This window comes from Blautia massiliensis (ex Durand et al. 2017) (assembly GCF_001487165.1).
In the GTDB taxonomy this organism is placed as follows: domain Bacteria; phylum Bacillota; class Clostridia; order Lachnospirales; family Lachnospiraceae; genus Blautia_A; species Blautia_A fusiformis.
In genome coordinates this window covers 1,031,623-1,146,965 of sequence record NZ_LN913006.1, presented here as the reverse complement: position 1 = coordinate 1,146,965, position 115,343 = coordinate 1,031,623, and the positions used below count along the sequence as shown (strand labels likewise).

At 41.1% G+C, this 115,343-nt stretch carries 105 protein-coding genes, 1 pseudogene, 2 riboswitches and 1 other annotated feature (1 of these 109 running past the window's edge); of the genes and pseudogenes, 13 read left to right on the top strand and 93 right to left on the bottom strand.

Features of this window, described 5'->3' with window-relative positions; genetic code table 11:
• Positions 1 to 137: 137 nt before the first annotated feature.
• The 12 genes from BN3261_RS06230 to BN3261_RS06175 all read right to left on the bottom strand — a co-directional run bounded on the left by BN3261_RS06230 (position 138) and on the right by BN3261_RS06175 (position 18,699).
• A complete protein-coding gene (locus BN3261_RS06230) occupies positions 138 to 2,378 on the bottom strand; it encodes a glycoside hydrolase family 95 protein (protein ID WP_059085756.1) in 2,241 nt (746 codons plus the stop codon).
• Between the two features lie 44 nt (positions 2,379 to 2,422).
• Positions 2,423 to 3,148, bottom strand: a complete 726-nt coding sequence (gene nagB, locus BN3261_RS06225) for a glucosamine-6-phosphate deaminase (RefSeq protein ID WP_059085755.1) — start codon at positions 3,146 to 3,148, stop codon at positions 2,423 to 2,425.
• A 45-nt stretch (positions 3,149 to 3,193) separates the two neighbouring features.
• Entirely contained in the window at positions 3,194 to 5,359 is a 2,166-nt protein-coding gene (gene gnpA / locus BN3261_RS06220) for a 1,3-beta-galactosyl-N-acetylhexosamine phosphorylase (RefSeq protein WP_059085754.1), read from the bottom strand.
• Between the two features lies 1 nt (position 5,360).
• A complete protein-coding gene (locus tag BN3261_RS06215; RefSeq protein ID WP_059085753.1) occupies positions 5,361 to 6,662 on the bottom strand; it encodes a right-handed parallel beta-helix repeat-containing protein in 1,302 nt (433 codons plus the stop codon).
• On the bottom strand, positions 6,622 to 7,077 hold the full coding sequence (locus BN3261_RS06210) for a hypothetical protein (protein ID WP_059085752.1): 456 nt from the start codon (positions 7,075 to 7,077) through the stop codon (positions 6,622 to 6,624). Before BN3261_RS06210 ends, BN3261_RS06215 begins: the two co-directional genes overlap by 41 nt.
• A gap of 170 nt (positions 7,078 to 7,247) precedes the next feature.
• Complete coding sequence (locus BN3261_RS06205; protein ID WP_235812347.1) at positions 7,248 to 8,207, bottom strand: carbohydrate ABC transporter permease; 960 nt, start codon at positions 8,205 to 8,207, stop codon at positions 7,248 to 7,250.
• Positions 8,173 to 9,087 carry an ABC transporter permease subunit gene (locus BN3261_RS06200; RefSeq protein ID WP_059086883.1) on the bottom strand — a complete coding sequence of 305 codons (915 nt, stop codon included), beginning with the start codon at positions 9,085 to 9,087 and terminating at the stop codon, positions 8,173 to 8,175. Before BN3261_RS06200 ends, BN3261_RS06205 begins: the two co-directional genes overlap by 35 nt.
• A gap of 16 nt (positions 9,088 to 9,103) precedes the next feature.
• On the bottom strand, positions 9,104 to 10,852 hold the full coding sequence (locus BN3261_RS06195) for a type 2 periplasmic-binding domain-containing protein (RefSeq protein ID WP_059085750.1): 1,749 nt from the start codon (positions 10,850 to 10,852) through the stop codon (positions 9,104 to 9,106).
• 347 nt (positions 10,853 to 11,199) lie between these two features.
• A complete protein-coding gene (locus tag BN3261_RS06190; RefSeq protein ID WP_059085749.1) occupies positions 11,200 to 12,939 on the bottom strand; it encodes a sensor histidine kinase in 1,740 nt (579 codons plus the stop codon).
• Positions 12,918 to 14,054 (bottom strand): response regulator transcription factor, encoded by a 1,137-nt coding sequence (locus BN3261_RS06185; RefSeq protein ID WP_059085748.1) that lies wholly within the window; start codon positions 14,052 to 14,054, stop codon positions 12,918 to 12,920. The genes BN3261_RS06190 and BN3261_RS06185 overlap by 22 nt, the downstream gene beginning before the upstream one ends.
• Before the next feature lie 93 nt (positions 14,055 to 14,147).
• Positions 14,148 to 15,581, bottom strand: coding sequence for an alpha-L-fucosidase (locus BN3261_RS06180; protein WP_059085747.1), 1,434 nt, complete (start codon positions 15,579 to 15,581; stop codon positions 14,148 to 14,150).
• 58 nt (positions 15,582 to 15,639) lie between these two features.
• Positions 15,640 to 18,699 (bottom strand): glycoside hydrolase family 2 TIM barrel-domain containing protein, encoded by a 3,060-nt coding sequence (locus BN3261_RS06175; protein WP_059085746.1) that lies wholly within the window; start codon positions 18,697 to 18,699, stop codon positions 15,640 to 15,642.
• Between the two features lie 218 nt (positions 18,700 to 18,917).
• Here BN3261_RS06175 and BN3261_RS06170 point away from each other — a divergent pair, with 218 nt between their 5' ends.
• The gene (locus BN3261_RS06170) at positions 18,918 to 19,790 is read left to right on the top strand and encodes a helix-turn-helix domain-containing protein (RefSeq protein ID WP_059085745.1); all 873 of its coding nucleotides are present in this window, start codon (positions 18,918 to 18,920) and stop codon (positions 19,788 to 19,790) included.
• A gap of 62 nt (positions 19,791 to 19,852) precedes the next feature.
• Here BN3261_RS06170 and BN3261_RS06165 read toward each other — a convergent pair whose 3' ends face one another.
• The 12 genes from BN3261_RS06165 to BN3261_RS06110 all read right to left on the bottom strand — a co-directional run bounded on the left by BN3261_RS06165 (position 19,853) and on the right by BN3261_RS06110 (position 31,239).
• Positions 19,853 to 21,205 carry an FtsW/RodA/SpoVE family cell cycle protein gene (locus tag BN3261_RS06165; RefSeq protein WP_059085744.1) on the bottom strand — a complete coding sequence of 451 codons (1,353 nt, stop codon included), beginning with the start codon at positions 21,203 to 21,205 and terminating at the stop codon, positions 19,853 to 19,855.
• Positions 21,206 to 21,208: 3 nt separating this feature from the next.
• Positions 21,209 to 21,538: a PadR family transcriptional regulator gene (locus BN3261_RS06160; protein WP_059085743.1), complete on the bottom strand. Its 330-nt coding sequence runs from the start codon at positions 21,536 to 21,538 to the stop codon at positions 21,209 to 21,211.
• A 487-nt stretch (positions 21,539 to 22,025) separates the two neighbouring features.
• Positions 22,026 to 22,583 carry a signal peptidase I gene (gene lepB, locus BN3261_RS06155; RefSeq protein WP_059085742.1) on the bottom strand — a complete coding sequence of 186 codons (558 nt, stop codon included), beginning with the start codon at positions 22,581 to 22,583 and terminating at the stop codon, positions 22,026 to 22,028.
• A gap of 10 nt (positions 22,584 to 22,593) precedes the next feature.
• Positions 22,594 to 23,031 carry a helix-turn-helix transcriptional regulator gene (locus BN3261_RS17185; RefSeq protein ID WP_110925764.1) on the bottom strand — a complete coding sequence of 146 codons (438 nt, stop codon included), beginning with the start codon at positions 23,029 to 23,031 and terminating at the stop codon, positions 22,594 to 22,596.
• A 156-nt stretch (positions 23,032 to 23,187) separates the two neighbouring features.
• A complete protein-coding gene (locus BN3261_RS06145) occupies positions 23,188 to 24,579 on the bottom strand; it encodes a DUF4179 domain-containing protein (RefSeq protein WP_059085741.1) in 1,392 nt (463 codons plus the stop codon).
• A complete protein-coding gene (locus tag BN3261_RS06140; RefSeq protein WP_059085740.1) occupies positions 24,576 to 25,133 on the bottom strand; it encodes an RNA polymerase sigma factor in 558 nt (185 codons plus the stop codon). Before BN3261_RS06140 ends, BN3261_RS06145 begins: the two co-directional genes overlap by 4 nt.
• A gap of 346 nt (positions 25,134 to 25,479) precedes the next feature.
• Complete coding sequence (locus BN3261_RS17180; RefSeq protein WP_330383248.1) at positions 25,480 to 25,647, bottom strand: hypothetical protein; 168 nt, start codon at positions 25,645 to 25,647, stop codon at positions 25,480 to 25,482.
• Positions 25,648 to 25,928: 281 nt separating this feature from the next.
• Positions 25,929 to 26,480 (bottom strand): hypothetical protein, encoded by a 552-nt coding sequence (locus BN3261_RS06135; RefSeq protein ID WP_022387878.1) that lies wholly within the window; start codon positions 26,478 to 26,480, stop codon positions 25,929 to 25,931.
• Positions 26,481 to 26,501: 21 nt separating this feature from the next.
• Positions 26,502 to 26,741 (bottom strand): hypothetical protein, encoded by a 240-nt coding sequence (locus tag BN3261_RS06130; RefSeq protein ID WP_059085739.1) that lies wholly within the window; start codon positions 26,739 to 26,741, stop codon positions 26,502 to 26,504.
• A gap of 478 nt (positions 26,742 to 27,219) precedes the next feature.
• Complete coding sequence (gene asnB, locus BN3261_RS06120) at positions 27,220 to 29,079, bottom strand: asparagine synthase (glutamine-hydrolyzing) (protein WP_059085737.1); 1,860 nt, start codon at positions 29,077 to 29,079, stop codon at positions 27,220 to 27,222.
• A 520-nt stretch (positions 29,080 to 29,599) separates the two neighbouring features.
• Entirely contained in the window at positions 29,600 to 30,706 is a 1,107-nt protein-coding gene (locus BN3261_RS06115; RefSeq protein ID WP_059085736.1) for a DUF4179 domain-containing protein, read from the bottom strand.
• Positions 30,700 to 31,239, bottom strand: a complete 540-nt coding sequence (locus BN3261_RS06110; protein WP_059085735.1) for an RNA polymerase sigma factor — start codon at positions 31,237 to 31,239, stop codon at positions 30,700 to 30,702. Before BN3261_RS06110 ends, BN3261_RS06115 begins: the two co-directional genes overlap by 7 nt.
• 745 nt (positions 31,240 to 31,984) lie before the next feature.
• Here BN3261_RS06110 and BN3261_RS06100 point away from each other — a divergent pair.
• Both BN3261_RS06100 and BN3261_RS06095 read left to right on the top strand, forming a co-directional pair.
• The gene (locus BN3261_RS06100) at positions 31,985 to 32,524 is read left to right on the top strand and encodes an RNA polymerase sigma factor (RefSeq protein WP_059085733.1); all 540 of its coding nucleotides are present in this window, start codon (positions 31,985 to 31,987) and stop codon (positions 32,522 to 32,524) included.
• The gene (locus tag BN3261_RS06095; protein ID WP_059085732.1) at positions 32,521 to 33,315 is read left to right on the top strand and encodes a hypothetical protein; all 795 of its coding nucleotides are present in this window, start codon (positions 32,521 to 32,523) and stop codon (positions 33,313 to 33,315) included. The genes BN3261_RS06100 and BN3261_RS06095 overlap by 4 nt, the downstream gene beginning before the upstream one ends.
• A 273-nt stretch (positions 33,316 to 33,588) precedes the next feature.
• On the opposite strand, the gene BN3261_RS06090 is transcribed toward BN3261_RS06095, so the two are convergent.
• From BN3261_RS06090 to BN3261_RS06020, 15 genes are all read right to left on the bottom strand, one after another.
• Positions 33,589 to 33,987, bottom strand: a complete 399-nt coding sequence (locus BN3261_RS06090; protein ID WP_059085731.1) for an IS5 family transposase — start codon at positions 33,985 to 33,987, stop codon at positions 33,589 to 33,591.
• A 212-nt stretch (positions 33,988 to 34,199) separates the two neighbouring features.
• On the bottom strand, positions 34,200 to 35,198 hold the full coding sequence (gene add / locus BN3261_RS06085; RefSeq protein ID WP_059085730.1) for an adenosine deaminase: 999 nt from the start codon (positions 35,196 to 35,198) through the stop codon (positions 34,200 to 34,202).
• Positions 35,199 to 35,299: 101 nt separating this feature from the next.
• Positions 35,300 to 37,090 (bottom strand): aminopeptidase P family protein, encoded by a 1,791-nt coding sequence (locus BN3261_RS06080; RefSeq protein ID WP_059085729.1) that lies wholly within the window; start codon positions 37,088 to 37,090, stop codon positions 35,300 to 35,302.
• A gap of 4 nt (positions 37,091 to 37,094) precedes the next feature.
• Positions 37,095 to 37,898, bottom strand: coding sequence for a bifunctional hydroxymethylpyrimidine kinase/phosphomethylpyrimidine kinase (gene thiD / locus BN3261_RS06075; protein WP_059085728.1), 804 nt, complete (start codon positions 37,896 to 37,898; stop codon positions 37,095 to 37,097).
• 2 nt (positions 37,899 to 37,900) lie between these two features.
• Positions 37,901 to 38,575 (bottom strand): HAD family hydrolase, encoded by a 675-nt coding sequence (locus BN3261_RS06070; protein WP_059085727.1) that lies wholly within the window; start codon positions 38,573 to 38,575, stop codon positions 37,901 to 37,903.
• A 204-nt stretch (positions 38,576 to 38,779) separates the two neighbouring features.
• The gene (locus BN3261_RS06065; protein ID WP_022427230.1) at positions 38,780 to 40,192 is read right to left on the bottom strand and encodes an amidophosphoribosyltransferase; all 1,413 of its coding nucleotides are present in this window, start codon (positions 40,190 to 40,192) and stop codon (positions 38,780 to 38,782) included.
• Positions 40,193 to 40,454: 262 nt separating this feature from the next.
• Positions 40,455 to 43,016, bottom strand: coding sequence for a heavy metal translocating P-type ATPase (locus tag BN3261_RS06060; protein ID WP_059085726.1), 2,562 nt, complete (start codon positions 43,014 to 43,016; stop codon positions 40,455 to 40,457).
• A 36-nt stretch (positions 43,017 to 43,052) separates the two neighbouring features.
• On the bottom strand, positions 43,053 to 43,364 hold the full coding sequence (locus BN3261_RS06055; RefSeq protein WP_059085725.1) for a metal-sensing transcriptional repressor: 312 nt from the start codon (positions 43,362 to 43,364) through the stop codon (positions 43,053 to 43,055).
• A 232-nt stretch (positions 43,365 to 43,596) separates the two neighbouring features.
• Entirely contained in the window at positions 43,597 to 45,024 is a 1,428-nt protein-coding gene (miaB, locus tag BN3261_RS06050; RefSeq protein WP_059085724.1) for a tRNA (N6-isopentenyl adenosine(37)-C2)-methylthiotransferase MiaB, read from the bottom strand.
• A gap of 101 nt (positions 45,025 to 45,125) precedes the next feature.
• Positions 45,126 to 46,700: a cardiolipin synthase gene (cls, locus tag BN3261_RS06045; protein ID WP_059085723.1), complete on the bottom strand. Its 1,575-nt coding sequence runs from the start codon at positions 46,698 to 46,700 to the stop codon at positions 45,126 to 45,128.
• Positions 46,701 to 46,780: 80 nt separating this feature from the next.
• On the bottom strand, positions 46,781 to 46,957 hold the full coding sequence (rpsU, locus tag BN3261_RS06040; RefSeq protein ID WP_004222305.1) for a 30S ribosomal protein S21: 177 nt from the start codon (positions 46,955 to 46,957) through the stop codon (positions 46,781 to 46,783).
• 165 nt (positions 46,958 to 47,122) lie between these two features.
• Complete coding sequence (gene alaS, locus BN3261_RS06035) at positions 47,123 to 49,765, bottom strand: alanine--tRNA ligase (protein ID WP_059085722.1); 2,643 nt, start codon at positions 49,763 to 49,765, stop codon at positions 47,123 to 47,125.
• An 86-nt stretch (positions 49,766 to 49,851) separates the two neighbouring features.
• Positions 49,852 to 51,078: a tyrosine--tRNA ligase gene (tyrS, locus tag BN3261_RS06030; RefSeq protein WP_015524942.1), complete on the bottom strand. Its 1,227-nt coding sequence runs from the start codon at positions 51,076 to 51,078 to the stop codon at positions 49,852 to 49,854.
• A 48-nt stretch (positions 51,079 to 51,126) separates the two neighbouring features.
• Positions 51,127 to 51,447: a binding site (T-box leader), on the bottom strand.
• A 194-nt stretch (positions 51,448 to 51,641) separates the two neighbouring features.
• Positions 51,642 to 52,130: a ribonuclease HI gene (gene rnhA / locus BN3261_RS06025; RefSeq protein ID WP_021651464.1), complete on the bottom strand. Its 489-nt coding sequence runs from the start codon at positions 52,128 to 52,130 to the stop codon at positions 51,642 to 51,644.
• 77 nt (positions 52,131 to 52,207) lie between these two features.
• Complete coding sequence (locus BN3261_RS06020; RefSeq protein ID WP_059085721.1) at positions 52,208 to 53,476, bottom strand: cell wall hydrolase; 1,269 nt, start codon at positions 53,474 to 53,476, stop codon at positions 52,208 to 52,210.
• A 174-nt stretch (positions 53,477 to 53,650) separates the two neighbouring features.
• Here BN3261_RS06020 and BN3261_RS06015 point away from each other — a divergent pair, with 174 nt between their 5' ends.
• Positions 53,651 to 53,950, top strand: coding sequence for a hypothetical protein (locus BN3261_RS06015; RefSeq protein ID WP_015524939.1), 300 nt, complete (start codon positions 53,651 to 53,653; stop codon positions 53,948 to 53,950).
• A 19-nt stretch (positions 53,951 to 53,969) separates the two neighbouring features.
• On the opposite strand, the gene BN3261_RS18090 is transcribed toward BN3261_RS06015, so the two are convergent.
• A complete protein-coding gene (locus tag BN3261_RS18090; RefSeq protein WP_268872674.1) occupies positions 53,970 to 54,104 on the bottom strand; it encodes a hypothetical protein in 135 nt (44 codons plus the stop codon).
• A gap of 106 nt (positions 54,105 to 54,210) precedes the next feature.
• On the opposite strand from BN3261_RS18090, the gene BN3261_RS06010 reads away from it, so the two are divergent.
• From BN3261_RS06010 to folK, 6 genes are all read left to right on the top strand, one after another.
• Positions 54,211 to 54,567, top strand: coding sequence for a hypothetical protein (locus BN3261_RS06010; protein ID WP_022426549.1), 357 nt, complete (start codon positions 54,211 to 54,213; stop codon positions 54,565 to 54,567).
• A complete protein-coding gene (locus BN3261_RS06005) occupies positions 54,564 to 54,839 on the top strand; it encodes a hypothetical protein (protein WP_015524936.1) in 276 nt (91 codons plus the stop codon). Before BN3261_RS06010 ends, BN3261_RS06005 begins: the two co-directional genes overlap by 4 nt.
• Positions 54,840 to 55,058: 219 nt before the next feature.
• Positions 55,059 to 55,155: riboswitch (THF riboswitch) on the top strand.
• Between the two features lie 144 nt (positions 55,156 to 55,299).
• Entirely contained in the window at positions 55,300 to 55,857 is a 558-nt protein-coding gene (gene folE / locus BN3261_RS06000; protein WP_015524935.1) for a GTP cyclohydrolase I FolE, read from the top strand.
• Positions 55,857 to 56,333 (top strand): HD domain-containing protein, encoded by a 477-nt coding sequence (locus BN3261_RS05995; RefSeq protein ID WP_059085720.1) that lies wholly within the window; start codon positions 55,857 to 55,859, stop codon positions 56,331 to 56,333. The genes folE and BN3261_RS05995 overlap by 1 nt, the downstream gene beginning before the upstream one ends.
• A gap of 11 nt (positions 56,334 to 56,344) precedes the next feature.
• Positions 56,345 to 57,151, top strand: a complete 807-nt coding sequence (gene folP, locus BN3261_RS05990; RefSeq protein WP_059085719.1) for a dihydropteroate synthase — start codon at positions 56,345 to 56,347, stop codon at positions 57,149 to 57,151.
• A 9-nt stretch (positions 57,152 to 57,160) separates the two neighbouring features.
• Complete coding sequence (gene folK, locus BN3261_RS05985) at positions 57,161 to 57,991, top strand: 2-amino-4-hydroxy-6-hydroxymethyldihydropteridine diphosphokinase (protein WP_059085718.1); 831 nt, start codon at positions 57,161 to 57,163, stop codon at positions 57,989 to 57,991.
• Between the two features lie 114 nt (positions 57,992 to 58,105).
• On the opposite strand, the gene putP is transcribed toward folK, so the two are convergent.
• The 21 genes from putP to BN3261_RS05885 form a co-directional block, all read right to left on the bottom strand.
• Positions 58,106 to 59,638 carry a sodium/proline symporter PutP gene (gene putP, locus BN3261_RS05980; protein ID WP_059085717.1) on the bottom strand — a complete coding sequence of 511 codons (1,533 nt, stop codon included), beginning with the start codon at positions 59,636 to 59,638 and terminating at the stop codon, positions 58,106 to 58,108.
• Positions 59,639 to 59,870: 232 nt separating this feature from the next.
• Complete coding sequence (locus BN3261_RS18085) at positions 59,871 to 59,999, bottom strand: hypothetical protein (protein ID WP_021651475.1); 129 nt, start codon at positions 59,997 to 59,999, stop codon at positions 59,871 to 59,873.
• A gap of 35 nt (positions 60,000 to 60,034) precedes the next feature.
• A complete protein-coding gene (locus tag BN3261_RS05975; protein ID WP_059085716.1) occupies positions 60,035 to 60,217 on the bottom strand; it encodes a hypothetical protein in 183 nt (60 codons plus the stop codon).
• A gap of 18 nt (positions 60,218 to 60,235) precedes the next feature.
• Positions 60,236 to 61,201: an ABC transporter ATP-binding protein gene (locus tag BN3261_RS05970; RefSeq protein WP_059085715.1), complete on the bottom strand. Its 966-nt coding sequence runs from the start codon at positions 61,199 to 61,201 to the stop codon at positions 60,236 to 60,238.
• Positions 61,194 to 61,979: an ABC transporter ATP-binding protein gene (locus BN3261_RS05965; RefSeq protein WP_059085714.1), complete on the bottom strand. Its 786-nt coding sequence runs from the start codon at positions 61,977 to 61,979 to the stop codon at positions 61,194 to 61,196. The genes BN3261_RS05970 and BN3261_RS05965 overlap by 8 nt, the downstream gene beginning before the upstream one ends.
• A 14-nt stretch (positions 61,980 to 61,993) precedes the next feature.
• Complete coding sequence (locus BN3261_RS05960; protein ID WP_059085713.1) at positions 61,994 to 63,562, bottom strand: ABC transporter substrate-binding protein; 1,569 nt, start codon at positions 63,560 to 63,562, stop codon at positions 61,994 to 61,996.
• 58 nt (positions 63,563 to 63,620) lie between these two features.
• The gene (gene nikC / locus BN3261_RS05955; RefSeq protein ID WP_021651479.1) at positions 63,621 to 64,451 is read right to left on the bottom strand and encodes a nickel transporter permease; all 831 of its coding nucleotides are present in this window, start codon (positions 64,449 to 64,451) and stop codon (positions 63,621 to 63,623) included.
• The gene (gene nikB / locus BN3261_RS05950; RefSeq protein WP_021651480.1) at positions 64,452 to 65,390 is read right to left on the bottom strand and encodes a nickel ABC transporter permease; all 939 of its coding nucleotides are present in this window, start codon (positions 65,388 to 65,390) and stop codon (positions 64,452 to 64,454) included.
• 183 nt (positions 65,391 to 65,573) lie between these two features.
• A riboswitch (cobalamin riboswitch) is annotated at positions 65,574 to 65,762 on the bottom strand.
• Between the two features lie 285 nt (positions 65,763 to 66,047).
• Positions 66,048 to 67,007: a M14 family metallopeptidase gene (locus BN3261_RS05945; protein WP_059085712.1), complete on the bottom strand. Its 960-nt coding sequence runs from the start codon at positions 67,005 to 67,007 to the stop codon at positions 66,048 to 66,050.
• A 171-nt stretch (positions 67,008 to 67,178) separates the two neighbouring features.
• Positions 67,179 to 68,459: a bifunctional phosphoribosyl-AMP cyclohydrolase/phosphoribosyl-ATP diphosphatase HisIE gene (hisIE, locus tag BN3261_RS17175; protein WP_015524924.1), complete on the bottom strand. Its 1,281-nt coding sequence runs from the start codon at positions 68,457 to 68,459 to the stop codon at positions 67,179 to 67,181.
• A gap of 18 nt (positions 68,460 to 68,477) precedes the next feature.
• On the bottom strand, positions 68,478 to 69,065 hold the full coding sequence (hisB, locus tag BN3261_RS05935) for an imidazoleglycerol-phosphate dehydratase HisB (protein WP_059085711.1): 588 nt from the start codon (positions 69,063 to 69,065) through the stop codon (positions 68,478 to 68,480).
• Positions 69,065 to 70,375, bottom strand: coding sequence for a histidinol dehydrogenase (hisD, locus tag BN3261_RS05930; RefSeq protein WP_015524922.1), 1,311 nt, complete (start codon positions 70,373 to 70,375; stop codon positions 69,065 to 69,067). The genes hisB and hisD overlap by 1 nt, the downstream gene beginning before the upstream one ends.
• Before the next feature lie 50 nt (positions 70,376 to 70,425).
• Positions 70,426 to 71,064 carry an ATP phosphoribosyltransferase gene (gene hisG, locus BN3261_RS05925; RefSeq protein WP_059085710.1) on the bottom strand — a complete coding sequence of 213 codons (639 nt, stop codon included), beginning with the start codon at positions 71,062 to 71,064 and terminating at the stop codon, positions 70,426 to 70,428.
• Positions 71,064 to 72,185: an ATP phosphoribosyltransferase regulatory subunit gene (hisZ, locus tag BN3261_RS05920; protein WP_059085709.1), complete on the bottom strand. Its 1,122-nt coding sequence runs from the start codon at positions 72,183 to 72,185 to the stop codon at positions 71,064 to 71,066. Before hisZ ends, hisG begins: the two co-directional genes overlap by 1 nt.
• Positions 72,186 to 72,295: 110 nt before the next feature.
• On the bottom strand, positions 72,296 to 72,829 hold the full coding sequence (locus BN3261_RS05915; protein ID WP_059085708.1) for a Holliday junction resolvase RecU: 534 nt from the start codon (positions 72,827 to 72,829) through the stop codon (positions 72,296 to 72,298).
• A 12-nt stretch (positions 72,830 to 72,841) separates the two neighbouring features.
• Positions 72,842 to 73,399, bottom strand: coding sequence for a signal peptidase I (gene lepB, locus BN3261_RS05910; protein ID WP_022426337.1), 558 nt, complete (start codon positions 73,397 to 73,399; stop codon positions 72,842 to 72,844).
• The gene (locus tag BN3261_RS05905) at positions 73,383 to 74,351 is read right to left on the bottom strand and encodes an RluA family pseudouridine synthase (RefSeq protein WP_021651486.1); all 969 of its coding nucleotides are present in this window, start codon (positions 74,349 to 74,351) and stop codon (positions 73,383 to 73,385) included. The genes lepB (BN3261_RS05910) and BN3261_RS05905 overlap by 17 nt, the downstream gene beginning before the upstream one ends.
• A 12-nt stretch (positions 74,352 to 74,363) precedes the next feature.
• Complete coding sequence (locus tag BN3261_RS05900; protein WP_021651487.1) at positions 74,364 to 74,984, bottom strand: hypothetical protein; 621 nt, start codon at positions 74,982 to 74,984, stop codon at positions 74,364 to 74,366.
• Positions 74,947 to 76,821: a YgiQ family radical SAM protein gene (locus BN3261_RS05895; protein WP_059085707.1), complete on the bottom strand. Its 1,875-nt coding sequence runs from the start codon at positions 76,819 to 76,821 to the stop codon at positions 74,947 to 74,949. Before BN3261_RS05895 ends, BN3261_RS05900 begins: the two co-directional genes overlap by 38 nt.
• A 46-nt stretch (positions 76,822 to 76,867) precedes the next feature.
• The gene (locus BN3261_RS05890) at positions 76,868 to 77,680 is read right to left on the bottom strand and encodes a GTP pyrophosphokinase (RefSeq protein WP_015524915.1); all 813 of its coding nucleotides are present in this window, start codon (positions 77,678 to 77,680) and stop codon (positions 76,868 to 76,870) included.
• Between the two features lie 276 nt (positions 77,681 to 77,956).
• Positions 77,957 to 79,402, bottom strand: coding sequence for an aminoacyl-histidine dipeptidase (locus tag BN3261_RS05885; RefSeq protein WP_022426340.1), 1,446 nt, complete (start codon positions 79,400 to 79,402; stop codon positions 77,957 to 77,959).
• 82 nt (positions 79,403 to 79,484) lie between these two features.
• On the opposite strand from BN3261_RS05885, the gene BN3261_RS05880 reads away from it, so the two are divergent.
• Positions 79,485 to 80,420, top strand: coding sequence for a hypothetical protein (locus BN3261_RS05880; protein WP_059085706.1), 936 nt, complete (start codon positions 79,485 to 79,487; stop codon positions 80,418 to 80,420).
• On the opposite strand, the gene BN3261_RS05875 is transcribed toward BN3261_RS05880, so the two are convergent.
• The 5 genes and pseudogenes from BN3261_RS05875 to BN3261_RS05855 form a co-directional block, all read right to left on the bottom strand.
• Positions 80,397 to 81,035 (bottom strand): F0F1 ATP synthase subunit B family protein, encoded by a 639-nt coding sequence (locus BN3261_RS05875; protein ID WP_015524911.1) that lies wholly within the window; start codon positions 81,033 to 81,035, stop codon positions 80,397 to 80,399. The two genes, BN3261_RS05880 and BN3261_RS05875, sit on opposite strands and share 24 nt — an antisense overlap.
• 12 nt (positions 81,036 to 81,047) lie before the next feature.
• Positions 81,048 to 81,542 (bottom strand): pantetheine-phosphate adenylyltransferase, encoded by a 495-nt coding sequence (gene coaD, locus BN3261_RS05870; RefSeq protein WP_015524910.1) that lies wholly within the window; start codon positions 81,540 to 81,542, stop codon positions 81,048 to 81,050.
• A 15-nt stretch (positions 81,543 to 81,557) separates the two neighbouring features.
• A complete protein-coding gene (rsmD, locus tag BN3261_RS05865) occupies positions 81,558 to 82,106 on the bottom strand; it encodes a 16S rRNA (guanine(966)-N(2))-methyltransferase RsmD (protein ID WP_015524909.1) in 549 nt (182 codons plus the stop codon).
• The gene (locus BN3261_RS05860) at positions 82,103 to 82,498 is read right to left on the bottom strand and encodes a methylglyoxal synthase (RefSeq protein WP_015524908.1); all 396 of its coding nucleotides are present in this window, start codon (positions 82,496 to 82,498) and stop codon (positions 82,103 to 82,105) included. Before BN3261_RS05860 ends, rsmD begins: the two co-directional genes overlap by 4 nt.
• A 172-nt stretch (positions 82,499 to 82,670) precedes the next feature.
• Positions 82,671 to 83,300 (bottom strand): annotated as a pseudogene (locus tag BN3261_RS05855) (DNA/RNA non-specific endonuclease); the annotation flags it as partial.
• A 476-nt stretch (positions 83,301 to 83,776) separates the two neighbouring features.
• On the opposite strand from BN3261_RS05855, the gene BN3261_RS05850 reads away from it, so the two are divergent.
• Positions 83,777 to 84,007: an alpha/beta-type small acid-soluble spore protein gene (locus BN3261_RS05850; RefSeq protein WP_022426343.1), complete on the top strand. Its 231-nt coding sequence runs from the start codon at positions 83,777 to 83,779 to the stop codon at positions 84,005 to 84,007.
• A gap of 145 nt (positions 84,008 to 84,152) precedes the next feature.
• Here BN3261_RS05850 and BN3261_RS05845 read toward each other — a convergent pair whose 3' ends face one another.
• From BN3261_RS05845 to BN3261_RS05810, 8 genes are all read right to left on the bottom strand, one after another.
• A complete protein-coding gene (locus BN3261_RS05845) occupies positions 84,153 to 84,776 on the bottom strand; it encodes a GDSL-type esterase/lipase family protein (protein ID WP_059085705.1) in 624 nt (207 codons plus the stop codon).
• A gap of 161 nt (positions 84,777 to 84,937) precedes the next feature.
• Positions 84,938 to 85,537, bottom strand: coding sequence for a DUF6465 family protein (locus BN3261_RS05840; RefSeq protein WP_235812346.1), 600 nt, complete (start codon positions 85,535 to 85,537; stop codon positions 84,938 to 84,940).
• 78 nt (positions 85,538 to 85,615) lie between these two features.
• Complete coding sequence (recG, locus tag BN3261_RS05835) at positions 85,616 to 87,676, bottom strand: ATP-dependent DNA helicase RecG (protein ID WP_015524901.1); 2,061 nt, start codon at positions 87,674 to 87,676, stop codon at positions 85,616 to 85,618.
• Positions 87,677 to 87,688: 12 nt separating this feature from the next.
• Positions 87,689 to 89,341 (bottom strand): DAK2 domain-containing protein, encoded by a 1,653-nt coding sequence (locus BN3261_RS05830; protein WP_110925762.1) that lies wholly within the window; start codon positions 89,339 to 89,341, stop codon positions 87,689 to 87,691.
• Positions 89,342 to 89,361: 20 nt separating this feature from the next.
• Complete coding sequence (locus BN3261_RS05825) at positions 89,362 to 89,721, bottom strand: Asp23/Gls24 family envelope stress response protein (RefSeq protein ID WP_015524900.1); 360 nt, start codon at positions 89,719 to 89,721, stop codon at positions 89,362 to 89,364.
• A gap of 829 nt (positions 89,722 to 90,550) precedes the next feature.
• Entirely contained in the window at positions 90,551 to 90,982 is a 432-nt protein-coding gene (locus BN3261_RS05820) for a flavodoxin family protein (protein ID WP_059085704.1), read from the bottom strand.
• Entirely contained in the window at positions 90,979 to 91,353 is a 375-nt protein-coding gene (locus BN3261_RS05815; protein ID WP_059085703.1) for an MmcQ/YjbR family DNA-binding protein, read from the bottom strand. Before BN3261_RS05815 ends, BN3261_RS05820 begins: the two co-directional genes overlap by 4 nt.
• Before the next feature lie 401 nt (positions 91,354 to 91,754).
• A complete protein-coding gene (locus tag BN3261_RS05810; protein WP_059085702.1) occupies positions 91,755 to 92,522 on the bottom strand; it encodes a hypothetical protein in 768 nt (255 codons plus the stop codon).
• Positions 92,523 to 92,741: 219 nt separating this feature from the next.
• Between BN3261_RS05810 and tnpA the strand changes: the two genes are divergently transcribed.
• Entirely contained in the window at positions 92,742 to 93,161 is a 420-nt protein-coding gene (tnpA, locus tag BN3261_RS05805) for an IS200/IS605 family transposase (protein ID WP_059085701.1), read from the top strand.
• Positions 93,162 to 93,270: 109 nt separating this feature from the next.
• On the opposite strand, the gene BN3261_RS05800 is transcribed toward tnpA, so the two are convergent.
• The 19 genes from BN3261_RS05800 to brxC form a co-directional block, all read right to left on the bottom strand.
• Positions 93,271 to 93,960 carry a caspase family protein gene (locus BN3261_RS05800; protein WP_059085700.1) on the bottom strand — a complete coding sequence of 230 codons (690 nt, stop codon included), beginning with the start codon at positions 93,958 to 93,960 and terminating at the stop codon, positions 93,271 to 93,273.
• Between the two features lie 60 nt (positions 93,961 to 94,020).
• Positions 94,021 to 94,257, bottom strand: a complete 237-nt coding sequence (locus BN3261_RS05795) for a hypothetical protein (protein ID WP_059085699.1) — start codon at positions 94,255 to 94,257, stop codon at positions 94,021 to 94,023.
• A gap of 13 nt (positions 94,258 to 94,270) precedes the next feature.
• On the bottom strand, positions 94,271 to 95,290 hold the full coding sequence (locus tag BN3261_RS05790) for a transglutaminase domain-containing protein (protein ID WP_059085698.1): 1,020 nt from the start codon (positions 95,288 to 95,290) through the stop codon (positions 94,271 to 94,273).
• A 14-nt stretch (positions 95,291 to 95,304) separates the two neighbouring features.
• On the bottom strand, positions 95,305 to 96,138 hold the full coding sequence (locus BN3261_RS05785; protein WP_059085697.1) for a PP2C family serine/threonine-protein phosphatase: 834 nt from the start codon (positions 96,136 to 96,138) through the stop codon (positions 95,305 to 95,307).
• A gap of 16 nt (positions 96,139 to 96,154) precedes the next feature.
• On the bottom strand, positions 96,155 to 96,955 hold the full coding sequence (locus BN3261_RS05780; RefSeq protein ID WP_059085696.1) for a vWA domain-containing protein: 801 nt from the start codon (positions 96,953 to 96,955) through the stop codon (positions 96,155 to 96,157).
• A 42-nt stretch (positions 96,956 to 96,997) separates the two neighbouring features.
• Positions 96,998 to 98,296: a serine/threonine-protein kinase gene (locus BN3261_RS05775; RefSeq protein WP_059085695.1), complete on the bottom strand. Its 1,299-nt coding sequence runs from the start codon at positions 98,294 to 98,296 to the stop codon at positions 96,998 to 97,000.
• On the bottom strand, positions 98,296 to 98,805 hold the full coding sequence (locus BN3261_RS05770) for a hypothetical protein (protein WP_059085694.1): 510 nt from the start codon (positions 98,803 to 98,805) through the stop codon (positions 98,296 to 98,298). Before BN3261_RS05770 ends, BN3261_RS05775 begins: the two co-directional genes overlap by 1 nt.
• An 81-nt stretch (positions 98,806 to 98,886) precedes the next feature.
• Positions 98,887 to 99,765, bottom strand: a complete 879-nt coding sequence (locus BN3261_RS05765) for a leucine-rich repeat domain-containing protein (RefSeq protein ID WP_199874101.1) — start codon at positions 99,763 to 99,765, stop codon at positions 98,887 to 98,889.
• A gap of 254 nt (positions 99,766 to 100,019) precedes the next feature.
• Positions 100,020 to 102,098, bottom strand: a complete 2,079-nt coding sequence (brxL, locus tag BN3261_RS05760; protein ID WP_059085692.1) for a protease Lon-related BREX system protein BrxL — start codon at positions 102,096 to 102,098, stop codon at positions 100,020 to 100,022.
• 152 nt (positions 102,099 to 102,250) lie between these two features.
• Entirely contained in the window at positions 102,251 to 102,682 is a 432-nt protein-coding gene (locus BN3261_RS05755; RefSeq protein WP_059085691.1) for a hypothetical protein, read from the bottom strand.
• A gap of 27 nt (positions 102,683 to 102,709) precedes the next feature.
• Positions 102,710 to 103,414 carry a DUF4160 domain-containing protein gene (locus BN3261_RS05750; RefSeq protein ID WP_059085690.1) on the bottom strand — a complete coding sequence of 235 codons (705 nt, stop codon included), beginning with the start codon at positions 103,412 to 103,414 and terminating at the stop codon, positions 102,710 to 102,712.
• A gap of 13 nt (positions 103,415 to 103,427) precedes the next feature.
• The gene (gene pglZ / locus BN3261_RS05745; protein ID WP_147238643.1) at positions 103,428 to 105,974 is read right to left on the bottom strand and encodes a BREX-1 system phosphatase PglZ type A; all 2,547 of its coding nucleotides are present in this window, start codon (positions 105,972 to 105,974) and stop codon (positions 103,428 to 103,430) included.
• Between the two features lie 42 nt (positions 105,975 to 106,016).
• Positions 106,017 to 106,694 (bottom strand): HNH endonuclease family protein, encoded by a 678-nt coding sequence (locus BN3261_RS05740; RefSeq protein WP_059085688.1) that lies wholly within the window; start codon positions 106,692 to 106,694, stop codon positions 106,017 to 106,019.
• 3 nt (positions 106,695 to 106,697) lie between these two features.
• Positions 106,698 to 108,014 carry an AAA family ATPase gene (locus BN3261_RS05735; protein ID WP_059085687.1) on the bottom strand — a complete coding sequence of 439 codons (1,317 nt, stop codon included), beginning with the start codon at positions 108,012 to 108,014 and terminating at the stop codon, positions 106,698 to 106,700.
• 75 nt (positions 108,015 to 108,089) lie between these two features.
• Complete coding sequence (locus BN3261_RS05730) at positions 108,090 to 108,899, bottom strand: hypothetical protein (protein ID WP_059085686.1); 810 nt, start codon at positions 108,897 to 108,899, stop codon at positions 108,090 to 108,092.
• Positions 108,887 to 109,996, bottom strand: coding sequence for an AAA family ATPase (locus BN3261_RS05725; RefSeq protein WP_059085685.1), 1,110 nt, complete (start codon positions 109,994 to 109,996; stop codon positions 108,887 to 108,889). Before BN3261_RS05725 ends, BN3261_RS05730 begins: the two co-directional genes overlap by 13 nt.
• Positions 109,980 to 111,176 (bottom strand): GmrSD restriction endonuclease domain-containing protein, encoded by a 1,197-nt coding sequence (locus BN3261_RS05720; RefSeq protein WP_059085684.1) that lies wholly within the window; start codon positions 111,174 to 111,176, stop codon positions 109,980 to 109,982. The genes BN3261_RS05725 and BN3261_RS05720 overlap by 17 nt, the downstream gene beginning before the upstream one ends.
• 24 nt (positions 111,177 to 111,200) lie before the next feature.
• Entirely contained in the window at positions 111,201 to 114,986 is a 3,786-nt protein-coding gene (pglX, locus tag BN3261_RS05715; RefSeq protein WP_059085683.1) for a BREX-1 system adenine-specific DNA-methyltransferase PglX, read from the bottom strand.
• 25 nt (positions 114,987 to 115,011) lie between these two features.
• Positions 115,012 to 115,343, bottom strand: the 3' end of a protein-coding gene (gene brxC, locus BN3261_RS05710; RefSeq protein ID WP_059085682.1) for a BREX system P-loop protein BrxC. Its footprint extends 3,259 nt past the window's final position; the window shows 332 of its 3,591 coding nt (coding positions 3,260–3,591); its start codon lies beyond the right edge, outside the window — the gene reads right to left on this strand; it ends in the stop codon at positions 115,012 to 115,014.

Here is a 115,343-nt window from a genome sequence, read left to right as displayed (position 1 = left end):
CACGAAACCTTTTAGTTTAACTATATTATATGCGATACCCTAAGAAATATCAATAGTTTCTGGCAAAATCGATTGGCTGTATTTTATTGTACCCCATTACTTACCACTGTCTATGATTTTCAGGTCCTCAGGACAGATCAATCAAAAATCATATCCTCTGTCCCATCAGGTCTTAAAAATACTGTTTTTGAAATTCCATTACATTCCAGCGTTACTTTCTGCTCACAGGAAGAACAGAGGCGAACCCTGTGTATCCTGCCATCTCTCCATTCAAAATCAACTGTGATGGCACCCTGTGCCTTCATTCCCCGGACATTTCCGTCTTTCCATTCATCCGGAAGTGCCGGAAGTAACAGGATATACCCTTTCCTGCTCTGGATAAGCATCTCTGCAACCGCAGCTGCAAAGCCAAAGTTCCCATCGATCTGGAACGGTGGGTGTGCACACAGCATATTGGGATAAATGCCGCCTCCCACACAGGAAATATTTTCCTCCCTGGTATAACGGAGCTGGTTTTTCAAAAGCCCCAGTGCATGTTCCCCGTCCCGGAGTCTGGCCCAGAGGCAGGCCTTCCATGCCATACACCATCCGGTTCCTTCGTCCCCGCGCCTTTCCAGAGCCACCCGGCAGGCTTCCAGAAGCTCCGGGTTTTTTTCTGTGATCAGGTTTCCGGGATAAAGACCATACAGATGGGAAACATGGCGGTGATGGATCTCTGTTTCCGGATAATCCAGGAACCATTCCCGGATTTGTCCAAAGCTTCCCGTCTTAAATGGCGGCAGTTTTGAAAGTACCCGTTTTACATCCGCTGTCTCTCCCTCTATGCCCAGGATGTTACATATTTTCAGGTAGTACCCAAACAGTTCTTTCAGGATGCTGATATCCATGGTGGATGCCATTCCCACACTGTGGGATTTTCCATCTTCTCCACAGAAACGGTTTTCCGGGGAAGTGGAAGGCCCGGTAACATAGTATTCCCCATATGGGAACAGGAACCCAAGATAGAACTTTACGGCTCCCTCGATCACCGGATATGCTCTGTCTTTCAGGAAATCCAGGTCTTCTGTATAGCAGTAATGTTCCCAGAGATGCCGGCAGAGCCATCCCGAACTCATAGGCCACATAGAATAGGAACAGGGGTCCTCATCCTGCCCGAAATATCCAACAGGTCCGGAATGTCCCCAGATATCCAGGTTGTGGTGGCTCACCCATCCGGAAAGTCCATAGACCTCCCTGGCTGTCTCCCGTCCATCCTCTGCTGTCCGGCAGATCAGGTCAAAGAGTGGTTCCTGACATTCGCTCAGGTTGCATCTCTCAGCCATCCAGTAATTCATCTCCGTGTTGATATTAACGGTATAATTACTGCTCCAGGGGGCACGCATCCTGTTGTTCCAGATTCCCTGGAGGTTTGCACACTGGCTTCCCGGTCTGGAGGAACAGATCATCAGGTATCTGGCATAATGGAACATCATCTCTGCCAAACGGTTTTCCCTGGTGTCGTTCAGTGATAATTCCATACGGTTAAAATATTTATGGTATTCTCCCAGATGTCTTTTCTTCAGCTGTTCATAATCCGGATCTTCCAATACTTCCATACACTCTTTTTCCAGCTGTGGTGTATCTGCATTCCGTCCAAAATCTGTATTTCCTGTAAAATAAACAAATATGTCCTGTTCTCCCTCGATCAGGAGCTTACCATCACAGCATTTCACACTGCCCTGCGGTACAACAACCTTTACAGCCAGTGTAAACCGGATTCCTTTTCCGGCCTCATAAACAACCGGTTCCGGGCAGTCATAGTATGGCGGTGCCACATAAGAAGGTGCCCGTCCAGAAAGTAAAACGGTATCTTCACAGTTTTTTATTTTCTCATATCTGATCTCACTTTCCAGTGAAATCTCAAGATGAAGTTTCTGTTTATGGGCTGCCTGGAAATGGACTGCCAGCAGAGGATCTGCCATGCTCACAAACAGCTCCCTTTTATACCCTGCAGATGCCACTGTTTCCACCGCATGGTTCAAAGAGAGCTGGCGTACATATCCGCCGGGTGCCTGTCCGGACATCTGCAGACTCATATTGAGTCTGCCAGCCGGGAGGTAACTGTCCGTCCAGTCACCCAGGATATGTTTCCTACAATAATCTTCTGCTTCCTGATGCTTCTGGTCTTTAAGCAGCTTTCGCAGATGCCCAAGATCAGCATGGCCGTTTTTATTCAGCTTTGAACTGCCGTCACCGGACCATAAAGTATCAAGATTCAGTTCAAGTGTTTCATTTTCCAGACGGCCATAGGACATCACTCCAAGAGTTCCGTTTCCGAGCGGCAGTGCCTCATTCCAGGCTTCTGCCGGGCTTTTGTAGCTTAATATCCAATGGTCCATTCGTGTTATCCTCCTATATTAACATTATGTTATCTGTACTATTTTCATAAAAGTTGTAATGCGTCTTCATCTGCAACTATAGTTACATCGGGATGAAGCTGAAGAATTGAAGCCGGTACATTTGGAGTAATCGGTCCGTAAAGGGAATCATAAATAGCTTTTGCCTTAGATGAACCGGTAGCAATCAATAATATTTTCTTTGCGGACATGATATTCTTAATTCCCATAGTATACGCCTGCTTCGGTACATCATCTATGCTCTTAAAAAAACGGGCATTTGCCTTGATAGTACTTTCTGTAAGATTTACACAATGCGTTTCTTTTTCAAATGCTACTCCAGGTTCATTGAATCCAATATGACCATTTCCTCCAATTCCAAGAAGCTGCATATCAATCCCACCCACCATGGAAATTATCTTGTCATATTCTTTACAGGCATGCTCACTGTCTGCATCCATTCCGTCCGGAACATATGTATGGGATTTTTCAATATTTATATGGTCCAATAAATTTTGATCCATAAAATATCGGTAACTCTGATCATTGTCTGGAGACAAACCTTTATATTCATCCAAATTTACAGTAGTAATTTTTGAAAAATCAAGATCCCCTTTTTTATACCATTCGATCAACTGTTGATACATACCCACTGGTGTTGAACCAGTTGCTAAGCCCAGCACTGATCTAGGATTCATGATAATCTGTGCGGACATAATATTTGCTGCTTTTCTGCTAACATCCTTATAGTCTTTTCCTTTGTAAATAACCATATATACCCTCCTGAACGTCTGGTGACCCTGTGCCAGACAGATTCATCACTGAATTTGATACCATTTAATCTCGTTTGGTTCCATATGAAGTTCAAAACTGCTTCCATCTCCGATGTATACCGTTGTATCCTGCGGTTCATAAGTATTGTTCACAACACAGTATTTCTTATTTTTAACATATGCATGAACCTCAACATTATAATTTGAAGAATACCAGCAATAAAGTTCCTTCTCAGCAGATGCTGACCAGAGAACTGCTCTATAAAGTACACGGCTATTCTCGAAGCTATATGGAAGACCACTGATATAAACACCTCGTCCTTTTCCAAAGGTCTTTACAGCCATCTGTACTTCCTGATTTTTATGGATCAGAATTTCTGTTTCCGGCAATGCAAAAATATTTTTCTTGCCTTCACCAAAATCAACATCGCCCTCTGTATCCTGAAGGATAAAGTGATCTCTATGCTCATCCCAGTTATATTTATCAGTATTTAAGTTGAATCCTCGTTCTTCTTCTACACCAAGGATATCATCCAACTGGAAGAATTTACCCTGCCACTGATGAGCAGCTGGTTCCCCTACTCCTATAAATCCTCCACCATTATAGACAAATTCTCTGATGGCAGTACTGATTGTTTCATCAATCCAGTTTTCGCCACCTGTCTGTGCAGTGTCTGCATCTCCTACGTTAATGATCACATCAAAATTTTTCAACAGTTCTCTGTTTTCACGGATATCATCAAAGCTAATAAAGGATACATCAAACGGTGCACCACTTAATGCCTCTATAATTCCAAAATAAGAATAATTCTGCTTGTAATAAATCGCATGATGTACCATGTGATTTCCCCAGGAACGCATTTTACCCCAGCAATTCAGAACTGCTACACGTTTCACACAATACGGAGTAGTTCCCTGAATATTATCATATAAAGTACGGAATTCATCACAAACCTCCTGGATATACTGCACAAAATCCGGAAATTCCAGAGCAAGTTTCAGGTATCCGCCATATCCGATTCTCTGAATCGGGCTTCTCAGAATGGCTCTCCTTGCTGTTACCCAGTTCACTTTTGCTTCCTTTACCGGATCTCCACCCTCATGGAATGTATCTGGAAAGAAATACGGAAGAAATCTTCCTTCTGTATATTTAACATTCTTGATATCGCTGAACAAACGCAGGGTTGCTCCATTTCCCACACTTCCTACAACCGCATCCAATCCAATAGATGCAAATTCATCCATAAATGGTTCCATACCGATCCAGTGGTCACCCATAAACATCATGGCTTCTTTTCCATACTCATGAACAATATCAACCATCTCTTTAGCCAGTTTAGCCACTTCTCTTCTCTGGAAAGCCTGGAAATCCTGAAATTCTTTTGAAGGAATACGATATGTATTATTCATATATCCCTGATCGATGATAAATTCCGGGCGGAATTTATATCCAACTTCCTTTTCAAACTGTTCCAGGATATAAGGACTGACGGAGGCTGAATAACCAAACCAGTCAACATATTTTTCTCTTGCCAGTTCGTCAAAGATCAGGGTAAACTGGTGAAAAAATGTAGTAAATCTTACGACATCTACATAATCATGGTTTTCAAGGAATTTTCTGAGCCGCAACATAGAATGTGCTTTTGTCTTGGGCTGCCGTACATCAAAAGTAATCTGTGGTTCAACATCTTTCCATTCATTGACAACTGCATTATACATATGTACAGGATCCCACATGATATAAGCCAGAAAACTTACGGTATATTCATGGAATGCAATTGAAGGATGTATAACAACATTTCCGCTCTTTTCATCATAAGACCAATATTTTGTATCAACTGTTTCACTGGTAGTACGATCAATTACTTCCCACCATCTCTGAATGTCATCTCTTGTGTTCACAGCAAGCATGTCCGGATAGAGATGATCCATGAGATGTATCTCAAGTGTATCTGAAACAGCTGTATGGAATGACGTCATAATATACATCTGCTGTATTTCATCTGAATTTTCTTTTGCCCACTTATTATCTTTTCGGGTTGTATAATACGTAGCATAAATTTTTGCTCCTGTATTTTTGAGTTTTTCCGGAAACTCTGTTCCATCGCAGTCTCTTATTGCATCAGCTCCCCATTTATCTAACATTTCCAGTGTCTGTGGAACCACATCCAGATCTGTTGGTATTGTTACTCTGCCTTTTCTCTGAGTCATCTTACTTTCCGTCCTCCTTGATTATTGTAATTTTATTATTTTTTAAAGTAACTGTCCCATCCTGCATACTTTCCCTTATCAGTGGAACTTCACGTCTCATATAGAATTCATTTTCAGTCACAAGGGCATCCGGATTACATGCCGGACTGATAATCCCTCCCAGATCATCATAACTGATATTTTTACGGAAGATATTATGAACAGCTTCCTCCATACAGAACATAATGCAACCGCCCTCATTTGACCGGCTGGAATTATACTCATATAAGGTACCATCTCCGGAATCTGCATCATATGCCATACCATCCTGGTTCAGTCTGGTATCTGTAACTTCATTGTAACAGAACCGGGCATTTTTACATTTCCATGGCCATATGGCAGCCGCTACCTTTCCCATTCTGTCTTCCGGATATCGATACACAGAATCATTCATCTCTTTTGCACAGCTATCTGCAATATTATGTTCTGTCAATGGCTCAAGGGAATACATAGGAGTAATGGCATCTCCTCCTGCCTGGCTGACATAGCAATTGCGTATGATTATATTCTCATGTCCGTATTTCCTGAAAGTTTCTTCATCAAGCTCTACCCCGGAAAACTTCTGATGCTGATAAGTATATCCCACAGCAATTCCCCACCGGCTGACTCTCCACACAGTACAATTCTCTACAGTGATCCCGTCATATCTTGCGACTCCTGTTTTTTCTTCATTGTCCGGTGTTAAGGCAGTCATATAAATACCGCCATTGTTCATATGCTTGTTATAAACGTTTCCTGTAACATCATGAACCCATACATCTCGTATGGTGATGTCATGAAGTGTTCCACCGTTTTTCGCCACTACAGCAATGCCGGTTCTGTCCATTTTGTGTGGTGCCGCATATTCTTCTATGTTTGTGTATGGAGATGAGTTTGTTATGATCAGATCATGAACCAAAATATATTCCACATCATAAAGAAGTAAGGCAGATGATACTTCTCCTTTATATACATGAGATGGCGAATCCAGAGGTGTGCCATAATCCTGATACCATATTCCGCTGCCATTTGAATGAATGCACGGCATGGTTCCTTCTCCATAAGTACCGATTTCAATTCTGTCAGATCTGGTTCCTTTGCCCTTTATATGCAGGTACTGGTTTTCAAAAACAGATCCTCTTTCCAGTAAAACACGATCACCTGGGTTTAATTCCAGATTATTAATCCTGTCCAGGGATCCAAATGCTGTTTCCGGTGTTTCACCATTCTTACAGTCATCTCCATTAATGCTGCTTACGTAATATGTTTTGAATTTCCTGCTCATATTCCTTCTCCCGTATCCGTTTCCTTATTACCATGGCAACTTCATCATAGGAAAAACTGTCACCCTGGTAACGGGTAAACAGTTCCCGATGCTCATTCCAAAATGAAACCATGTCTTTGGAAGTAATCATTGAATAATTATAACTTCTTTTGATCAAAGCTTTCTCTGCGACAAAATCCAGTCGGAATCTTGTCAGCTCATACTGTATATATGCAGGCACTGAGAAATTACTCAGACCATAAACAGTAATTCCTTTTTCAAGAAGTTCTTTTCTTTTTTCATTTTCCAATATGCGTCTGCGTTCTACTGCTTCCAGAGTGTCATCAGCAATCTGCCCTAACTGTGCAGCAAATTCCAGGCAGGCCTGTATATAGTTCATTTCGTCATCATTCATAAAATCATAATTATTTAACATTATTCTGTAATCTCCCGTTATCCCTTGTTGCAGAGTCCGGTTCTGCGGAGTTCCGTTTCCTACAGTATCTATAAAAATACTGACTTGGTAATATCCATGTATTTTTTTATCTTTCGTAAAATAAAAATCCCTGACATCCGTTACAATCCGAGTGCCAGGGATTTTAATGATCAGCCTTTAACCGCTCCGACCATAATACCTTTTGAGAAATATTTCTGCATAAATGGATATAATGCAAAAATTGGTAAGGAAGCCAGGACAGTTATTGTCATACGAATTCCTTTTGGAGAAATAGCCGCCATTGCCTGCGTCATATCAGCTCCACTGGATGCAGTCTTTAACTGTTCTGCCAGTCTTTGTGCCTCATTGAGATAGTTATACAATAAGTACTGTAATGTTGTCAGTGATTCATTGGCACGAGTATAAATATGATTATCAAACCATGAGTTCCACTGGCCTACAGCAACAAAGACTACAACTGTTGCAATGATTGGTTTGCAAAGTGGAAGTATAATTTTGAAAAAGCAGGTTATATATCCGGCCCCATCCAGAGCAGCAGATTCTTCCAGTGCTGGAGGAAGCTGTTCTATGTATGTTTTGATCAATATCATATTGTAGGCTGAAATCATTGTAGGTAAAATATATACCCAGAAATTGTTTAACAATCCATAGGATTTTATTACAATATATGTTGCGATCATACCACCACTAATATACATGGTAAATACAACAAAACGATATAATATCTTTCTTGCCGGCATTTTATCTTTTGTGAAAAGATAAGCAAGGAATGAACAGCAGAATACGGATAACCCCGTTCCTACTACTGTTCTCAGCACAGACATTCCTAATGCCGGAAAGAAACCCTTCAGTGTGAGAATTTCTTTATAGTTACTGAGTGTAAATCCAGACGGAAGTATCACAGGAGGATTTACAGATGCTGCTGTTGTGTCACTGAATGAATAGCATAACACGTACCAAAACGGATAAATACAAACCAGTGCAAGCAGTATCATCAGCAAAGAATCAAACACAAGAAATGCTTTTCTTGATGGTGAAGTTTTAATTTTCATTTTGCCCATAATTGTCTCTCCTTTAGATAACTGCTTTGCCTCTGATCTTTTTGGCAACCAGATTTGCTACCACAACCAACGAGATACTTACAAGAGACTTCACAACGCTGATGGCCACACCATAAGAATAGTCCATATTCTGAAGACCAATCCTGTAAGTGTAAAGATCGAGAACCTCGATATTTGGTGCTGTTAGTGAGTTCTTAAACAGAAGATACTGTTCATATCCTGTGTTAAGGAAGTTACCTACATTCAAAATGAATAACACCACAAAGGTCTCCATCATTGCAGGTAATGTTACATGAAGAGCACATTGAAGATATCCAGCTCCATCTACCCTTGCTGCTTCATACTGTTCCTGGTCAATTCCCGAAATAGCTGCCATATAGATAATGGAGTTCCATCCCAATGTTTTCCATTGCAACAGGAAGGACTGAAACCAATATACTGCTTCATTTGAGCCCAGCAGGGAATTGGAAGCATCTCCAATTCCCAATGCTGTTGCCAAACCTGTTACAATTCCATCAGAGGCGAACAATGCTGTAGCGAGGGAAAATATAATGACCCAGCTGATGAAATTGGGGAGGGTTGTAAAGGTCTGCGTAAATTTCTTGATTGGGCCATTTCTTAATTCATTAAGCAAAATAGCCATAAACATTGGCAACGGTGTCAAACAAATGTTAATAAGTGCGAAAATAAATGTATTTTTCAATGATCGTAATACATTGTCATCATTAAAAATCAGTTTAAAATAATCCAGGCCAACAAAATCGCAATCAAAAATACTTACTCCAGGTACATAATCAAAAAATGAATAAATCCATCCAAAAATCGGAACATAGCTAAACAAAAAGACTATGACGATAAATGGCATTGCCATCCAAAGCAATTTATAATCTTTCGGTGCTTTTTCCACCAATGCCCTTTTCCGGTTCATAAGCATGCTCCCTTCTTTATTTGCTTTCCAGCTTGTCAATTGAACTCTTTGAAGTCTCCCATGCATTCTGCCACCATTCAATAGACTCTTCTACGCCAGCGTCTGCAAGCTGCTGTAATAAGGCTTCCTTTGCAGACTGGAAAGCTTCATCGGATTCTGCCTGTACAAGACCCGGCAGAGCATTTTCAGTAAGTTCAATACAGTTGCTGTCTATACGAGTAATATTTTTCGGTGTTATCTCAAGGCACATACGAATCGTTGGATTAGCATCACTAAGATCCATGCTTGTGCCATCCTCGATACGCTTCTTCAGAAGATCGCTTGGTAAATCAATATCAAACTGTTTACAGAGATCCTGCTCAGCTGTGGTAAGGTTCGCTTTCATGACGTCTTCATCATTCCAAAGATTTACAAGACCACCATCTGGTAATACATCATTGTAATCCCATCCAACAAGATTATCTGTACCACTATCGCTGATGCCGCTTGCTTTCCATTCATCTGTACGGCTGCTGTCAGTCTTCATGCTCATTGTATCCTCTGTTAAATGAGGTTTTCCATCATCGCCTTTTTCCCAACGTCCCTCAATACCAGATTCTGCACTTCTGGCAAACTCACTGCTCTGCAGATAATCAAGTACCATAACTGCTCTTTCAATATTTGGTGAATGAGAGGACACAAACAGATATTTTCCTGTCCATCCGGCTTTGTTTGGCTCATTGACCCATCCCAGTTTAGATGGTAACGCAATGTATTCCTTGTCTGTTCCCTTGTTATTTGTATTATAAGTTCCATAGAACCAGTTTACAGTTCCACCAAGATACTGACCTTTTGTATATTTTTCTGTGAGATCTTCACCCTGGGTAATGAAATTATCCGGATCCAGCAGGCCTTCTCTGTAAAGTTTATTATAGAATTCCACACCTGACCAGAATGGAGTTTTTACATCTTCGTCTTTATCATAAACATCCACTACTAAATCATTAGTTTTTGCATCTTGGACATACAGACCATCCTCAAGGTTTACATATCCTTCTCCCAGGCATCCTTTGAAGAAATAAGTATGAAGATCCGAATCATTATAGGCACTCATTGCATAGGTTTCTAAGCCATCCTCTGTTTTTGGATAGATCTCTTTCATCGCTTTTAATGCCTCGATATAATCATCATCGTTGTTAATTTCTGGGCATCCTATCTGCTTATATAAATCCCAACGAACTACATAGCCTGTCGGAATTACAGAACCATAATTTTTCTCGGCATTGTCTGTAACTACATGCGGAGTAACGAAGTATTGCGTATCATCGCCATCACTCTTAAAGTTCTGCATAATTGTGTTTCTATAATTCATGTCGTCTGAAAAGATATTTGGCGCAATATTTTTATAATCCAACAGATTTACTGCATGCTTTCCTTTTAAGACACCTTCAATATTTGCATCTGCAATCTGTACAATATCTGTGGTATTTCCACCAGACAGATCCAGATTCAGGCTTTCCTGATCATACGGTTTTACCGTAATAGTGCAATTAAATTTTTCCTCAACCGCCTTAATCACTTCAGTCGGCCAGGTTGTCGTTGCAGAATCAAACAGTGACAATCCGCCAATTGAAATATCTACTTTTTCTGACATATCTACATCATCAGAACTTTTGGCAGTAGTTTTGCTAGTTGATGCACTCTCCTTGCTTGAACCACATCCTCCAAGGCAAGATACAACCAGAGCAGTTGCACCTAAAACTGCTGTCATTTTCTTTAATTTCATAACCTTTTACCCTCCTAGCTGTCATTTTATATTAGACAGTTCACGATTTATCTCCGTCATACCGTGTACCCTGCTGTCTTCCTTTTTGACTTTGATAGTTGCTTTTAACTGGCCAGTTAAATGTTTTTAAAATCTCATCTGCCTAAGATGCTATTATTTTAACATGGTAAAAGCTTTGATTAAATGTTCATTCTTACTTGATGCTTAACGGATTTTTCGTTTTTTTACATTTTCTTCACTGTTTTTGACCCATTTTATTATTCGTCATTGTGCATCATAAAATAAGTCAATTATTTTCATATTGTTGTAATGTTGAATATATTTTCTTTTTGAACATTAGATTTTTTCTACATTTTTGTGCTTTTAGGAAAACTAACCTCAACAATAAATCCAAGTTTCCTGTTCGATTCAACTCTCATACTGCCCTGGTCACCATATAACAAATTAAGCCGTTTATAAACATTGGCCATTCCAATATGGTCAGATGCCTTAGAAAAAGTTTTCATTTTCATATATATTTCTTTTAACTGAATCTCATCAAAAAATACTCCGCTATTAATCACCTTCACCTCTATGCGTTCATTACATTCTATGATTACATTTATAGTACGTATCTCTTCTGAACTGCTTCCATGCGCAAAGCAATTCTCAATAAGCGGCTGCAAAATAAGTCGCGGAAATACCAGATCATACCACTCTTTTGAGCAGTTCATACTGTATTCCATGTCATGGCCAAATCTGAGCTGCATCATTGCTACATAATTATCAAGAAATTCTATCTCATTTTCAATTTTCCAGGTGAGACTGGGATTTCGAAGCATGGGAGTAATAATCTTTCCTAGTGTGACCAGTGTGTCTGCAACAATCTTGTTATTTGTCATCATGGCCATCCAACGAATGGAATTAAGCGAATTTAATAAAAAATGTGGATTCATCTGATATTGAAGTGCAAGAAGTTCTTCTTTTGTTTTTTCCCTTTCCACCAGTTTCAATCTTTCAATATAATCCTTAATGCTTTGCGCTGTATAATACAATTCTTCATTTAGCCGATCAAGCTCCTTCCAGCCAAGCTTTTGAGGCTTATCTATCTCAAACTCCTGGTATCTGACATGGTGCATGTTTTTCATCAACAGTTCAATTGGTCTGGTATATTTTCTACTCCATACAATTGACACAAATGCAGTGGATAGTATTGCAGCCAAACAAATAAGCACCCCGAAATTTCTGATATCTTTTGCGTCCTTCATATATTCCTGTTTTGGTATCATGTCGCATAATTTCCAATTATAAATATCAAGGTCATATTCAATATTTTGCGTATCGCTACCTGTTTTGAGCTGTTCTCCAAGTAACTTTTCCCCGACATTTGATATTATCTGATTATTTCCGTCTACTAAAACTGCTGTACTATCATCAAAGGCTACTGACCTATATGTACTTTGAAGATCACTTTCACTGACAGCAACAATAAGATATCCATCCTTTTCCAGTTCACTGCTCTCCCCCAGTGCTTTTATACCTATGAGCGAAGCATTTTGGCTCATCAATCGCAACGGGCTTTCATTATTTAGGTTCAGTTCCCAGCTGGGGATCCATGTTGTATAGGGATATGCATCTTTGCTTTGTTTGAGTACCTTCAGCAAATTTCCAGATATTTGAGTGTTACCAGTCCTGTTTTTACGTAATACAGACGATACAATCCCCCATCCATCTCCGCGCAAAAATCCAAGTGCAGAAACTTCCCTGTTTACAGACATTTCATTAATAAAGCTATCCGTTATTTTCACCTTTAATTCATTACTTTCAATGTCCGTTTCCGGATAATTATTCTCAAAATCCCATATCAGATCATTTGTCACATATTTATCCAAGCATAACTCTGCATTTTTCAAAACATTTTTCAGATTTTTTTCAGCCTGTTCAAATGTCATTAGTACTACCTTTTCATTCCCTGTTTCTATTTTTGCAACAAAGTAATGATATGTAATATAGAATAAAATACTTAATATCACAATAAAACTTCCTAATATTGAGATAAGTACCTTCTGTCTCCAGTCCATTCGTTTCACTGATTTGTTTTTCTCCATCTAGCCGGTGATTCTCCTGTCTTCTTTTTAAAGTACCTTGAGAAATATTCTAAATTCTGAAACCCATGTTTTTGAGCGATTACAACAATCTTCTCATCACTGTTCTTTAAATCCTTCATTGCCTCTTCCAACCGGATTTCATTTAGATATTCTATATAATTCTTACCTGTCTGCTGTTTGAACAAATACGAAAAATAACTTCCTGATAGGCCTATTATTCTTGAAATATCCTTCAGGCTAAGATTTTCCTGATAATGTTCCTCCATATAAGATATTGATTTCTGAATCAATGCTTTTCCGCTGTTATCATCATAGTCTATATTAAATTGCTGTACATATGCACGATCAAACCAGTCCTTCAGACTTTCTGATTCCTTCCTATTACAATATGTGATCACAAAACGAACCCCCAGAAAATCCTCAATGGAACTGTTAATCCTTTTTATTCGCTCATCTATATTTCGTTCTTCATGTTCATAGAATATAATAAATTCTTTTTCTTTTAACGGAATCAGCAGTTTATTTGGCAACTGACGTCTTACAAGTTCATATATAAACTCCATTGCCAATGCATTGATTTTTGTCTGATCTTCATCTTTTAGGCTGAACAACAGCATATACTCCATGAAATCAGTCTTTTCCCATGTACAGTTTGCTATTTTACCTAATAAGAACTTTGAAATATGCGTCTCTAACGTATCATTGCTACTTTCCGCTTTATCCGTTTTTCTTCCTATTCTGATCAGATATTCCTGTACATTCTGCAATGCATCGCACACCTCATCAATACTGATACTTGCCTTTAAAACATAAGCATTAATATTATAAGGAATTAGTTTCCTTAACGTTTCGAAATCATTCATACATGATACTACAACAATGGCACAATCTTTATCAATCTGTCTTACTCTTTTGACAAGTTCTACACCATCCATTCCTTCCATACGAAGATCCGTTATCAAGACATCAGGACGAATTGACTCAAATAACCGGAAAGCTTCTATTCCGTTTTCAGCCAGTGCAGATAATTCCATCTGATATTTACTCCAGGGAATAGAGTTCTGTAATCCTAAGCGCACTAATAATTCATCTTCTGCAAATAATACTTTATACATTTCCTTCCCCCATAAAACATTAAAATATTGCGGTTCTTGGCTTGAATATTAAAGGACCAGAAACAAAACTGTATCTGGTCCTTTCGTTCTTCCTTAATATACGCCAACAAATGATATTGCCGGAGCAACTCTTGCATCATCAATATTAATAATAAGATTTGCTGTTTCAATTTCCTGTAAATCTATTATTTTTTTATAACCAATGGTTGTTCCTTTATAACATTCCTGCATAATTCCATCATTCTCATAGCTTACAGAAAAAGACTCTACTCTTTGACTAAGCGGAATAGCTTCCTTAATGACCAGATATGACACTTTTCTCGGTTTCTCCCATTTTATATTGATAGAGAGTTCTTTATCCCCCTCTTCATTTACAAAATAAGAATCATAATCATCCATTCTTAATGCTTCTCCATTACTTTTCTCAGCATTTGAAGCAGAGAGTATAGATATTTCCGCATCCTGTAAAAGATTATGTTTAAAGGTATTCTCAATAAACTCGCCCAACTGTTTCAGATTTGCAGCATCTGTTTCATGGATACGGCCATTTTTCATCGGAGGAAGATTTAATAATAATGTGGTATTTCCCCCTACGGATTTTAAGTAAATGTCTTTCAGGTTCTCAAAGGAGCGGACCTGTTCATCTTCTTCCTCATGATAGAACCAGCCTGGACGGATAGAAACATCCGTCTCTGCAGGGTACCATGCAAGCTCTTTTTCATTTGCAAGGCGTTCCCTGCTTCCAAGGTCTGTCTGGGTCTCGTCCAACGGCCGGTTCCGGAATTCTTCATTATCTTCCTGCTGGCTTAACGCTGCTGTGATCGCCGGATCAGTCATATCCTTTGCAACAACGCTCCATTCACTCGGTCTTACTTCCCCTGCCTCGTTTCCACACCATCTGATGTCCGGGCCTGAAATAGAAATCACCGCATTTGGCTGCAGTTCACGCATCACTTTATAATATCTCTGCCAGTCGTATTTCTGGACCTTTCCATTTGGTCCCTCACCACATGCACCGTCCAGCCAGATCACAAAGATATCACCATATTCTGTCAGCAGCTCTGTCAGCTGGTTCAGATAGTAATCGTCATACTCTTTTCCCTTTCCATAGCTGCTGTTGTTTCTGTCCCAGGGTGAAAGATAAACACCAAATTTAAGTCCAAACTCCCGGCACGCTTCGGCTGTTTCTCTGACAATATCCCCTTTTCCGTTTTTGTACGGGGAGTTTTTGATACTATGCTCGGTGTATTTGGATGGCCACAGGCAAAATCCGTCATGATGTTTGCATGTGAGGATCAAGCCCTTCATCCCACCCTCTGCTGCTGTTTTTGCCCACTGGCGTGCGTCCAGCTCTGTCGGATTAAAAATGGATTCCGGTTCTGTTCCATCCCCCCATTCGCTTCCGGTAAAAGTATTTACAGTGAAATGAATGAAACAGAAAAATTCCATGTTTTCATATGCAATCTGTCTTGCTGATGGTACAACCTGAACCAAACGTTTATCTTCTTCAAAACCTGTATAAAGCATAATCCTTCTCCTTTTTCACAAAATTCTATCAATATGTCTATCTATTTTCGAACATATATTATTTAATTGTCATTTTAATCTCAAAATCAAATTCTTCTGCATCCAGACGATACTGCTCTGATAATTCCGGCCCACAGCTGTTAGATCCGATTCCGTTCTGCGCATAATCCAGACATAAAACAGTACTTCCGCACGGCTGAAGCTCGTAGCTGTGTTTTTTTGTTGTCAGTTCTTCCTGTGTATATGGTGATGCATTAAAGGAGAATGTCTTTTCTCCTGCTGCTGCAAAAGTAAGATCTGCTCCTTTAAGGATCAGATAATCACAGTCTGTATGGCTTCCGTTTTCCTGCGGACGCAGATAATCTTCATGCATCTCATGAATTTCCGCACAATGTCTTCCATGATGGCCTGATCTCTTTTTATCTACATAACTTTCATCTGGTCCGATTCCATAGTATTCCGCATTGTCAAATTCTTTATCAAGAAACAGCCGGATTCCGAACCTTGGGAGCATCGGGAATTCCATATCCCTCTTCACGTTCATTTTTACACGGATTGCACCGCCCGGAGTTATGATCCATTCTGCTTTCACGTTCAGGATCCTCTGTACAGTAGGTGCTGAAACGCTCATGGTTCCTGTGATATGTACCTGTCCGTTTTCAATGTTGCAGAAGGTCTCATATGCTCTTGCATAGCTCTGGTCATAATGCGCATTCATCCATTCCAGTTTGATCTTACGGTCATTGTCTGTCGGAGCTCTCCAGATGTTCAGTTCCATTGGTCGATCAAGGATTTCTTTGCCATTTACGTTCAGTCCTTCAAACAGTCCTGTCAGGCGGTTAAATACATAGGTAGTTTTCTGTCCTGCATGGATTGTAAAGAATTTATCATTTTCTTCCACTGTAAGGATATCATCTGTTTCAGTTTCTGTAAGGAGCTCTGCTGCTTTCTGGTTTCTTCCATCTGCATTCGTTAAGAGAATCTCATCAAATCCCAGTAACGTATCCGGCTGCATAAGCGGTGTGCCATTTTTCAGATAATAGAATACTCTAAGATAACATTTTCCTTTGTCCGGAACAGAAACAGGAAGTTTGATTTTTCCTTCACCATGAGCCGGGATACTCTCATCCAGATTTATATGAGCTACATATTTAGCATCTCCATCAACGCTCATTTCATATATTAAATAAATGTAATCTTTTAAATCCACATAGTTCAGATAATTATGAAGTACAGCTTCACCTGTCTGCTGGTCATAATGAAGTACTCTTGCAGGTCTGTATATGTTTTTGTATTCTTTCAGACCGACATGTGGCTTTCTGTCCGGATATACCAGTCCGTCCATACAGAAGTTTCCATCGTGGATCTCTTCCCCGTGATCGCCGCCATAATAGTAAATTCCTTTTCCATTTTCGGCTTTTCCCTTATAAATCGCATGGTCGCACCACTCCCAGACAAATCCGCCGCAAAGTGCATCATATTTCTGGATAAACTGGAAATAGTCCTCCAGATCTCCAGGGCCATTTCCCATAGCATGGCAGTACTCTACCAAAAGGAACGGTTTTTCCGGATCCTTTTCCATATATTCTTCTATTTCCGAAAATGCCGGGTACATTCTTCCGACTACATCAATATTGGAATAATCATATTCCCTGTCAGAGCTCTGATAAAAAGCACTTTCATATGTAGTGAGTCTGGTAGGGTCAAATTCTTTTGTCCACTTTAAGGCTTCTTCAAAAGTACATCCGTATCCGCATTCATTTCCCATGGACCACATCACAATACATGGACGGTTCTTCTCACGGTATACACAGAGCTTTGTACGATCCATGGTAGCCGGGATAAAATCCGGATTGTTGGAGATGCGTTTATTCCAATGTTCTACTACATTATCCCATTCCTGGTTCTTCAGATACTGGCTCTGGGTACCATGGCTTTCGTTATCTGCCTCTGCGATCACAAAGAGTCCATATTCATCACACAGCTGATAGAAATACGGCGCATTCGGATAATGGCTGCTTCGTACAGCGTTAAAATTGTTAGCTTTCATCATCTTCAGGTCAAGGTCTGCCTGTTCAATACTGATCACAGCTCCTGTCACCGGATCGGAATCATGACGGTTGACACCATTGAACTTCACTTTTACCCCGTTGATATAGATTACGCTTCCATCTCGTTTTACTTCACGAAGACCAATCCTGTCAGTGATCACTTCTCCTTCAGTCTCAAATACTACCTGATAAAGATATGGAGTCTCCGGATTCCAGAGCTTCGGTTCCATGATTGTAAACACTGCTTTATGGGAATATTCCCCTTCAGCCGTTTCTTTAAATCCACCCGCTGCCACTGTGTTGCCATCCATATCCTGGATCCGGATGTTTACAGTTTCTGCTGCGCTGCCAAGAAATTTTGCACAGATCTCTACATCTGCTGTACTTCCCAGTAGTTTTGTAGTAGTGAAGTAATCATACAGAACTGCTTCCGGTCTTTTTAACAGATATACATCACGGAAAATACCGGTCATTCGGAATTTATCCTGGTCTTCCAGATAAGTACCATCACACCATTTCAGAACCAGCACTGCCAGTGTATTCTTTCCACTACGGATGTAATCTGTCACATCAAATTCACTGGTGCAGTGTGAAACCTGGCTATATCCCACATAACATCCGTTTAACCATACATAAAAGCAGGAATCCACGCCTTCAAAGTTCAGATATGCTTTTGGCGCATGTTCATCTTTTTCATACTCAAACTCATGAACATATGCCCCGCATGGGTTGTCCTGTGGAACGTATGGCGGATCAAGGGGAATCGGATAACGTACATTGGTATACTGATGCTCGTCATAGCCGAAATTCTGCCAGATCCCCGGCACAGGTATCTCCCCGAACCCATTTGTATCATAGCTTTCTTCATAAAATTTTTCCTGCAGGTCATAAATGCTCTCATAGAAACGGAATTTCCAGTTTCCATTCAGAAATTCTATTCTGTCCGATTTTTCCCTGTCATGTACGAGGGCTCCCATGCAGGCGGAAGCCGGTACATAGTAGGAACGGTATGGCATGGTATTCTCATGCAGCATGTTAAGATTTTCATAATGCTTAGGTATGATCATGTGATATCCTCCCAATACGTTTATTGTTTTGCTTTTGTCGTACTATCATTATACTTTTTTATTATAAAAAAATACATAAACAACATTCGACAAAACATGCACAAAATGTTATACTTATTACATAATAACCAACTATTTTTTAACAATATTTTGTAGAATCGTAAAATTGCACAATTCATATTGTTGTGTTTTGTGCAATATGACAAGGAGGACATTACTTGTATACGTTATCAGCATACTATCACAAATCCAGGGTAGATTTTATGGATAAAAAACATCCCCTGTTTATTGGAAGCTGCGGCACTTATCATCTATACACCGTAGAAAAGCTTCCTACCCACCGCCCGAAAGGCCGGCTTGATTATCAGCTTCTTTACATCGCATCCGGACGGGCACATTTTTATTTTGATGGAAAACCTACTGTTGTAGAAGCCGGCAATATGGTACTCTACCGTCCACGTGAGGAACAACGCTATTATTATGGAGCGGATCAGACTGAAGTTTACTGGGTTCACTTTACTGGAAATAATGTAAAGAACTTTCTGAGAAGATATGGGATTACCGACGATACCCGCATTATTTATACCGGTATCTCCATTGAGTACAAAAATCTATTTATGTCCATGATCGAGGAACTGAATCTGCAGCGAATTGATTGTGAGGAGATGCTGATAAATTATTTCACAATTCTCCTGATCAGCCTCCATAGAATAGCACTGCAAAAGCCACGTAAAAAGAACCTTCAGAACATGAACGATATGGAACAGGCTGCACAGTACTTTCGGATGCATTATAATAAACCTATAAGTATTGAGGACTATGCTGTTTCCCACAATATAAGTATCAGCTGGTTCATCCAGAACTTCCGTCAGTATGCCAATACTACACCTGCTCAATACGTGCAGTCTCTGAGGCTTACCAATGCAAAAATACTTCTGGAAACGACCAATTATAATATCACAGAAATAGCCAACCTGGTCGGGTACGAAAATCCATTATATTTCAGCCGCTTTTTCCGAAAACAGTGTGGCATTTCCCCTTCACAGTTCCGCAAACAGCTGGTGCCGAATGCAGAAAGCTGTCCAAAATAAAACCAATCAAAAACGCTGGGAGCAATTCTCAGCGTTTTTGATTGATTTTATTTAACATAATATTACGATACTTTTTTTACCTTAGAATTAATGGACATAAAGCCTGTTTCAGGATGTCGCAGATAAATATTCTTATACCTGTAAGTACTCAGCACGATTCCCATGAGTCCATAAGAAACTATGATACAGCTTCCTCCGGCTGAAAAAAACGGAAGAAATGTTATTGATTGCGGAAATACGCCAAGATTCTCAAGGACATTTATCAAAAAACTGATGAGAAATACAATTCCGCACCCGCATCCCATCATCATACCCAGCTGATTTTTCTGTCGCAACGCAGTGTTAAAGACTGCAAAAATCAAAACCGCAAGAACACAGCACAAAAGTATAGCTGCAATTATTCCATATACAGATGACAGATAGGTCAGAATGTAATCCGCGTTAAATGCTGGCAGGATTCCCGTTACATCTGATTTGCTTTTCCCGATCAGCTTATTTTGTCTCCAAAGTGAATGCAACATTTTTGTGAGATAATCTGTTTCGCTACCGCTGGAAAACATCGCCTGTATGCGCGCAATTTGATATTCCGCCAGCCTGTTTCTCAGGTACATACCCAGGAAAGCTGCTATGGGCGCGGTCAAAAACACAGCCCAGATTCCACAGATAGTTCTTTTCTTTCTGACAGTAAACCAGTCCTTTTTGATTGCGATCGTCAACATAGTCAGCATAGTTACCAGCATCACACAAGCTGTCCTGAGTGCCGGCAGGCTGTAAACTAATATTACTGGAGCAATCAGCCATAAGATTGCTCTTACCAGTCCCTTATATCCCCACCCATGATATTTATATAAAATTGCTCCATATATGGGGACATAAAACAGCATCAGTTTTTGTACATCCATGCCTCTTCTGCCTCCTGGCAGTGATATAAAAATCCTTGCTCCGTTTACCTGGCCTCCTTCCAATATAACCAGCAAACAGGCGGACAATAAAACAGCTGCAATTATTTTTGAAAATTTTGCCAGTACGGTATAGTCCAGCAGATACAAAATCATCATGACAGCCAGCCCGATCATAACATGAGACACATATCTGTCAGAACCGGCTACCGCATTCTCACTGGCTTTTCCGGAAATCCCTGCATGTATCAGAACACCTGCAATGCTGATAAGTATAATCATTCCCAAAAGTTTCCATGCAGCTTGAGGTCTGTGGATACTGTCAAGGGAGATTCCTGTTTCCACAGGATCCCCCATGTCTCTGACGGCTTCCTTCTCTGCCTGTTCATGATCCATGCCTGCCTTCATGTTTTCCGCAATCTGATCCTCCATATGATCCTGCAGTTCCTGTTTTATGTATGGTCTGGCTTTTGTGCAGCGAATCTGTTCCAGCAATAATTTCAGATATTCGTCCATAACTCACACCTCCAATATAAGCACATTGGCCACTGCTGCAGAATACTCTTTCCATTCCTCTATTTTCTTTTCAAGGAATCCTCTTCCCTGTCTGGTAAGGCTATAATACTTTCTGGTCTTTCCAGCTACATCCTGTTCATATACTGTCAGGAGTCCTTTCTCTTCCAGGCTGTGCAGCAATGGATAAAGAGTTCCTGCCTTCAGCTCAAATACATTCTGAGATTTTTGCCTCAGTGTGTCGATCATCTCATATCCATACATATCCTTTTCAGACAAAAGTTTCATTACAAGCATTGCCATACTTCCTGAAACCAATGCTCTTTCAATAGCCATCTGGTCCACCCCCTTCTTAGAATAAGCTATATATCGACGTTCTATATATCGGTTGTCTATATAATAGATTATTTTACGTTATTTGTCAATATATCAATAAGATTTATCAAAAATTTTATATTTTATATCTAATTTTTGATTATCCGCATAGATACTATACTTTCACGTATTTTGAAGTATAGAAAAACTATAGAAAATCATTCATTATACCACGATTTGCATTGTAGAACAAATGTTTTTTTATTTTGCAATTCATCTCCCACCTGTAGAGGAAGGAGAATTCTTGCTATATATTCTGTTAAATACCTTACGGCTGGACATGCTCTACGGAAAAGGCTTCCTTGCAATCCTCCCAATGCGTATTGTAAAGAACTTGATCATGTGGCCAACTGATTACATATATTTGAAAATATATAATCTTAGTGATATCAAATAAAAAACGCGAATATTCCAGTGCTTAATAAGCCACTGATATTCGCGTTTCTTATTATCCTAACCACTTGAAAGATGGATAGTATCTTATAACAGCTTTCCCCACAAGCTGGTCAAATCGTACGAATTTGTTTTTCCATGAACGTGAATCCTTCGAATTATTCCGGTTGTCACCAAGCATGAAATAACTGTTTTCCGGAACTGTATATGGACCATAACTTCCAATCATTTTCTCCGGAATGAAAGAGTCATCCAATGGAGTGGGTGAACCATCAATGTAAACTTTCCCATCCTTAATTTCCACTACTTTTCCCGGCAGTCCGATCACTCTTTTGATAAAAAGACGACTTTCATCATCTGGGTATTTGAATATTACAATATCAAATCGCTCCGGGTCCTTGAACTTTTCAGAAATTTCATAACCGAACAGATCAAGATTAATTCCATACGCAAGCCGAAAGCCGAAAAGGCGGTCTTTCACCATAAGTGTTTTTTCCATGGAGGGTGAAGGGATTTTTGCGTTAATCAAAACAACATTATTGATAACCAGGGTAATCGCCACTACTATTACAAGCAATTTCACATAGCCTAACAGTTCACGCCAGATTTTCATGCTCTCCACCTCACCGTTCTTCATTATTCATATATCTGAACAATCTTTTGTCATATTTTGCTTCCCGGTACCAGCCAATTCCGATCATGATCACGCCTAATACAATGGTAACCGTTCTGACCATTGTATCAGCCGAAAACAGGCAGGTGATTACAATTCCAGTTCCTGCACCTGTAAAAAAGTCAATAACAGACTTTTCCCGTTTCAATGATCCAAGCACTCTTTCTTTATCCATGGTTTTTACCATTTTGACATCTTCCTTTATTAAGACATCGAGAGAAATATCAAAACGGTTGCTGATGTCTATGAGAATCTGCAGATCCGGATAGCTCTTTTCATTTTCCCAATTAGACACAGTCTGTCTGGTAACATGAAATATTTTTCCAAATTCCTCCTGGGTCAGTCCCTTTTCTTTTCGTATTTTTAATATCTGCGTTCCAATGTTCATATTGCTCTGCTCCTGTTCTTCCAATCGGTTTTGCTTTCTCACCTGGATTATATAAAAATTTCTGCCAAATGAAAAGCAATTTACCTTTTACAGCGAAAAAAACAGGTATGCAAAGCTTCTTTGACATGGGATTTTTGAAAACAGATTCACGTTTCTCTACCTAATCTGAATCCTTATTTTATCCCCGACAGGTGTCCAACCAGATTCTGCAGTGATTTCACCTGTAGCTCCATCATAATATGCGCTTTCTTCGGTTCCGTAATCTTCATCCGTTTTATCTGCTGCGTCGGTATTTTCTTTCTGGTCTGTATCGTCTTGAAGCCTTACTTCTGTGGGAGCATCTGCCCCTCCGATAATTTGAGTTTCAACCTGATCCTCTGCATCTGACGGATTTTCTCCCTCCAAAGTATCCTCTGGAACTTCTTCTACCTCTTCTGTAGTCTCACCAATTTCTACAAAATCGTCATCACCCCAGACAGTGTCTGCAGCAGCCATGTAAGGTTCTCTGGTATAAAGCTGTAATTCCAGATAATCGCTGTCAATATCCGGGAGCAAAAGGACCGGACCGTCAGAATCCAGCTGATACATGCCCCAGAAACTGGTTTTAAAACTCCATTGAGTTTTACCATCTGCTGCCGAATTACTGCGCAGTTCATACTGTACCTGATTTCCTTTACTGTCTGTCCCCATAAGCATCATCTCATTACCATTATACAGCTTTTCCTCAAGTTCTTCCGGAATTTCTGCCTTAATTATACTTTGCAGTTTATTCATGGAAAAGTCTGTTAATTTTACGGTTCCTTCTTCTGTTTTAACAGAAACATCTTCCAGCTTTTTATGAACTGTCTGTTTCATAAGCTCCTCATGGGGAATAGAAAAATCAAACTCAAACTCTGCGAAATAATCTTCGCCAAGATTTTCATTTTGATAGGCACCGAGTACCAAATGTACTTCTGGATTTTCTCCCAAATCACCATCAAGGGAAAACCGGGATTCCAGAACAGCATCATAGACATTTTCATCCAGTCCAGTATTTAGCAAATCTTCGTCCGAATATGGCAGAAGGTGTCCGCTTTCGTATTCTTCAATTTTCTGTCCATTTATTGTAGTTTTCTGATAATCAATGTCAAGCTGTGTATTGGCAAAGGTCCAGTCATCCTGGACATCATCCGTGTCCTTTTGCCCGGAAGATGTTTTTTCTGCATGCACCTTTGTTAACAGAACCCCATTATCCAGAACAACTTCTTTTAATGTTACAGTAATTCCTTTGTCTTCCTTAGAGGTATTCAACACTTCCGTATAAGATTCAATGCCTTTTGGGAAACCAAGGGTTTCTCCTATGGACAATGTAATATTTTTTATTGCAGCCTGGATATGTGGATTAGAAAAGATAACAGAACCCAAGGTGACGATCACACAGGCAGCTGCTGCTTTGCTCCACCCTTTTGGTCTCCGGTTTTCCTTTTTTTCACTCCATTCCCGCTCTGCTTCCTCTATATATTTCGGATCAATATTACCAAATTCTTTTGAAAAATCAAACTTTTTCATATGCGTCCTCCTTCTTTTTCCAACAGTTTCAACAGCTTTTTCCGGTTTCTGTATAAATTCATTTTCACGCTTCCCGCTGACATATGATGCCTTTTGGATATTGCAGAAACAGGATCTAAAAACCAGTATCTTCGTACAAAAATATTTCTGTCCTTTGGAGACATTTCTTCCAAAAAACGATTTATGGTTTCCATCAGTTCTTTTTCCGCCAGCTGTTCTTCCACGGTATAAGTTACATTTAGCTGCTCCATTTCCTCCATAACATCTGCCATATGAACATCCGGGCGCTTGCCTGCAAACTTTTTCCTTAAGCAGTCAATACTAAGATTTCTTGTAATCCGACCGCAAAAGTGTGCCAATACAGGAGGATGCGTAGGTGGAATCTGTGACCATACTGAAAACCAGGTATCATTCAGACATTCCTCGGCATCTTCTCTATTCGCCAATAAATTCCAGGCAATCTTGTAGCAATAGGGATGATACTTAGTACTCAATTCTATAATTCCATTCTCATCTCTTTTCAAAAACAGGTTTATAATTTCATCATCATTCATTTGCAGGTTGTCCTCCGGGTTTCTTTAAGATAAAAGTCACTGTCCATAATCTGACCAGCAACAGATAAGGCGCCTTTTTGAATAAAAAAATTTCCATTCATATTATATATCGTAAAAAATAGTGGATGGTAACAAAAAAATTTAATTTTTTTCAGTTGAGATCCAAACTACAGTTTTGGTTTTCAGAAGATTATCTTTTAGAGGTAAAAATAATGAAAAGCAGCCGATATTCTCATTTTATATCTCATGAGATACCGGCTGCAACTGCTGTTATAAAATATTTTCTTGTTCTGTAGTTTTGTACTTTATACTACAGCATTCATTATAATCACGGTCAAAACACATCCTATAAACTTTCCACAAAACGCATAAAATCTTCTCTTCCTTTTGGTGTGCATTTATAAACTCCGGACTCTTCCAGCACATGTACAAACACCAGTCCTACTTCTTTTTGAAGAATTGCATGAATGTTCTCTGCATTAATATCCGAATATTTTTTCAGCAATTCTTTCACCCAGACCTCATGCTTTGCTATTTTTTCATTTGAAGAAATATCTTTTCCAGATAAAATGTATTCCTCTAAATTGTCTGATATTCAAGTCGTTGAGTCGCTCTTGAAAGCAAAACCGTATTACACTTGTAAAAAAGGTCTGCCACTTCTGCACTCAGATTTTTTTTGCAAGTGTAATATTCTACATATTCCTGAACTCTCCTTATGGAGTAACATATCACTGATATGGACAAACAGATACCTTTCGACGATCAATCAGTCTATTAATTGTTTTAGTAGCAACATCAAATTGAATCAATTTCTTTATATAACTTTATTAATTGCCTAAGCAAATTTTCATATTCTTTTATTGTCTCATCCGAGTCAGACTCTTTTACTATATCCTTGTCATTTCGTAGATTAGAAATTTCAAATGGGTATTGGTTCAATAATTTGATTGTTTCTTTGCAATTTGGGATTAATTGATTTCTTTTATTATATGGAATCGCATTTATGCGCTCTCTCAAATTATGCCGCAGATTGTATGCAAGCCAGTCTGCCGTATCAAAAAAAGCACGATATTCATGTCCATATGCTTTCTCAAGATTTCCTTTGATATAAGAATAGTAATCGTATCCTTCCGGCACTTTTTTAGTTGTGCTAGCAAAAATCCTTACAATATGATCATATGCATCCCGGTGCTCTTTTAATGGCTGAATCAATGCATCCCCATTTTCTGATATTTCTTCGGCTGTAAGTAGATAAATTTTGGTTTTTTGATGTAATTGATATATCTTTTTCCACAACAGTCCAATCTCATCGTTTTGCATTAGATTAAAAACATTTTGTTCAGCCATTTAAAATACCCCGCTATTGAATTAATGAATTTTTAACTTTGACTCCTTTTCCCTCATTACCAGAAACGATTTTTCATCTAGAATACGGTCACCAAAAATCCGCCAGGATCCACGTCGCTTTATTCGGTACGCTTTAATAGTGGAGATTTGTCCGTTTTCACAGTCTCTTGAAAAAAATTTCCTATATTTAAAAGTTTCTATTATCCCCCATAGAGTTCCTGCAACTATAAAAAAAAGAAGTACTGCTACAGCTTCAATCATAAATATTCTCCTTATCATCCCAGTTACATGCATCGTCACAATCGGACTGCATCCCAAGGTCTTTTGGTTCGATCACATTTCTTACACTACTACCTGCACTATATTTTTCTCTTCTGTAAATTATGCTAAGATGAACAAATGTTTCTCTGTAAAGTAACAAAAGAATAAATCCAACAAATATACAGGATAGTAATATAACTCCTTTCCTAGATGCCACAGACTGCAATTGTGGATTTCCAAGGAAGCAAACTGCTGAAATTGCGCTTCCTGATTTGCCTTTCCATTTAAGAACAATGAGTCGAAAGCATCCAAAACCGTAAGATCTTTCAGATTTCCACCCACATACTCCTTAAACTCTTCCTCCAATAATCCGAAAGTTTCTATACAAACAAATAGAGTTTTATCATAAAAGGCCCAAATACCATTGTCAACGGATTTTTCGTATATTTATATTTTTACCGTCTCATAACCAACTCTCTCACTTCGAGCATGTAGCAAAAAATCTATCATACCAGATAAGGAATGTCAAAACTGTCCAGATTTTACGGCTGTTATCTGCCTTTTTCTCTTTGTGCTCTTTCAGAAGTAAAAGAAGCTTATCTGTATGAAAAAACTCTTCTGCTTCTTTCGAGGTAAATAACTCCTTTACCCTCTGATACCAGTCATCCTGCCGCAGCCACACACGGATTGGAATTGGAAAACCAAGTTTCCTACGTTCATCGGTTTCCTGTGGAAGAAATTCTGAAACAGCTTTACGGAAAATATATTTGGTTGTACCCGCTGCAATCTTGGCTTCCTTCGGAAGCTTTGCTGCAAAGTCAAAAACTTCTTTATCCAGAAATGGTACCCTGACTTCCAATGAATGTGCCATGCTCATTTTATCTGCTTTCTGCAAAATATCGCCAGGAAGCCAGTATCTCAGATCTACAGACTGCATTTTTTCCATGTCTCGAAGTGATCCTCTGTTTTCTGACTCAAGTTCTTCAAAAAATGGTCTTAAATATTCCTGTGTGGAAGGTCCTGTTACTTTATTTTTCAAAATCTGCGCTTTCTCTTTTTCACGGTAAATATATGCATTTCCGATGAAACGTTCTTCCACTTTCATTCCTGCACGGATAAGGAAATCCCGTCCTTTCACATCTGGCAGCTTTGCGGCCAGCTTTCTGACAGCACGTCTGAGCCCGAATGGAATCCAGGCAACTTTCTTTAATGCTTCCGGTTCTCTGTAAATATTGTATCCGCCGAAAAGTTCATCTGCGCCTTCCCCGGAAAGGACTACCTTAACATGTCCGGCAGCCTCTTTGGAAAGAAAATAAAGTGCAACTGCAGAAGCATCTCCAAGGGGTTCATCCATATGATACATCACATCTGGAAGGGCATCCCAGAATTCCTGCTTGGATATGATTTTCACATGGTGTTTCAAACCTGCTTTTTCTGCCACTTTGGCAGCTTTGTTTACTTCACTATATCGATCTCCCTCATCAAATCCCACTGTAAATGCCTGATCTGCACCGGAGGAAGAAGCCAGATAACCGGAATCCACTCCACCTGATAAAAATGCGCCGACTTCCACATCACTTAACATATGATGCTTCACTGAATCCTTTAGAATCTCGGAAAGCTGGCTCCGCAGCTGCGCCATATTCGTCTTATAGTCCCACTGACCTGGTGTAAGCTTTGGTTTGAAATAAGTCTTTATTTCATAGCTTCCGTTTTTATATAAAAGCATATGTCCAGGCATCAGTTTATAAATTCCCTTAAAGAAGGTCTCTTCCAGAGGGGAATATTGAAATGACAAATACTGCTCCAGTGCCTTCTGATTTACTTTCCTTTCATAGCCTGGAAATGCAAGGATACTCTTAATTTCAGAAGCAAATACAAAGTGTCCATCTATTTCGGCATAGTACACAGGCTTAATTCCAAAAAAATCCCTTGCAAGCATCAAACTCTGCTCCTGTTCATTCCATACAGCAAACCCAAACATTCCCCTGAGCTTATCCAGTGCCTTCTCCCCATACTGCTGAATAGTATTTATCAGAACCTCCGTGTCAGAATGAGTACAGAATGAAATGCCGAAAGCCTCAAGTTCTGCCCGCAGTTCCTTATAATCATAGATCTCTCCATTAAAAACAATATGAAGGTTTCCGTCCGCACTTTCCATAGGCTGCTGCCCATCTTCTAAATCAATAATACTAAGTCTTCGAAAGCCCAGCGTGATCTTCTCCCTGCAAAAAGAGCCCTCACTATCCGGGCCCCTATGCTCAATAGCTTTCATCATCCTTTCAATTACTGTCTTCTGATCCTGTCTGTAACCTGTAAATCCACAGATTCCGCACATTTTATCCTCCGTATCTATTTGATGTAGTTTATACGCTGCAGCAACTTTTTTATCACAAGTGAATCCCACATGGTCACATCGTAATCATAGTGGTCTGTGAGTCTGCGCCTCAGCTTGTGTTCTCCCTGTTTTTCTACAGATGTAGAAATCTTTTCTAATTCTACATCTATAGAATCAAAAAGTCAATCTTATTTTCTACAATTGCAGAATCTATGTCATATATTTGATTACCCGTCATGACATACCCCAATGACTCAGTTCTTACAGATTTTCAAACGGTGTGAATGCCTCACTGCTGATAAAATGAAAAGCCGGAAAAACGGTCTTTTGTTACAGAGCCATTTTTCCGACTGTATGGTTACCTATATTTAGTCAACTACCCATCACCTAAAGGTAATGGGCTTGGCAGACTTAGCCAAAAAGAGCCGATATCAGTCTTGCAAAGACCTTGTATCGGTTCTTTTTGTATTTTCTCATTATCTAATTATGGGAGGATTTTTCTGTATCACCGAAAAAACTATTATTCCCGCACTTCAAGCCACTGGTCAATGTTCCCAAAATGTACCGCCTGCAGGTTATCTACATCAACCAGTTGCGGGAAGCTGTTTCTGATGATCATGACACCATTTTCCTTATCCTGTTTTTCTCCACCGCCAGCGATGCCTCCCATGGTCAGATCGAGTGTTAAAACCGTTCCATCTTTATAACGCACCTGGTCAATATTAGCTCTGCCATAAAGATCCATGCCATAATCTGTACCTGTGTACTCAAACTTGTTTTTCTCATCTTCATACACCTTCATAGCTTCATCATAATCAAGATATAATGACCATAAAAGGGGCGTTACTTCCATTTTTTTCACTGTGATTTCATAACCTCCAAAATCACATTTCCGATTCACTTCCAGAGTTGTCGGAGGCTTTACTGCACCCAGAGTCCATTTAAAATCCCATGTTCCATCTGTAATAACAGTCGTATCATAATCTCCTTCCTCCGTAAGATTCTTTAATGTGATTTCTACTGTTTTATTACTCAGATCATAATCACCGTCATAAGATATACAGGCGTTAAAATATTTAAGATGTGTAGAATTTTGATCTGTTTTCAGTAACACATCCTGTCCTACCCCAGTATTGAAACTTCCAAATCTGTTATCGTCCACTGCATATACTTCTTTTCCATCGATCTTAAAATGTGTCATCTCCTCAAAAGAAGTATGATCAGTCATAGAAATACTGTCCTCTGTTTTCACTTCAAAAAAAGCATACAGGAATCCCTGATCCTGAATAGAATCTGTCAGGGTAACCGTCACACCATTTTGTGTTACAGACTGGTCTATATTCTGAATATAAGTTGATTCCTGCAGTGTCTCCTGCTGTTCCTCCGATGGATCCAGTCTTTTCACCAGGTAATCATTCCATTTAAAGAACTCTTTTGCAGCCACAGTAACAGCCATACCAGTACAGATTACTGCTGCTGCAATCAATAATCGTCCACTGATTTTTTTTCTTTTGTATTTTTTATCAACTGAATCCGCCTGTTCAATCTGTTTTAGTGTATCTTCAAATTTATTATGAAAATCCTGTGGTACTTCCGGTGCGATATTATTCCATTTCTTCTCTAACATGACATTTTCCCCTTTCCTGTTATTCTCTTTAATTGCTTGTTGTTTTTCCCAGTTGCCGGTCTTTTCTCTTCTTCGGATAACTGCACCTTCAAAAACTCTCTTGTACGTGAAAGTCTGCTTTTGATCGTTCCTTCCGGAATATCCAGAGCCTCACTGATCTCTTTCAAGGAAAATCCTTCTAAATAATACAATGTTACCAAAACCCTCAGATCCTCCGGAAGTTCCATAATCGCCATATACAAATGACTGTATCTGTCCTCCTCAGCCATTTTCATATTGTCCATATATTCTTCATATGGAATAACATTTTTTCTTTTCCGAAGAATCCCTTTGCATTCATTGATCAATATCCTTGTGATCCATGTTCGGAAATATTTTTCTTTCTTTAAAGTGGGAAGTTTTTCATATGCCTTAAGAATTGTTTCCTGCACAACATCCCCACAATCAGAGTCATTCTTCAGAATGGACTTTGATATATGATACAGCATGGCTTCTGCATCCCGAACCTCCTTAATAAATACATCTTTTGTCATAACTTTGTCTTCTCCTTTTGTCCAGCTGGATTACTACTCATGTTTACTTTTACACTAATTAGATGCATCGGAAAGGAAATCGGTTCTCATAAAAGTATTTTTTTCCGTTGCCTCTTCCATTGCCAACGAAATATCCGATTTTTTAATCTCTGTTCTGTTTGTGTTTATATTTTTTATGTAATTCCGTAATATATTCCTCAAGCTTCTCTTTGTCTTGCTCTTCACAGGCGACCAAAACCAAACACTGCTTAGATCAATCCGATATGCTTTTACTGTTTTCTCACCCAGTTTCTCTGTATATGTGCAATGAAAGATGAGATACTTTATCCCCATTCCAGACAGGTACGCAGAGCATGACTCTCACAAAGCAGTGTCCATTCAGATAGTTGGAACCGTTGTGTGCGGCTCAGTATAGATAATATCAGCAGAAATAAGGTATCTGCTGTCGGAACAGAAAAAGTTTCAAAATAGATCAAAAAATATTGCTGAAGTCTGCCTATCAGTGTTTTTTCGCTGTATAATGTTTTTGCCGTACAGGGTCACTTTCCTTTGTAATGTTTTATGCCAAATTCATTATACATCAGGAAATCCTGTACGATATTTTTTTATAAAAAAGTTGTAAAGTAGTGTATCAATATCATAATTTTCTAAAATTGAAACTTTTTGCTCTTTGACAGGATATATAAGAATGTAAAGGTTAAAAGCTTTTAATTTTTGAAAATATTAAAAAGAAAGTAGGATTGATATGACAGATGAAGCAGAACTTTTGCAGCGTCTCAGGAACAGAGAAAAAAATTCAATAGATGAAGCAATCCGAATTTATACGCCGTATTTGAGTACTGTTTTGTATCATATGGCCGGCAATTCACTGCCGAAAGAGGATATTGAAGAAATTGTGGCAGATGTGTTTGTTGTACTTTGGAAGAATACCGGGAGGATAGATTTGCAGAAAGGTACATTACGGTCATATCTTGCTGCTGTTGCCCGGAATTTTGCTCTGAAACGGATAAACAGAAAGATGGACCATACATCTCTTGAAGATATTGAGCTGTCAGATGGCAAAAATTTCATGGAAGAGAATTTTCACAATAATTATGTATGGGAAACAGTTATGAGCCTTGGCGAACCTGACAGCGAGATTTTTGTAAGGCGGTATAAATTTGATGAAAAAATCAAGGATATTTCAAAAGCAATGGGACTTAATATTTCTACAGTTAAGACCAGACTTTCAAGAGGAAAAAGAAAACTCAGAAAAATGTTATCGGATGCGGAGGAAAAATTATGAGAAGAAAAAATTTGCTTAAAGAATTGGGAATACAAAAACAGGCAGATGCTTCCCGCAATGCTCTTGATATTGATACAGAGAATGTCAGACAGAGAGTTTATGCAAAACTTGACTTCGCAGATACAGAAAGGAAGCAAACGACTATGAGATCAAAAAAGAAAATATTACCTTTGTTGATAGCTGCAACACTTACAATTGGAGTTACTGCTATGGCAGCAACAGGAAAGATTTCAATGTGGACAGGTTCATCTGCATCACGTGCTGATTATACATCTCTTCCAACGTCAGAACAGATTACAAAGGATATTGGGTATAGACCGGTATTGATTGATACCTTTGAGAACGGGTACTGCTTCAAAGAGGGCAATATTATAAAAAACAGTTTTAAGGATGGCAATGCAAATGTAATTGAGAATTTTAAATCTGTGTCCTTTGATTATCAGAAGAATGGAGATGTTGTATCGTTTGAACAGCAGAAATTTAACTCAAAACTTACTCCGTCAGGTGATATTATTGCCACTGTAAATGGAACAAATTTGTATTATGTACATTATATAAATAAAGTGGTATCAGATGATTACGAATTGACAGAACAAGATAAAAAAGACCAGTCCAGTGGAAAAGTTATATTCAGTTACAATGACAGTGCTTCTCAGATTGAAGTCAGTCAGGTTCAAAGCGTTAACTGGAATAAGGATGGCATCCAGTATGATTTGCTGCAAATAGATGGAAAATTATCTGCCGGAGAACTTGCAGATATGGCGAGAGAGGTTATTAATAACAGAAGATAAAGAAAAAAGATGGTGGATTCAGTCCGGTTCACCATCTTTTTGTAACTGTTGTGGAAATACCTGTATCGCAGCTGATGCATAATATGTTATAATTTACAGATAGTGTAGCTGTCCAGAACTTTTATAGTTAAAATAAAAGTACAGCCTTTCGATTCATTCAATTAGCTGTACTCTCATTTCCTAGATTGACATGATCCAGCAAAGGGATTGCGTAATTGATATCGTTACGCTGCCCTTCACGGATCATAAAATAAACCGGATAACCGTATGCATCTACAACTGCATGGATTTTTGTGCTGGCTCCACCACGGCTGTGTCCGATTTCGTTTGGAGGCCCCCTTTTTTTGCTCCAGCACTATGCTGATGAGCTTTGACGATAGAAGCGTCAATTGACAGTTCTGTTAATTCGGCTTCTAAGCTCAAAACACGAAAAATATTATCAAGGGTGCCGTCTTCAATCCATTTACGGAAACGGGAATAAACAGTTTGCCAGGAACCATAACGTTCTGGAAGGTCTCGCCATGGAGCTCCGCTACGAGCAATCCAAACAATTCCATTCAGAATTGTCCGGCTGCATTTTTGTGGGCATCCCTGTTTTCCAGAATTTTCAGGCGGCAGTAATGAAGCTATACGGTTCCATTCTTCATCGGTTAATTCGTATCGTCTCAACATAATTTTTCAATTCTATCATAAAAGGATTTTGGGGTTAAGATGGGGTAATGAGAAATTTTCTATCCGGATGTCCTGTTTATTCTTTATGATCATTCCAATACATGCGACAGTGCAGTGCCCTTCCCGGAAATAAAAAAACGGCTTATATTTTCATGCTCCAACTCAAAATTGGTGTCCAGGGCTATCCTTTCGCCTGATAGTTTTCATACAGTTCAGAAAAGAAGCTGTTCTTTCAGTTTCCATTTTCTGTTCCTGGAAGTAAAGGCTGCCTCCACAGAATTCAGAAGCAGCAGCTTTTTCTGCTCCTGGGTAAGATCTAACAGAGATTCCATATATCGGAATTCCCGGGAAAGGGTTGTTCTTTCAATCGCCGGATCATCGGTATTTAGGGTTACCTTAAGTCCCATTTCGAGAAATGCTTTCAGCGGATAAGCAGACATTTCTTCCACAGCTTTTGTCTGGCGGTTGCTTGTAGGGCACATTTCCAGAAAAATCCCCTTATCCTTTACAAGCTGTATCACTTCCTTATTTCCCGCGATCCTCACACCATGACCGATCCTGACTGCCCCCATATGGACAGCTGTTTTTACATCCTCTGCATTTCCGGCCTCGCCTGCATGGATGGTAAATGGAACCTGATATTCTCTTGCTTTTGCAAAAAGTGCCTCGTAATTTTCTGTTGGAAAGAGTGCCTCGGCTCCTGCAAGATCGATAGCAACCACGCCTCCATCTTCAACAAGATATTTTTTTGCCAGCTCCAGAGTTTCCAGATTTTCTTTCTGGTTAAGATCACCGCGCATACAGCATAAGATCAGATTACCGGGGATGGGAGCTCTTTTCAGACCACGTAATGCAGCATGGATCGCTGTTTCCTGAGTCATTTCCTTCTGTGTATGGAGCTGTGGGGCAAAACGAAGTTCTGCGTAGATCACACCGTCTTCTTTCATTTCAGAAAGGATAAGATAAACAGCCTCTTCCAATGCCTCTTCTGTCTGAAGAAGGGAAAGAGGCAGGTCAAAGCATTTCAGAAAATCATTGAGATTTTCGCAGGTATCCGGCACAGAAAGGAGAGAAAGAAGCTCTTCATCTGTGGCAGCCGGAAGCGTGATCTGCTGCAATGCGGCAAGTTTTCTGGCTATCTCTGTGGTAATGCAGCCGTCCAGATGTGCGTGGAGATCGATGTAGTGATCAATTCTATTTTCTGTTTTCATAGGCGCTAAGTACCTCCCTGGTTGGATTTATTCTTATCCCTGAAATGGTTTTGCGTTTCTTATGGTATCTGTCGGAAGAAAATATTAAGGTGAATTCCGGGTTATATTTCCTGTGTGGCTTTTTTTAACCAGGATTGCTCTTCTTCATTCAGATACGGAGAAATCTTTTCGTATACAAGGGCATGATACTGATTGAGCAATTTGCGCTCTCCTGCTTCCATCTGTTCCGGATCTATACCTTCCAGATCAAATGGGACCAGAGTCAGTGGCTCAAATTTCATAAACTGGCCGTAGGATGTTTTTTCGGCTTTTTTGCAAACTACAAGATTTTCGTGACGGATGCCGAATTCATTTTCCGCATAATATCCTGGTTCATCGGAAGTGATCATCCCTTCTTCCAGAACAGGAGCCGGAAGCTCTGCAGGGCTTTTCCAGCGGAAGCTCTGCGGTCCTTCGTGTACATTGAGAAGATAACCTACGCCATGGCCGGTTCCGTGGTTGTAATCCTCTCCCATAGCCCAGAGAGGTCCTCTAGCCAGGGCATCCAGATTCAGGCCGGTACAGCCGTAACGGAATTTTGCTGCTGCCAGGTTCAGGTGTCCACGGAGTACTGCTGTGAAATATTTTTTTTCTTTTTCAGTAACCGGGCCAAGTACAACGGTGCGGGTGATATCAGTAGTGCCCTCCAGATAATGTCCGCCTGTATCCATCAGAACCAGCCCTTTTGGCTCAAGTGGAATATTGGTTTCTTCTGTAGCACTGTAATGGACAATGGCTCCATGTGCACCGTAGGCAATGATGGGATCAAAGCTGTTTCCCTGAAAATTCTCCTGTGCGGAACGGAATTCATAGAGCTTATCAGCAGCGGAAAGCTCGGTGATCTCCTTCATTCCCACATTCTTCTTCAGCCAGTGGATAAACTTCACCATTGCAACGCCATCTTTAATATGGGCTGTCTTTTCATTCCGGACTTCGGTTTCATTTTTGATGGCTTTTGGGAGAAGGGTCAGATTTTCACCGTCCAGGATCGTTACCGTCTTTGGAATACTACTGACCAGCCGGCTGTTTACATTGCTTCTGGAAAGAAATACCTTTTTCTCTTCGGGAATCGTCTGTACATAGGTGTAAATATCATCATATGGATAAATGGCAATACCGTCTTTGGAAAGTGCTTCCTTAACAGAATCCGAAAAGGCTTTTTCATTGACAAAAAGACGGAGCTCACTGTCATCCAGCACAAGATAGGAAAGAACTACCGGGCAGCAGTGGATATCATTTCCGCGGATATTTAAAAGCCATGCAATGTCATCAAGGGAAGTGAGGATAAAGAGGTCTGCGCCCTTCTCTTTCAGTTTGCTGCGGATCTCACGGATCTTGTCTGCTCTGGATCTTCCGGCCCATTTTTCGGATAATTCCATTACCGGTTCACAGGAAAGTGCCGGACGATCATCCCAGATATTTCCGATGAGATCCTCATTTACAGAAAAATGTACCCGTTTTTTCTGAAGGATTCTTTCTAGCGTCTCTGCTTCTTCTGCGCTTACGGTACGGCCATCGAAGCCGAGACACATTCCCTCTTTCAGATTTTTTTCCAGGAATTTGTGGATCGTTGGTACGTCCGGTTCTCCCATCTTAAACAGAGTAACCGGAGTTCCCTCTAACTGCTGTGCAGCCTGGATAAAATATCTTCCGTCTGTCCAGAGTCCGGCCATGTCCTGCATGATCACGGCAGTTCCGGCAGAACCGGTAAATCCGGTGATGTATTTTCTGCATTTAAAATAATCCCCAACATACTCAGAACCATGAAAATCATCGGTCGGAACCAGATAAGCATCGATTCCCTTTTCCTTCATTTGTTTTCGAAGAGCTGTGATCCGTTCTGTAACTGTCATAATCTTATGCCTCCTCTGTATAACTGTTCTTTATCGCAAAGCCATGATCCATAGGGCCGCTTCCCTTTCCCAGATCCAGCATGGCAGCAAGGGCTCCGGAAATATAGTCCTTGGCACGGTTTACAGATTCCACCATGGAAAATCCCTTTGCAAGGTTGGAAGTGATGGCCGAGGAAAGAGTACATCCTGTTCCGTGGGTGTTGGGATTGTCGATCCTTTTTCCCTCAAACCACTGATATGTTCCATTCACATAGAGAAGATCATTGGCATCATTGAGCTTATGTCCGCCCTTGCAGAGAACTGCACAGTGATACTGCTCGGAAACCTGTTTTGCAGCTTCGATCATATCATCGGCGCTTTTGATCTTCCGTCCGGTAAGCACCTCGGTTTCCGGGATATTGGGGGTGAGAAGATCTGCAAGAGGAAACAGTTCTTCCTTCAGAACATCCACCGCTTCCTCACTGATCAGTCTTGCACCACTGGTAGCAACCATAACCGGGTCCATCACGATATTTTTTGCCCGATACTGTCGGAGCTTTCCTGCGATCATATGGATCAGATCACTTTCGGAAACCATTCCGATCTTTACTGCATCCGGAAAGATATCCGTAAAAATACAGTCCAGCTCCTGACCCAGGAACTCTGCGGTTGCATTCTGGATGGCTGTGACACCGGTGGTGTTCTGGGCAGTCAGCGCGGTGATGGCACTCATGGAGTATACTCCGTTTGCCATCATGGTTTTAATATCGGCCTGGATCCCGGCTCCTCCGCTGGAATCGCTGCCTGCGATGGTTAATGCTGTTTTCATCTTTAGTTTCCTCCGTTTTCTGTGAATATATGGTTCTGTAACTCTGTCAGATCCCGACAGTAGATATAGGCATCCTTTTTCATCTGTTCCTGATCCGGTTCTCCCAATGCGTCATAAATACCGGCAGTCAGAAATCCTGCATTTCCGGCAGTCTGCAACGCGTAGAGTGAATCCTCCACAACCAGCGTCCGGGATGGCTCCGTTCCCAGTGCTTCTGCAGCTGTAAGATAGACCCTCGGAGAATGTTTGCTTTCTCCGATCTCACTGGTGGTATAGATTTTATCAAAAAAGGAAAGAAGTCCGTTTCTTTCCAGCGCCCGGCAGATATGTTCCCTGGGGCTTGAGGTTGCTACCGCAGCCGGGATTTTCTGTTCTGCAAGGCATTGAAGAAGTTCTCTGGCACCTGATTTTGCCGGGACCTCTTCAAAATAGTATTTACGGATCCGGGATTTCAGATCCATCACGATCTTTTCTTCGGAATACGCAAGAGTAAACCTGTTTTTCAGCCAGTCCGCTCCCTGCTCCATACTCATGGGAAAAAGGATTTCGTCCATTTCCGCAACCGGCTGATATCCCAGATCTGTAATATATCGTTTTCCAAGCTCCTTCCAAACAGAGAGCGAATCCAGAAGGACGCCGTCTGCATCAAATATCACGGCTTTTATAGGAAAAATCATGTTTATACTCCTGAAAATTTTTTTTTGATACTCTGTCATTGGAACATTACGAAATAATTTCCCATGACATAAAAAACTGATATAAAAAACGCGGATATATCACAAAAGATATATCCGCATTTATTATAAGCCGCAGATATCCAAAATGCAACCGGGAGTTAAGGAGGCTCATCTGAAACAGCAGCTTTATTTTCAAAACATTTTTTATTCTTTACCGTTAAAACAATATGTGCATACATTACAAGGATCGATCCCAATGGATTCCAGAAGATCATCCAGTCTGTGATAACGGAGAGTTGTAAAATTCTGCATCTTGCAGATATCCTGTACCATCTGCTCGTATTTCTCTGTATGTGGATCTGCATATTCATCCAGAACTTCCTGCGGACAGTTGGGGCCTTCTCTCTTCTCGATCACCTGACGAGTGATCAGCTCCATCTCAGATTTGGAACGTGAGAAGTTTAAATATTTGCAGCCGTACATGATTGGCGGGCAGGCAGGACGGACATGAACCTCTTTGGCTCCGCTGCGGTACAGAAATTCGGTTGTCTCGCGAAGCTGGGTGCCACGTACGATGGAATCGTCTATGAGAAGAAGTTTTTTATCCTTGATCAGCGCACGTACCGGGATCAGTTTCATTTTGGCAATAAGATTACGCTGGTTCTGATTGGTCGGCATAAAAGATCTGGGCCAGGTTGGTGTATATTTAATGAATGGTCTTGCGTAAGGAATGCCGGATTCATTGGCGTATCCGATGGCATGGGCAATGCCGGAATCCGGAACACCGGCTACAATGTCCGGGTGCACGGAATCGCCGTCTCTCTTTGCAAGCATGCTTCCACAGCGGTAGCGCATCTCCTCTACATTTACACCTTCATAAGAGGCTGTCGGATATCCGTAGTAAACCCAGAGGAAGGAACAGATCTTCATTTTCTTTCCGGGCTCAACCAGAGTTTTGACTTCGTCTGCTGTTACGAATACGATCTCTCCGGGGCCAAGTTCTTTATAATCTTCGTATCCAAGGTTGATATAGGCATGACTTTCAAAGGAAATACAGTATGACCCTTCTTTGTGGCCAATTTCCACAGGAGTTCTGCCCATCTTGTCACGGGCTGCATAAATTCCGTCTTTTGTCATAAGAAGCAGAGTCATGGAGCCGTCGATCAGTCCCTGTACGTACTGGATACCTTCCACAAAATTGTCCTTTTCACAGATCAGTGCAGCGATCAGTTCGGTCACATTGACTGTTCCGTTGGTCATCTCCTGAAAATGTACCTTGGTCGTATCATACAGCTGCTGCAGAAGTTCATCGTAATTATTGATCTTTCCCACAAAAGTGAGGGCAAAGCTGCCGATCCTGGAACTGAACAGAAGGGGCTGAGGCTCATAATCAGAAATACATCCGATTCCCATATTTCCCTTCATGGAACCCACATCTCCGTCAAATTTTGTACGGAAAGGCGTGTTCTCAATGTTGTGGATGGCACGGTCAAATCCATGTTCTCCGTAAACAGCCATACCTCCGCGGCGTGTTCCCAGATGAGAATGGTAATCCACTCCGTAAAAAAGCTCCAGTACACAGTCATCCTTCGATGCTACTCCAAAAAATCCGCTCATAATGCGCTCCTCTCTACTACTATGATGTTAACGATTTCTGTTATCGTTCCTATATCCATAATCGCTATCAGTATAGCATAAGAGAATTGAAAATAAAAACCAATTTGGCGGATAATCCTGCTTTTTCAGAATAAACTATAAAGATATTAGCCGGATTTATAGAAGTGGAAAATTTTTTCTGTATGAGACAAAAGAAACAGCTCCGCTTTTACAGAACTGTTTCTTTTGGCCATTTGGCAAATATGTGGTTTAAAAATCCGGTTTATTCCTGGGTGATTCCTTTAAACTCGTAACCGGCTTCCTTGATCACTTCTTCAACCTTTGCCTCGTCAACCTTCTCAGGTACAGAGAATACAGTTGTTCCGTTCTCGTGGGAAGAAACTACGTCTTCTGCTCCGAAAGCTGCCTGGATGGCTTTGTTTACGTGTGCCTCACAGTGTCCGCACATCATTCCTTCTACATTGACCGTTACCTTTACCATTGTTTTGTTCTCCTTTTCTTCTTTTATATTTTCATCATGACTGATGTGTAATGTTACCGGATTTTTGATTTCTTTGTCTTTTGTTGCATTGTGGATCTGAAACAGATTCAGACGCAGCGCATTTGTTACAACACAGAAGCTGGAAAGACTCATGGCCGCAGCTCCGAACATCGGATTCAAGGTCCATCCGAAAAGCGGGATCCAGACACCTGCTGCAAGGGGAATGCCGATTATATTGTAGAAAAATGCCCAGAAAAGATTCTCATGGATATTCCGAAGTGTGGCGCGGCTTAAACGTACTGCCGCTGGAACATCGCTTAACTGGCTCTTCATCAGAACGATATCTGCCGCATCAATGGCAATATCTGTTCCTGCACCGATGGCAATTCCGATATCGGCTCTTGTAAGTGCCGGCGCGTCGTTGATACCGTCACCGACCATGGCAACCTTTCCCTGCTCCTTCAGAGCGCGGATCACACTTTCTTTTCCATCCGGAAGAACTCCTGCGATCACATCGTCAACTCCTGCCTGAGCTCCGATGGCTTTTGCGGTACGCTCATTGTCACCGGTAAGCATAACTACACGGATTCCCATGTTCTGAAGCTCTTTTACTGCATGGGGACTGTCTTCCTTGATCACATCCGCAACTGCGATGATTCCCAGAAGTTTACCGTTTCGTGTGAAAAGAAGGGGCGTTTTTCCCTGCTCTGCAAGCTGCTCGGCTCTCCTGTTAAAGTCTGCGGAAACCCTTGTCTGGCTGCTGATAAATTTCATGCTTCCGCCTGTCAGTTTGTCACTTCCAAGTATAGCGGAAAGTCCGTTCCCCGGAAGTGCCTGGAATCCGATTACTTCACCTGTGGCAAGTTTCTCTTCCTCGGCTTTTTTGAGAACTGCCTTTGCCAGTGGATGTTCACTTTTTTTCTCCAGTGCACAGGCCAGAGAGAGAAGCTCTGTTTCTGTGATTCCCTCAGCCGGGAGAATATCTGTTACCTCCGGCTGACCGCTTGTAATGGTTCCGGTTTTATCCAAAGCGACGATCTGGACTTTTCCTGCTTCCTCAAGAGAAACGGCTGTTTTGAAAAGGATTCCGTTTTTGGCACCCATACCGTTGCCGACCATAATGGCAACCGGTGTTGCAAGGCCAAGTGCGCAGGGGCAGCTGATGACCAGAACGGAAATCCCCCTTGCCAGAGCATAACCGAAGGTCTGTCCTGCAAGAAGCCAGATGATCGTTGTGATCACTGCGATTGTGATCACTGCCGGTACAAACACACCGGAAACACGGTCTGCGATCTTTGCGATCGGTGCCTTGGTGGCTGCCGCATCACTGACCATTTTGATGATCTGGGAAAGGGTGGTATCCTCTCCCACTCTGGTCGCTTCGCATTTGATAAATCCGGACTGATTCACGGTTGCCGCAGAAACCATATCTCCGGTTTCTTTATCAACCGGGATACTCTCGCCGGTCAGTGCGGATTCATTGACTGCTGTGGTTCCTTCCAGGATCACTCCGTCCACCGGAATATTCTCTCCCGGGCGGACGACAAAGGTTTCTCCTTTCTGAACCTGCTCAATAGGAACGGTAAGTTCCTGTCCCTTTCGTACCACGACCGCAGTTTTGGGTGCAAGCTTCATAAGGCTTTTAAGCGCATCCGTTGTCTTTCCTTTAGAACGGGCCTCCAGCATTTTTCCTACGGTGATCAGTGTCAGGATCATGGCTGCAGATTCAAAATAAAAATCCATCATGTAATTCATAACTGCAGCAGAATCTCCGTCTGCCTGTGCTCTTGTCATGGCAAACAGTGCATAGACGCTCCACAGGAAGGATGCCATGGAGCCAAGAGCTACCAGAGTATCCATATTTGGGGAACGGCGCCACAGACTCTTAAATCCATTGATGAAAAATTTCTGGTTGATCACCATGATGATACCAGCCAGGAGCAGCTGTACCAGTCCCATGGCTACGTGATTGCCGTCAAACCATTTCGGCAGTGGCCATCCCCACATCATGTGCCCCATGGAGAAATACATCAGCACCAGCAAAAATCCTACGGATGTGATAAGACGTTTCTTTAGGATCGGAGTTTCATGATCTTCCAGCGCTTCTTCTGCCGCAGACATGGAAATCTTCGCTCCGGCAGCTCCGCCCTTTAAGGATGCACCATATCCGGCGGCTTCCACTGCGGCAATGATCTCGCCGGATGAAGCGGTTCCTTCAACTCCCATGGAGTTGGTCAGAAGACTGACGGAACAGCTATTCACCCCCGGAACTTTTGATACGGCTTTTTCCACACGGGCAGAGCAGGCGGCGCAGCTCATACCAGTTACATTATATTGTTCCATTTTCTTTCAGTACCTCCTAAAATCTAGTTTGTCCCTTTATTTCATCAGCTTCTGGAGGGTTGCTACCAGCTCATCAATGGTCTCATCCTTACCTTCCCGGATATCTCTGGCAACGCAGGTACGGATGTGGCTGGCAAGCAGCTCTTTATTAAACGCATTCACTGCGGCATTGACCGCGGCGGACTGGATCAGGATGTCATTACAGTAGGCATCATTCTCCATCATTCCTATAATGCCCCTGATCTGGCCTTCAATACGTTTCAGACGGTTGATCAGCTTTTTTTTCTCCTCTTCTGAACGTGCAGTGTGTTTTTTACAACAGCAGGGACAGGCTTTCTTTTCAGACATAGGCTGTCTCTCCTTTCTCATAAATACCCTCATGGGGTATCCTCTATATATGGAATAATATATACCCTCATGGGGTATTTGTCAATAGAAACAGTATTTTTATAATAAAAAAGCCCGCTCATCCGATAATGGCAATGAGCGGGTAATATAAACTTATAATTAGCCGAATCAGGTAAGTCCCCAACGGGGTTGCGAAAAACAATAAGCAGTGGGTGGGGACTTGTCGATAATTCTACTCTTCCACGATATGTCCGAAATAATAGAATCCCTTGCAGGTATCCAGGCTTACTTTTACATATTTGCCGATGAGATCTTTTTCTCCTGGGAAATGAACCAAGAGATTATGCTGGGTACGACCTGTAAGAGTACCCTTCTCCCGGTTTTCGTCTTCTACCAGGATTTCCTGAATGGTTCCCTGGAAACGGGAGGAATTTTCCCGGCCCTTTTCCTGCACCAGGGTAAGAAGACGGCTAAAACGGTCTTTTACCACATCCTCCGGCACCTGATTTTCCATGCCGGCTGCAGGGGTTCCGCTTCGTTTGGAATAAATAAATGTGAAGGCAGTATCATAATTTGCTTTTCTTACAACATCCAGTGTTTCCTGGAAATCTTCTTCTGTTTCTCCCGGAAATCCGACCATGATATCTGTTGTCAGCGAAATATCCGGGATTGCCTTACGGATCTTATCTACCAGCTCCAGATATTTCTCCTTGTCGTAACGGCGGTTCATTTCCTTTAAGACTCTGCTGCTTCCGGACTGCAGCGGAAGATGCAGATGGTGACAGATCTTCTGGCTCTCTGCCATGGTCTGGATCAGCTCATCGGACAGGTCCTTCGGATGGGAAGTCATAAAACGGATACGCTTCAGCCCTTCGATCTTTTCCACTTCTTTCAGAAGTTCTGCAAAGGTTACCGGTGTTTCCAGAGTTTTTCCGTAGGAGTTTACATTCTGACCAAGAAGCATGATCTCAGTAACGCCATCTGCGACCAGTTCCTCGATCTCGCGGATGATGGCCTGTGGCTCGCGGCTCTTTTCGCGGCCGCGGACATAAGGAACGATGCAGTAGCTGCAGAAGTTATTGCAGCCAAACATTACGCTGACTCCTGTTTTGAAGGAGTATTTGCGGGAAGTTGGCATGCCCTCTACGATCTCATCGGATTCCTTCCAGATATCAATGATCTGGTCGTCGGTCTGCAGCGTTCGGTAAAAAAGCTCCGGGAATTTGTGGATATTATGGGTTCCGAATACAAGATTTACATATTTATAATCCTTGCGGATCTTTTCTACTACGTGATGCTCCTGCATCATACATCCGAACAGTACGATCTTCATATCCGGGAGCTCCCGTTTGATGCTCTTTAAATGTCCAAGATGTCCATAGATCTTCTGATTGGCATTTTCCCGGACTGTGCAGGTGTTAAATACAACTGCATCAGCATCCTCGGTATCTACCATTTCATATCCCATTTTTTCCATGATGGCCGCAATAGACTCTGTCTGGATGGAGTTCATCTGGCATCCTTCGTTCTGGATGTGGAAGGTGGGATGTTTCGTACTGCTTTTGGCAAGAAGCTCTTTACATTTTTCAATGTACTGAAGCTGGATCTCTGTTTCTTTGTTCTGGCTCAAATCAATTCCTCCAATAACTAAAAATTTCATATGTATCTATAAATTATTTTTCTTTAGACAATATCAGACGGGAGCATTGAACTCCCGTCTGATATATCATACAGAATTTACAGTTGTCTGTCAAAGAGTTTTTATAATAGCGGTGCAAAAACTCTCAGTACGTTCTGAATGGCACGTACCACAATATTTCTCTTCTGGCAGAATGCCAGATCAATGGGATCACAGTACTCCAGGGTTTCTGTAAAATCATCCCGGATGTCCAGGATCACATCATTCTTATACATCCAGACACCATCTTCAAAATGCAGATAAAGGCTTCGGTAATCCAGATTTATGGTTCCTACGACGCCTACTTTGTCATCACAGACAAAAGATTTTGCATGTAAAAATCCCGGCTGGTATTCGTAGATCTTTACACCTGCTTCCAGAAGCTGTTTATAATAAGACTGTGTCAGCAGGAAGACCATTTTTTTGTCCGGGATACCTGGTGTCATGATCCGGACATCCACACCGCTTTTTGCAGCGAGGCACAGGGCGGTCATCATCTCATTATCTATGATCAGATATGGTGTGCAGATATAAACATAGTTTTTGGCGCGATTGATAATATTAAGATAAACGTTCTCTCCTACGATCTCATCGTCCAGGGGGGAATCGCAGAATGGCTGGACATAACCGTTTCCCGGAAATTCGTTGGGGTGCCACCTGTGCGGAACATAATTTCCGAAATCAAGAGAAGTATCTGTTTTGGTAACGATTCCCCACATATACAGGAACATAGCTGTCATATTCCAGACGCCTTCTCCTTTCAGCATAACGGCTGTATCCTTCCAGTGGCCAAACCGTTTTCGCTGATTGATATATTCGTCAGCCAGGTTGATGCCACCGGTAAAACCGGTCCAGCCATCGATCACACAGATCTTACGGTGGTCACGGTTATTCTGGATTATATTAAGAATCGGACGGAACCGGTTGAATACTTCGCATTTGATTCCTCGCCGGCGCATCTCCTGATCATACTTGTATGGCAATGTGGTAAGGCAACCGAAGCCATCATAGATCAGTCGGACATCCACTCCTTCTTTAGCCTTTTTTTCAAGGATATTAAGGATCGTCTGCCACATTACCCCGTCATTTATGATGAAATATTCGATAAAAATAAAATGCTTTGCCTGCTCCAGTTCATGCACCAGAACCGGAAACATATCATCTCCTACCTGAAAATACTCTGCTGTGGTATTCTCGTGAACCGGATATCTTGAATACTGCCAGATGTAATCCGACTGGATCCTCATGGAACGGTCGTCTTCGTTTAAACGTTTTCTTGTGAGCTCTGAGCCTTCCAGGTATTCAGCAGTTTCATCAATAAGATTCTGATAATGCTGCTCCATTACAGCGCCGATCCGTGACTTACCGAAAAGAAGGTACAGGGAAACACCAAATACCGGAAAAATAAGGATCAGCATCGTCCAGGCGAGCTTATAAGATGGATTGATCTTTTTATTTACGATCCACAGAACAACCAGAAAACCTATGGCCTGCATTCCGATCGTCACCCATCTGGAGTATTCCATAAGCCGGAAAAGGGCGATCAGCAGCCATGCCAGCTGCACAACAAGAGCCAGAGCTACATAAAAAATTCGATTAAATAATAATTTAAGGAGCGATCGCAATGGTTTGATAATCAGTTTAATAAACAAATTCATATTTCTTTCCTTCGTCAAACGTTCCTGTTTCTATTTAATTAAAAATCCCTGACCATACAGCCAGGGATTTTTGCGCACAATTAATTATATTTACGTTTTCTTGCGGCTTCAGATTTTTTCTTACGACGAACGCTTGGCTTCTCGTAATGCTCTCTCTTACGGATTTCCTGCTGGATTCCCGCCTTAGCACAGCTTCTCTTGAATCTGCGAAGAGCGCTATCTAAAGTCTCGTTCTCTTTTACGATAACGTTTGACATAGACTCACACCTAACCTCCCTCCAGTTGTAGATTGTGCTAAAATACAACTGTCTGGGTATTTTTCTTGCACGAGTGTTATTATATAGCATAACATGTGGTTTCGTCAACATCTTTTTCGATTTTTATGAAAAAAATGTCAAAATTGTAAATCACGCACAACTTTGTTATTTTGTGAGCTGTTTTTCAAGGATTCCTGCTGCTGCGTCCATAGCCTCCTGAGCCTTTTCCGGATTCTTTCCGCCGGCCTGTGCCATGTTCGGACGTCCGCCGCCGCCACCGCCAACGATCGCTGCCACTGCTTTGATCAGGTTTCCTGCATGAGCGCCTGCTTTCTGAGCTGCATCCGTTGCCATTGCAAGAAGATTAACCTTGCCGTCGTTTACTGCTGCAAGAAGGACAACACCTTCGCCAAGCTGCTCTTTCAGTTTATCACCCAGGTCTCTGAGACCGTTCATGTCAACGCCCTCAACTTTGGCTGCAAGGAGTTTCACGCCGTTTACTTCAACGACTTTATCCATGACATCGCCAAGTGCACTCTGGGCAGCTTTGCTCTTGAGGGATTCATTTTCGCTCTGAAGAGCCTTTACCTCAGCCTGCAGGTGACTGATCTTTTCTACAACCTCGGCTGTATTGGCCTTTAATGCTTTTGCAGCCTCATGGAGAAGCTCTTCCTGCTTTCTGTAGTATTCGATAACTGCTTTGCCGGTAAGTGCCTCAATACGGCGTACACCAGCTGCGATACCAGATTCGGACACGATCTTAAAGAGCATGATGGAGCTTGTATTCTTTACATGAGTACCACCACAGAGCTCTTTGGAAAAGTCTCCCATGGATACTACACGTACCTTCTGGTCATATTTCTCACCAAAGAGAGCCATTGCTCCGGATTTCTTGGCTTCTTCCACATCCATGACATCTGTATGAACATCAAGACCTGCCTGGATCTCTTTGTTTACAAGCTCTTCTGTTGCCTGGAGTTCTTCTGCTGTCATAGCCTGAAAATGAGCAAAGTCAAAACGAAGTCTGTCCGGAGTTACCAGAGAACCCTTCTGCTCTACGTGGGAACCAAGAACAGTTTTCAATGCTTTCTGAAGAAGATGTGTTGCACTGTGGTTTTTCTCGGTATCTTTTCTTGCTTCTTCGTTTACCTTCAGGGATACTGTCTCACCTGAGGAAATCATACCGGATTCCATATGTCCTACGTGGCCGAATTTACCGCCGCGGAGTTTGATGGTGTCCTCAACAACAAATTTACCGTTTGCAGTCTCGATCACACCGGTATCACCTTCCTGTCCACCCATTGTTGCATAGAAAGGAGTCTGCTCTACAAATACGGTACCCTTCTGTCCCTCTGTGAGAGAATCTACGATCTCTGTTTCTGTGGTAAGGACAGTAACCTTGGAATCAAAGGTAAGATGATCGTAGCCGACGAATTCTGTTGTTACATTTACATCAATATCATCGTATACGGTTGCGTCTGCACCCATATAGTTGGTTACTTCACGGGCAGTACGTGCCTTGACTCTCTGTTCCTCCATTGCTTTCTGGAAGCCTTCCTCGTCAATGCCGTAGCCTTTTTCCTCAAGGATCTCTTTTGTAAGGTCAAGAGGGAATCCGTACGTATCATAAAGCTTGAATGCGTTGTCACCGGAAAGAGTCTTTTCACCTGCTTTTTTCATATCCTCTTCCATGTCGGAAAGGATGCGAAGTCCCTGATCGATAGTTTTGTTGAACTGATTCTCCTCATTTGTCAGTACACGGAAGATGAACTCTTTCTTCTCCTCAAGCTCCGGATATCCGGCTTTGGAGCTCTCGATCACCTGTGCACTTAATTTTGCAAGGAAAGTTCCCTCGATGCCAAGAAGACGTCCGTGACGTGCTGCACGGCGGATCAGACGGCGGAGAACATATCCACGTCCCTCATTGGTTGGCATGATTCCATCGGAGATCATAAATGTTGCGGAACGGATATGGTCCGTGATCAGACGGATGGAAACGTCATCGGCATAGTTTTTCTCATATTCTTTATGTGCGATCTCGCATACAAGATTACGAAGTGCACAAATTGTATCTACATCAAAAATAGAATCAACATCCTGAACAACTACAGCAAGACGCTCAAGTCCCATACCGGTATCGATGTTTTTCTGTTTCAGGGTTGTGTAGTTTCCGTTTCCATCGTTCTCGAACTGTGTGAAAACGTTGTTCCATACTTCCATGTAACGGTCGCAGTCGCAGCCTACCGTACATCCGGGTTTGCCACAGCCGTATTTTTCGCCACGGTCATAGTAGATCTCAGAGCATGGACCGCATGGACCTGCGCCATGCTCCCAGAAGTTATCCTCTTTTCCGAAACGGAAAATACGTTCAGACGGAATCCCTACTTCTTTGTTCCAGATATTGAAGGCTTCATCATCATCCAGGTAAATGGATGGGTAGAGACGGTCTGCATCAAGCCCTACAACCTCAGTAAGAAATTCCCAGGACCAGTGGATGGCTTCTTTCTTGAAGTAATCACCAAAAGAGAAGTTACCAAGCATTTCAAAGAAAGTACCGTGACGTGCGGTTTTACCTACATTTTCGATATCTCCGGTACGGATACATTTCTGGCAGGTTGTCACTCTTGTTCTTGGCGGCTTCTCAGCACCTGTAAAATATGGTTTCAGCGGAGCCATACCTGCATTGATCAGCAGAAGACTCTTATCTCCCTGAGGAACCAGGGAAAAGCTTTTCATTACAAGATGGCCCTTGCTCTCCATAAAGTCAAGGAACATCTTACGAAGTTCGTTCACTCCGTACTTTTTCATGTTGTTATCCTCCTTGTGTCAACCCTACCTGTCAGCATTTCCGGAATGCCGTAGCTTTATCCCGGAAATGTCACAGATATGGGAAATTATTTTACACAGATCTTTTTGAATTTTTTCTTGCCTCGTTTCAGAACGATCCCGTCCCCTGCAAAAGCATCCTTCTCAACCGTATGGTAAATATCGGTGAGCTTCTCACCATCGATGGATACACCACCCTGCTGGATCGCACGGCGACCCTCGGAACGGCTTGGTACCAGCTCTGCTTTTACAAGAAGTGTGATCAGGTCGATTTTTCCTTCCTCGTCAAAATCTTCCTCTGAAAGCTCTGTTGTAGGCATATGAGAAGTATCTGCACCTGAGAACAGTGCGCGGGCACCCTCCTGTGCTTTCTTGGCTTCCTCCTCACCGTGTACAAGCTCTGTCAGCTGGTATGCAAGGATCTCCTTGGCTTTGTTCAGCTCGCTGCCTTCCCATTTGGCCATCTCGTCGATCTCCTCAAGAGGAAGGAAAGTAAGAAGACGCATACATTTGATAACGTCAGCATCGTCTACATTTCTCCAGTACTGGTAGAAATCGAAAGGGGATGTCTTATTCGGATCAAGCCATACAGCTCCGGACTGTGTTTTTCCCATTTTTTTGCCCTCAGAATTGAGAAGCAGTGTGATGGTCATGGCATAGGCATCCTTGCCAAGCTTACGGCGGATCAGCTCGGTACCGCCAAGCATGTTGCTCCACTGGTCATCGCCACCGAACTGCATGTTGCAGCCGTATTTCTGGTACAGCATATAGAAGTCGTAGCTCTGCATGATCATGTAGTTAAATTCCAGGAAGCTTAAGCCTCGCTCCATACGCTGTTTGTAGCACTCTGCTGTCAGCATACGGTTTACGGAAAAGTGAGCACCTACCTCACGGAGAAGCTCTACATAGTTAAGGTTCATAAGCCAGTCAGCATTGTTTACCATAAGAGCTTTTCCATCAGAGAAATCGATGAAACGGCTCATCTGCTGCTTGAAGCAGTCAATATTGTGCTGGATGGTTTCTTTTGTCAGCATCTGACGCATATCGGTCCTTCCGGACGGGTCACCGATCATTCCTGTTCCGCCGCCGAGAAGGGCAATCGGACGGTTTCCTGCCATCTGCAGTCTCTTCATCAGGCAAAGAGCCATGAAGTGACCTACATGAAGGCTGTCTGCTGTAGGGTCAAAGCCAATATAGAATGTGGCTTTCCCGTTATTTACCATCTCTTTGATCTCGTCTTCGTCTGTAACCTGTGCGATCAGGCCACGTGCTTTCAGTTCTTCCCAAACTGTCATTGTTCTTTCCTCCTGTATAGTCATATAAAAAATGCCCGGTTCCTGTCCGTTTAGGACGAGAACCGGGTCCCGCGTTACCACCTAAATTTACAGAAAACTCGCATTTCCTGCCTCATAAAGTGAATCTACATCCCGTTATATTCATATATATCAAGATATAAAACCACTTCAGCACAATAACGGGTGCCATTCCGTCGCAGCCTATCTATAATACGCTATTATTATAAAGTTTATAATTTACAGTATCAAGTCCCGATTCGGTGCGCAGCTCCGGGATGTATTCACAAAAGTTCTACCCTGCGCCTCTCACCTGCCGGCTGCTCTCTGTGGGGTTTTCCTCAAGCTACTTTTTCCCTTCCAAGCCTTTTACTATACTATATGAAGTATACAAACTGCTTTTTTGTTTGTCAAGAAATTTTAATATTGCTTTGACAACTTAAAGTGGCAGAATGTTACTGTTTACTCTGTTCTCAGTAACACGCTTCGCGATGCACAGAATTTACGCTGATCGCATAAATTCGCGCGATATGTTTCGGTTTTTCTGTGAGTGATAAGTGGAACTTTTATTTCTGTAAGCCATTTATTCCTTCATCTACGTAAAGGTCATTGCCGTCTGCCGCTGATGTGGCAAGCTGATCACACCGTTCATTTAACGGATTATCTGCATGTCCCTTAACCCAGTGGAAGCTTACCTGATGCTGCTCCTTGGCCTTTAAAAGGCGTTTCCAGAGATCTACGTTCTTCACATCTTCGTTTTTTCCACGTTTCCAGTTTTTCTTCAGCCAGGCATCGATCCAGTGCTGATTAAAAGCATCTACCAGATATTTGGAATCGGAATACAGATCCACCTGGCAGGGGCGGTTCAGTGCTTCCAGTGCTACGATAGCTGCCATCAGCTCCATCCGGTTGTTTGTGGTTTTTTTGTAGCCTCTGGACAGTTCACGTTCATGTAGCTGGCCTTTGGTATCGATGTACTGAAGAACTGCTCCGTAGCCTCCCGGTCCATCCGGATTTCCCCGGGCTGCACCATCCGTATAGATTTTTACCTGCATATTTGCTTCTCCTTAAATTTTCAATTTTATGTCCATACGCCTGTTTGTTCAAAGTTTACTGCCGGAGACTATGTTGCTTATACCCAGTCTACAAAAAATGTATGGCCTTTATAAGTTTCATATTTCACTTTGCTGAAATTCAGATTCTGGTTCCAGAAATAGCTGGTCATCATGAAATACATATAATTAAAATCTTTCTGTTTAAATCCTCTGAGTGTTCTGGCTTTGCCGGAAGTGACATGTTTATTGAAAATAGTCATTGCTTCTCTTGCAGCCTGATAAGCAAGAGTACGGTTTTCAAACTGACCATTGAGACGTTTGAGAAGAGCCCCGTTCCGCACTACAGAATACTGTGGGGTTGTGCTGCTTCCGATATTCTCATAGATCACACCTCGTATCGTAGATGGAAATTCCTTGTCTGATTTGATCGTACGATTCAGAACACAAAGTGCTACTGCTTCCATTCCGATCTTGCCCTGATCGCCTGCTTCTGATTCGCAAAGCGCGGCCAGCAGTGCTTCATCGGATGTCTTGCCGTTGGCTATTCCAGGATGGCTCTTATATTCTTTTACCATAGTGTAATATCTGCTGTTTTTGGTATCGTAAACTTTGACATCTCCATTGCTGACATTTAGATTTGGTTTGGTAGTCTTCGCAGTGGCCACTCCGTCTGCTGCGATGGAGTATGTAATTCCATTCACTGTCACGGAGGTACTTACTGCCATGACACCGTTGGATTTAAAATAATAGTTCTTCTGATCGATCGTCTTCAGACCAGTATACATATAACCAGTACTGGTGGCAAAATAGTAGCTGATATTTTTGGATTTGTTTTTTACCCATTTGGTTGCCATATAACCGGAAGTTTTGTAAAAATAACGTTTCTGCCCTTTGCTGTTGGTGAGCCAGCCGGTTGCCATAATGCCTCCGCCTTTTGTGAAATAACGTTTCCTTCCCTTGCTGCAGTTTACCCAGCCTGTGGTAAGCTTACCTGTTTTGGGGTTGAAATAGCGCTTATGGCCTTTGGAATCTGTCATCCAGCCGGTTGCCATAACACCCTTGCCTTTTGTAAAATAGTAGGTATATTTGCCATTGACCTTCATCCAGCCCTTTACCTGTACTCCGGTCTTTGTGTTAAAGTAGTACTTGTATCCGCCCAGGGTCAGCCAGCCTTTCTGCTTGCTCCCATCATTTTTTATGTAGTATGTTTTTCCAGCGATAGTTTTAAAGCCTGCAGTGGCAGCCTGTACCTCTTTTGCAGAAGCAGAAAAGACTGTGCTTCCCGCGATCAGCAGCATGGCAAGCATCAGACCCTTCAGCCATTTTTTTGTTCTGAAACTCTTCATAATTTTCCCCATTTCCTGTTTTAGATATAAAAGCTAGTTTGTCTCAAAAATTACAAAAATGTTACATTTCGTTTATTATATCGTAATGAATAAACACTGTCAACTTTTTTGTAACTGTGGACGGACTCCTGCCATATGATGAAGTGTAAATAAAATTTGCTGGAGGACTTATCGATGAGTGACTTAGCGGCTACCAATTGTGGATGTGATTGCGGATGTGGTTGTGATTCCGGATGTAGCACAGGATGTGGATGTAACAATAACTGTGGCTGTAATAATGGCTGCGGAAATTCCCTGTTTGGAAACGGTGGAAACAGCTGCTCCTGTATCCTTTGGATCATCTGTCTGATGTGTTGCTGCGGAAACAACAGTGGCTGTGGCTGTAATAACAACGGCTGCAACGACAGCTGTTGGATCATCATCCTTCTTCTGCTTTTGTGCGGAAATGGATGCGGCTGCAACAATTGCTGCTGATCTTTTGAAAAGGCAGAGGTTATTTCCTCTGCCTTTTCTGCTGCCGTTTTTTTGTTTCCTCCTGTTTCTGTTTTTTCTCTTCCAGACATTTCAGATCTATTTCATAAAAAGAATTTCCATCAATGACAAGTTCCTGTTTTTTTTCAGATTCCATAATCACATTCCTTTGAAAAATTTCTTCTATATATAATATGACCAGAGAAGGTTTCTGTCATATTTCTTTCTGCAAATTCATAGATTTCAGGAAAAAGGATTTTTTTATGGAACAGGAGCCTATCGCACGTACTGCTCTGGATGAAATGGTGGAAAGTGACCAGGATCAGATGCTGAAAGCCATGATCCCGTACCTTCCTTCTTCCGGGCAGCGGTTTTTATCTGTGTATACGAAAGTCCGGGAACTTCGGAATACCATGTCGCTTTTTCAAAGCAGTCGTAGAACAGCCGATCTGCAGGCTACCGGTTTTTCCGGCACCGATCCTCTGGAAATGCTGCAGGATATCCGTAAGTGCTGTGGCGGAGAAAATCGCCGTCAGATCGATCATATCACCAGTCTTATGGCTACGATCCAGATGCTTCAGATCATGAATGAAGATTCGTCAGGAGGTGAGAATCCATGAGTGATGACTGGAAAAATAATCCCCGGCTTTCCGGAATGGACCCTCAGAAGCTTTCCATGCTTCAGGGACTGGCAGATCAGGGATTGGGGAAAAATCCGTCCGAACTTCTGCCTTTTATCATGGGCGCAGCTTCTAAAGGAAAAAATGCGGGCTTAAATTTCAGCTCTGATGAGATCTCCACTATCATAGAAGTTCTGAAAATGGGGAAAAGTCCGGCAGAGGCAGCTAAGCTTGACAGAATTGTGAATCTGATGAAAATGATACGTCATTAACAGCTCTGTGATCCCGGAACAGCGGTTTTCTGTTCCGGGATTTTCTACTTTGTAATTCTTTTTATATTTGTCGGAATATAATCTGCAAAAATTTGACATATCCATAGATTCTATCGCATAATTCATAGAACATATTCCCTATTTTTGTGATATTTTTTTATCATTTTCCCTTTCTTCTTATATCAGTATATGGTATACTTGTCCGTGAAATGAATGATATGCAAAATAGGATTTTATGCGTCAAGTGTTTGGCGAATGGGGAGTTGTCGCCAGAACGAAAAGTACGTCTTACGGTATGAAATCCGCACCCGTTGCAGCAATATAAGAGAATATCTCATATTGTGTAGGGCTTTTTCGACATACGTTCTATTACAATTGGAGATATCTTTTTTTATGCGCAAAAATAAAAGAGACAGTCTCCGAAAAACGTGATTTTTTTAACAAATGGAGGTTGTTATTTATGGTAGACAAAGCAAAAGTTGAAGAGGCGATCAAGCTTCTTCTCGAGGGAATCGGCGAGGATGTAAACAGAGAGGGACTGCAGGGAACTCCTGAACGTATCGCCCGCATGTGCGAGGAAATTTATGGCGGACTTGATAATGAAGCGGATGAACATCTTCAGAAACAGTTTCATGTAGAGAACAATGAAATGGTTCTGGAAAAGGATATTACCTTTTATTCCATGTGCGAACATCATCTTATGCCTTTTTACGGAAAAGCTCATATCGCATATATCCCAAATGGCAAGGTTACCGGCTTAAGCAAGCTGGCCCGTACCGTTGATGTGTATGCAAGAAGACCGCAGATCCAGGAACGTCTGACTGTGCAGATCGCAGATGCGCTGGAACGTGTTCTCGCTCCAAAGGGAATCATGGTTATGCTGGAAGCGGAGCATACCTGCATGACCATGCGAGGGATCAAAAAGCCGGGAAGCAAAACGGTTACGACTGTTACCAGAGGTGAATTTAAAGAAAATATGGAGCTTCAGAAACAGTTCCTTGCTATGGTCAAGGACTGATGGACAGAGTGAATCAGATCTGGAATCATCCGCTCTATCAGAATGAGCTTAATAAGCTTCAGCTTCTGGAGACTGACCGTGAATTCTGCAGACATACACCGGAGCATTTTTTGGATGTGGCACGCCTTGCCTATATCCGGGCACTTGAGGAAAATGCTCCTGTTTCAAAGGAACTGATCTACTGTACTGCCCTTCTTCACGATATCGGACGGGCCAGACAGTATGAAGATGGCACTCCTCATGATGAGGCCGGTGCTGCTATCGCAGGACAGATCTTAAACGAGCTTGGATTTTCTATGGAAGAAGTGGAAGCGATCATTGCGGCAATACGTGGTCACAGAGCTCAGACGGATCCGACAGTTCTTGGAAAATTGCTCTATACTGCGGACAAAAGCTCCAGAAACTGTTTTTCCTGTAAAGCAGAGCCGGAATGTTACTGGTCTCCTGCCAAAAAAAATATGACGATCCAATATTAGGAGGTTTTTCCATGAAAATCGGAAATCGTGAGTTTGATGTAAAAAACAAAACATATATTATGGGTATCCTAAATGTCACACCGGATTCTTTCTCAGATGGCGGAAAATGGAACGATATGGATCATGCCCTGAAACATACAGAAGCTATGATCGCCGAAGGTGCTGATATTCTTGATATCGGTGGGGAATCCACACGTCCGGGACATACACCGGTTGGCGCTCAGGAAGAAATCGAGCGTGTACTCCCTGTTATCGAGGCAGTAAAAAGCCGTTTTGATATCCCGATCTCTGTAGATACATATAAGGGATGCGTTGCGGAAGAATCCCTGAAACACGGAGCAGACCTCATCAACGATATCTGGGGACTGAAATATGATCCGGAAATGGCTCCTGTCATTGCAAAATATCAGGCTCCCTGCTGTCTGATGCATAACAAAGATAACACAGAGTATAACAACTTTATTGTAGACATGCTGGCAGAAACACAGGAATGTGTCAATATCGCCAAACGTGCCGGTATTGCCGATGACAAGATCATTCTTGACCCGGGTGTCGGATTTGGTAAAACATATGAGATGAACCTGATGACCATGGATAATCTGGAGCTTTTCCGGAAGCTGGGATATCCGGTACTTCTTGGTACTTCCAGAAAATCCATGATCGGACTTGCCCTTGATCTTCCTGTAGATCAGCGTGTAGAGGGAACCCTTGCCACATCGGTGATCGGTGTTATGAAGGGCTGTGCATTTGTCCGTGTTCATGACATCAAAGAAAATAAACGCGTCATCCAGATGACAGAAGCTATTCTGGGACGCTAGGAGGAACTGATGGATAAAATCGAAATCAGAGATCTTGAGATTTTTGCAAACCATGGTGTGTTTCCGGAAGAAACAGCTCTCGGACAGAAATTTGTTGTTTCTGCTGTTATGTATACAGAAACACGTCCGGCAGGGCTGACAGATGATCTTTCTGCTTCCATCAATTATGGAGAAGTCAGTCATATGATCACCGATTTTCTTCAGAAAAATACTTATAAACTTCTGGAGGCTGTTGTGGAGAATCTGGCAGAGATGCTGCTGCTTTCTCTCCCGCTTCTTAAAAAGATCACTCTTCGTATTGAAAAGCCCTGGGCTCCGGTAGGCCTTCCACTGAAAACCGTTGCTGTGGAAATTACCCGAGGCTGGCATACAGCTTATGTTGCTTTTGGTTCCAATATGGGGGATAAGAAGAAATACCTGGACAATGCGATCCAGGGTCTTCGGGACATGAAAGAGATTGTTGTTGAAAAGGTTTCAGAGTATCTTGTAACGGAGCCTTACGGGGATGTGGAGCAGGATGAGTTTCTTAACGGAGCCTTAAGAGTCCGGACTCTGCTTTCACCGGAGGAGCTTCTTGACAGGCTGCATGTGCTGGAGCAGGCCGCGGACCGGAAACGTATCATTCACTGGGGACCCAGGACACTGGATCTGGATATTCTGTTTTACGATAATGAGATCATCGATACGGAGGAGCTGCATGTTCCTCATATTGATATGGAGAACAGGGATTTTGTGCTGAAGCCTATGGTGGAGATCGCACCGTATCTTCGGCATCCGGTGTTGAATTTAACAATGGAGCAGTTGTTAAAAAAGCTTGAGGGAAAAACTTTGGCGGTGTGACTTTATTTATTAAATAATAAAAAGATAACAAGCCCGATACAGATATCTTTACTACAATCTGTATCGGGCTTGTTTTGTATCAGTGTGAATTATTGACTATTATCGAAAAATATTTTATTTCTGGTTTACCAGGTCGAATTCGTCGGTGATCTCTTTGGATGGTGCCTTGGTAATGAGGCTGACGATGATGTTTGCTGCAATAGCCACCAGGAATGCGGGAAGAAGTTCATAGATTCCCCAGGCGCCGCCGAGCGTGCTGATTCCGTATTTCCAGATAAATACCATGGAACCGCCGCAGATCATTCCTGCCAGGGCTCCCTGCCAGTTGGAGCGTCTCCAGAATAATGCCAGGAGGACTACAGGGCCGAATACGGCTCCGAAACCTGCCCAGGCGAAGGATACGATGGTGAAGACGGAACTGTTCGGGTCGCGGGCAATAAACATGGCTACTACTGCGATGAGAAGAAGCGTGATCTTATCGGCTACCATGCTTTCTTTTTTTGTTTCTTTATCCTTCAGGATACTTCCGAGAAGGTCGGAAGAAACTGCTGAGGATGCTGCCAGGAGCTGAGAATCTGCAGTTGACATGGTAGATGCCAGGATTCCTGCAAGGATGAGTCCTGCAAGGATTGCTGCGATCACACCATGCTTGCTGAGAAGATCAGCGATCCGAACGATGATCGTCTCGGATGCGGAGCCTTCAAGAAGGTCAAACTCTCCTGCTGCTGTCATTCCAAGTCCTACCACACCGATCAGTACTGCTACTGCCAGTGAGATCACTACCCATGTAGTTGCTACTCTTCTGGAAAGTGTAAGCTTTTCTTCGTCTTCGATCGCCATGAAACGAAGAAGAATATGCGGCATTCCGAAATATCCAAGTCCCCATGCAAGCATGGAAATGATATTAAGCAGTGGGTATGCCTGTTCTGTTCCGGTTGTCGGATCATATGTAGTAAACATAGTCAGATATCCGGGCAGTGATCTTGCATGGTCTGCAACTGCTTCAATACCACCTGCTGTGCTGATCCCAAATACAAATACGATCACAAGTGCGATGGACATGATAATACTCTGGATAAAGTCTGTGGTAGATGCTGCCAGGAATCCTCCCAGTGTGGTATATCCAACGATGACCAATGCACTGATGATCATAGCCGGCAGATATTTTACCCCAAAGAGACTTGCAAAAAGTTTACCACAGGCTGCAAATCCGGAGGCTGTGTACGGAATAAAAAAGATTACGATAAAAATTGCTCCGATAGACTGCAGGATCTTTTTCTCATCTCTGTAACGGTTGCTGAAAAAGGATGGCAATGTAATGGAATTTCCTGCCACATGTGTGTAGCGGCGGATTCTTTTTGCCACGATCCTCCAGTTTACGTATGTTCCGATGGCAAGGCCAATGGCTGTCCAGCCTGCGTCTGCAATACCGGTAAGATAAGCAAGTCCCGGTAATCCCATCAGAAGCCAGCTGCTCATGTCAGAAGCCTCTGCACTCATAGCTGTGACAAGTGGACCAAGCTTTCGTCCTCCAAGATAGAAATCAGAACTGTCATTATTGTTCTTGGAGCATAGATAACCTACAAAGATCATTGCACCCAGATAGACGATAATGGCTGCCATTATACAAATATGTGCTGTTGTCATTGTTTCTCTCCCTTCCATGTTTCTGCTTTAAAATCACAAAACATGAGGGATTTTGCTTATGCATCCCCATGCTTTCTGTTTTTAAACCAGTTTTACACATATTTATAGATTTTATTATATTAACTTTAGAAAGTAAAGAGGATTTTTCGTTTTTTTACATAAAAAAGTATTTTATATGAAGAAAAAGGGCTGAACCATATAAGGCGGCCCAGCTCTTTTTCAAAATCTCTGTTTATTTTTCTTCCATACGCTTCTGCACATCTTCCACTGTATATGCAAGCTTCTCAACATCCTCGGAATAAGTCAGCCCCTCCTTCTCAGCCAGAGCTTTCAGAACACCGATCGTTTTCTGAAGATGCATGTAGTTTCCTGCGGAGGAACCACCTGTCAGCGCGATTATTCTCTGTAATAGTTCATGAACATGTTCATTTCCGGGCTGTCCTGATTATATACTACAACACCTATTGTATATTGGATATCTCCGTCTTCGACAGCAGCAGAAACTTTTTTTCCGCCAACTGTAAAAACGGCAAGCAGCAACAACAGAATGACCAGTACTTTAAAGTTTTTAAAAATCATACTGTTTTGTGCATTTCTTTATTTTTCCGTTACATAATGGCAGGCTACTTCATGTCCGGACTCTACTTCTGTGAGCACAGGACGGATCGTCCTGCATTTCTCCATGCAGTGTTCGCAACGATTCTGGAATGGACAGCCATGAGGAACATCCAGAGGGCTGGGGGCCTCACTTTCGATGCTCTCGATCTTTTTGTTCTGATCCATATGAATGGAAAACTGTGCCCCCAGAAGAGCCTGTGTATATGGATGAAGAGACTTTTCCGTAACATCCTCTCCCGGGATTACCTCCACGATATTCCCGAGGTACATGACAGCAATCTGATGGGCAAAGGAACGGATCAGAGCCAGGTCATGGCAGATAAAAAGCATGCTGATGTTTTTCTCCTTCTGGAGACGTACCAGAAGCCGGATCACGGACTCCTGTACGGAAACGTCAAGTGCAGAGGTAGCCTCATCGCACACCAGGATCTCCGGTTCCAGGGAAAGTGCCCGGGCAATACTGATACGCTGACGCTGTCCGCCACTCATGTTATGTGGATAGCGGTCTGTAAAATCTTCAGGAAGCTCTACCATTTTCAGAAGTTCTCTAGCCTTGGATTCCTTTTCGCTTCTTTTCAGTTTTCCGTAATTGATCAGGGGTTCTGTGAGAATATCCACGATCTTCATTTTGGGGTCAAAGGACGCCAGCGGATCCTGGAATACCATCTGCATGTTCTGACGGTTCAGCCAGGTTTCTTTTTTGGAAAGATCAGAGAGTTTTTTTCCATGGTAAAGGATCTCTCCGCTGGTCGGCTTGTCAAGAGAAATGACCATGCGGACAAAGGTTGATTTACCGCAGCCACTTTCTCCTACGATTCCCAGAGTTTTTCCTTTATAAACGTTCAGGTTCACATCGTTGCAGGCTGTTAAAGTTCTGCCGCCGGAAGCCGGGAACTGTTTTACGATATGTTTTGCACTGAGTACGATATCGGATTCATTAAACATAACGCTGTCCCTCCATTTCCGGCACTGCAGCCAGCAGTTTCTTTGTATAGTCACTGGTCGGATGCTCCATGACCTCATCTCGTGTTCCCTGATCCACAACTTTTCCGTTCTGCATAACAACAAGCTGATCAGCCATATAGGCTGCTACGCCAATGTTATGGGTAACAATGATGATACCGGTTCCGAAATCATCACGGAGCTCCATCATCTGGCGTACGATCTGTGCCTGTGTGGTAACATCCAGCGCACTGGTCGGCTCATCTGCAAGAAGCAGCTCCGGGTTAAAAGTCATGGCCATGGCAATACCAACTCGCTGGCGCATACCACCGGAAAGCTGGTGAGGATAACTTTTCATGATATTTTCCGCGTCAGGAAGACGCATTTTCTGAAGCATGGAGCATCCCTTCTTCCATGCTTCTGCTTTGGATATATCCGTATGTGTACAGATATATTCCACATACTGACTTCCAATCTTACGGATAGGGTTCAGGGTTCCGCCGCAGTCCTGGAAGATCATGGAAATGCGGGTACCCCTTAAATTTCTCCATTCATCCTTTGTATTGGAAAGCAGAGAATGTCCGTGAAACTGAATATCTCCGGTGCTGACCCGGCCACCTCCGGCAAGTGCGCCGAGGACAGCACGGATCACGGTTGTTTTTCCACTTCCACTCTCGCCTACCACACTGATGATCTCCCCCTTCTTCATGGAAAGGTTGAAATGTTCAATGGTAGGTGCCTGTTTTCCGTACTGAACGGAAAGATCCTTGATCTCAAGCATAAATAAGCGCTCCTTTACTCGGCAAGAGTGATATCCTTTGTCAGCCAGTAGTAATCCATCGGATACATCTTAACACCTGTTACCTTTTTGTTGGAGAAGAGGTAGGTTGTCTCATAACCAAAGAATACAGTTGCAGCATCATCCATGATATCCTGCTGAATATCGATGATGAGATCTTTTCTCTTGTCCTCATCAAATGTCTGCGCAAGCTCGTCAAGAAGCTTGTCAACCTCCGGGTTATTGTATCCTGCAGTATTGTTTGCAGAGGAGCTGTACCAGTTCTCTCTTAAGTAGTTCTCAGGGTCTCCAGTGTTTGCTACCAGCACGTTCCAGATCAGAAGGTCATACTGACCGGAATCTCTCATGTCAAGAAGTGTCTCATAACTTACTGTGTTCAGGTTTACGTTGATACCGATCTCCTTCAGACTGGCCTGTGCTGCCTGTGCGTATACACCAAGCTCGGCACGGCTTGTGTAGATAACAAAATCAAGAACAAGAGGATCTCCGTCAGGAGTTTCTACAAATCCGTCACCGTCAACATCTTTGTATCCGGCCTCATCAAGGATCTTCTTTGCGCTGTCCGGATCATAGGAATTCTCATCCTTCAGATCATCGAATCCAAAGTCAAGTGTTGGAGGAACCGGTGCTTTACCAGCTGTTGCACCACCCTCGAGAAGAGTGTTGCAGTATGTTTCCTTGTCAAGACCACGAAGAAGTGCCTGGCGAAGAGCCTTATCGCTGAGTGCATGATCCTCGTTCTGGTTCATGAATGCATAGGTGGAACGAAGAGACTGAAGCTCCTGGATGTCGTAATTGTCATTTCCCTCAAACTCAACCAGGTTCTCTGTTTTCAGGTTGTAAGCGATATCGATCTCACCTGTCTGAAGAGCCATGGAACGTGTTGTCTGGTCATCCACACATTTCAGTGTAACTTTATCAAGGGGAACTTCTCCATCCCAGTAGTTCTCATTTTTTACTACGATACAGGAATCCGTCGGGCTGAAAGATTCTACTGCGTAAGGTCCTGTACAGATCGGTCCTTCCATGGCAAATGTAGAATCATCTACATTTGTATCTACGATCAGAAACAGCGGGTCTGCAAGGCATCCGGCCATGTTTGCATTTGCTCTGTTCAGATGGAAGATCAGGTTCTGTCCGTCAACTTCGAGGCTGTCGAGATCAAAGAATTCCGGAACACGGTCACTCTTTTCAGCGGTACGTTCGATGGAGGCTTTTACCATCTCCGGTGTCATATCGTCACCGTTGGAGAATTTTACGCCCTCACGGATCTTGAAGGTCCATGTTTTTCCATCGTCACTGTTTTCCCACTCTTCCGCAAGACATGGAACGATCTCACCGTTCTCATCGAATTTTGTAAGACACTCGCCGATCGCATAACGGGATACAACCCAGCTGAAATACTGCTCTGTCGGCTCCAGTGTATCTGCAAAGCTTGTTACTCCGATGGTGATTTCCTTATCACTTTTTTTGTCACCCTTTGCCTGAGCCACTGTTGTCATGGAAAAAGTCATCATACATGCAAGTGTAGCAGCCAGCACTTTTTTAACTACATTATTTCTCATTTCATCCTCCTAAAGATAATATACTGATCATATGGTGTTGGTTTGTTACAGAGTTGTTTTATTGATCCTGGCGCGGATCCAGTACATCACGGATGCTGTCTCCAAGCATGTTGAAAACAACAACACAGATCACGATAGCGATACCAGGGTAGATCATAAGCCATGGCGCCTTTGCCATGTAGGTTCTTCCTTCATTCAGCATCAGTCCCCACTCCGGTGTCGGCGCAGTTGCACCAAATCCCAGGAATGAAAGGGAAGCCAGCTCCAGCATCATAGTTCCGATATCTGCTGCCGCAGTTACCACCATCTGGGTTACCATGTTGGGAAGAATGTGTACAAGAAGAATTTTCCAGGTCTTTGTTCCGTTTACTATAGCTGCCTCTATGTAAAGACTCTTCTTGACTTTCAAGACCATACTTCGTGCAAGACGGGCATATTTTGTCCAGCTTACAGCCGCGATGGAAATAACGGCATTGACCAGGTTTGGTCCAAGCATACCGGCAATGGCAATGGCCAGTACAAGCCCAGGGAAGGAGATCATCATATCTGCGATACGCATGATCACTGCATCCACAACGCCGCCGAAATATCCGGCAATAACTCCTAAAAATGTACCGATGACAAAGATCACTGCAACCAGACATAAGGTCATGATCAGAGAGGTTCTTGTTCCGAAGATAACACGGGAAAGAAGATCTCGTCCAAGCTTATCCGTTCCGAACGGATGAGCGGAGCTTGGCTCCTGCAGTGATTCGGTCATAACTGCATTCAGTGGATCATATGGTGAGAGCTGCGGCGCAAAGATCGCAATTCCGATCACCACGAGACCCAGAATGAAGAAAAGAGTGAACTGTTTATTTTCTTTGAATGTTCGTAATACCTTTTTCAATTATCTATCCTCCTTAAGTCTTGGATCGAGATAAGTATAGGACAGATCCACAAGCAGGTTGATGCACATGTACAGGATCGCGATCCAAAGTACATAGCCCTGTACAAGAGGATAGTCACGACAGGAAATCGCCTTTACTGCCATATTTCCCATTCCAGGCCAGTTGTAAATGATCTCTACAACTGCAGTACCTCCCAGAAGACTTCCAAGGGAAAGTCCCAGCAGCGTTACCAGCGGAAGCATAACATTAGGAAGGACGTGTTTCCAGAGAATGACGCTTTCCTTGATTCCACGCATTCTTGCACCTGTGACATAATCCTGATGAAGTTCCTCCAGCACTGCACTTCTTACCTGTCTGGTATATTTTGCAGACATGGCAAGTGCAAGAGTCAGCGCCGGGAGGATCATGGATTTAAAATCCGTACTGCCTCCTGCAACATTGATCCAGCGAAGCTGAACACCAAAGATGCTGAGAAGGATCAGGCCCAGCCAGAAGCTTGGAACAGATACTCCCACAAAGGTAATTCCTCTCACAAAATAATCCGGGAATTTGTTCTGATATACAGCGGCCAGAATTCCAAGTGGTATGGAAATAATGACCATCATCAGAAGTGCCAGCAACGACATCCTCAGCGTCGGCCAGAAACAGGATACCAGTTTATCTGTTACCGGCATTTTGAAAGAATAGGACTGTCCCATATCTCCTGTAACAACACCCTTCAGCCAGGAACCATACTGCACGAGAAAGGGCTGATCAAGGCCAAGCTCATGTCTTGTCTGTTCCAGAAGCTCTGGTGTAGGAAGATTACCACACTCTGTCAGCATGATCTCCGCAGGATCACCAGGTGACAGGTAGGTCAGTCCAAATGTGAAAAAGCTGATTCCAAATAATACAATGATGATCTGGAGAAATCTTTTTCCTACTTGTTTCTTTGTCACGTTTTACTCCTTTCCTCATTTGATGCGATTTTAACATTGCCGTTTTAATTTAGTTAGATAAAAGAAACTATTGGATTCTTAATATGCAGAATATGCATGGAATTTTAGAAAATTTGCACGAAAAAAGCCCGTGACGAAATACGGGCACACAAAATAAATATGCTTCCTATCTTCCGTAAGAATCATTTTAAAACAATTGCAAGCAGGTCTCCTGACTTAGGATCCTTACCCTCAGACACCTTCCCGGTCTATTTCTCACGCACTCGACCAGTGGTACTTTGTCTGAGGATTCCCCTTACAGTGACGGGATCGTACCGGATTTACACCGGTTTCCCTATTAATCCTCTCAGAACTTACAACGGCTGATGTGAAAATCAGCAAATGCTGTCAAATTACTAAAATATTATATGATAAAACTATAGTTTATGTCTATGGAAAAATGTTATATTTTTAGAAAACTCATAAATTTTGTTAAAGATGCTTGAATTGTATATATCCCCCATGGGGGATTTGACAATTGGATTTATCTGATCTGCTAAAAAAAACACGGATTTTACCTCGCTGTTTTTACAAATAGAATAGCAAATGGTAAAACCCGGTTTTCTTACTGTTTCAATATGATTTCAGACAGAAGCGTTCTGAAAAGGTTGTTTACTATCAGGTCAGAGTCTCCGTGATCGCTGCATATGCGATCATTGGTCCGTCTTCAATAATGTTCAGACTGGCTGTTTGATAAAGTACGACTCCGTTTTCAGTTGCAATAGATGTGTAAAGTAAATTTCCATAGTAATCTCTCAGTTCACCTAATTCTTCTCCCTTAAAGAAGTACTCTCCAGGCTTCTTGGATGGATACCAGCATCCTGTATACGGCGCATATTCATAGACTACATTTTCAAGAAGCATCTGACGGTAATGCTTCAGACCATGACACGCCTTTCCCTGGAGATGAAAAACAAGGTGACGGACGTCTCTTTTATCCTGTTCTACTTCCTCCCAGGTCCAGTAGCTGTGTCCGCCTCTTTCGATAAGAATACTTGGAATTCCAAGAGAAGAAGCATAATTGTAGGCGCCACCTGTGGCAGTTGTGGAACGGACTACATATTTTACGCCGATATGCCGTGCCATATGTAATGACTTCTCTGCTGTCTTTTCATCTACAACCCCTACATAATAAACATAGGGATGAAGCTGTTCGAACCCATCTCCACTATGTAGGTCGATATAATAATCTGCTATAGAAAAAAGTTTCGTCACTATAGTATAGGCAATACGATCTGCAGCTGTTCCCTCAGGATCTCCGGGAAAAACGCGGTTCAGGTTCTTGCCATCCTCATAGACCAGACTCATGGTGCGATGCTCAAAGCCGCTGACATTGACCAGTGGAACGATGATCACATTTCCCTTCAGTTCTTCCGGTTGAAATTCTTTTGCAAGTTCCATTGCCGCCTGGATTCCTACATACTCCGCACTGTGTATTCCTGCTGTGATCAGTATCGTCGGTCCGTCTTTCACTCCGCATATCACAGTTGCCGGCATTGCTATGCCGTATCCTGTGATCTTAATTTTTCCCTGTGCTTTCTCTCCTTTTTCAATCACCCAGTCATCAATTTTGATCATTGGTTGTTTCCCTTTTCCTTTTTTATATTTCCGCACTTTTGACGATAAGTATATCATGCCTAACCGAAATTGTACATATTCTTTTAAGATTCCGGGAAAACAGAAAAAAGCTTTCGTAACCGTTCATTCTGATCCGACGTACAAAAACTTTTTTCCTGAATGATATATAATTTATCTTTTTACCAATTCTTTGGTGATTTCTTCCCAGCTGACTCCTTTTTCCACCATGAGTACCATCATATGATAAAGAAAATCTGAAATTTCGTATTTAATCTCTTCTTTATCCGGATTTTTGGCTGCAATGACGATCTCTGTGCATTCTTCACCGACTTTTTTCAAAATCTTGTCGATTCCTTTATCAAAAAGATAATTGGTATAGGAACCTTCCTTTGGATGTTCTTTTCGGTCAGTGATCACATCATACACATTCTGGAACACGTGAAGTGGGTTGGTATCATCGTACTCTTTTTTCATCAGCGGTTTGAAGAAACAGGTACGGTTTCCTGTATGGCAGGCTGCGCCAACCTGCTCCACTTTGGCAAGGATCGTATCATTATCACAGTCAATGGTAAGAGACTTTACATACTGTACGTGTCCGGATGTCAGACCTTTGGTCCAGAGCTCATTCCGGCTACGACTCCAGTATGTCATTTTTCCAAGCTTCAATGTTGTGTTAAAAGCAAGCTCATTCATATAGGCCAGCATCAGTACTTCATCCGTCCGGTAATCCTGGACAATGACCGGAACCATTCCGTCACTGTTTAATTTAAAGTCCGACCATGCAATATTACTTTTATATGTGTTTACCGGAATTCCGGCTTCTTCGCAAGTTTCCTTAAATGTATGCAGATCATTTTCAAGACTGCTTACATAAGCACCGCAAAGTCCGGACACAGCTGGTTCTCCTAAAAGCTCCAGAACGTTCTCAGATCTGTTTTCATCGGTATGAAGAACAATGGAAATCTGAGAAATCTCTGCAATTTCATTTTCGACAGTGTCCAAAGCCAGAACAGTGTCTGCATATGTTTCGATCAGATCCTGATTTTCTGTGAATTCTCTCAGATCAGAGATGCTGATCATCATACGCTCTTTTCCAAAGCGCCGGGATACTTCTTCCAGAAGCTTGATATTATTCTCTTTCGAAAAATTCAGTACAACTTTGGCACATCCCGCATAGATCAGCTTTTTTACATCTTCCATACGTTTGATATTTCCCGCTGCGATCACCGGGATCTCAGATACCTGACAGATATCACGGATTTTTCCGATCGCACGGTCATGCTCTGCATCTGCGGAAGAAAAGTCAAATACCAGAAGCTCATCTGCCCCATTGTCACCGTAAAATTTTGCAAGTGTTTCTACATTTCCGTCTCCGAAAAGATTTCTCTGTCCAAATCCTGTTACCGCCTTTTCTGAATGAAGATAAAGGCATGGGATCAACTGTTTGTTCATAAGTGGTCTCCTTCTGTATCAGAGGCTTCCCTTGGTAGAAAGCACGTCTGTGATCCGGGAATCGTACTGTGTTGCTGCATCAAGGGCTTTCGCAAAGCTTTTAAACATGGCCTCTGCCACATGATGGCTGTTTCCTCCGGAAAGAACCTTGATGTGAAGATTCATTGCTGCGGAATAGGATACTGCATAAAAGAATTCCTTTACCATCTCTGTAGCCATATCTCCTATTTTTTCCGTAGAAAACGCTGCATCCCATCCAAGATAAGGTCTTCCGGAAAGATCTACTGCGCAGAGCACAAGCACTTCATCCATAGGAAGGATACAGCTGCCGTAACGTTTGATTCCTTTTTTGTCGCCAACTGCCTCACGGATAGCGTTTCCAAGGACGATCCCTGTATCTTCAATGGTGTGATGATCATCTACATTTAGATCACCGTGGACTCTCAGTGTAAGATCATACAGTCCATGGCGCGTAAAACCGTCCAGCATATGGTCAAAAAAGCCAATACCTGTATCAATATCGGAACTTCCTGTTCCATCAATGTTCAGCTGCAGACGTATCTGCGTTTCTTTTGTGTTTCTTTCGATCAGTACTTCTCTTGCCATTATTCGTTCTCCTTGTCCTCTTCCTCAAAACGGACTGCAATGGAATTTGCGTGTGCAGTCAGCTGTTCCGATGTGGCAAACTGGATAATGTCCTTGTGGATTTTTCGGAGTGCTTCCCTGGAATAATATACAATACTGGATTTTTTGATAAAATCATCTACAGAAAGTGCGGAGAAAAATTTGGCAGTTCCATTGGTAGGAAGTACATGGTTTGGTCCTGCAAAATAATCTCCAAGGGGTTCAGAGCTGTGCTCTCCGATAAAGATCGCACCTGCATTTCGTACCTTCATCATATCTTCAAAAGGATTCTTTGTGACGATCTCCATATGTTCAGAAGCAATTTCATTGGCAGCCTCAATGGCCTCGTCCATATCTTCTGCGATCAGGATATAACCAAAGTTCTCCAGGGATTTCTCAATAATGGCTTTTCTGGAAAGTACCTCAACAAAACCTCTGACTTCTTTATCTACCTGATCTGCAAATTCCTCATTTGTTGTGATCAGGATCGCAGATGCCATCTCATCATGTTCTGCCTGAGAAAGAAGATCTGCTGCAATATAACGAGGATTTGCAGTCTCATCTGCAAGAACGAGGATCTCGCTTGGACCGGCAATAGAATCAATGCTTACGTATCCATAAACTGCCTTTTTTGCAAGCGCAACAAAAATATTTCCGGGTCCTACGATCTTGTCAACCTTTGGAATACTCTCGGTTCCATATGCAAGTGCTCCGATGGCCTGTGCACCACCCACTTTATAGATTTCATCTGCTCCGGCTTCGTTGGCAGCAACAAGTGTGCTTGGATTTACTTTTCCGTCTTTTCCAGGAGGTGTTGTCATTACAATACGGTCAACACCGGCAACTTTTGCAGGAACGATATTCATAAGCACGGAAGACGGATATACAGCCTTTCCACCGGGAACGTAAACACCTACACAGTTCAGAGCGGTTACCTTCTGACCAAGCATGGTTCCGTCTGTTGTGCTTGTGAACCAGCTGTTCTGAAGCTGCTTTTCGTGATAGCTGCGGATATTCACCAATGCTTTTTTGATCACATCGATCAGGGAAGGATCTACCAGCTTGTATGCTTCCTCGATCTCCTCAGGGGTTACACGGATCGTATCCTTTGTCACTTCGACTTTATCAAATTCTCTGGTAAATGCAAATAACGCGGTATCTCCCTCTGCTTTTACTTTGGCAAGGATATTTGCTACTGCATCCTCGTATTTTCCATAATTATTAGGGCTTCTTTTTAAGAGAGTTTCCAGAATATCTTTTGTAGATTCTTTGGTGAGTTTTACCTTACGCATAATAAATTCTGCCTTCTTTCTGTATTTTGGAGGTTCATCTGTTATTCAGTTTATTTGATCACACCTCGAAGTTCTGTGATCAGTTTGCGGATCCGTTCATCTTCCATTTTCATGCTGACCTGATTGACTACCATACGTGCAGACAGCGGGCAGACTTCTTCCAGCACCTTCAGGCCATTCTCGCGAAGGGTGCTTCCGGTTTCCACGATATCCACGATAACCTCGGAAAGTCCTACGATCGGTGCAAGCTCGATGGAACCGTTCAGCTTAATGATCTCCACAGTCTGATGCTTTTTGTTATAGAAGTAATCCTTTGCAATATTTGGATATTTTGTAGCTACACGGATCAGCTGATTGTTATTCAGGACTTCTCTCGCGCTTTCAGGGCCGCATACGCACATGCGGCATGCTCCAAATCCAAGATCCATAACCTCATATAGCTTTCTTCCTTCTTCCAGAATGGTATCCTTACCTACGATACCGATATCTGCTGCACCATACTCTACATAAGTCGGCACATCCGGACCTTTTGCAAGGAAAAACTTCAGCTTCAGTTCCTCATTGGTAAAGATCAGCTTTCGGGAATCTTTGTCACGCATCTCCTCACATGTAATACCGATCTTCTCAAACATATCCAGTGTTTTGTTGGCCAGACGCCCTTTTGTGAGGGCAAATGTAAGATATCTCATCAGTCCTGCTCCTCCTTTGCCGGGCACAATGCCACTTTTTTACCTTTATTTCGAAGCTCCATTGCTTCCTGGATCGCTTTTTTCAGATTTCCCGGATCATAAGTGATCACAATGGTTTTATCGCCAGCCGGAACGGTCAGCTTCTGTCTGGAAAGCGCAAGCATCAGGTTATCGACCACAATGGCAAATCCAATGGAAGAAGCCGGTTTTCCGAAATGCTTCATCAATTCGTTGTAGCGTCCGCCCTTGATCAGGGGTTCACCGGTTCCATATGTATAAGCCTGGAAAATGATCCCTGTATAATAACGGAACTTACTGAGCATTCCAAAATCAAAAGCAATGTATTTCTCACAGCCGTATACTTTCAGGATCTCATAAATTTCTTCCAGTCGTTTTACTGCAGAAAGTGCTTCCGGATTGGAGGTGAGTTTTTTGGCTTTTTCCAGCACTTCTGCTGAACCGAACATCTGAGGCAGTTCAGCAAAAGCCTTGGAAAGGTTATCGCCTAAATTCTGTCCCTTAAGAAGCTCTTCCACACCAAAATAATTCTTCTGAGAGATCAGCTCACGAAGATGCTCTTCTATCTCCGGCTCCAGATCTGCCTCTGCAAGCAGGGATTTATAATAATCTACCTGGCCTACGCTAACCTGGAATTCGGTAAGTCCTGCTGCCTTCAGACACTCCACAGTCATAGAAAGGATCTCAGCATCTGCTGCTGCAGAATCATCTCCCATATGCTCAACACCCATCTGAGTATTTTCCTTCATCTGACCTCTGTAACTGGAATTGTTGATAAATGTATTTCCGGTATAACAAAGTCTTACAGGTCCTTTTTCCGGATCAAAATAAGTTGCACATGCTCTGGAAACAGACGGTGTAAAGTCAGGTCTGAGAACAAGTGTGTTTCCCTCTCTGTCAAAAAATTTATATAAATCCTTGGATGGGATCGTTCCTACTTCATTGCTGAACACTTCAAAATACTCAAATCCCGGTGTTTCTATATCTTCATATCCATATCTTGAAAACACCTGGTGGAGCTCCCTCTGGAGCCGTTTTTTGCGGCTGCATTCCTCTCCATAAATGTCCCGCACACCTTCAGGTGTATGAAAAATACGCTGCATGTTCATTTCCTCCGTAACACGTTTTGAGATTTTCTGTGTTTCACTTTAATTCGCTACCATGCTACCACAGAAAAACTTAAATTTGATTATATAGGAAACCTTTCCAAAAGTCAATCCCGTAATTGCAGATCTTTCTGGATCCCTTCCAGATAAGGAACCAGAAATCCATTTTTTCCGGAAAGATAAAATTCCTCGTCCAGCTCTTCCCGACGAAAACTTTTTCGCCCGCCATCTTCCATCCTTTTCCAGAATTCCTTCAGCTTACGAAGGGTAAGATAATAAAAAATATTATCTGCGCTGAAATAGATCAGAAAAAAAGCAATCCCCTTCTGCTTTTCAAACTCATCCATAAATGCTACCTGATGAGGATGAATGTTCGCAAGGGGAAAAGTTTTTACACAGCATTCTTTTGCATCGAAGCAGACAGGGATTCCCTGTACTGCTCCGATATAATCTACGGTACTTTTCTGTTCAAAATATGCCAGCGTGATATGCCTGGAGGTTTTATCCATTTTAACCGGAGTGATCGGCGTCGGAATTTTCTGGATGAGGGCCAGTCCCTTTTCCCTGTACTGCTCATTGGTACGATTGATAAGTTCCTCCAGAGTAGAACCACGAAGTCCTCTGCTGTTCCATGTTGCCATAAAATCTGCCCTTTAATTTAGAAGTTTGATGGATGGGAAATAACGGATCTCCGCTTTTCCGACGATCTGATCAAACTGTACATATGTATTCTGCCAGTATCGGGAATCCTTGGAATTGTTACGGTTGTCTCCCATCATAAAGTAACAGTTTTCCGGTACTTCGTATGGTCCGAAGCTTCCAAGAGGAGTTTCCGACACAAAGGAATCATCCAGAGGTGTCTCTGAATCATTGATATAAACTTTACCATCTTTGATCTCTACTTTATCTCCAGGAAGACCGATGATACGTTTGATGAACAGCTGGGACTCATCATCCGGATATTTGAAGATCACAATGTCAAAGCGTTCCGGATCTTTCCATTTTTTTGAGATCTCGTGACCAAATACATCCATATTCAGACCATAGGCCAGACGATAGCCAAAGATACGATCTCCGGTCATAATGGTATTTTCCATAGATTCTGACGGGATCTTTGCATTGATCAGTACTACATTGTTGATAACCAGGACTACAACTACCACGATGATGATCATCTTGACGTAATCCCATATTTCATTCCAGATTTTCATAATAACTCTCCTCCAACTTTTCCTCTTTTAGTGTTCTGAGAAAGATTTCCGGAAGCGGTGCCGTAAAGACCTTCCCGGATAAATATGACAGGCTTCCTTTCATAGATGGAAACTCCATTCGAAAAGAATGAAGCAGCTGTCCTTTCAGTTTTTTATCGGCTTTTCCATATTTGGGATCACCAACAATCGAATGTCCCTCCGAAGCAAGGTGAGCTCGGATTTGATGTGCACGTCCTGTGATCAGTTCAACCTTAAGAAGGGTACGGGTTCCATTGGTGCCCAACGGATAATACTTTGTTTCCACTGGAAGGGCATTTTCTTTCTCTTGTTTATAGATGGTTACTTTATTGCTTTTTTTATCTTTTGCCAGATAACCTTTGATATATCTTTCTTCTTTTAAAACTCCCTCCACAAGACAGAGGTAATATTTATGAAGTTCCCTGGACTTGAACATCCCTGAAAGTTCCTGCAGACCGGAAAGGCTTTTGCCTGCCGCTATCAGCCCGCTGGTATTGCGGTCAAGGCGGTTGCATACGGAAGGACGAAAGGTTCTCAGATCATTCTCTGTAAGAGAGCCATTTTTCAGAAGATAGCCAGTCAGATATTCTACCAGTGAAGGGGTTCCGTCATCAGCAGGCTGAGAAAGCATTCCTGCCGGTTTGTTGATCAACAGGATATTTTCATCCTCGTAAATGATATCCAGAGCATAATGTGCCCGTGGAGCAGAATCATTTCCGCTGAATTTTTCAAATGTTTCATCACTTAAAAACAGTTTTACATGATCTCCTGAAAACAGCTTTTCATTCCCGGTGGCTTTTTTTCCATTGAGCGTGATATTTTTTTTCCTCATCATTTTGTAGAAAAAGCTCTTTGGAGCTTCACGGAGAAGCTTGGCCAAATATTTGTCAAAACGCTGTCCGGCCTCGTTTTCGTTAATGATAAATTCTTTCATTATATAATGCTCCTACAGACAGATTGCCAGGATCGTATGTTTGATCAGTTCTTCCCTGGAAAGATCCGGGTATCGCTCATCCGGCGTGAATTTAATCCCATTTCTTAAAGATTCTTTGTGCTCATTCATGGAATCCAGACGTTCCAGATAGGGTTTCAGGTCCCTCAGGATCTTTACATCTACTTTATATCCGTTTTTACGGATGATTTTCTGTGACTGCTCTGCAAGGTAGGCGATATCTGCTTTTGGATCACTGGTATAACCCACTACTGTATTTCCGCACACGGCAACAGCGTCCAGATAACCGCTTTTCTCATAAAAAGTCATGTACATTTCATAGGACATGACCAGGTCACCGGCATGCTTGCGGATCTCTTTATAGAGCTTTTCATCCATAGGATGACGTAACAGGATCATGATCAGGCTTACCATGGATTTACATCCTGGCAGACAGCCTACTACGGTCAGAACCGTCCAGACTGTCATTCTTGTTCCGTTGACGGCCCACGCCACAAAGAAAATGAGCAGTGGAAGCGAAAATAATCCTGCGGTGATCAGGAGTCTTCGTTTTTTTTCGCTGTTAAAATAACCGAAATCACCTTTTTTTGTTTTTCTTTTTCTGGTATCTTTCATGTGCCGAACTCCTTGTCTGTGTTTTTTTAGCTTTTTTATGAAGCTCTCTGGGACGGATCAGACATTTCGGTCCAAAGCCGACCAGATCCATACGTCCGGTCATCTTAAGTCCTTCCAGGACCAGTTCGCGATTTTCCGGATTTTTATACTGCATCAGTGCTCGCTGTATTGCTTTTTCGTGTGGATTTTTCGGCACATATACCTTTTCGCCTGTCAGCGGATGGATTCCTGTGTAATACATACAGGTAGAAAGTGTTGATGGCGTTGGATAAAAATCCTGAACCTGCTCCGGCGTAAATCCAAGATCACGGACGTATTCCGCAAGCTTCACGGCTTCCTTCATTGTACACCCGGGATGGGACGACATGAAATACGGAACGGCATATTGCTGCTTACCAGTCCGCGCATTTGCTTTTTCATATTCCTTCAGAAAGCCCTCATAAACCTCGTGCCTGGGTTTGCCCATAAACTTCAGGACTTCATCAGAAACATGCTCCGGTGCTACTCGCAGCTGGCCGCTGACGTGATATTTCACAAGCTCATTAAGAAAAGTTTTATCCGGGTCTGCCATCAGATAATCAAACCGAATGCCGGAACGGACAAAAACTTTTTTAACTTTGGGGATATTCCTGACCTTTCTGAGAAGCTGAAGATAATCCTTGTGGTCTACCGTCAGATTCTTACACGGAGAAGGAAACAGGCACTGCCGCTCCTTGCAGACTCCTTTTGTCAGCTGCTTTTTGCAGGAAGGATAACGAAAATCAGCCGTAGGGCCTCCTACATCATGGATATAGCCTTTAAAATCCGGATCCTCCGTCATCTTTTCAGCTTCTTTCAGAATGGAATCGTGACTTCTTGTCTGAAGGATGCGGCCCTGATGAAAGGTCAGCGCACAGAAATTACAGCTTCCAAAGCATCCTCTGTTGCTGGTCAGACTGAATTTGATCTCTTTCAGTGCCGGAATCCCGCCTTCTTTCTGGTACATGGGATGATATCGTCCTGTATAAGGCAGATCGTAAACATCGTCCATTTCCATCTGCGTCAGAGGCTGAGATGGTGGATTCTGTATCACATATCCACGGTTCCCATAAGATTCTGCCAGAGGCTTTGCTGTAAATGGATCTGTGTTTCGGTACTGAATGGCAAAGCTGTCCGCATAAGCTTTTTTATCGGTCTGTACCTGTTCAAATGACGGAAGGACCACCGGATCGTAAACCCTGCTGATATCGTGGCTTTTAAAAACCGTCCCTGCCACATATGTGATCTCCTGGACCGGAATCCCGCTTTGCAGGGCTTCTGCGATCTCCAGGATGGAATGTTCCCCCATTCCATAAGAGATCAGATCCGCACCGGAATCGATCAGAATACTGTGCTTGACCTTATTTTCCCAATAATCGTAATGTGCCATTCTTCGAAGGCTGGCTTCGATTCCGCCAAGAATGATAGGCGTATGTTTATAGGTCTGCCGGATCAGATTGCTGTATACAACAGAAGCCCTGTCCGGTCTTAATCCCATTTTTCCTCCCGGAGAATAGGCATCTGTGCTTCGGTGCTTTTTGGAAACCGTATAATGATTCACCATGGAATCCATGTTTCCTGCTGTAACGAGAAAACCCAGGCGCGGTTCCCCGAACACCTGGATGCTCTCCTTCTTTCGCCAGTCAGGCTGAGGGATCATGCCTACACGATATCCTCTGCTTTCCAGAAGACGTCCAATGATCGCAGATCCAAAAGACGGATGATCCACATAGGCATCTCCTGTCACGTAGACAAAATCCAACTCATCCCAGCCTCTTGACTTCATATCTTCTCTTGTAACTGGTAAAAAATCCTGCATTTATAATTCCTCGTATGTATGTGTATTAGTACTGTCTGCCCTGTGTTCATATGCTGTGATGGACTGCCTGGGCACGATAACCCTCTGCAATGATATCCAGCTGCCTGTGGAAGCGTTCCAGCTGACGCAGATCCTTGGTTTTGAATACCCGCAGGAACTCATCCTGTATTTTGCTGACTTCCCGTTCACTGGAAACACGGTAGAGATTTTCAATATTATTCAAAATATCCTTTACAAGATTGGACTGCATCTGAGATGAATTCTGGGCATCCATGATCTCATTGCGCACAGAAGACATTTCATGATCCAGCGAAATGATCGCATCGGATGCTTTACTAAGACGTTCTGCTACATGAGGAGGCATATCACCTTTGTATTTATACTGAAGGGAATGTTCGATCGTTGCCCAGAAATTCATTGCCATGGTACGGATCTGTATTTCTACCTGAAGCCGTTTCGGCCCATGAATAGTCTCCACTGTATAATAAAGGATCATGTGATAACTCCGGTAACCGCTCTGCTTGATATGCGTCAGATAGTTCTTTTCACTTTTGACTTCCATATCTGTTCTTTTTCGGATGATCGCAGCAACGGTATCGATATCTTCTTCAAACTGACATATGATCCGTACTCCTGCCAGATCTTCCATTTCTGTTTCCAGCTGTTCGATCGGGATATCTTTACGCTGCATTTTCTCCAGGATACTGGAAACACTTTTTACTCTTCCACTGACTTGTTCAATGGGAGAATAACGATCATTTTCGTGATACTCTTCTATCATATGTTTAAACTTGACTGTCAGTTCTTTGACAGCCAGCTCGTAAGGGCACAAAATACTTCGCCATAACTGTATTTCCATGTTGCTCGCTCCTTATCATCTGCCGCCAGTCTCTTTTTGGTTTTGGTGACAGCGGCATACATTTTTTATTATAACATATGTTTTGAAAAAAAGGGATTGTTTATCAATTTTTTATTATAAAAATATAGAATTATTTTCCTTTTGTGTGATGCATCCACAAATCTATATATATGTATAATTCTGTATTTTATGAATATTTTTTATCAGGGCATAAAAATACCCTGGAGAAACCTTACGTCTCTCCAGGGTAAAAGTTCGAACATACTCCGAACGGGATCAGTCTTTCAGATTTTTGAGAACCTGTACAAGATAGTTCCATACTCTTTCTGTGGAAGCAATGCTGAGAACCTCCTCGGATGTATGGATATCCTTCATATCCGGTCCAAGGGATACACAGTCCAGTCCTTCCATTTTTTTATAGAAAAGCCCGCATTCAAGGCCTGCGTGGATCGCTACGACTTCAGGCTTATGTCCGTACATTTCCTCAAAAACTGCAACCATTTTATCTCGTAATGGAGATTCCTTTCTGTACTCCCATGCCGGGTATGCACCCTGTACTTCATAGTCACCACCAAGAAATTCTGTGAGATATTCAATTTTATCAGATAATGCACTGCATGCAGCGTCTACAGAGCTTCTTACACTGGAACTTGCAAAAAGCTCGTCCCTATCCAGACGGAGGATACCGATATTGCTGGAGGTTTCCACCAGGCCTTTGATGGTTCCGCTCATTTTCTGGATTCCGAATGGTACATTCTGCAGATAAAATACGATCTTTTCCTGACTTGTAGGATGAAGAACCTCTGCTGTTGCAGTACCCTTTTCTGTTATTTCAAAAGTAATGTTTTCGTCAGAACCAGTATATTCTTCACGGAGCTGCTCCTGGAGCTCTTTTGCGTAAGCTTTTACCTCAGCAACGGAATCCGTAAGAAATTCTGCGGTGCACTCTCTTGTAATGGCATTGTCTTTCTGTCCGCCTGTAAGAGAAATAAGGGCATATTCCGCTTTTTTCTTAAGTCCGTAAAGAAACCGTCCCATAAGTTTATTGGCATTCGCTCTGTTCTTGTCAATCTCGGCACCGGAATGTCCGCCCATAAGTCCACAGACTTTGACCTGTACCTTTTCTCCTTCTCCTTCTACGCGCTGGACAGGGATATGGCTGATACCGGAAAGACCGCCGGCACAGCTGATCCAGAGACTTCCCTCCGCTTCAGAATCCAGATTGATAAATCTTCTTCCCTTCAGCACGCTGCAGTCCAGACCGACTGCACCAAGAAGACCAATCTCCTCATCAACCGTGAGCAGTACTTCAAGAGGAGGGTGTGGAATATCTGTACTGTCAAGAAGGGCAAGGCCATAAGCAACTGCAATACCATCATCACCGCCAAGAGTTGTTCCGTTGGCTGTGATATAACCATCTTTTACAGAGATGTTCAAACCATCTTTTGTAAAATCATGATCTACATCCGGTCGTTTTTCACATACCATGTCCATGTGGCCCTGGATGATCACTGTGGGAGAATTCTCATATCCTGGTGTGCCTGGCTTGTAGATCACTACATTATTCAGCTCATCCTGTACATATCTGAATCCATGATCCTTCGCGAATTCCACAAGGAAATCACTGATCTGTTTTGTATTTCTGGAACCATGAGGAATCTTGCAGATTTCTTCAAAATAATGAAAAACTCTCTTTGGTTCACAATTTTCTAATACTGGCATAAATTCTGCCTCCTTCTGCTTCATAAATTCATTTGTCTTTTATAATAATCATATACTGTAAAAAAAGCAAGGACCTGTTTTTATGAAACGAAAAATAATCATATTTTTCTATATCTGCCTGTTGCTTTTTCTGCTTTTTCACCCAAAAGAAGCTCTTACCGGAGTAAAAAATGGACTTGGATTGTGGTTGAATATCATGATTCCCACTCTGCTGCCATTTCTGATCCTGACAGGAGCATTATTAAAAACTGGAAATATCCGGAAGCTTCTGAAACCATCTGCTTTCTTCTGGAAAACGTTTTTCGGGCTTTCACCTGCTGGAGCCTATGTTCTGATCCTGGGTCTGTTATGCGGATATCCTATGGGAGCCAAACTGGCACATGATCTGTACATAGACCAGCAGATTTCCCGCAGAGAAGGGGAATATCTTCTTACGTTTAGCTGCAATGCAAGTCCCGCATTTATCATTTCCTATCTTTCCGGGATACTCTTGAAAAATAAGATATCAGCAGTACAGATGATCCTCACTTTTCTGGCGGCAGATCTCTTTTGTATGCTGTTTTTTCGTTTCGTTGTATATCGCGGGCATACCGTGGACTCTGTCTGCGTAAACAAGATAAAAAAAGAGACATACCAACAGGACTCCATAGGAGTCATCCTGGATGTCTCGATCATGGACGGATTTGAAACCATCACACGTCTCGGGGGCTATATTCTCCTCTTCTCACTGATACTCGCCAGTATCAGCTTTTACTGGCCATTTCATGCACAAAGCTGTATGCTGTTCACAGCACCACTGGAACTAACTACCGGGCTGAAACAGATTGCCGGCGCACCACTACCATGGAAAAGCAGATACCTTGCTTCTATGCTCCTGACTTCTTTTGGTGGCTTTTGCGTCATGGCTCAGACAAAAAGCGTATTGGAAAACAGTTTGTCACTGATCCCCTACGCTATTTCAAAATGTCTGAACGCCAGTGCGATATTCCTGATCCTAGTTTTCTCCGATATCGTCTAACAGATCTTCGTCTTCTTTTGTTATAGAAGAACTGTCATCATCCTGGAAGGTATTGGAGATTGCCGCTGCCTGAGCAGTCTGTGGTGCAAGCTCCTGACGATTATGATTAACAACCTCAAGGCAGCTCTGCAGAGCATCAATAAATGCTTTGTATTTACCACCGGCATCTTCAAGTGTCTGATTCAGGACAGAACCGATATTAGCCATCATATCATCTGTGTATGTGATCGCACTGAGACGAATGCTGTTTGCATCCTGTGTTGCAGAATCAAGAATCTCCTGAGCCTGTTTGTTTGCAGCATTTATGGTCTCATTTGCCTGTGCATATGCTTTCTGCATGATCTCATGCTGTGTAACAAGTTCCTGAGCTTTGGCCTGAGCATCTGCGATCAGACTGTCAGCTTTAGCCTGAGCATCCTCAAGGATCGCATCCTTATTGCTGATGATCTTCTGATAACGTTTGATCTCATCCGGAGTTTTCAGACGAAGTTCACGTAAATACTCCTCAATCTCTTCTTTGTTCACTACGATCTTGGTAGTGGAAAGAGGCTGGAATTTACAGCTGTCCACATACTCTTCAATCTCCTGAATAATCTGTTCAATTCTGCTGCTCATAATACACTCTCCTTATTTCTCTGTTTCTCTTTTTTTCAATTTCTCTTCGACTGCATCCGTAATCTCACGTGGAGCGAATTTGCTCAGATCTCCTCCGAAATTAGCAACTTCTTTCATGATCGTGGAGCTTAAGTATGCATATTCCAGACTGGTTGTAAGAAAAACGGTGTCCACATCCGGTGCCAGAACACGATTAGTCTGGGCCATCTGCAGTTCATATTCAAAATCCGTGACAGCACGAAGCCCTCGAACGATCACCTGGGCATGGTTTTCCCTGGCAAAGTTCACTGACAGGCCCTCGAATGCTTTCACCTCCACATTCGGGATATCTTTTGTCGCCTTTGTTAGTATCTTAACACGTTCTTCTACAGAAAACAACGGACTTTTTGCAGAATTATGCAAAACTCCCACTATAACCCGGTCAAATGAAATGCTTGCCCGCTTAATGATGTCAAGATGGCCATAGGTTGCCGGGTCAAAGCTTCCCGGGTATACTGCTGTTATCATATGTCTGTCTCTCTTTCATTTTTTTAGGAAAACATGCTTGTTGGTTTTATATTCCTTGGAACGTACCAGATGATATCCAAGGTCCTCTACATAAGAAAAATCCGTATGTAGATCTTCCTCCACAACGATCAGCGTGTTTTCATCTGCAAGAGTGCTGTCAGCCAGATACTCAAGGACTGGTTGTTCCAGATGCTGTTCGTATGGTGCATCCATAAAAATACAGTCAAATGGTTCTCCGCCTTCCAGTGAACGCAGTGCCTGAAGCACATCCATGTTCAGCAGTTTACCACCATCCGTGAGTTTTGTAAATGAAAGATTTTCGCGGATGCAAGTACATGCTTTGGGATTTTTTTCCACAAACACGGCATACTCGGCTCCACGGCTCAGAGCTTCAATACCGATCGCTCCGCTTCCGGAAAACAGATCCAGAAACCGACAACCCGGTATTTCAGGCTGGAGAATGTTAAAAAGAGTTTCCTTAATACGGTCTGTTGTTGGTCGTGTCTCATTTCCGGGAATGGTTTTTAAGTTTAATCTACGTGCTTTTCCTGCTATGACTCTCATTTCAGATTTAATCTCCAATCCAGATCACCGCGGGCCAGTCCAAGGATCAGAAGTTCCGCAGTGGCAATATTTGTAGCAACCGGAATGTTGTACTGGTCGCAGCGTTTAACAATGCTCATGATATCCGGCTCTACCGGGTCCATCATGACAGGGTTATAAAACAGGATCACCATATCCAGATCCTGACGCTCTACCATCTCCATAAACTGCTTGTCTCCGCCTATACTTCCGGCAAGAAACTTGTGAACGTGAAGACTGGTTGCTTCCTCAATTCTTCTTCCTGTTGTTCCGGTTGCATATACTTCATGTTTGGCAAGGATATTCTTGTATGCAATACAGAAGTCTTCAATCAGAACTTTCTTACTGTTATGCGCAATAATTCCTAAATTCATAATTCACCTCTCCATTCTGCCCTTGGGTTACATCCCTTTTTCCCCTTTATATAGGTAAAATCATATAACTCTGTAACTGATTCTAGCATAACGCCCAAAAAAGTGCAATTTAATTCATGTAAATTCATGAAAAATTAATATTTTCCCCGGCGTTACTCCATATACTCTATTCTTCCCAGCTGTTTCCTGTAGTATAATCAATTTCAATTCCCGGCTGTATGTTATAAACAAAAACATGGAAAGATATCTTCTGGTCTTTAACGGATTCGGCTTCCATTTCCACACCCCGGGCTACCAGTTCATCTCCCTTAAAAAACGGAGTTACACGATACATGCAGGGATTTCCTGTACTGTGCACGTAATCTGCAACCTCATTTTCAAAAGGAAGCATTCCCGTCACATTGAGATATCTGGTTCCTGTGATAAGATTTTTCCTGTTTGCATTCTCTCCAGTCAGCTGATATCCGATAAGATGGCAGCGATTATACAGATACCTGCCATCTACATTTTCATATTTTACAGTATGCCATCCTGTAGGCTTTACCATTCCGATCGCTCCTCGCTCTTCATCAGGCATCAGCTCCGGTGTGATCTTGGATTCTGCATAACCGCAGCGCCCCAGAGAATCCAGTTCACTGTAAAATTCGTATGCAGGTCCTGCGCTTTTTTCATCAGAAAAAGATGGTACATTTCCATTGATCTCCACATATGGACTGCCGCTGTATTCTGGAATCTGATCCAGAGAAACAGATTCTGTCTGCCCTCCTGTCTTCGTCTGGGATTGTTTCAGCAATCCTGCCACTGCATCGGAAGCGGATTCCGAAACATCTTCCCAGAGGATCTGCGCATTTTCTTCTATATATGTAAGAAATACCTGCCCGAAGATCCGGCTTTGATCTTTTACCTCTTTCAGGCTCCGCGGCGGCATCCAGCCATTACATACTGCAAGGATGACACACAGGATAATGGCTGTGAGTATTTTTCGCCTGGGCTGTTTTTTTCGTTTATATTTTCGCTTGTATGTAGGATAACGCTTCTTTTTCACGGGACCCCCTTACTTTTTTTGTCTGACAGATATTATATGTGATGCAGAGATTATTATAACCGCAACTCCCGTCAAAAAGCAACCATACATTCGGTTTTTTGCCGCGGTATAATTTATGAACGGAAATATTTTTATATGTTAAATTTCCTTTAACTGCCAGTGTATTATTTCAACGTTTTCACATACTAGCAATGTAACATCAAACCAAATAACAACCAAGGAGGAAATGAATTATGCCAAGTAACACTTCTTCTAACAAAGCAGTTGTACCGGAAGCAAAGGGCGCACTTGACCGTTTCAAATATGAGGTAGCAAACGAGCTGGGTGTTCCGCTTACAGACGGATACAACGGAAACCTGACTTCCAAACAGAACGGATCCGTAGGCGGATATATGGTCAAAAAGATGATCGAGGCGCAGGAGCGTCAGATGTCCGGCAGTTCCCAGGGCGGCCAGCAGTACTAAATCTGTACGCGCAGGTAGTTTCATTGCTATGCTGAGTTGATCTAAGCTCATGCAAAAAAGATGCTGTCTGACAGAACTGAAAAACTGCCAGACAACATCTTTTTATTTTATATAAGATCCAAAAGTCTTAAAATCCTATATTCATTTACAGCAATTCCTGTACTTTTCGATATACAACCTCTGCAAATTTCTTATGTCCTGCTGCATTCAGATGTTCCTGATCTGCGTCACAGCAATGTACATAGGATGCTGCCGGAAGGAAACTGATATGACGTTCAGCTGCGATTTTTTCATAAACAGGCTGCAGATTTCTGGAAACGATCACAGACTCTCTGGAAAACTCCTGGTCATATCCTTCCTGCCATACTTTTTCTCCCAGATAGATGGGAGACATGAGAAGGACTTTCGCTCTTGGTGCGTATTCCTGGATCTGATCCAGCAGTCTTGTGATTCCCTTTCCAATTACATCTGCGGATGCTCCAAAAACAGTTTTGCAGTCATTGGTTCCCAGCATTAGAGTGATCACATCCGCCTGGGCATGTGTTTCCAGAAGTGTGGGAAGAAGTGCAGTTCCTTTTCTTCCGTCGCGGAGCGGATCTTCGAAAACCGTTGTTCTTCCGCACAGTCCTTCCTCGATCACGCGATATTCTTCTTTATTCAGTTTTTCCTGGAGAAGGCTTGTCCAGCGTACTCCCCACGGTAGTCTCTCTCTGCTCTCTCCGTCATATCCCCATGTATTGGAATCTCCAAAGCATAATACCTGTTTCATTTCACCATATCCCTATCTAATTAGTATGTTTATTTGTTAGGTGAATCATATCATGCTATTCTCATTTGGTCAAATACACAAAAAAAATAGCCTGCTATAGTTTGACTCTATAGCAGGCCATCTTACATACTCTTTTATATACTTTTTATCAGAGATTCTTTTTACAGTCCGATAAATCCTGTAACATCTCCGTTGATCACATAATGTGCACCATTATCTTCCGGTTTAATGTAGATTTTGAGGTCTTTCAGTTCAGAGGCTTTTTTGCCCATGTCTTCTGTCCAGATCTTTTTGATCCTGTCAGCAACCTCTGAAGTATGTATCTCTTTGCCCCAGTACTGAACATATACTTCTGTCACTGGTTCAGCTTTTTTAGCTGCTGTCTTTCTTGTTGTTTTAGCTGCTGTTGTCTTAGCTGTCGTCCTGGTTGTTGTTTTCTTAGCTGCAGCAGTTTTTCGTGTTGTTGTCTTCTTGGCGGCTGTTTTCTTAGCCGGCTCTTCTGATTTTACAGCTGTTGTTTTCTCTTCATCAGATTTTACTTCTGCTGTTTTTTCTTCTATTGGTTTCGCAGCAGCAGGTTTTACCTCTGCTGTCTTCTCAGCTGCTTTTGTCTCTACAGAAGCTTTTGCATCGTCTGTCTTTGGTGTCTCAGCCTTAACGGCTTTCTCTTCGGATGCGGTTACTACAGATTTTGCAGGAGTCTCGCTTACTGAAGCCGTTTTTACAGTTGTCTTGGTTGCAGCTTTCTTTGTTCTAGCCATGTTTATAGCCTCCTTACAAGGGATTTGTTAATCTTTTCTCGAATTTTAGGATATCACTTTTTGTGAAAGAACGCAAGGTTAGATCCCCAGATTTTCCAGTTCTTCACTCATATACCCCTTGAGATGCTCCTTTAAAGCCTTATGCTGAGGCAGGATAAGATCAAAATCCAGTGCCAGGATCTCACCAGCTGCTTCACTTGCATTCTTCAGGATTCCCGCATCATTGTAGATATCACCGATCTTAAATTCCATCAGTCCGCTCTGGCGGATACCGAAAAGATCTCCTGGGCCCCGAAGCTTCAGATCTTCTCCGGCTATATAAAATCCATCATTGGATTCATTGAGGATCTTCAGACGTTTAGAAGTATTTTCTTCATTATTTCCCTGGATAAAAATGCAGTAAGACTGATGCTCTCCACGCCCTACACGGCCCCGAAGCTGATGAAGCTGGGCAAGCCCGAAACGTTCTGCATTTTCCACCATCATAACGGTAGCATTTGGCACATTCACTCCAACCTCCACAACTGTGGTAGATACCAGTACCTGGATCTCGCCGGAAGCAAACGCCTCCATGATCCTGTTTTTCTCTTTTGGCTTCATCTTTCCGTGAAGGATTTCTACTTTGATCTCCCCCGGAAGGATCTCCTGAAGCTTTCTGGCATAATCTGTAACATTCTCTGCCTCCAGGCCTTCGCTCTCTTCCACCATAGGACAGATCACATAAGCCTGCCTTCCCATCTGCACCTGCTTTTCAATAAAAGAATACGCCTTGGGACGGTAGGAAGTTCCTACTACGCAGTTCTTGATCGGAAGTCTTTTTGCAGGAAGCTCGTCAATGATCGAAATATCCAGATCTCCGTATAAAATGATCGCCAGTGTCCGGGGAATGGGGGTTGCGCTCATAACAAGTACATGAGGCGGATTTCCTCTGGTCGTCAGCGCTTCCCTCTGGCGAACGCCGAATCTGTGCTGCTCATCTGTGATCACAAGCCCCAGATTCTTATATTCCACCTTTTCCTGGATCAGGGCATGAGTTCCGATGATCACATTCACTTCACCGTCTGCAATCTTCTGATAGATCTCACGCTTCTGTCTGGCTGTGGTAGATCCTGTCAGAAGCACCGGATGGCAGGAAGCGATATTCTGTTCTTCCATCAGCCTCAGAAAGCCTTCGTAATGCTGATTTGCCAGAACCTCTGTCGGTACCATCAATGCACTCTGAAATCCATTCTCTGCTGAAAGTACCATAGCTAAAAATGCGATCACGGTCTTGCCGCTACCAACATCCCCCTGTACAAGCCTGGACATCAGCTTATGACCGCTCAGATCCCGTTCGATCTCATGCCAGACATTCTTCTGGGCTCCGGTCAGGTCATAGGGAAGCCCTTCTATGATTTCCTCGGTTGTCCATACTGGTTTCATTGGAAAAGTGTTTGGAGCCTCTTCTGTTTTCTCCTTCAAGAGCTGTATTGCCAGCACAAAAAGCAGAAATTCATCGAATACCAGACGTTTCCTGGCTGTGAGAAGCTCCTGCATATTTTTCGGAAAATGGATAGTCCGGATCGCATAATTGGCATCTGCGAGCTGATAGCGTTCCCGTATCTCCTCCGGCAGATATTCCCCATGGAGAGGCCTTGTATCCAAAATCTGATGGACCAACTTCGTGATCATCTTGTTGGAAAGTCCTTTCGTCAGACCATATACAGGCTGCATACTGTGAATGATCTCCTCATAAGCTGCCGGGGTAAAAATCTCCGGATGTTCCATCTGCGGACGGCCTTTTTTTCTGATGATCTTTCCTCTGAGGATAAACACACTGCCCTTTTTGAGTGTTCCCCTCAAATAAGGCGCATTGAACCAGGCAACCGGCAATCGGCCGCTTGCATCTGCCACAGTTGTTGTCAGAACCTGGAGATTGCGTATCTGGTTAATATAAATACCTGTTGCTATAGTGGCACGGATAGAGACTGTTTTGTCCTCCTCTGCTGATGCAATCTCCACAGGCTCCTCATATATATCGTAAGTCCGCGGATAATAACGGAGAAGCTCTTCCGCAGTCGTGATCCCGATCTTCTGGAAAAGCTTCTCTGTTTTCTCACCCACGCCTTTTAATTCACGTAAAGGTGTCTTATCATTCATTTTTTGTGCTCTTTATTCTACAGAAATCAGATAGTAGTAAATTGGCTGTCCACCCTGGTTCAGCTCAACCTCGCACTCCGGATATTTCTCGGTAAGAGAATCAGAAAGTGCCTCTGCATCTTCCTCAGATACATCTTCACCATAGTAAACACTGATGATCTCAGATTCCTCGTCAACCATCTCTGCTACCATCTCCTCCGCTACCTGAAGTCGATCTCTGCCTACTGCAAGGATACCTGCATCACCGATTCCCATGATATCTCCCTCATGGATTTCCTTGTCATCAATACGTGTATCACGGACTGCATAAGTAATCTGTCCGGTCTTCACTCTGGAAATCGCATCGGTCATGGAAGCAAGGTTCTCCTCGCCGCCCTTCTCCGGAACAAAGCTGATCATTGCGGAAATTCCCTGTGGGATTGTCTTGGTTGGTACTACAATGATCTCCTTGTCCTCAGTCAGATCTCTTGCCTGGTTAGCTGCAAGGATAATATTCTTGTTATTCGGGAAAATATAAATTGTTTTTGCATTTACTTTCTCAATAGCATTGAGCATGTCTTCGGTACTCGGATTCATAGTCTGGCCGCCTTCGATCAGATAATCTACGCCAAGCTCACGGAAGATCTGAGAAAGTCCCTCACCTACGGATACGGAAATAAATCCATGATCCTTTGGAGGTTCTTTGTTTTCTGCCTGTTCTTTTGCAAGTTTTTCCGCATCTTTGATCAGTTTTTCCTGATGTTCTTCTCTCATATTGTCAATCTTCATACGGGAAAGCTGACCATACGTGAGTGCGCGTTCAAAAGCCTGTCCCGGATGATTGGTGTGCACGTGTACCTTGACAATCTCATCATCAGCTACCAAAACAATGGAATCACCGATGGAATCCAGAAATTCACGGAAACGGTCGATCTCATCCTGTGGAAGCGGTTTTTCAAGAAGGATAATAAACTCTGTACAATATCCAAATTTGATATCTGCCTCTGCCTGAGGAGAAATCTTTGTGATCTTAGGAGCTGCTGCTTCAAACTGGGAATAATCCACTTCTTTTCCATGATATCCGTCGATGGCACCACGGAAAACTTCCAGAAGTCCCTGTCCGCCAGAATCCACAACACCTGCTTCTTTCAGGACTGGAAGTATCTCTGGTGTTCTGGCAAGAGTTTCCTCTGCATGCTGAAAGATCCCGTCGAAAAAAGCATCCAGATCTTCTGCAGCATCAGCAAGCTCTGCTGCTCTGTCTGCTGCAGCTCTGGCTACAGTAAGAATGGTTCCCTCTTTTGGTTTCATAACTGCTTTGTATGCAGTTTCAACGCCTCGCTCCATAGCTGCGGCAATGGCAGGTGCATCCAGATCTGTAAGTTTACGCACACCTCTGGTAAATCCACGCAGAAGCTGTGACAGGATAACACCAGAATTACCTCTGGCTCCACGGAGGGAACCGGAAGAAATTGCCTTTGCCAGGGATTCCATATCCGGATCTGTAAGAGCACCTACTTCAGAAGCAGCAGACATGATGGTAAGCGTCATATTGGTTCCCGTATCTCCATCAGGTACAGGAAACACATTCAGTTCATTGATCCACTCTTTCTTCGCTTCCAGATTCTTTGCTCCGGACAGAAACATTCTGGAAAGTATTTTAGCATCTATGGTTTTGTTATTCACCACAAGTTCCTCCTCTAAAACTAATCTATTGCACGCACGCCCTCAACCATAATGTTGATCTTTTCAATCTCCATTCCTGTAAAGGCTTCGACTTTATATTTTACATTGTTGACAAGATTGTCCGCAATAGTACTGATATTCACGCCATATGCTACGATGACATGAAAATTCAGCCGGATCTTATTATCATCCGTGATCTTAACACTGATACCATGTTTCAGGCTGTCAATACGCAAAAGCTTGACCAGGCCATCCTTCATACTGATAGCTGCCATTCCGATGATACCAAAACACTCTACCGCCACACTGCCGGCATAAGTCGCAATGACATCTGTATCAATTACGATCTGACCCAATCCGGAATCTATACGTCCATTCATATGGTTACCTCCATTGTTTCATTCAGATTAAATTATATAAAACTATTATAACCTTTTTTTTATAATTACGCAATGATAGAGTTCAACTTGTTTTATCTTATAGAAAAAATCCTTTATTTTCAATGGTTTCCAGTGCTTTTGTATACGGCAACTCTTCGTCTGATTGCGTCTGTTTTCTTTTATTTGTCACAAAAATTGTCAAAATAAAAAGCCATAATACCGGGTGATTTTCTATATTTCAAATCGTTCTAACCTATGCTATACTAAAAGAGCTGTCGAACCTCCAGCAGAAAGGAGGTGGCCACGATGGAAGAAATTCTCACCTCATTCCTTGTCTCCGTTGTAGCAGGCGTAGTTAGCTACTACATATGCAAACGGCTGGACGGTAGACGATAGGCAGCAACAGCCTAAACGGAATAACTCACCGTAACGAGCAAGAAAGCCCCCAGAGCTGCAACTCTGGGGGCTTTCACTTTGCCACTTGGAATCTCACCACATTCCTTAGCTGTTATTATCATATGCTATTACCGGAAAAAAGTCAACTCAAAACGTCATGGAGCTCTCCATATTTTCTGGCGTTTGTCCTAAAAACGTCACAAAACCATATCTCTGAATCACCCCACATATCCAGAAATGGCTTAAAATCAACACTTTCCAGACTTCACGGTATGAATATATTGCTTTTTTCATAATTACGCAATGATAGAGTTCAACTTGTTTTATCTTATAGAAAATTAAGCTCATCCACTCTAGTGAAGGGAAATCCCTGATTGTGATGGAACATGCCGACCGATACTATGAAACCGGTTTTTCTTTTTCGTTTATTTACTTATAATCCTTTTACAAACTCAACTGCATTTTTTATATCTTCTTCATCTGGATGCCCTTTTGCAATTCCACCAACCAGTTTAAATGGGCCAAATGTGTCATAGCCCTTGCACCCGAATTTTCCTATCACTTTAGAACGCTTCTTATCCAAAATCTGCTCTATGGATTTATAATTGGCACTTCCACCATAAGTACAGATCAGAAATACCTTTTTGTCATCCGGTAGATTCTTCTCTGCAAATCCCAATATCGACTGATGAAATTTTGAAAAATAGATTCCTGATGCAAACCCAATCATATCATAACTGCTCACATCTGCATCGGGTTGTTTTACAGCATCGATCAAATCGATCTGGCACGCTTCTGCTACACTTTTTACTAATTTTTCTGTATTTCCATGATGTACAGATGCATATACGATTGCTTTTCTCATTTGTTTTCCTTTCTGCCTGCGCCATCAATCAGGTCATAACTCATGTCCAAAAAGTCCAGTATCTTTGCTTTACTGACCGAACCATCCAGTAAAATCGTGATCCAGTGCTGCTTGTTCATATGGTATCCAGGTAAAAATCCATGCGTCTGAATAATCAAATTCGTCATGTCCGGATCACACTTTACATCCATGATATCAACCGACTCTTTTCCTTCTAATCCCAGTTTCGATTTTTCGACAGTCATGATCACTGCATACCATTTTCCGTTTTTATGTCGAAGTACTGCACTGTCTGGCGAGGTACTCCATAAATATTCCGGAATTGTGCCATACTGTTTCTGCACATATTTAAAGATTTCTTCCGTCTTCACAATCTATTCAACTCCTGACGTTTCTGATATCCTACCTATAATCATACCACATTTTCGGATTCCGAACTACCTGCTAAATTCTTTTGTATTTTTCCGGTTTTCCTGACTTTAATTAATGGAAGGGTAAAACAACTATGACAGGAGGTAAAGATACACTTCCGGAAAATCCCAAGCTCTAATAAAATCCAGAAGAAGCAGATTGAAAATGTTGAATCTAAACAGGCTGCTACCATCCGGGAAAAACAGGATTTGCAAAAAACAGAAGTTGCTAAATATCATTTAACAAAATTTTTTCTGTGTTACTGAATACTTCGCAAACACAACTTGCATCCCTAGGAAAAGAAGAAATTTTATAAAGGGCAAGGTGTCATCTTAACACATCTCTCGCTCTTTCATTACTCCTATATTTCACTCAATAATTCTGTTTCTTTCTGTTTCACTAGTTCAATCTCTTGCTGATATCGTTTTAGTGATGCTTTCATGAGATGATTTCTATTCTCTTGACTCCAAGTATCCATTGTTTTTTGTCCATAAAACAATGTAAAATCATGAATAGTAGCTGCTATTTGTTGAATCGATTCTGACCAGGAATTACATTTCAGCGGTGTACTTGGAAGGTCTGTAATTTTAAAATATAAAGATGTTATTTGTCTGTTAAACATTTGTACATTATCGACTAATTGGTTCTCTGAAATAGTATCATTAGAATATTCTCTATATTGGGCAATGAATTGATTGGCGCAATCTATTATTTCATTTAAATATTGTTTTGCTTGTTTAATGTATTCTTCTTGTGTTACAGTCTGCTGATTTAACATCCTCAATGCATTATAAGAAATCTGTCTTTCTACAAATATCCCATCTATTATTTCGGAATTTTTTCCGTTTCCATACCAATGCTTTTTATCCATTGTATCATCAACCCAAATAGTAATCCAAGCAAAATTACACTTTACCATATCCTGTTCATCATATCCCATATGACAACGTATCATATTAGCTGGCAAACCATTTAATCGCTGTTCTTGTGCCGCATTTTTATAAACATTCGAATATTTTATATCATCAACAATGCTTTTCACTATTCTTACAATATCAGATTCTGCAAAATGATATTTCAAAATAACCTTAGCGGTATATTGTTTTTGTAAAGATTGATGAAATGGCACAACCTCATATATAATATATTCATCAGTATCTTTATATATATTTTGCTTTTCATATGGCGTATACTTCTGAATCGGAAAATAAATGAAAGAGCTAATCCCCCAGCTATGCTGGGGCGAATAGTGTAGTAGTGACGTTGTAGAATGTATAATAAAGCCTCCTATGATACAATAGTAAAGGTGTCTCAAGCCAATACTAAAGAGAATAGGAGGCGGTCCAACGTGGACAGTAGTAGTTTATCACATACAAGGTATAAATGCCAGTATCATATAGTGTTTATACCAAAGTATAGAAAACGAATTATGTACGGAAGATTAAAAGCAGATGTAAGAGAAATAATAAAAAAACTGTGCGATTACCGGAACATAGAAATAGTAGAAGGTGCAGTATGCGCAGATCATGTACATTTGTGTTTAGGCATTCCGCCAAGCGAAAAAGTGTCAGATGTGGTAGGGTACATAAAAGGAAAAAGTGCATTAATGATACACGATAAATATCCGGAAAGTGTAAATGGATGGTCAAAAGCTTTTTGGGCCAGAGGATATTATGTCGCAACAGTAGGCAATATCACAGAAGATGCGGTAAAGGAATACATTCAGCAACAAAAAGAAGAATCGAGAAGAGAAGATACTAGAAGATAGCCTCTTTTAGAGGCCAGCCGGTATAAGTGCTTGAGGCATCCGCCTTTCAGGCGTTGCAGGCATAGGCCCCTTATAGGGGCATAATCAAACCACCAGTTGAACTGGTGGTTCATGACTTAGTTCCTGTTATATTAGCTCTGAACACAGGATGCTGAATATTATCGCCTTTTTGATTCCATATATCTGTCATTCGAATAATAAGTTCGTTTATTTCTTCAAGGGATTTTTTTCCCTTTTTTATTATAAAATCCGCAGTTAATGCATTGCATAAAAAATGTGTATACAAGCTTATTTTATTTTCCGGTGGATAAAAAGCCGAGTTCTCGCTTGCTCCACAAGAAGCCATAACTGCATATCCTGCTCCTGCAAACTCTTCAACCAATTCACTAATTCCTAATGTTTCAACTTTAGGAATCATAAAATCACCTGAGCGGCAGCTATCCAAAATGATAATTTTGTTTTTTGCTTTTATCGCATTCACCAACTCAATCACTTCTTGTACACGTATATTAGTTTCACTGAGTGCAAGTGTTCCATTATTACCATGACCAGAAAAGTAAAAAATATACGTATCATCCGCTTCTACCAACATCGATGCTATTTTCAATTCATCAGCAAGCTCATTTATATTAACCGTACCAGAACTTCCCAAAGTTCTAATATCCCGTTGGGATACGCATAATCCATTTACCAATGCATCCTTCACTGCTATTATATCGTTTTTACAAGCTTCTAAATTTGGTGTTCTTGGGTTATCATAATTACTTACTCCTACCAGTGTAGCTTTTACTGTTCCCATTCTATCCTCGCCTGACTTTTTAAATAATCATACAGTTGTTCATTATTTTCTTTAATATTCTCAATGCCAGCCAGTAGCCTTGCCAATCTCATCCGCACAGATAAATCCAAGTATTGCTGCGAGATATTCCATCCTATGATTCACAATGCCGACCACACACAAAACCATAATTGCTCTATTTCCAACCCATACGCCATTCGGTCCGTAATTATGGTTTTTTCTGAATTTGAAAAGCATATATTGAATCAGCAACGTACATAAGAAAAATCCAATTCCATAAATCGTTAATTCCAGCATATCTTTAACCTCTTCAAGATATTTCTATACAATATATTCCAAGTTTCTTGTTGGAACATGTTCTTATTCCAACGCTACTTCTTCCCTGCTCATATAATTTCTGCACAATATGATCAGCAACTTCCTTCTCTATGGCAACTTTATTCAATCTACCTTCTGCACGGAATTCATATATCCGTTCATTCTTTTCAATTAACCTGTCTATATATGCCATAAGTCGGTGTCTCATCTGAAAAGAACAACCTTTCTGCACATAATAATTTGCTTTCTTGCTTCTGCATGCTGGCAAGCTACTATCTGCTTTGTGATCCCAATTCATTAATTCATCTGTCAGATTAAAATAATCATATACCATGGATTGCTTATTCTGCCCTGTTGCACCTACATCCCAGGTGACATCTAACTGATACGGTTCTCCATCAATATCCACAATATTCCATGCATGTGGCACACACTGTCCGCCTTTTATTGAATCACCCGTTACAACGATACATTTCACATCAACTGCATTCAGAAGAACCTTTACTGCTTTAGCAATTCCTTCACACTGAGCTTTACGATGTGCAAAAACACCGAGTATATTATGTGAGGCAATCACTCTGGACACTTTATCCGTATCAGCTTCTTCATAATCATATTCAATGTTCTGGCAAATCCAGTCGTGCACCCGAAGTTCTTTTTCATAATCATTACATTCCAGCAAATGCAGCTGTCCTGCCAGTTCATTCACTACTTTTTCAATTTTACGATTATATTCTTTTACCTTTTCTTTCGAAAAAAAATACTGCGGACATATCGCAAGACGTCCAAACATATCACTGGCAGTGCTACAAGCGGACTGATTCAAGAAATAAATCAATGGATTATCCCTCGTCATTGCCATGAATATACGCTCAAAACTCTCCTGGCTGAATTCTCCACGCACCGGAATTGGAATAATCTCCTGATGTGACATTACACCTTTGTAAAATGCCTTGTAAATCGCCTGTTCTTGTTTATTCAGTTGATGATAATAATAGCGATCTACAATCATTTCCTGTGACTCCCTTACTCTCCTGTAAAATACACCATAACAACTGTGATATCATCTCCACATCCAAGTTCACTGGTCTCCGTCAGCCAGTTCTTCAGATTTGCCTGTACTGTATCAGCTCCATGCTCCTGAAGCATCTGCAGATAATCCTTACATGTCTTCTGGTACTCTTCATCAGAAGTATAACTGTTTGCAAATCCATCTGTCGAAAGGATATACATATATGGCTCTTCACTTTCCATTTCCCGTCTTCGCACCGATGCCACGGCTTTTCTCCATGCATCCGGTTTTGAAAGGGAATGTGTTTCTGTTCCAAGGAATTTCTCCGGTTCTACCAGTGGTTCGACTTCTTCTTTTGTCACAACACTGATATCTCCGTCTCCGATCTGGAAGGAAAATACAAAGCTGTCAGTCACCAGCATTCCAAGCAGTGTCGTTCCATACAATGAAAATACGGACGGCCACTTGATATTTCCATCTTCATCGGTCATTCCATCTACTTTATTTTTATAAAAAGACTGTTTCACTCTTGCCTGCCACTCTTCACATACATCCTGGGCAAACCGCATATCCCCTTCCCGGTTAAGGAAAGTAATCAGATTAGAAAGTCCTGCTTCATCTTCTCCATAAACTTTCAGGTAGTTCTTCATGACTTCATAGAAAGAATTAACAGCAATCATGGAACCTCTATCACTTCTTGGACATTTAGAACTTCCATGTCCGTCTGCAACTGCGATGATTGCAATTTTATCTGAAATCTCTACAATTCGTTTATTATCCTGGCAAGGCATTTGGTTTCTTACGTGAGTCGCACCCTTGACGATTCCGTCACATATATAGCGTTTCATCCGACTCCTCCTCTTCTTACCAGACAGCTCCTTCATCAAAATCATCTGGATTTGGAATATTACTCATATCAAGTACCAGTGGTGCCCCATTGTTTGCCGGTGCAAACGGATCATCTGCCGGTGCAGATGCTACGGAAGCTCCTGATGCAGCTGCAGGCGTGGATACGGATGCTGCAGGTGTAGATGCTGCAACCGAATTCATTGGCTTACTTGATGGTGCGGATACCATAGAAGCTGTGGTAGATGCCCATTTAATCATCTTTGCAAGTGCTGTTGCATTATTCGCCTGCAGAACAAGCTCTTTATTTCCAGTAAACTCAATCAATACTTCATCATCTGCATCCTGTCCAATGGAGATTGCAATCTTCACTGCTTTTCGGAACCATGGCAGTTTTTTCAGTTTCTCTATGCTCTTTTTATAATCATCTGTCGGCTGTCCATCTGAAAGAAGTACAATCACCGGCGGCAATGCTCTCTCCGGCATTGGTGGAATACTTAACTGTGCAGCCAGAAGATCAAATGCTTTTCCAAGTTCTGTCAGTCCGTTGGCATCCATATCTTCCCAGCCATAATCCTCTACCGGCACCGGACTGGATGTGATCCAACTTGCTCCTGATGAAAACTGTAATGCACGAATCAGAAGTTGTGCATTTGGATTATTGTCCGCTGCTGAGCGCATTTCCGGTATGCACTCCTGAATCGTATTATTTACGATTCCAATCTTCTCTCCATACATAGATCCGGAACAATCTACTACCCAAAAGAAATGAATTGGTCTTGTTGCTAACTCTCCGCCTGGTCTTTGTAATACTTCCATGGTTGATCCCTCCCACATGTGCTTTTATTTTTTTCTCAATCCTTATCTGAACTCCCCTGTTGATTCAGGGAATAAAATCTTTACACCTTTCGCAATTCCAGCTGTCTTTCCTGGAGCAACTGGTATCTGTGTGCCATCTGCTTTCTGATACGTCCAGTTCACCTTGTCCTCATTCCGGATTCCCCAGAGTGCTGGGTTCTTTGGATTCTGAACGACAGAACCTACTACGGTATCCATATCAAAATCATCGTAAACATGGTGATGTAACAGCTTCGTATTCTGATGTAACAGCACCCGATTCTTTCCAATGATAATCTTATTTGGTACCTGTATTGTCTTTCCACAGTTCCAACAGGTATGTGCCACACCCTTTGTTTCCAGATCTTCATCATAAAAGAGCTGTGCACCGCAGGAACACTGTAACATTCCGCTCATCATGTTAGAGAATAACGTCATCCATTCCGGCTCTGTAATACGTTTGCTCGGCTCATTCAGTCCGACTGTAAATGCTCTGGTAAACATCTGACGCAATTTCTCCGGATACAGTGGCCAGTAAATCGTTGCATTATCATGGATTCCTTTCACCGGTCTGTTCGTCTTATTATTCGGATCAAAGATAAATACCGGATCTGTGCCATACAACTTCACTCTGGCTGCCATATCCATGCAACGGATACTTGCTTCCAATTTTCCTTCCAGTGGATGATTCACCATAAAAAGATAGAACAACAGCACAGAAAGCGAATATCTGTCTGTATCTTTGGATGGACGTTTCTCACCTCTTACAATCTCCGGTGCCATAAATCCCGGTGTACCAAGGACTCCACCTGGCTTACTGTTATCAAAGGATACGTTGTCATTGTCACAAATCAGTACATCTCCATTATCCGGATTAAAGAATAAGTTTCCAAAAGAAATATCCTGATACTTGGCTCCCATAGCGTGCAGTTTCTGGTAGCCTCTGGTCAGATTAAAAGCAGTTCTGCAGAGGGTATAAAAAGATGGATTCACACGTTTCTTCATCAAGTCCACGATACTTTTATAATTTTTCGGTCGAAGAGGCATGATATAACCATACAGATCACTTTTCACCGGCACAATCAGCTCCATAGGCCAGAGAAAACTTTCATCTGGTGAACCTTTGGCAATGATCGTTTCCAAAATCTTTTTCTGACGTTCCGTAGCACTGCCCTTAAAGTACCATTTCAGTGCATAATGATTGCCGCTACATTTCACATCATAGACTTCTCCCTGCCCACCGGCTCCCAGGAGACTGACTATCTCATATTTGTTTCCACTCTCTGAAGTGAGAATTGTTCCATTTTTTAATTGTCCTTCCATTATGGTATCTGCCTCCTTTGTTTGATCAACTGCAATACCTGATTTACTACACTGCCATCCGCCACGATCATGCAATAGGATTTATTTCCAAATTGCATCTCACAGGCATTGCTGTATGGAGTAATTGCGGTCAGATAACGATAGGTCTTGTCAAATCCCCACTCCGTTGCCTGAAACACAATTCTCTGATTTGTTATATATAAAATTCCTCTATGCTGAATTAATTCAGTATGTTCGACTGTTTTTCCTCTTCCTGAACTCACCCTGGTCCCTTCAAATAATCCGGGAGCACTTCCTCCCACATGTCGGAACTCTTTTACAGTCTTCTTTTCCATATTGATTGCTTTATCAATAAAATGTATCTTTTCTCCCCGTTTCAGGAATAATTTGTCTGTATTCAAAATCGGAAGTCTGCCCGCGATAATCTCCTGCCTTGCTACATCCGGTAAAATCGTTGTCACCGTGGGAATCTGATTTCGATTTCCAAACAGTATATCAAAAAGCCCCATCCTTTCACCTCTTTGTTCTGTTAATATACCGTGAATTTTCTCTTTCGTTGTCGCATAGCAGGCGACAATCTGAATTCTAGGCTATACCAGTTGATATTTAAATTTGTTCTTTCTGGCGTATTCTTCTGCATAAGATCCAAAAGAACATTGCATAATAAACTGTTTATCCGTATTAGTAAATGCATTCTTCCCGATCTTTTTTACACTATCTGGAATCACAATAAAGTCCAAAGAACTGCATCCGAAAAATGCCCGTTCACCGATTTCATTCAACCTCTCATGCAATTCCACTTTTTTCAAATTTATGCAGCCTTCAAACATATGCTCTGGTATCTTGTCCATATTTGAAGGAATCGTTACATGTTCCAGCAACTGGCAATCCGCCACCACACCATTACCTATCCAAAACACACTTTCAGGAATCGCTATTGTTCTTAAGCCAGTTCCTTTAAAAGCTTCATTTCCAATTGTCTTAAGCGCCCCTGGTAAGGATACTGATTTTAAATTTCCGCAATTTTCAAAAGCGTAATCATCGATCTCCTCGATACTGATCGGCAGTACTACCTGATGTAATTTATCACATCCAGAAAAAGCATTTCTTCCAATGCAGACAATTCCCTCTGTCAAAATCGCTTCCTCTGTAGAAGAATTACAAAAACTGTCAGCCGCAATTTCTACTACTGGAGTATTTCCAGATCTGTTTTGAAAAATGATTGTCTGATTTTTGGATCCACGAAATCCAGTAACTGCCAACCCATTTCCTCTCTGACTTCTTTTATATTCAAAAAGATCTCCGTAAACTTTACCAGAAGATGACTGTTCGCCCTGAATCGCCGGCCCACTTCCCTGCTTCTGTACAGAAATGTCACAGGCTTTTCCCAGCACTTTTCCTCCATAACAGGAACACCACACCGATACAATCCAGTCTGCATTAACACGGCTCATACCAAAATCATCCATAAGCTGCTTCACATATCGAAAAGCAAATGTATTATTGATATAAGATGCACTCTGTATATCCTGAGCAATTCCCATATTATATGCCATCAATAATAGATTTACATTTTTTGCCTGATCCGGAAATAAGTCTTTCACCAATGCGGTAAATTTCTTTCTATCATCCAGAGCTGCCTGATACTTCCACAGCATTTCTTCAAAATCCTGTTCAAAAATAATCAATCACCTTCTTCCCCGTTATTATGTGGCTCTCAATTTTACTCCACACCAAGTGCTTTAAATACTGCCTCTTCCACGGAAGAATAAAAAATAAGGCTAAATGCACCAACCAGATCCGATGGTACCGTTCCCAAATCTCCGGCAGAAGTAATTGGAAGCAACACTTTCTTTGCACCACTATCCAGGCATACCTGCAACGTACTTGCCAGTTCATCTACTTTAATCAAAGTGCCGCCAATACTGATTTCTCCAAGAATTGCAAGACTGTTCAGCGGTGTTTTTCCAAGTGCTGCGGAACAGATTGCAATCAATGTCGGCAATGCCAGATTTCCTGTCATTCCAATACCCTGCATATCCTGATAATTAATAATATAGTCCTTTGTTGTGGTACTAATCAGACCGGAAATTCGGTTTCCATTAGCTTTCAAATAGTTAAATGCTGTATTTGTTGCTTCTTTCGGCTCTTTTCCTGCGCCAATACCGGTACAAGTCAACTTTCCATTACCAGGCATCATCTGAGTTTCCAACATATAACAACCGATCATACCTGTCTTTGACTTGGAAACCGTATAAACAGATCCTGGTTTACCCATTCCCTCAGGAATCAGCTTACCGCCACCCTGCTCCGGAACAGAAACATAATGTTCCTCAAAACTGTCATTATCCGTATAGGAAAAATTCACATCATAGAACTCCATACCACCAATTTTTTTCAGCTGCTCTTTTACTCTACGGCGAAGTTCCAACGAAATCTCTACAATCTCACGTAACTCTTCTTTTGTTACTTCTCCATCCGGATATAACAACTTCGTAAATCCGGAAATCATCTTACGGACTGCAATGGTATCACGTTGGTTCAGGTTGTTTCCCAAACGGAAATACTTATCCATCAGATCACTGTAGCTGTCTTTACGCAATTCACGCATAAACTCTGACAAATAATCGGTAATAAATCCATAATCATTGGTAAAAGAATCCGGTCTGTATTTCGGAATCTCCCATCCAGGAATATAACAATGCATACGATCCAGAAATGCTGTATCGGTTCCCATTTCAGATGGGAATGGATCAAATAAACTGGAAGTTTTTAAAAGAGTTTCCACGCTCTGATTGATATTTCCCACAAACACCATGGACGCTTTTGCCTGAATCTCTGCTTTTCCTCGTGAAAATGCTCCGGAAGCCATGTATCCTTTCATAATCTGAATTCCGTCTTTATCTTTAAACTTGATACCAGCAACCTCATCAAAAGCTACGCAATCCCACATGCCAACAAGACCAACCGTATGATTGGACATATTATAGAAAAGGTTAGCAACTGTTGTCTGACCACCGGCAACAAGAATACTATTTGGAGAAATCTGCTCATATATGTAAGACTTACCGGTGGATCGAGGTCCTAACTCACAAAGATTAAAGTTATTCTCCACCAGCGGAATCATACGGGCAATCAACAGCCACTTTGCTCTCTCGCTGAAACGCTCCGGCTCCAAACCAGTTGAACGGAGAAGAATATCCATCCATTCATCCTTGGTAAAAGCTTTTCTGCCATTCTTCACTTCATCCATATCCACATGAGGCATCTGGATCGGCGTCAGCTTCCGGATACGGATTGGCTGCGTATTTTTCTTATCTTCCTCGATAAACTCATACTCCATCTGCAGAATACACCAGATACCCCCACAGAGTAATCTGTCATAATCCTTCACATAATCTGGATGAAGCGGAATCCCTTTTATGCCCAAATTGGAAAACGTCGCTTCATAACGGTCTTCCTTTGTATTCAATACAACCGTGATACGATCAATCACCGTATAACTACCTCTTTCACGCAAAAGAGAGAGAATCTTTTGTGCCTCATCCGGACGCACATAATTATCTCTCAAAATACGCTTTACGTTTTCTACTCCTTCTTCAATGATCTCTTCATCATCGGAATTACAATACTGTCCGAGAAGATATTCCAATACATAAACCGGAACATTGGCGCCTTCACGAATGGACTTTGTTAAATCCTTCCGGACAATACGACCGTCATAGTACTGACGGAGTTTTTGCTTTATTTCTTCTCGCTTGTCCTCTGTTGTATTTTCCTGTACATTATTATATTCTTCCATATCAGTTTTTCCTTCCCTCTTTTAATACATATGCTGTGCTCTTATACGAATCCTGTCGTTGAAAAATAAGCTTCTCAACCATTGAATATTCATCATTCAACGGAATAATAATCCGAAATACATCTACAAATCCAACCTATTAAACCATTATTCTATCTTTTTACATTTATATCACATAGTCCAATACTAGGAAAATCTTCATCAATTTTTTTATCCACATTTAAATCTTTACGCATAACTTGTAGAAGAGTTCGATATTTTTCATTTTGCACCTCCCCAGATGCTCTTCCCCATGTATTTATATATTCATTTAAAGCTTTTACTACCTCTACACTGCCTGTAATACTTATCAAGTTTATTTTATTTCTTAATAAAAGAAGATCTCTTTCAGTTCGATTTTCCTTTAAAACACGACTAAATAATGAAATTAATTCTATATACAATTCTTGCTTTTCTTGCTGCTGTTTCTCTTTATGTTCATATTTATTTGAAATTAATTTTTCTGTAATTGACGGCACTATAGCAATCAATGCACCTACAATTATTGGAATACAAGTTTTCAAAACATCTATTAATGTCCCCATTACATTCACCTCAACTCAAAATACTCTTTAATACTTTATAAGTCCCAAAACTTGATTTAAATCAACATCTAATCCATCTGTATGCTCATTCCAATATTGTAAAAATTCACTCTGATGTAAAGAAATAGTTTCTTCTATTATTTTCTTATCTTTTCTTCCAATTTTATCTCCTGTTAATTGTTGTCCTGTTTTTAAAGAAAATGCTCCTGTTGCTTCTCCGTATCGAATATCAACATGTATATGAGGTTCATTATGCTTTGTTCCTTCTCTACAATTTATATAAAAACGTATTCCATGATCCCTATATACCGTTCCAGCATCTGAACTTACTAAAATTTGAATATTAATTGTATTATTTTGTTCAACACTAAGTCTACTTAAATAAAAGCCTAAATTCTTTTCCTCATTTCTTACAGAATAACGAATCCCATTTTTCAAAATATATTTCTTAAGAATTTTACATTCTTTCACAAAATCTAAAGTTGTCTTTCCCTCTATATACGGATCTGGCATATTATTTTTTCCTGAATATATATATTCATCTATTTTTTCGTAAAATTCTTCCACAGTTAATGTATCATCAATATTCCATTCTACATTGCTATTATTAATTTTTCTAAGCGGTGCAATTATGTTTTTTCCTACAATGCCATAATTTCTGCTATGCGGAATTAAAACTTCATCATACAGTTTTTCTTCTGCATAAACATGAACTGTAAAATGAATCTTCATAAAATATCTCCTTTTAAAATCCAAAATCATCCACAAACGCAATATCAATCATAAATTCATACTGCTGCAAAATATTCTTCTCATCATTCGCATCTGCCAACACCAGATAATATTTATCACCATACTTATATTCTCTGGACTTCAATGTAAATTTCTCATGGAATGTTCTCTTCTCTGGTGCGTCTTCTCTACTGTTTGCCATGATCGGTACATCAAAAGATATTTTCTCTCCATCTTCTGTCCTAAAATATGCTACCAGGCTTCTTGCCTTCATAGTATCGGTCACTTTCTCTGTCTGGATAAAATCAAAGTAGGTAATCAAATTTGTTACTTTACGATTTGTTGATGTCAAAACCACATCAACATAATTATATGCTACAAACTTGGCATTTGTCGTCACTTCAATAACCGGTATCAGCATTTCCTGTAAGGAAGATCCTCCATGCACATAATTCTGCCCACCACCAGCAACTTTAAAAATATCTGTGCCTATCGGTGTTGTAACATAAAAATTCTTTAAATATGACATCGCCCTTGATCTCATTCCTGTATCCTTCAGTCGCTGTTTTGTAATCAAGAAACGTTTATTTGTATAAGTACAAATTTCTCTGTCATAAGATACCTTATTATACTCCTGTAATTTATCTCGCTTATATAAAAATCCATGATCTGCCGTAATAAAAAATTTAGGAGCAGACAAATACATTGTCAGTCTGTGAACCAATCGATGAATTTCTTTGATTGCCTCTTCGCAAGCTTTAAACACTTCATTTTCACTTGCAGGCTTATCTCCTCTGGCATCTATCTGATTATGATAAATATAGACAATATTTTTCCCCTGCAAAAGTTCACGGAGCCGTTCCTGACTTGCATTGATCAAGTCATCAAAAGCTACTGCTACATTATTTTCATTCCTTGCCTTTAAGATTTTATCCCTTGCCGCCAGATCTCCACAGTTTTGTCCATCCACTGTAACATTTAAATTCTCATCCACCTGCAATTCGTTATGCGGTAAAAAGCTTGCCATTCCTACTGATGTCACCGAAGGTAGTCCGCTGACCATACACTCCAATTTCGGCGTACATTTTTCATCCATTTCCAAACGTTCCATCAGTTCCTTTGCACATTCATATCGAAACGCATCAGAAATAATAACAATCACACGCTTCTTACCTTCATAGGCATTCATATAGTTACGATAAAAATCTTCCTGCTGTTTTAATCCGGTATCCGTCATTAGATTATCTGTCAGCTCCTGATTCCACTTCGGTGTTATTTTCTGCAGATAAGTGAAAGAGTACATATTTTCAATTCGTTCTCTCACCTGGGAAAATCTCTCCACATCTCCTATACAGTCATAAGCACTGTAAAACCATCTATAATATGAATCAATTAAATATGTCTGAGTCTGATAAGCTTCCACCATTCCCTTAATATCACTAGGCACTTCCAGAACCGACACTGCTTTCATCATCTGATATGCATATTTAATTGCCTGATATTCGTTTTTATATACATTTCCAAAATGACATGTCTTCGCAGTTCTCTGATCAGCGATCTGTGCAATGTTCATATCATCTATTTGGGCATCCAGGATCTCATTATTAAGTTGCTCCAGTGCCCAGTCAATTAAAATATCATCCACCCCCAAAAAGGCATCACAATTTACAATATCTAAAAGCTGCGCTGAATGATCTTTTGATTTATCTATATCCTTTTTCAGCTCATCACGAATTCTGCTTACTACCCGCAACGTTTTGTCCACTTTTTCAGATAATGCATCATAAACCTCCTGATACAATACATTGTCCATCAAATTCCGGACAAACACAACTACATCATTCTTCTTTTTCAACACATAAGACTTCAAGACAGCTGGCAGCGTATCCTTTAATGCCACAGATGCATAAGTCAAAAGCATACATGCTGCCAAATCATCCATATTGGGACTCTCCGACTGATATCCAAAATATCTCTCGCATAATTCCCAGAATTTTTCTAAAAGTCCATTATCCTCTAATGCCTTCATATATGCTTCGCTATTATTCAATAATAACTGTCTTATAATCTCTTCAAAATTTGGAGTTTCCACATTTGTAAGCACAGCAATAAGACCAATATCAATGGTTTCCACATTGAAATGGTCTATACTAAGCTCTTTAAACTTTTCAATACGAATTCTATCTTTCCAGAAATTACTATACTGAGCCAGATACTCCTTGAATCGATTATCAATCCCCATTTCCTGTGACATCTGAGAAATGCGATCCGTATAATACAGTGCTGAATAAAAACACATATCCGCCAATGGGTTCTCTGCATCACTTGGTTTTGGGAATGGTGCATATACAAGATACTTACTCTCTGTATCTGATTCATTTAATAACCATTTGGAATAAAACCAATTTGCTCCATCCAGAATATGTAATTTTGCATTATCCAGTTGCAGCTCAGACACCTCGTCTTCATATTCCCCTTTATCATCAAACCAGAATATAATACGGATATCTTCCTTAGAAAATTCAGTATTCAACTGCTCTTGTATATTTTGTAAATCCATCTTTTCACCTTCAAGTTTATTTGTGCCAAATCTCTGCACAGTTTATGATATCTTCAATTTGTTCTCAAGCCAAGAAATAATAATTCCACAATACGGGGTTAAATTTCTTTCCTGTACAAGACTTGCATAAATGCGTTCTAACTCATGCATAAATGCATCTTGTGATTTGCCCTTGCATTTTTTCGTGATTCTATCCTGCACTGTCATCAAAACATTTTTCCGTATCTGTGGTAAAGAAAGTGCCTCACAATTTAAATTCAATGTCTCCGTTACATCTTTATTGATTTCAACATCATCCGAATAAATACTGCCATCTGTTTTATATTTTATCTTCCTGACTGATACTTCATCAAATGGATTAATAGTAAGCTCCGTATTTCCTCTATGTGCATCACAAGTCTTGTCTTCCGGTTTCACACCTCTTAACAGACTATTTCCATAACATACACCAAGCATCCATTTAAAATCCAAGGTTGCCTTTCTATCATGTTCCTTTTCATCTTGTGGATGTCTTGGTCTGCAATGCTCGATTCTCACAACACCTGGCTCTTTAATTCGCTTCATACAATATGCACATAATCCGCTTTGCTCTTTCCACATTTGTTCTCTAATATCCTTCAGTACATCCGTAGGCATATCCGTCTCATAATCTGCATCCGGATTTTCTTTACGAAATTTTAAAAGACTATTGGGCTCTTTTCCTCTTTTTACAACAATCATACGCTATTCCCCCAATATTCTTTCCAAATCCAGAGATGTCCTTGCGGCTGCAATATCCGGATCTGTTGTTCCGACGATTGCCTCAATCTCCATCAGAATCTTGTCTGCTTCTTCGTAATTATCTTCATCCATATATGCATAGAATAAGTTCATACGGTGCTTAATATCAACTGGACGTTCTGATACTTGCATAACCTCTCTCAATATAGAATTCGCATCTCTTCCATAAGTCTGTGCTGACGGCATATAGATTTTTCCATTATCCAAAATTCGGATCTTTTCTCTTGAAATTGAATTAATTACTGCTGGTGCATGAGAGCTGACTATGAATTGAATCTTGGGAAAAATTGCCTGAAGATCGCTTAAAATCGTCTGCTGCCACTGCGGATGTAAATGCAAATCAATTTCATCAATCAAAACAATCCCCGGCGTTCTTTCCAGTACCTGCTCTCCTAACATAGGATTTAAAACGGCCATACGATAAGCAATATCTCCAATCATACTAAGTGTATTCTTATATCCATCGCTCATTTCATCCATTGCAAATTTTTGCGCATCACCTTCTGTTGTTTCGAATTCCAGCATTAATCTATGTGTGTCAAGATCAAAAGAAATACTCGCATTTTTCGATCCACTAATTCTCTCATAACATCTGCAGATAGCTTTTTCAACAGTTTTTAAAAGTATTGGAGGTTCCAGCAATCCTGTTTTCTGTTGCTTCTGAAGACTTTTTAATGTCTGCGTTTGAAACCAATTCAACATCAGTTTCTCATTAGATTCCGCTGCCATACAATCTACATATCCAACTTGACGTCTAAATTCTGTCAAAGATTTAATATTTCTTTTTTCTTTTTTCTGTGCATACAAACGTCCGGTTCCGTAATAAGATATTAACGGGAGTATCAAAGTCTTATATCCCTTCATAATCTGCTGCTGCACTTTCTTTGCGATACTTGTTAATTCTACCGCATCTTTAATCGTAGTTTTACCATTCTCTGAATTCAGGGAACGAACCCACTTCACATTTTCCTCTTTCCTACAATCGCCAATACTTTCAATTTCTACTGGAAACTGATGCTGTGAATCAATTGTTCCCTCCAAATCATAAAACTCATATCGTGCATCATCCTTTAATATACTTCTGCCTACTCCTCCATCAATACCTAATAAAAATGTGCCGACAGAAACAGCTACAGCATCCAATATTGCTGTTTTACCAGCCCCATTCTTTCCAACTACTAATGTAACACGATTATCAAAATCAATTTCTACGTCTTTGAAGCATCTATAATTTTTAATTTTGATACTTTTTAAATTCATTCGGCATTACCTCGTTATTTTGTTATTAACTGCAAGATTTAAATATTTCTGTCATATCAATACACCTTATACTTTTTACTTCTTCCAGTGATCTCCTATTTTCACAATAATTATTTTATGATTTTCTATCTCATCTCTTCCCCAACAAAAATAAATCCTCTGGTTACTATATCGAGAATGGAGTTTTGTATGTGGATTACAAGTAATTTCCACGCCTTTATAGATTTCTTTATATTCTATATTTTCATTCGATCCTTTTCCAGAGCATATGATTCCATATTTACTAGCCAAATTTTTCAATGCAACGGATTCATTTTTGTCCTCACCAAAATATATTTTTTGTCCATAATCATTTAACACACTTAAATGTTTATGGAGTTCTTCTATATTACTTTCAAAATCTCCCAATTTTTCTATTGAATCACATGAATGCTCATGAAATAATAAATTAGGAAATATGTTTGGGAACCACTGTAAATAATCTTCATAACTTTTTGACTTTAATGCATAATTTCTTTTAATAGTAAGTAAATCGTTTCTCGACTTATGTACGCATTTTTTTAGTTTTTCATCTTCTATAAAATCATGTGGAAATGCTAAATAGCCTGTTAAATCCTTTGTTTCTAAACAATTATAAGTATCTTCTACATGATGCTTTGTACATAAAATTCGCATTATATATGTACTCAAATCATTTGACTGTCCATATATAAACTCTATAGCAGTAATACCATTTTTATCAGGCTTATCATAAAACTCATTTGGTACATACAAATTATCACCAGTTTCAATATCTTCAATATTTTCTTCCCAGATACACGCATCGTCAAACGTAATTCCATTATAATTGGTAGACGGTAATGTATAAAAATCTATGCTTTGCATCTCCTCATCTCCAGTAATTCTCTCAAATCCAATCTCTTTTGATCAAAAAATCCTTCTGGCCAATCCTCTAATTCACCATTTTCTTTTGTCAAAATATTTTTATGAACACTCTCTTTTCCATTTTTATCAAAAAAAATCGTTTTCATTAATCCACATTGTTTTAAATGCGCTAATTGCAAACGGCAACCATCTATAATATGTTCGCTGTGGGTTTCAACAATAACTTGTACGCCGCTTACCGCAATATATGCTAAAAATTTTCCCATCTGTGATTGACTAAAAGGATGCAAATGTGCTTCTGGATTTTCAATCAGTAAAATACTTTCTCTTTGCATGCTTGCAATTAGCGCTTGAACGATAATAGGGAGCGAACATGATATTCCAAAACCAGTTCCTGTTGGTAAATAAAATTCTCCTTCGTTTCTAAACTTAATAATAGAAATATTTTTTTCCATGTCTACACTACTCTGTAAAGCAGTATTAGGGAAAAGCAGTTTCAACCATTCTTCACAATTCGCAGAGAATCTGGTAATTGAAGATATCTTTAGTAAATCTGGTAAGATCATATCACTATCTAAGCGCTGATTTTTGTCTATTTCATTTATAATATAACTCGTGTATTCACCCTTACTTCCAACATAATCATCCAGTGTATTTTTTATTCCGTAAGTTATTCTCGGTCCTATTCTTTCTGCATTGAGATAATAAAAATTCTTCGTCCATAAAAAATTTGGTTTTTCCATATCTTCTAGCATTTGTTCATAGTTACATATCTGAAAAGCTGTGTCATCCTTCTCATCCAACGCTAATATGACATCTTCTGATTCATTTTGTAGTTGCAAGCTTATTTTTAATTCTTCATCATTAAAATTTTCAGATATTATATTAATTGGAAGTCCTAAATTAACATTAAAAATATCTGTTGTACGGACTTTCTTTCTTTCTATATTTCTATAGCTATTTACTGCAAGTAAAATTGCCTGAATAACACTGGATTTTCCAGTTGCATTGGCGCCTGTTAAAATTGTTATCTGATTCAGCTCTTCTTTAAAGTTTTTGTGACATTTAAAATTTTCCAAATCAATTTTCTGTATCATCTCCGCATCCCTTTCTTAACACTTCTGCTGAAAAATAAAAATTTTGATTCACTCTACTTCGATCTCCAGTACCTACTGTTATGGAATTAATATAATCTTGATTTTTCAATTCATTTGCAAATACTTTTACTACCTTATCTTGATAAGATTGTAACACTACTTCATTATACTTAGGATGACTTAATAATACTGAGTACGCCGTAAAAAGTGATTTATTTATATAATCTCTTGACATTATTTTTATCTCATTCCCTTCCGTTATGGAAATTTTTGTAAAGCAATACTGTCCAAACACTTGATAACATCTTTTCATCGCCGTATCGAATTTATCAAATAATTGATCAAGTTTTTTTTCATCCATCTCATTTAATACTTCAATTTTATCATCCAACATAGAAGAAACATTTTTATAATCATATTTTAATTCTTCTTTTTCAAAGTCATATGTTAAATAAAAAGAATAAAATCTAAGAGCTAATTCTTGTGCATCCATTCGATCATCTTTAACCAATGCCCGTGTTGCTTTAAGATAGTTTTTATTTTGTATGCTTTTTTTCAAAAATAATCGCACTTGTGGTTTGCATATTGCATTCCGCATTTCTTGTGGATTTAATTTCATTCCACCTGTATTAATCCTTCTGAAAATATCGTAGATGACTTTTTTAGGGGAACGTGCATCTAAGACATTTACAGCTAATTGTGTACGATATATTCTTTGTTGATACTTAACATCTAAATCCTTAAAATACTTATTTGAACAAGTATCACTCAAATATTCTAATCCGGTTAATTGAAATTCGTTATTTACAAACTCATGAATAGTAGCTAAACGCTGTTGCCCATCAATTACTTGAAATTTTGAATCCTCATTTTCATAGAAATAAAATGCCGGGATAGGTATTCTAAGCATAAGTGATTCTATCAATAAAGATTTTCGTTTATTATCTTTCCATACTCTATTTCGCTGATATCCAGGATTCAGTTCTAATAAACTACCATCTTTTAATTCCATAATATATTTTAAAGATAACATTTGTTGATCAATTCTAATTTTATCCGCATTAAATGGAATTTCCTTGTCATCATCAACATCCTGGGAAAAATTCTCTTCATACTCTAATCCAGCATATTCTGATTCCAACTTTTCTATTTCATCATCTATTTCTAATACCTTCTTCACTTTTCCACCTCCTGTATTCTCTGTTTATTTCAGTTTTGCCAATAAATCTACTTTTAATGCTTTCTTTCCTTCCTGTGCAACTTCCACGCCCTGGAATTTTGCGTAGTTGACTTTTACGCCATCGTCAAGGTCGATTTCGATTCGTTTGTTGGCGATGTGGGCGATGGCTTCGTCGTAGATTTTCATTTCTGCGAGCTGTTTGGTGTATTTGGTTACTGCTTTTGTTGCTTTTGATTTTTCGGAAGCAGATGTTGCATTTTCAATAGTGTACTGAGCGCTTTGCATTGCTGTTTCTACATATTTCTGGGCACGATGGAGATAATCGGTTCGCACACGGCCGACTGTGTCTGCATCGTAGCGATGCATATAAATCAGGGCTTTAAAGCCGTTTTGTTTGCCGCTGTCAAATAGCCAGTAAATTGGTCTCTTCTGATATACCTTTAGATGATCTGCATAAAAATCTTTCAGGAAATAGTTGCGAATAACTTCTCTCGAAGTATCACCTTTGTTGCCTAATGCATTGGCAATAAAATCAAGGTTTTCTTCCAAAGTGTCTACACCATAAACTTTTTTAACAAACTCCTCAAAACGAGCAACAATATCCTCATCTTTTGAAAAATATTCCTGATCCGTGATTGGAATACAGTTATCTACATTTGGGCCAAATGAGATATCCTTCCATTCATTATCAATTTTTATCTTTCCATATTTTTCACCTACAATAATCACTTCTCCATTAGAGTCTAAAATTATTTCATCCGCTGTGTCTAATAATGGTTCATCTATCTTTTTATAAAATTCATCAAAATTACCACCAGCATATATTAGTCCTTCTTTATTTAAAGAATAACGCCCAAACATACAACCTAATGCATACGAAATAAAGCTTCTAATTTCTCGATTTAAATCAGCTTTTCGAACTGTGATATCTTTATCCTCTATTTCTGGCATAAGTTCATTTTGTAAGCCATAAATATCAATAAAAATACGATTTAGTTCTTTCTCATTTATTTTCAGCTGATAGAAGCGATTACTACATTCTAACTGCCACTGGTCAAATGCTTCAACAATAGTATCTGTTTTACAAACTAATGGATGATATTTAAAATCCCAAGATGTTTCAAAAGAGTCCCAATCTGCCTTTGCAATTTTATAATTATTTTCCACCAATTCTTTTATATGGATTGTTTTATTAGAATTTCTTAAAATTGGTATTTTTGCAATATCTCCTTGATTATAATTTAACCCTTCATTGAACACTTTCAAAAAAATTTGTGCCAACTTACTATTCAAAAAACCAGCAATATATATAAGTGTATCCTCTTCTGCAAACACAGCCATCCCTGCATTAGAAAAAATGTATCCTCTTGGAAACAATCTAATTGAAAAAGCACCACTAGAAATAGCAGACCAAGTTGCACCAGGTTTGAAATAATACTCTCTATTTTGTGGCCTTGCACCATGTTTTCCAGCTTTATTTATATGGTTAATTACTTGTCTTCCGTTATCGAACCAATTTACAACTTCATCATTATTTCCATACCATTTTCTATACGATCCACCATTATTATAAGGGAACCACTTACATCTTTTATACTCTAATGTTATCACTGAAAATTTATCTATTTCACACTCGTACCATTTTCTTACAAATAAATCAACATCACCTGTTTGTAATCCTACTTTAGGAACAGCAATCTCTCCTAATGCCTCACCTGTTTCAAATGCATTTACTATTGGATCTGTAATCCAATAAGCAACTGGATTCCCCTGAATTTTTGAATATTGTTTTGCATTTTGTTCATAAAAAAATCCACATTGATGATTATGAATTGCTTCAAGTGCTTTTTCTCTCTGGACTTCCATTCCCCCACGAAAATCTGTTAATCTCAAATAACAACCCTTTTTATCTACATATGAATTTTTGAATACAAAAGTGCAAATTGGTACAGTAGCTTCCTCAAAAGCTGAATATTCAAACTGTATTAACGTCTGTATCGTTGCATTTGTAAATAGATACTGTCTCAATTTTTCATATGATTGAATAAACATCCACACATAAGGCGTCAAAAATCCTAAATATCCTTGTTCTTTTGCCATTCTTGAGCACTTTATTATAAAAGCAGAAAAGAAATCTGATTTATAATCTGTATAGTTATCTTTAATAAATTTACCAAGTATTGGGTTCATATTACTAGAACCCATATATGGCGGATTTGTTACTACTGCATCATACTTGTGCTCCAGATTTCGTGCCACTCTTAATAATTTTCTTAACTGTTCTTGTGTTTCTTCACTTCCAACACTCTCAAATGAAATCTGTCCAGCTGTACCTAAATCATCTACAAATCTTTCCAACACAACCCAATCACATGCATCTACATTTAAAATAGAACCATACTCTCTGGCATCTTTAAATGTATCCAGTAATCCTTCTATCTGCATCACAGCCAGATTTCTTTCCATCTCACTCAAATGTGTTCCAAAAAACTGCAGATGATTTCTGTTAATATCATTACTCTCTACAATCGCATATACCTTCGGCTTCGACTTTCCATCTCTTCCACGCAAAAATCGCCTATTATATCCACGCCCCTTCATCATAACCGCAAAGTATGCCAACTGATATGCTCTCTGATCAATATCTAGTCCATGAATATTATGTTCTACGATTTCAAATACAGCTTCTCTCTTATCATATCCAGCACTTTCATAGATATCCATCAATACATCAAACATTGCAATCAGGATATGTCCACTTCCCATACATGGATCAATACAGGTAATATCCGTTGGTTTCAGATCCCTGTATGTGGTACGGATTTCTGCCAATTTCACATTTACAGACTCTTCCTGCTCTGCTTCCGGAAGATAATATTTCCACCCGAATCTTTCCGCAGTTGCTTTTTCATCTATGCTTGGATCTACTGCCCGTAAATGCTCAATCCAGATTCTTCCTACAGAGTTTTCTACCATATAACGAACAATCCAGTCCGGTGTAAAGAGCTGGGTTGCCGCAGGGATTCTTTCTTTTGTGATTTTTACATTCTTTTTCAATTTTGCAAAGGTATCGTCTTTTAATTCTGTATTGTAATACTGATACAACCATCCAATAATCTCCACCTGTCCTGTCGGATTCCCTTCTTCATCCAGTGTGGATACATTAAAGTCAGCTTCCGGAATACCAGTCTCCGGATTTACCAGCATATAGATGACATCATCTTTATTCGTATAAGAAATACCAAACAGTAATTCCATATAGTCGGAGTCTGCCTCGAAAAGTCCCGGCAGGATATCCTGCAACTGATGGCACTGTTTCAGGAATAATTTGCAGTACAGTTTATCGGTGTCTTCTGATGTACCGCTCATTTTCCAGTTAATGATCTCTTCTTTTTCCTGTGCTGTCAGGTCTAAATCTACATCCGGTGCCTGAGTCACAAGATCCGGCTCCATCTTTCCTTCTTTTTCTGAAGAAAGTACACGAACTCTGTTTGGAAGATAGTCATTCACTTCCATAAAACGGATAGCACAGATTCTGTTAAACCAGGTATAAGCCACTTCTTCTACAACAGCCTCAAATCCTCGAGATTCGATCTGAGAGACCAGTCGTCTTCTCTGCTCACACTGTCTTCGGTTCAGTGTTATTTCTGTTCCTGCAATTGTCTGGTATACTTCAAAATCTGTTCCTCTGGTAACTGGCTCACTGCATGATTTTTCTGTTATACCAAGCATACCGGCTTTATCTGTAACAGAATCAATTAATTTTTTTCTTGCTTCTATGGCAAACTTCTTTATTGCATTTTTGTTCATGTACTGTTTCCTCCCACTGGAATGTTTAACTCAATGTAATAATTGTATTCTCTTCCAACTCCTGTAATAATTTTCGCTTCATCTCTGCCAGAAATTTATCAATATCCTGCTCACTTTCGATGGAATAGGTTCTTGCACCTGTCACATTACTAATTAATACATTTTTACGCTTTTTTGATTTCGGCTGAACGGATGGTGTTACTGGTTTCACATTTTCTACCTGATTATCATCTGGCACTGGAGTTACCGATGCTTCCGGTTGATGCATTTCTTCGTATTCTTTTATTTCCTCCATACACTGATACTTTCTTGTATCACTTTCCAATCGTATATTTTTAACTGTCGCAATTTCCTGAG

What these genes read in the sequence shown, in the direction of transcription:
- BN3261_RS06135 (WP_022387878.1), bottom strand. Translation starts at nt 26,480, where the DNA reads ATGGCTGAACAAAATGTTTTTAATCTAATGCAAAACGATGAGATTGGA.
- BN3261_RS05960 (WP_059085713.1), bottom strand. Translation starts at nt 63,562, where the DNA reads ATGAGAAATAATGTAGTTAAAAAAGTGCTGGCTGCTACACTTGCATGT.
- BN3261_RS06145 (WP_059085741.1), bottom strand. Translation starts at nt 24,579, where the DNA reads ATGAAAAAGTTTGATTTTTCAAAAGAATTTGGTAATATTGATCCGAAA.
- BN3261_RS05725 (WP_059085685.1), bottom strand. Translation starts at nt 109,996, where the DNA reads ATGATACAGAAAATTGATTTGGAAAATTTTAAATGTCACAAAAACTTT.
- BN3261_RS06160 (WP_059085743.1), bottom strand. Translation starts at nt 21,538, where the DNA reads ATGGCTATTGAAAGAGCATTGGTTTCAGGAAGTATGGCAATGCTTGTA.
- rsmD (WP_015524909.1), bottom strand. Translation starts at nt 82,106, where the DNA reads ATGAGAGTCATAGCAGGAAAAGCACGTAGATTAAACTTAAAAACCATT.
- folP (WP_059085719.1), top strand. Translation starts at nt 56,345, where the DNA reads ATGAAAATCGGAAATCGTGAGTTTGATGTAAAAAACAAAACATATATT.
- BN3261_RS06180 (WP_059085747.1), bottom strand. Translation starts at nt 15,581, where the DNA reads ATGCTTTATACAGGTTTTGAAGAAGATAAACGTTTGGTTCAGGTTGTA.
- BN3261_RS06095 (WP_059085732.1), top strand. Translation starts at nt 32,521, where the DNA reads ATGAGAAGAAAAAATTTGCTTAAAGAATTGGGAATACAAAAACAGGCA.
- BN3261_RS05820 (WP_059085704.1), bottom strand. Translation starts at nt 90,982, where the DNA reads ATGAGAAAAGCAATCGTATATGCATCTGTACATCATGGAAATACAGAA.
- BN3261_RS05775 (WP_059085695.1), bottom strand. Translation starts at nt 98,296, where the DNA reads ATGGAAGGACAATTAAAAAATGGAACAATTCTCACTTCAGAGAGTGGA.
- BN3261_RS05875 (WP_015524911.1), bottom strand. Translation starts at nt 81,035, where the DNA reads ATGAGCAGCAGAATTGAACAGATTATTCAGGAGATTGAAGAGTATGTG.
- rnhA (WP_021651464.1), bottom strand. Translation starts at nt 52,130, where the DNA reads ATGCAGGTAAAAATCTATACGGATGGTGCAGCCCGGGGAAATCCGGAT.
- BN3261_RS06185 (WP_059085748.1), bottom strand. Translation starts at nt 14,054, where the DNA reads ATGTATAAAGTATTATTTGCAGAAGATGAATTATTAGTGCGCTTAGGA.
- nagB (WP_059085755.1), bottom strand. Translation starts at nt 3,148, where the DNA reads ATGGTTATTTACAAAGGAAAAGACTATAAGGATGTTAGCAGAAAAGCA.
- BN3261_RS05945 (WP_059085712.1), bottom strand. Translation starts at nt 67,007, where the DNA reads ATGATCAAAATTGATGACTGGGTGATTGAAAAAGGAGAGAAAGCACAG.
- BN3261_RS06020 (WP_059085721.1), bottom strand. Translation starts at nt 53,476, where the DNA reads ATGAAGAGTTTCAGAACAAAAAAATGGCTGAAGGGTCTGATGCTTGCC.
- miaB (WP_059085724.1), bottom strand. Translation starts at nt 45,024, where the DNA reads ATGAAATTTTTAGTTATTGGAGGAATTGATTTGAGCCAGAACAAAGAA.
- BN3261_RS05740 (WP_059085688.1), bottom strand. Translation starts at nt 106,694, where the DNA reads ATGATTGTTGTAAAAAGAGGAAAAGAGCCCAATAGTCTTTTAAAATTT.
- BN3261_RS05795 (WP_059085699.1), bottom strand. Translation starts at nt 94,257, where the DNA reads ATGCTGGAATTAACGATTTATGGAATTGGATTTTTCTTATGTACGTTG.
- BN3261_RS06005 (WP_015524936.1), top strand. Translation starts at nt 54,564, where the DNA reads ATGAGTGATGACTGGAAAAATAATCCCCGGCTTTCCGGAATGGACCCT.
- BN3261_RS06065 (WP_022427230.1), bottom strand. Translation starts at nt 40,192, where the DNA reads ATGAGCGGATTTTTTGGAGTAGCATCGAAGGATGACTGTGTACTGGAG.
- recG (WP_015524901.1), bottom strand. Translation starts at nt 87,676, where the DNA reads ATGAATGATAAGACACCTTTACGTGAATTAAAAGGCGTGGGTGAGAAA.
- BN3261_RS06010 (WP_022426549.1), top strand. Translation starts at nt 54,211, where the DNA reads ATGGAACAGGAGCCTATCGCACGTACTGCTCTGGATGAAATGGTGGAA.
- hisB (WP_059085711.1), bottom strand. Translation starts at nt 69,065, where the DNA reads ATGGCAAGAGAAGTACTGATCGAAAGAAACACAAAAGAAACGCAGATA.
- pglZ (WP_147238643.1), bottom strand. Translation starts at nt 105,974, where the DNA reads ATGGATTTACAAAATATACAAGAGCAGTTGAATACTGAATTTTCTAAG.
- BN3261_RS06215 (WP_059085753.1), bottom strand. Translation starts at nt 6,662, where the DNA reads ATGAGCAGGAAATTCAAAACATATTACGTAAGCAGCATTAATGGAGAT.
- BN3261_RS06015 (WP_015524939.1), top strand. Translation starts at nt 53,651, where the DNA reads ATGAGTGACTTAGCGGCTACCAATTGTGGATGTGATTGCGGATGTGGT.
- BN3261_RS06060 (WP_059085726.1), bottom strand. Translation starts at nt 43,016, where the DNA reads ATGGAACAATATAATGTAACTGGTATGAGCTGCGCCGCCTGCTCTGCC.
- BN3261_RS05800 (WP_059085700.1), bottom strand. Translation starts at nt 93,960, where the DNA reads ATGGGAACAGTAAAAGCTACACTGGTAGGAGTAAGTAATTATGATAAC.
- BN3261_RS05885 (WP_022426340.1), bottom strand. Translation starts at nt 79,402, where the DNA reads ATGCCAGTATTAGAAAATTGTGAACCAAAGAGAGTTTTTCATTATTTT.
- BN3261_RS05790 (WP_059085698.1), bottom strand. Translation starts at nt 95,290, where the DNA reads ATGATTGTAGATCGCTATTATTATCATCAACTGAATAAACAAGAACAG.
- pglX (WP_059085683.1), bottom strand. Translation starts at nt 114,986, where the DNA reads ATGAACAAAAATGCAATAAAGAAGTTTGCCATAGAAGCAAGAAAAAAA.
- coaD (WP_015524910.1), bottom strand. Translation starts at nt 81,542, where the DNA reads ATGATAACAGCAGTATACCCGGGAAGCTTTGACCCGGCAACCTATGGC.
- lepB (WP_059085742.1), bottom strand. Translation starts at nt 22,583, where the DNA reads ATGAAAATCTGGCGTGAACTGTTAGGCTATGTGAAATTGCTTGTAATA.
- BN3261_RS05730 (WP_059085686.1), bottom strand. Translation starts at nt 108,899, where the DNA reads ATGCAAAGCATAGATTTTTATACATTACCGTCTACCAATTATAATGGA.
- cls (WP_059085723.1), bottom strand. Translation starts at nt 46,700, where the DNA reads ATGAATTTGTTTATTAAACTGATTATCAAACCATTGCGATCGCTCCTT.
- BN3261_RS05900 (WP_021651487.1), bottom strand. Translation starts at nt 74,984, where the DNA reads ATGAAAGATACCAGAAAAAGAAAAACAAAAAAAGGTGATTTCGGTTAT.
- BN3261_RS06055 (WP_059085725.1), bottom strand. Translation starts at nt 43,364, where the DNA reads ATGTCTGAAAAGAAAGCCTGTCCCTGCTGTTGTAAAAAACACACTGCA.
- BN3261_RS05845 (WP_059085705.1), bottom strand. Translation starts at nt 84,776, where the DNA reads ATGAAACAGGTATTATGCTTTGGAGATTCCAATACATGGGGATATGAC.
- BN3261_RS06200 (WP_059086883.1), bottom strand. Translation starts at nt 9,087, where the DNA reads ATGAACCGGAAAAGGGCATTGGTGGAAAAAGCACCGAAAGATTATAAA.
- BN3261_RS06140 (WP_059085740.1), bottom strand. Translation starts at nt 25,133, where the DNA reads ATGAATGATGATGAAATTATAAACCTGTTTTTGAAAAGAGATGAGAAT.
- BN3261_RS05750 (WP_059085690.1), bottom strand. Translation starts at nt 103,414, where the DNA reads ATGAAGATTCATTTTACAGTTCATGTTTATGCAGAAGAAAAACTGTAT.
- BN3261_RS05880 (WP_059085706.1), top strand. Translation starts at nt 79,485, where the DNA reads ATGAAACGAAAAATAATCATATTTTTCTATATCTGCCTGTTGCTTTTT.
- BN3261_RS06210 (WP_059085752.1), bottom strand. Translation starts at nt 7,077, where the DNA reads ATGTTAAATAATTATGATTTTATGAATGATGACGAAATGAACTATATA.
- BN3261_RS05895 (WP_059085707.1), bottom strand. Translation starts at nt 76,821, where the DNA reads ATGCAGGATTTTTTACCAGTTACAAGAGAAGATATGAAGTCAAGAGGC.
- tyrS (WP_015524942.1), bottom strand. Translation starts at nt 51,078, where the DNA reads ATGACAGTTTGGGAAGAACTGAAAGCACGTGGCCTGATCGCACAGGTT.
- BN3261_RS06230 (WP_059085756.1), bottom strand. Translation starts at nt 2,378, where the DNA reads ATGGACCATTGGATATTAAGCTACAAAAGCCCGGCAGAAGCCTGGAAT.
- BN3261_RS05840 (WP_235812346.1), bottom strand. Translation starts at nt 85,537, where the DNA reads ATGGCTAGAACAAAGAAAGCTGCAACCAAGACAACTGTAAAAACGGCT.
- hisZ (WP_059085709.1), bottom strand. Translation starts at nt 72,185, where the DNA reads ATGCAGCGTATTTTTCATACACCTGAAGGTGTGCGGGACATTTATGGA.
- BN3261_RS05995 (WP_059085720.1), top strand. Translation starts at nt 55,857, where the DNA reads ATGGACAGAGTGAATCAGATCTGGAATCATCCGCTCTATCAGAATGAG.
- hisG (WP_059085710.1), bottom strand. Translation starts at nt 71,064, where the DNA reads ATGAGATATCTTACATTTGCCCTCACAAAAGGGCGTCTGGCCAACAAA.
- BN3261_RS17185 (WP_110925764.1), bottom strand. Translation starts at nt 23,031, where the DNA reads ATGAACATTGGAACGCAGATATTAAAAATACGAAAAGAAAAGGGACTG.
- rpsU (WP_004222305.1), bottom strand. Translation starts at nt 46,957, where the DNA reads ATGTCAAACGTTATCGTAAAAGAGAACGAGACTTTAGATAGCGCTCTT.
- BN3261_RS06195 (WP_059085750.1), bottom strand. Translation starts at nt 10,852, where the DNA reads ATGAAATTAAAGAAAATGACAGCAGTTTTAGGTGCAACTGCTCTGGTT.
- asnB (WP_059085737.1), bottom strand. Translation starts at nt 29,079, where the DNA reads ATGTGCGGAATCTGTGGATTTACAGGTTACAGACAGGATCAGAAGACA.
- BN3261_RS05905 (WP_021651486.1), bottom strand. Translation starts at nt 74,351, where the DNA reads ATGAAAGAATTTATCATTAACGAAAACGAGGCCGGACAGCGTTTTGAC.
- BN3261_RS06165 (WP_059085744.1), bottom strand. Translation starts at nt 21,205, where the DNA reads ATGGACGAATATCTGAAATTATTGCTGGAACAGATTCGCTGCACAAAA.
- BN3261_RS05765 (WP_199874101.1), bottom strand. Translation starts at nt 99,765, where the DNA reads ATGGATGATTTTGGTATGAGCCGTGTTAATGCAGACTGGATTGTATCG.
- brxL (WP_059085692.1), bottom strand. Translation starts at nt 102,098, where the DNA reads ATGGAAGAATATAATAATGTACAGGAAAATACAACAGAGGACAAGCGA.
- putP (WP_059085717.1), bottom strand. Translation starts at nt 59,638, where the DNA reads ATGACAACAGCACATATTTGTATAATGGCAGCCATTATCGTCTATCTG.
- BN3261_RS05970 (WP_059085715.1), bottom strand. Translation starts at nt 61,201, where the DNA reads ATGTTTAATGAATCCGATATCGTACTCAGTGCAAAACATATCGTAAAA.
- BN3261_RS06100 (WP_059085733.1), top strand. Translation starts at nt 31,985, where the DNA reads ATGACAGATGAAGCAGAACTTTTGCAGCGTCTCAGGAACAGAGAAAAA.
- BN3261_RS05860 (WP_015524908.1), bottom strand. Translation starts at nt 82,498, where the DNA reads ATGAATTTAGGAATTATTGCGCATAACAGTAAGAAAGTTCTGATTGAA.
- BN3261_RS06110 (WP_059085735.1), bottom strand. Translation starts at nt 31,239, where the DNA reads ATGACAAAAGATGTATTTATTAAGGAGGTTCGGGATGCAGAAGCCATG.
- hisIE (WP_015524924.1), bottom strand. Translation starts at nt 68,459, where the DNA reads ATGAACAAACAGTTGATCCCATGCCTTTATCTTCATTCAGAAAAGGCG.
- BN3261_RS18085 (WP_021651475.1), bottom strand. Translation starts at nt 59,999, where the DNA reads ATGCATCTTCAGAAAACGATCGGTGTTCTGAAAGCTCTGGCTGAGAAG.
- BN3261_RS05785 (WP_059085697.1), bottom strand. Translation starts at nt 96,138, where the DNA reads ATGAAACGCTATATATGTGACGGAATCGTCAAGGGTGCGACTCACGTA.
- BN3261_RS06190 (WP_059085749.1), bottom strand. Translation starts at nt 12,939, where the DNA reads ATGGAGAAAAACAAATCAGTGAAACGAATGGACTGGAGACAGAAGGTA.
- gnpA (WP_059085754.1), bottom strand. Translation starts at nt 5,359, where the DNA reads ATGACTCAGAGAAAAGGCAGAGTAACAATACCAACAGATCTGGATGTG.
- BN3261_RS05915 (WP_059085708.1), bottom strand. Translation starts at nt 72,829, where the DNA reads ATGGCAACATGGAACAGCAGAGGACTTCGTGGTTCTACTCTGGAGGAA.
- BN3261_RS05890 (WP_015524915.1), bottom strand. Translation starts at nt 77,680, where the DNA reads ATGGAAATACAGTTATGGCGAAGTATTTTGTGCCCTTACGAGCTGGCT.
- BN3261_RS05850 (WP_022426343.1), top strand. Translation starts at nt 83,777, where the DNA reads ATGCCAAGTAACACTTCTTCTAACAAAGCAGTTGTACCGGAAGCAAAG.
- folK (WP_059085718.1), top strand. Translation starts at nt 57,161, where the DNA reads ATGGATAAAATCGAAATCAGAGATCTTGAGATTTTTGCAAACCATGGT.
- BN3261_RS06175 (WP_059085746.1), bottom strand. Translation starts at nt 18,699, where the DNA reads ATGATCATACCTAAGCATTATGAAAATCTTAACATGCTGCATGAGAAT.
- alaS (WP_059085722.1), bottom strand. Translation starts at nt 49,765, where the DNA reads ATGAAAAAGTACGGAGTGAACGAACTTCGTAAGATGTTCCTTGACTTT.
- BN3261_RS06070 (WP_059085727.1), bottom strand. Translation starts at nt 38,575, where the DNA reads ATGATTTTTCCTATAAAAGCCGTGATATTTGATGCAGACGGCGTCCTT.
- lepB (WP_022426337.1), bottom strand. Translation starts at nt 73,399, where the DNA reads ATGAAAATCTGGAATGAAATATGGGATTACGTCAAGATGATCATCATC.
- BN3261_RS06080 (WP_059085729.1), bottom strand. Translation starts at nt 37,090, where the DNA reads ATGACAGTTACAGAACGGATCACAGCTCTTCGAAAACAAATGAAGGAA.
- BN3261_RS05735 (WP_059085687.1), bottom strand. Translation starts at nt 108,014, where the DNA reads ATGAATTTAAAAAGTATCAAAATTAAAAATTATAGATGCTTCAAAGAC.
- hisD (WP_015524922.1), bottom strand. Translation starts at nt 70,375, where the DNA reads ATGCGTAAGGTAAAACTCACCAAAGAATCTACAAAAGATATTCTGGAA.
- BN3261_RS05965 (WP_059085714.1), bottom strand. Translation starts at nt 61,979, where the DNA reads ATGCTTGAGATCAAGGATCTTTCCGTTCAGTACGGAAAACAGGCACCT.
- BN3261_RS18090 (WP_268872674.1), bottom strand. Translation starts at nt 54,104, where the DNA reads ATGGAATCTGAAAAAAAACAGGAACTTGTCATTGATGGAAATTCTTTT.
- BN3261_RS06130 (WP_059085739.1), bottom strand. Translation starts at nt 26,741, where the DNA reads ATGATTGAAGCTGTAGCAGTACTTCTTTTTTTTATAGTTGCAGGAACT.
- thiD (WP_059085728.1), bottom strand. Translation starts at nt 37,898, where the DNA reads ATGAAAACAGCATTAACCATCGCAGGCAGCGATTCCAGCGGAGGAGCC.
- add (WP_059085730.1), bottom strand. Translation starts at nt 35,198, where the DNA reads ATGAAAACAGAAAATAGAATTGATCACTACATCGATCTCCACGCACAT.
- BN3261_RS06090 (WP_059085731.1), bottom strand. Translation starts at nt 33,987, where the DNA reads ATGTTGAGACGATACGAATTAACCGATGAAGAATGGAACCGTATAGCT.
- BN3261_RS06115 (WP_059085736.1), bottom strand. Translation starts at nt 30,706, where the DNA reads ATGTTAGAGAAGAAATGGAATAATATCGCACCGGAAGTACCACAGGAT.
- BN3261_RS05755 (WP_059085691.1), bottom strand. Translation starts at nt 102,682, where the DNA reads ATGGGGACATTAATAGATGTTTTGAAAACTTGTATTCCAATAATTGTA.
- BN3261_RS05825 (WP_015524900.1), bottom strand. Translation starts at nt 89,721, where the DNA reads ATGAATGGACGTATAGATTCCGGATTGGGTCAGATCGTAATTGATACA.
- BN3261_RS05975 (WP_059085716.1), bottom strand. Translation starts at nt 60,217, where the DNA reads ATGATTTTTAAAAACTTTAAAGTACTGGTCATTCTGTTGTTGCTGCTT.
- folE (WP_015524935.1), top strand. Translation starts at nt 55,300, where the DNA reads ATGGTAGACAAAGCAAAAGTTGAAGAGGCGATCAAGCTTCTTCTCGAG.
- BN3261_RS05770 (WP_059085694.1), bottom strand. Translation starts at nt 98,805, where the DNA reads ATGGGGCTTTTTGATATACTGTTTGGAAATCGAAATCAGATTCCCACG.
- BN3261_RS05780 (WP_059085696.1), bottom strand. Translation starts at nt 96,955, where the DNA reads ATGGAAGTATTACAAAGACCAGGCGGAGAGTTAGCAACAAGACCAATT.